At 67.8% G+C, this 115343-nt stretch carries 91 protein-coding genes, 5 tRNA genes and 1 pseudogene (1 of these 97 running past the window's edge); 33 read left to right on the top strand and 64 right to left on the bottom strand.

Annotation, left to right across the window (positions count from 1 at the left end; genetic code table 11):
* Positions 1 to 576, bottom strand: the 5' portion of a protein-coding gene (locus tag JJJ14_RS00480; protein WP_201444376.1) for a variant leucine-rich repeat-containing protein. 423 nt of this gene lie to the left of the window's left edge; 576 of the gene's 999 nt are visible here — the first part of the coding sequence; its start codon is at positions 574 to 576; its stop codon lies off the left edge, out of view.
* A 146-nt stretch (positions 577 to 722) separates the two neighbouring features.
* Here JJJ14_RS00480 and JJJ14_RS00475 point away from each other — a divergent pair, with 146 nt between their 5' ends.
* The 6 genes from JJJ14_RS00475 to JJJ14_RS00450 all read left to right on the top strand — a co-directional run bounded on the left by JJJ14_RS00475 (position 723) and on the right by JJJ14_RS00450 (position 9248).
* Positions 723 to 1004, top strand: a complete 282-nt coding sequence (locus JJJ14_RS00475) for a metal-sensitive transcriptional regulator (RefSeq protein WP_009406821.1) — start codon at positions 723 to 725, stop codon at positions 1002 to 1004.
* An 84-nt stretch (positions 1005 to 1088) separates the two neighbouring features.
* Positions 1089 to 1358 (top strand): heavy-metal-associated domain-containing protein, encoded by a 270-nt coding sequence (locus tag JJJ14_RS00470; RefSeq protein ID WP_009406768.1) that lies wholly within the window; start codon positions 1089 to 1091, stop codon positions 1356 to 1358.
* A 110-nt stretch (positions 1359 to 1468) separates the two neighbouring features.
* Positions 1469 to 4186, top strand: coding sequence for a heavy metal translocating P-type ATPase (locus tag JJJ14_RS00465; RefSeq protein ID WP_201444375.1), 2718 nt, complete (start codon positions 1469 to 1471; stop codon positions 4184 to 4186).
* A 377-nt stretch (positions 4187 to 4563) separates the two neighbouring features.
* Positions 4564 to 5940, top strand: coding sequence for a MalY/PatB family protein (locus JJJ14_RS00460; protein WP_201444374.1), 1377 nt, complete (start codon positions 4564 to 4566; stop codon positions 5938 to 5940).
* A 131-nt stretch (positions 5941 to 6071) separates the two neighbouring features.
* Entirely contained in the window at positions 6072 to 7280 is a 1209-nt protein-coding gene (locus JJJ14_RS00455) for a PLP-dependent transferase (protein WP_201444373.1), read from the top strand.
* 114 nt (positions 7281 to 7394) lie between these two features.
* Positions 7395 to 9248 (top strand): alpha/beta hydrolase, encoded by a 1854-nt coding sequence (locus JJJ14_RS00450; protein ID WP_201444372.1) that lies wholly within the window; start codon positions 7395 to 7397, stop codon positions 9246 to 9248.
* 104 nt (positions 9249 to 9352) lie between these two features.
* On the opposite strand, the gene JJJ14_RS00445 is transcribed toward JJJ14_RS00450, so the two are convergent.
* The 3 genes from JJJ14_RS00445 to JJJ14_RS00435 all read right to left on the bottom strand — a co-directional run bounded on the left by JJJ14_RS00445 (position 9353) and on the right by JJJ14_RS00435 (position 11181).
* A tRNA-Arg gene (locus JJJ14_RS00445) sits at positions 9353 to 9428 on the bottom strand.
* Positions 9429 to 9586: 158 nt separating this feature from the next.
* Entirely contained in the window at positions 9587 to 10882 is a 1296-nt protein-coding gene (locus JJJ14_RS00440; RefSeq protein ID WP_236592856.1) for a hypothetical protein, read from the bottom strand.
* A 212-nt stretch (positions 10883 to 11094) separates the two neighbouring features.
* Positions 11095 to 11181 (bottom strand) — tRNA-Ser (locus JJJ14_RS00435).
* 249 nt (positions 11182 to 11430) lie between these two features.
* Between JJJ14_RS00435 and JJJ14_RS00430 the strand changes: the two genes are divergently transcribed.
* On the top strand, positions 11431 to 12141 hold the full coding sequence (locus tag JJJ14_RS00430; RefSeq protein WP_201444370.1) for a DNA alkylation repair protein: 711 nt from the start codon (positions 11431 to 11433) through the stop codon (positions 12139 to 12141).
* Positions 12142 to 12244: 103 nt separating this feature from the next.
* Here JJJ14_RS00430 and JJJ14_RS00425 read toward each other — a convergent pair whose 3' ends face one another.
* The gene (locus JJJ14_RS00425; protein ID WP_201444369.1) at positions 12245 to 13228 is read right to left on the bottom strand and encodes a helix-turn-helix transcriptional regulator; all 984 of its coding nucleotides are present in this window, start codon (positions 13226 to 13228) and stop codon (positions 12245 to 12247) included.
* Between the two features lie 104 nt (positions 13229 to 13332).
* On the opposite strand from JJJ14_RS00425, the gene JJJ14_RS00420 reads away from it, so the two are divergent.
* Positions 13333 to 13719, top strand: coding sequence for a VOC family protein (locus JJJ14_RS00420; protein WP_201444368.1), 387 nt, complete (start codon positions 13333 to 13335; stop codon positions 13717 to 13719).
* A gap of 259 nt (positions 13720 to 13978) precedes the next feature.
* On the opposite strand, the gene JJJ14_RS00415 is transcribed toward JJJ14_RS00420, so the two are convergent.
* The 6 genes from JJJ14_RS00415 to serS all read right to left on the bottom strand — a co-directional run bounded on the left by JJJ14_RS00415 (position 13979) and on the right by serS (position 21738).
* Positions 13979 to 15394 carry a DHA2 family efflux MFS transporter permease subunit gene (locus tag JJJ14_RS00415; RefSeq protein ID WP_201444367.1) on the bottom strand — a complete coding sequence of 472 codons (1416 nt, stop codon included), beginning with the start codon at positions 15392 to 15394 and terminating at the stop codon, positions 13979 to 13981.
* A gap of 289 nt (positions 15395 to 15683) precedes the next feature.
* Positions 15684 to 15769, bottom strand: a tRNA-Ser gene (locus JJJ14_RS00410).
* A gap of 254 nt (positions 15770 to 16023) precedes the next feature.
* Positions 16024 to 17373, bottom strand: a complete 1350-nt coding sequence (locus tag JJJ14_RS00405; RefSeq protein ID WP_201444366.1) for an AGE family epimerase/isomerase — start codon at positions 17371 to 17373, stop codon at positions 16024 to 16026.
* Positions 17374 to 17651: 278 nt separating this feature from the next.
* A complete protein-coding gene (locus JJJ14_RS12670) occupies positions 17652 to 19313 on the bottom strand; it encodes an ABC transporter substrate-binding protein (RefSeq protein WP_201444365.1) in 1662 nt (553 codons plus the stop codon).
* Positions 19313 to 20446 carry an HAD family hydrolase gene (locus JJJ14_RS00395; RefSeq protein ID WP_201444364.1) on the bottom strand — a complete coding sequence of 378 codons (1134 nt, stop codon included), beginning with the start codon at positions 20444 to 20446 and terminating at the stop codon, positions 19313 to 19315. Before JJJ14_RS00395 ends, JJJ14_RS12670 begins: the two co-directional genes overlap by 1 nt.
* An 11-nt stretch (positions 20447 to 20457) precedes the next feature.
* Positions 20458 to 21738: a serine--tRNA ligase gene (gene serS / locus JJJ14_RS00390; RefSeq protein ID WP_003788368.1), complete on the bottom strand. Its 1281-nt coding sequence runs from the start codon at positions 21736 to 21738 to the stop codon at positions 20458 to 20460.
* 561 nt (positions 21739 to 22299) lie between these two features.
* On the opposite strand from serS, the gene JJJ14_RS00385 reads away from it, so the two are divergent.
* On the top strand, positions 22300 to 23244 hold the full coding sequence (locus JJJ14_RS00385; protein WP_003788370.1) for a hydrogen peroxide-inducible genes activator: 945 nt from the start codon (positions 22300 to 22302) through the stop codon (positions 23242 to 23244).
* Positions 23245 to 23351: 107 nt separating this feature from the next.
* Positions 23352 to 24572, top strand: coding sequence for a diacylglycerol/lipid kinase family protein (locus JJJ14_RS00380; RefSeq protein ID WP_201444363.1), 1221 nt, complete (start codon positions 23352 to 23354; stop codon positions 24570 to 24572).
* A 58-nt stretch (positions 24573 to 24630) separates the two neighbouring features.
* On the opposite strand, the gene JJJ14_RS00375 is transcribed toward JJJ14_RS00380, so the two are convergent.
* Together JJJ14_RS00375 and JJJ14_RS00370 are read right to left on the bottom strand one after the other, a co-directional pair.
* Positions 24631 to 26025 (bottom strand): amidohydrolase, encoded by a 1395-nt coding sequence (locus JJJ14_RS00375; RefSeq protein ID WP_201444362.1) that lies wholly within the window; start codon positions 26023 to 26025, stop codon positions 24631 to 24633.
* A 33-nt stretch (positions 26026 to 26058) separates the two neighbouring features.
* Positions 26059 to 26652 carry a TetR family transcriptional regulator gene (locus tag JJJ14_RS00370; RefSeq protein WP_070511159.1) on the bottom strand — a complete coding sequence of 198 codons (594 nt, stop codon included), beginning with the start codon at positions 26650 to 26652 and terminating at the stop codon, positions 26059 to 26061.
* 115 nt (positions 26653 to 26767) lie between these two features.
* Between JJJ14_RS00370 and JJJ14_RS00365 the strand changes: the two genes are divergently transcribed.
* A complete protein-coding gene (locus tag JJJ14_RS00365) occupies positions 26768 to 28012 on the top strand; it encodes an MFS transporter (protein WP_101588094.1) in 1245 nt (414 codons plus the stop codon).
* Positions 28013 to 28204: 192 nt separating this feature from the next.
* On the opposite strand, the gene efeB is transcribed toward JJJ14_RS00365, so the two are convergent.
* From efeB to JJJ14_RS00340, 5 genes and pseudogenes are all read right to left on the bottom strand, one after another.
* Positions 28205 to 29752 (bottom strand): iron uptake transporter deferrochelatase/peroxidase subunit, encoded by a 1548-nt coding sequence (efeB, locus tag JJJ14_RS00360; RefSeq protein WP_201444361.1) that lies wholly within the window; start codon positions 29750 to 29752, stop codon positions 28205 to 28207.
* 45 nt (positions 29753 to 29797) lie between these two features.
* A complete protein-coding gene (gene efeO / locus JJJ14_RS00355) occupies positions 29798 to 31126 on the bottom strand; it encodes an iron uptake system protein EfeO (protein ID WP_009406758.1) in 1329 nt (442 codons plus the stop codon).
* A gap of 57 nt (positions 31127 to 31183) precedes the next feature.
* A pseudogene (gene efeU / locus JJJ14_RS00350) lies at positions 31184 to 32133 on the bottom strand (iron uptake transporter permease EfeU).
* Between the two features lie 565 nt (positions 32134 to 32698).
* Positions 32699 to 34264, bottom strand: coding sequence for an MFS transporter (locus tag JJJ14_RS00345; protein WP_201444360.1), 1566 nt, complete (start codon positions 34262 to 34264; stop codon positions 32699 to 32701).
* Positions 34261 to 37440: a glycoside hydrolase family 2 TIM barrel-domain containing protein gene (locus JJJ14_RS00340; protein ID WP_201444359.1), complete on the bottom strand. Its 3180-nt coding sequence runs from the start codon at positions 37438 to 37440 to the stop codon at positions 34261 to 34263. Before JJJ14_RS00340 ends, JJJ14_RS00345 begins: the two co-directional genes overlap by 4 nt.
* Before the next feature lie 248 nt (positions 37441 to 37688).
* Here JJJ14_RS00340 and JJJ14_RS00335 point away from each other — a divergent pair, with 248 nt between their 5' ends.
* Positions 37689 to 38675, top strand: a complete 987-nt coding sequence (locus JJJ14_RS00335; RefSeq protein ID WP_201445026.1) for a LacI family DNA-binding transcriptional regulator — start codon at positions 37689 to 37691, stop codon at positions 38673 to 38675.
* Positions 38676 to 38889: 214 nt separating this feature from the next.
* Here JJJ14_RS00335 and JJJ14_RS00330 read toward each other — a convergent pair whose 3' ends face one another.
* From JJJ14_RS00330 to nrdF, 4 genes are all read right to left on the bottom strand, one after another.
* The gene (locus JJJ14_RS00330) at positions 38890 to 39747 is read right to left on the bottom strand and encodes a hypothetical protein (RefSeq protein ID WP_236592855.1); all 858 of its coding nucleotides are present in this window, start codon (positions 39745 to 39747) and stop codon (positions 38890 to 38892) included.
* Entirely contained in the window at positions 39744 to 41159 is a 1416-nt protein-coding gene (locus JJJ14_RS00325) for an LssY C-terminal domain-containing protein (protein WP_236592854.1), read from the bottom strand. The genes JJJ14_RS00330 and JJJ14_RS00325 overlap by 4 nt, the downstream gene beginning before the upstream one ends.
* A gap of 166 nt (positions 41160 to 41325) precedes the next feature.
* Positions 41326 to 42048 carry a hypothetical protein gene (locus tag JJJ14_RS00320; RefSeq protein ID WP_201444358.1) on the bottom strand — a complete coding sequence of 241 codons (723 nt, stop codon included), beginning with the start codon at positions 42046 to 42048 and terminating at the stop codon, positions 41326 to 41328.
* Positions 42049 to 42159: 111 nt separating this feature from the next.
* Positions 42160 to 43134 (bottom strand): class 1b ribonucleoside-diphosphate reductase subunit beta, encoded by a 975-nt coding sequence (nrdF, locus tag JJJ14_RS00315; RefSeq protein WP_010612846.1) that lies wholly within the window; start codon positions 43132 to 43134, stop codon positions 42160 to 42162.
* A gap of 173 nt (positions 43135 to 43307) precedes the next feature.
* Here nrdF and JJJ14_RS00310 point away from each other — a divergent pair, with 173 nt between their 5' ends.
* Complete coding sequence (locus tag JJJ14_RS00310; RefSeq protein ID WP_003788384.1) at positions 43308 to 43910, top strand: DUF1269 domain-containing protein; 603 nt, start codon at positions 43308 to 43310, stop codon at positions 43908 to 43910.
* Between the two features lie 121 nt (positions 43911 to 44031).
* Here JJJ14_RS00310 and JJJ14_RS00305 read toward each other — a convergent pair whose 3' ends face one another.
* From JJJ14_RS00305 to JJJ14_RS00290, 4 genes are all read right to left on the bottom strand, one after another.
* Complete coding sequence (locus JJJ14_RS00305; RefSeq protein ID WP_236592853.1) at positions 44032 to 44976, bottom strand: hypothetical protein; 945 nt, start codon at positions 44974 to 44976, stop codon at positions 44032 to 44034.
* A 74-nt stretch (positions 44977 to 45050) separates the two neighbouring features.
* Positions 45051 to 45890 carry a hypothetical protein gene (locus JJJ14_RS00300; RefSeq protein ID WP_236592852.1) on the bottom strand — a complete coding sequence of 280 codons (840 nt, stop codon included), beginning with the start codon at positions 45888 to 45890 and terminating at the stop codon, positions 45051 to 45053.
* 183 nt (positions 45891 to 46073) lie between these two features.
* Entirely contained in the window at positions 46074 to 46958 is an 885-nt protein-coding gene (locus JJJ14_RS00295; protein WP_236592851.1) for a hypothetical protein, read from the bottom strand.
* A 309-nt stretch (positions 46959 to 47267) separates the two neighbouring features.
* Positions 47268 to 49994 (bottom strand): DUF7926 domain-containing protein, encoded by a 2727-nt coding sequence (locus JJJ14_RS00290; protein WP_236592954.1) that lies wholly within the window; start codon positions 49992 to 49994, stop codon positions 47268 to 47270.
* A gap of 439 nt (positions 49995 to 50433) precedes the next feature.
* Between JJJ14_RS00290 and JJJ14_RS00285 the strand changes: the two genes are divergently transcribed.
* Both JJJ14_RS00285 and JJJ14_RS00280 read left to right on the top strand, forming a co-directional pair.
* Complete coding sequence (locus tag JJJ14_RS00285; RefSeq protein ID WP_201444354.1) at positions 50434 to 51150, top strand: NB-ARC domain-containing protein; 717 nt, start codon at positions 50434 to 50436, stop codon at positions 51148 to 51150.
* Between the two features lie 198 nt (positions 51151 to 51348).
* The gene (locus JJJ14_RS00280; protein ID WP_201444353.1) at positions 51349 to 52392 is read left to right on the top strand and encodes a bile acid:sodium symporter family protein; all 1044 of its coding nucleotides are present in this window, start codon (positions 51349 to 51351) and stop codon (positions 52390 to 52392) included.
* Positions 52393 to 52402: 10 nt separating this feature from the next.
* Here the strand turns inward: JJJ14_RS00280 and JJJ14_RS00275 are convergent, their stop codons facing one another.
* The 5 genes from JJJ14_RS00275 to nrdH all read right to left on the bottom strand — a co-directional run bounded on the left by JJJ14_RS00275 (position 52403) and on the right by nrdH (position 55989).
* Positions 52403 to 52783 carry a hypothetical protein gene (locus tag JJJ14_RS00275; RefSeq protein ID WP_003788402.1) on the bottom strand — a complete coding sequence of 127 codons (381 nt, stop codon included), beginning with the start codon at positions 52781 to 52783 and terminating at the stop codon, positions 52403 to 52405.
* Positions 52780 to 52989, bottom strand: a complete 210-nt coding sequence (locus JJJ14_RS00270) for a type II toxin-antitoxin system HicA family toxin (RefSeq protein WP_269089893.1) — start codon at positions 52987 to 52989, stop codon at positions 52780 to 52782. The genes JJJ14_RS00275 and JJJ14_RS00270 overlap by 4 nt, the downstream gene beginning before the upstream one ends.
* A 185-nt stretch (positions 52990 to 53174) precedes the next feature.
* Complete coding sequence (gene nrdE, locus JJJ14_RS00265) at positions 53175 to 55331, bottom strand: class 1b ribonucleoside-diphosphate reductase subunit alpha (RefSeq protein ID WP_201444351.1); 2157 nt, start codon at positions 55329 to 55331, stop codon at positions 53175 to 53177.
* On the bottom strand, positions 55316 to 55726 hold the full coding sequence (gene nrdI / locus JJJ14_RS00260) for a class Ib ribonucleoside-diphosphate reductase assembly flavoprotein NrdI (protein WP_141405896.1): 411 nt from the start codon (positions 55724 to 55726) through the stop codon (positions 55316 to 55318). The genes nrdE and nrdI overlap by 16 nt, the downstream gene beginning before the upstream one ends.
* A 17-nt stretch (positions 55727 to 55743) precedes the next feature.
* Positions 55744 to 55989 carry a glutaredoxin-like protein NrdH gene (nrdH, locus tag JJJ14_RS00255; protein ID WP_003788409.1) on the bottom strand — a complete coding sequence of 82 codons (246 nt, stop codon included), beginning with the start codon at positions 55987 to 55989 and terminating at the stop codon, positions 55744 to 55746.
* Positions 55990 to 56675: 686 nt separating this feature from the next.
* Here nrdH and JJJ14_RS00250 point away from each other — a divergent pair.
* The 6 genes from JJJ14_RS00250 (at position 56676) to JJJ14_RS00225 (ending at position 65033) form a co-directional block, all read left to right on the top strand.
* Positions 56676 to 57548, top strand: coding sequence for a DUF4956 domain-containing protein (locus JJJ14_RS00250; protein ID WP_201444350.1), 873 nt, complete (start codon positions 56676 to 56678; stop codon positions 57546 to 57548).
* Between the two features lie 178 nt (positions 57549 to 57726).
* Positions 57727 to 58548, top strand: coding sequence for a polyphosphate polymerase domain-containing protein (locus JJJ14_RS00245; protein WP_201444349.1), 822 nt, complete (start codon positions 57727 to 57729; stop codon positions 58546 to 58548).
* Positions 58549 to 58826: 278 nt separating this feature from the next.
* The gene (locus JJJ14_RS00240; RefSeq protein ID WP_201444348.1) at positions 58827 to 59636 is read left to right on the top strand and encodes a DUF4956 domain-containing protein; all 810 of its coding nucleotides are present in this window, start codon (positions 58827 to 58829) and stop codon (positions 59634 to 59636) included.
* Positions 59637 to 59688: 52 nt separating this feature from the next.
* Entirely contained in the window at positions 59689 to 60705 is a 1017-nt protein-coding gene (locus tag JJJ14_RS00235; protein ID WP_201444347.1) for a polyphosphate polymerase domain-containing protein, read from the top strand.
* A 71-nt stretch (positions 60706 to 60776) separates the two neighbouring features.
* Positions 60777 to 62552: a carbohydrate-binding domain-containing protein gene (locus JJJ14_RS00230; protein WP_201444346.1), complete on the top strand. Its 1776-nt coding sequence runs from the start codon at positions 60777 to 60779 to the stop codon at positions 62550 to 62552.
* A 168-nt stretch (positions 62553 to 62720) separates the two neighbouring features.
* On the top strand, positions 62721 to 65033 hold the full coding sequence (locus tag JJJ14_RS00225; protein ID WP_201444345.1) for a hypothetical protein: 2313 nt from the start codon (positions 62721 to 62723) through the stop codon (positions 65031 to 65033).
* 63 nt (positions 65034 to 65096) lie between these two features.
* Here the strand turns inward: JJJ14_RS00225 and JJJ14_RS00220 are convergent, their stop codons facing one another.
* The 3 genes from JJJ14_RS00220 to JJJ14_RS00210 all read right to left on the bottom strand — a co-directional run bounded on the left by JJJ14_RS00220 (position 65097) and on the right by JJJ14_RS00210 (position 69430).
* Complete coding sequence (locus JJJ14_RS00220) at positions 65097 to 66758, bottom strand: L-serine ammonia-lyase (RefSeq protein ID WP_330831696.1); 1662 nt, start codon at positions 66756 to 66758, stop codon at positions 65097 to 65099.
* 61 nt (positions 66759 to 66819) lie between these two features.
* A complete protein-coding gene (locus JJJ14_RS00215) occupies positions 66820 to 68823 on the bottom strand; it encodes an alpha-amylase family protein (protein ID WP_201444344.1) in 2004 nt (667 codons plus the stop codon).
* 466 nt (positions 68824 to 69289) lie between these two features.
* Positions 69290 to 69430, bottom strand: coding sequence for a winged helix-turn-helix transcriptional regulator (locus tag JJJ14_RS00210; RefSeq protein WP_233431669.1), 141 nt, complete (start codon positions 69428 to 69430; stop codon positions 69290 to 69292).
* Between JJJ14_RS00210 and JJJ14_RS00205 the strand changes: the two genes are divergently transcribed.
* The gene (locus tag JJJ14_RS00205) at positions 69380 to 69913 is read left to right on the top strand and encodes an NAD(P)-dependent oxidoreductase (protein ID WP_233431681.1); all 534 of its coding nucleotides are present in this window, start codon (positions 69380 to 69382) and stop codon (positions 69911 to 69913) included. The two genes, JJJ14_RS00210 and JJJ14_RS00205, sit on opposite strands and share 51 nt — an antisense overlap.
* A 129-nt stretch (positions 69914 to 70042) precedes the next feature.
* Here JJJ14_RS00205 and JJJ14_RS00200 read toward each other — a convergent pair whose 3' ends face one another.
* On the bottom strand, positions 70043 to 70642 hold the full coding sequence (locus tag JJJ14_RS00200) for a DUF1269 domain-containing protein (RefSeq protein ID WP_060957054.1): 600 nt from the start codon (positions 70640 to 70642) through the stop codon (positions 70043 to 70045).
* Positions 70643 to 70972: 330 nt separating this feature from the next.
* Between JJJ14_RS00200 and thiD the strand changes: the two genes are divergently transcribed.
* The 4 genes from thiD to JJJ14_RS00180 all read left to right on the top strand — a co-directional run bounded on the left by thiD (position 70973) and on the right by JJJ14_RS00180 (position 74216).
* A complete protein-coding gene (thiD, locus tag JJJ14_RS00195; RefSeq protein WP_101559284.1) occupies positions 70973 to 71791 on the top strand; it encodes a bifunctional hydroxymethylpyrimidine kinase/phosphomethylpyrimidine kinase in 819 nt (272 codons plus the stop codon).
* A 300-nt stretch (positions 71792 to 72091) separates the two neighbouring features.
* Positions 72092 to 72442: a PadR family transcriptional regulator gene (locus JJJ14_RS00190; protein WP_201444343.1), complete on the top strand. Its 351-nt coding sequence runs from the start codon at positions 72092 to 72094 to the stop codon at positions 72440 to 72442.
* Entirely contained in the window at positions 72439 to 73428 is a 990-nt protein-coding gene (locus tag JJJ14_RS00185; RefSeq protein ID WP_201444342.1) for an ABC transporter ATP-binding protein, read from the top strand. Before JJJ14_RS00190 ends, JJJ14_RS00185 begins: the two co-directional genes overlap by 4 nt.
* On the top strand, positions 73425 to 74216 hold the full coding sequence (locus tag JJJ14_RS00180) for an ABC transporter permease (RefSeq protein WP_201444341.1): 792 nt from the start codon (positions 73425 to 73427) through the stop codon (positions 74214 to 74216). Before JJJ14_RS00185 ends, JJJ14_RS00180 begins: the two co-directional genes overlap by 4 nt.
* Here JJJ14_RS00180 and dnaB read toward each other — a convergent pair.
* Entirely contained in the window at positions 74207 to 75631 is a 1425-nt protein-coding gene (dnaB, locus tag JJJ14_RS00175; RefSeq protein ID WP_201444340.1) for a replicative DNA helicase, read from the bottom strand. The two genes, JJJ14_RS00180 and dnaB, sit on opposite strands and share 10 nt — an antisense overlap.
* Before the next feature lie 794 nt (positions 75632 to 76425).
* Here dnaB and JJJ14_RS00170 point away from each other — a divergent pair.
* Complete coding sequence (locus JJJ14_RS00170; RefSeq protein ID WP_201444339.1) at positions 76426 to 77844, top strand: MATE family efflux transporter; 1419 nt, start codon at positions 76426 to 76428, stop codon at positions 77842 to 77844.
* A gap of 641 nt (positions 77845 to 78485) precedes the next feature.
* Entirely contained in the window at positions 78486 to 79067 is a 582-nt protein-coding gene (locus JJJ14_RS12540; protein ID WP_236592850.1) for a hypothetical protein, read from the top strand.
* A 197-nt stretch (positions 79068 to 79264) separates the two neighbouring features.
* Here the strand turns inward: JJJ14_RS12540 and rplI are convergent, their stop codons facing one another.
* From rplI to JJJ14_RS00140, 5 genes are all read right to left on the bottom strand, one after another.
* On the bottom strand, positions 79265 to 79720 hold the full coding sequence (gene rplI, locus JJJ14_RS00160; protein ID WP_003788450.1) for a 50S ribosomal protein L9: 456 nt from the start codon (positions 79718 to 79720) through the stop codon (positions 79265 to 79267).
* A 15-nt stretch (positions 79721 to 79735) separates the two neighbouring features.
* Positions 79736 to 79972: a 30S ribosomal protein S18 gene (rpsR, locus tag JJJ14_RS00155; RefSeq protein WP_003783656.1), complete on the bottom strand. Its 237-nt coding sequence runs from the start codon at positions 79970 to 79972 to the stop codon at positions 79736 to 79738.
* An 86-nt stretch (positions 79973 to 80058) separates the two neighbouring features.
* A complete protein-coding gene (locus JJJ14_RS00150; protein WP_075378105.1) occupies positions 80059 to 80667 on the bottom strand; it encodes a single-stranded DNA-binding protein in 609 nt (202 codons plus the stop codon).
* A gap of 27 nt (positions 80668 to 80694) precedes the next feature.
* Positions 80695 to 80982 (bottom strand): 30S ribosomal protein S6, encoded by a 288-nt coding sequence (gene rpsF, locus JJJ14_RS00145; protein ID WP_003788455.1) that lies wholly within the window; start codon positions 80980 to 80982, stop codon positions 80695 to 80697.
* Positions 80983 to 81231: 249 nt separating this feature from the next.
* Positions 81232 to 83763 carry a transglycosylase domain-containing protein gene (locus JJJ14_RS00140; RefSeq protein ID WP_201444338.1) on the bottom strand — a complete coding sequence of 844 codons (2532 nt, stop codon included), beginning with the start codon at positions 83761 to 83763 and terminating at the stop codon, positions 81232 to 81234.
* A gap of 558 nt (positions 83764 to 84321) precedes the next feature.
* On the opposite strand from JJJ14_RS00140, the gene JJJ14_RS00135 reads away from it, so the two are divergent.
* Positions 84322 to 85698, top strand: a complete 1377-nt coding sequence (locus tag JJJ14_RS00135; RefSeq protein ID WP_201444337.1) for an anaerobic C4-dicarboxylate transporter — start codon at positions 84322 to 84324, stop codon at positions 85696 to 85698.
* 135 nt (positions 85699 to 85833) lie between these two features.
* Positions 85834 to 89250, top strand: coding sequence for a hypothetical protein (locus JJJ14_RS00130; protein ID WP_201444336.1), 3417 nt, complete (start codon positions 85834 to 85836; stop codon positions 89248 to 89250).
* 299 nt (positions 89251 to 89549) lie between these two features.
* Here the strand turns inward: JJJ14_RS00130 and JJJ14_RS00125 are convergent, their stop codons facing one another.
* Together JJJ14_RS00125 and JJJ14_RS00120 are read right to left on the bottom strand one after the other, a co-directional pair.
* Complete coding sequence (locus JJJ14_RS00125; protein ID WP_176713575.1) at positions 89550 to 89708, bottom strand: hypothetical protein; 159 nt, start codon at positions 89706 to 89708, stop codon at positions 89550 to 89552.
* A complete protein-coding gene (locus JJJ14_RS00120) occupies positions 89708 to 90481 on the bottom strand; it encodes a class E sortase (protein WP_201444335.1) in 774 nt (257 codons plus the stop codon). The genes JJJ14_RS00125 and JJJ14_RS00120 overlap by 1 nt, the downstream gene beginning before the upstream one ends.
* 194 nt (positions 90482 to 90675) lie before the next feature.
* Here JJJ14_RS00120 and JJJ14_RS00115 point away from each other — a divergent pair, with 194 nt between their 5' ends.
* Complete coding sequence (locus tag JJJ14_RS00115) at positions 90676 to 91191, top strand: cell division protein CrgA (RefSeq protein WP_101559274.1); 516 nt, start codon at positions 90676 to 90678, stop codon at positions 91189 to 91191.
* Between the two features lie 1104 nt (positions 91192 to 92295).
* Here JJJ14_RS00115 and JJJ14_RS00110 read toward each other — a convergent pair.
* Both JJJ14_RS00110 and JJJ14_RS00105 read right to left on the bottom strand, forming a co-directional pair.
* Positions 92296 to 93150, bottom strand: coding sequence for a rhomboid family intramembrane serine protease (locus tag JJJ14_RS00110; RefSeq protein ID WP_201444334.1), 855 nt, complete (start codon positions 93148 to 93150; stop codon positions 92296 to 92298).
* Between the two features lie 187 nt (positions 93151 to 93337).
* On the bottom strand, positions 93338 to 93859 hold the full coding sequence (locus JJJ14_RS00105; protein ID WP_029316092.1) for a peptidylprolyl isomerase: 522 nt from the start codon (positions 93857 to 93859) through the stop codon (positions 93338 to 93340).
* A 177-nt stretch (positions 93860 to 94036) separates the two neighbouring features.
* Between JJJ14_RS00105 and JJJ14_RS00100 the strand changes: the two genes are divergently transcribed.
* Positions 94037 to 94582 carry a hypothetical protein gene (locus JJJ14_RS00100; RefSeq protein WP_070510232.1) on the top strand — a complete coding sequence of 182 codons (546 nt, stop codon included), beginning with the start codon at positions 94037 to 94039 and terminating at the stop codon, positions 94580 to 94582.
* A 157-nt stretch (positions 94583 to 94739) separates the two neighbouring features.
* Here the strand turns inward: JJJ14_RS00100 and JJJ14_RS00095 are convergent, their stop codons facing one another.
* On the bottom strand, positions 94740 to 95498 hold the full coding sequence (locus tag JJJ14_RS00095) for a Rossmann-like domain-containing protein (protein ID WP_070510235.1): 759 nt from the start codon (positions 95496 to 95498) through the stop codon (positions 94740 to 94742).
* Positions 95499 to 96047: 549 nt separating this feature from the next.
* On the opposite strand from JJJ14_RS00095, the gene JJJ14_RS00090 reads away from it, so the two are divergent.
* Positions 96048 to 98684 (top strand): CshA/CshB family fibrillar adhesin-related protein, encoded by a 2637-nt coding sequence (locus JJJ14_RS00090; protein WP_201444333.1) that lies wholly within the window; start codon positions 96048 to 96050, stop codon positions 98682 to 98684.
* 99 nt (positions 98685 to 98783) lie between these two features.
* On the opposite strand, the gene JJJ14_RS00085 is transcribed toward JJJ14_RS00090, so the two are convergent.
* The 18 genes from JJJ14_RS00085 to dnaA form a co-directional block, all read right to left on the bottom strand.
* Complete coding sequence (locus JJJ14_RS00085) at positions 98784 to 99632, bottom strand: AraC family transcriptional regulator (protein WP_201444332.1); 849 nt, start codon at positions 99630 to 99632, stop codon at positions 98784 to 98786.
* A complete protein-coding gene (locus JJJ14_RS00080) occupies positions 99629 to 100078 on the bottom strand; it encodes a GyrI-like domain-containing protein (RefSeq protein ID WP_236592849.1) in 450 nt (149 codons plus the stop codon). Before JJJ14_RS00080 ends, JJJ14_RS00085 begins: the two co-directional genes overlap by 4 nt.
* Positions 100079 to 100143: 65 nt before the next feature.
* On the bottom strand, positions 100144 to 101115 hold the full coding sequence (locus tag JJJ14_RS00075; RefSeq protein WP_201444330.1) for a quinone oxidoreductase family protein: 972 nt from the start codon (positions 101113 to 101115) through the stop codon (positions 100144 to 100146).
* Positions 101116 to 101251: 136 nt separating this feature from the next.
* The gene (locus tag JJJ14_RS00070) at positions 101252 to 101752 is read right to left on the bottom strand and encodes a MarR family winged helix-turn-helix transcriptional regulator (protein WP_201444329.1); all 501 of its coding nucleotides are present in this window, start codon (positions 101750 to 101752) and stop codon (positions 101252 to 101254) included.
* Position 101753: 1 nt separating this feature from the next.
* Positions 101754 to 101957 (bottom strand): helix-turn-helix transcriptional regulator, encoded by a 204-nt coding sequence (locus JJJ14_RS00065; protein ID WP_101559330.1) that lies wholly within the window; start codon positions 101955 to 101957, stop codon positions 101754 to 101756.
* On the bottom strand, positions 101954 to 102343 hold the full coding sequence (locus JJJ14_RS00060) for a hypothetical protein (RefSeq protein ID WP_101559267.1): 390 nt from the start codon (positions 102341 to 102343) through the stop codon (positions 101954 to 101956). Before JJJ14_RS00060 ends, JJJ14_RS00065 begins: the two co-directional genes overlap by 4 nt.
* Positions 102340 to 103056 carry a CPBP family intramembrane glutamic endopeptidase gene (locus tag JJJ14_RS00055; RefSeq protein WP_101559266.1) on the bottom strand — a complete coding sequence of 239 codons (717 nt, stop codon included), beginning with the start codon at positions 103054 to 103056 and terminating at the stop codon, positions 102340 to 102342. Before JJJ14_RS00055 ends, JJJ14_RS00060 begins: the two co-directional genes overlap by 4 nt.
* 31 nt (positions 103057 to 103087) lie before the next feature.
* Complete coding sequence (locus JJJ14_RS00050; RefSeq protein WP_201444327.1) at positions 103088 to 103612, bottom strand: HXXEE domain-containing protein; 525 nt, start codon at positions 103610 to 103612, stop codon at positions 103088 to 103090.
* Positions 103613 to 103709: 97 nt separating this feature from the next.
* A tRNA-Ala gene (locus tag JJJ14_RS00045) sits at positions 103710 to 103785 on the bottom strand.
* Between the two features lie 32 nt (positions 103786 to 103817).
* A complete protein-coding gene (locus tag JJJ14_RS12535) occupies positions 103818 to 103952 on the bottom strand; it encodes a DLW-39 family protein (RefSeq protein WP_009396342.1) in 135 nt (44 codons plus the stop codon).
* Positions 103953 to 103982: 30 nt separating this feature from the next.
* Positions 103983 to 104056, bottom strand: a tRNA-Ile gene (locus JJJ14_RS00040).
* A gap of 49 nt (positions 104057 to 104105) precedes the next feature.
* Positions 104106 to 104603, bottom strand: coding sequence for a DUF3566 domain-containing protein (locus JJJ14_RS00035; RefSeq protein ID WP_075253651.1), 498 nt, complete (start codon positions 104601 to 104603; stop codon positions 104106 to 104108).
* The gene (gyrA, locus tag JJJ14_RS00030) at positions 104600 to 107281 is read right to left on the bottom strand and encodes a DNA gyrase subunit A (protein WP_201444326.1); all 2682 of its coding nucleotides are present in this window, start codon (positions 107279 to 107281) and stop codon (positions 104600 to 104602) included. Before gyrA ends, JJJ14_RS00035 begins: the two co-directional genes overlap by 4 nt.
* Before the next feature lie 68 nt (positions 107282 to 107349).
* Entirely contained in the window at positions 107350 to 109377 is a 2028-nt protein-coding gene (gene gyrB, locus JJJ14_RS00025; protein WP_075253653.1) for a DNA topoisomerase (ATP-hydrolyzing) subunit B, read from the bottom strand.
* A gap of 326 nt (positions 109378 to 109703) precedes the next feature.
* Positions 109704 to 110381, bottom strand: coding sequence for a DciA family protein (locus tag JJJ14_RS00020; RefSeq protein WP_201444325.1), 678 nt, complete (start codon positions 110379 to 110381; stop codon positions 109704 to 109706).
* On the bottom strand, positions 110374 to 111591 hold the full coding sequence (gene recF, locus JJJ14_RS00015) for a DNA replication/repair protein RecF (RefSeq protein ID WP_141405933.1): 1218 nt from the start codon (positions 111589 to 111591) through the stop codon (positions 110374 to 110376). Before recF ends, JJJ14_RS00020 begins: the two co-directional genes overlap by 8 nt.
* A 13-nt stretch (positions 111592 to 111604) precedes the next feature.
* On the bottom strand, positions 111605 to 112735 hold the full coding sequence (dnaN, locus tag JJJ14_RS00010; protein WP_101588199.1) for a DNA polymerase III subunit beta: 1131 nt from the start codon (positions 112733 to 112735) through the stop codon (positions 111605 to 111607).
* A 724-nt stretch (positions 112736 to 113459) separates the two neighbouring features.
* On the bottom strand, positions 113460 to 115130 hold the full coding sequence (gene dnaA / locus JJJ14_RS00005) for a chromosomal replication initiator protein DnaA (RefSeq protein ID WP_201444324.1): 1671 nt from the start codon (positions 115128 to 115130) through the stop codon (positions 113460 to 113462).
* Positions 115131 to 115343 lie beyond the last annotated feature (213 nt).

The raw sequence follows: 115343 nt of genomic DNA, 5'->3' as shown, positions 1-115343 counted from the left end.
GGCTGTGCGCGAGGCGGTGCGGGCCGGAGCGGTATGGGCGGAGGCGGTGTGCGGTCTGGCCGTACGCCGGCTCGACGGCGCCCGCCGCCCGCCCTTGCCGTTGCGAGCGGCCGCACCGGTGGGCTCGGTGGGATCGGCGTCGGTGGGTTGGTGGCCCGAGCCGTCGTCGTCGAAGAGTGGTGAGCCCATGAGCGGGTCACCCAGGACGGAGCCGAAGGGTTCATCTCCCAGGCCGATGTCGGAGGGCTCCCAGCCCGTGGGCGCCAGCGACACAGCATCATCGGCGTCGTCGGCACCGCCAGAGCCGCCCGTCCGAGCCACCGCGACCTCAGGACCGCGGCGTCCGGAGCCGGCGGAGGCACCCCCCATACGGCTCACCCAGGCGCGCAGCTCCGGTGAGCAGCCCGGATTGTCCGCGATGACGCCGCGCAGGTCGGGACGGTTGCCGGCCAGCACCATGAGTCGCCCGGCACCCGCCCTGGGGTCCCGGGCGAGCTGGAGATCGGGGTCATCTGGCGTCCGGGACACCGCGTCGGGTTCGGCGGGGCCAGGAGCGGCATGGGCAACGGCGGTCATGGCACGAGCATCCCACGTCACCCTCCGCCATGTGCCGGATCCGCACCCATCCAGCCGGTCACCGCCAGCCAGATACCCCTCAGGGGTATTTGACACCCCTACCCCCTAGGGGTATGGTCGGTGCCGACCGAGACAACGGAGGAGAGATGGCCGGCTACACCGGATCCAAGGAGGACTACCTCAAGCGCCTGCGCCGCATCGAGGGGCAGGTTCGGGGCATCTCCCGCATGGTTGAGGAGGACGTCTACTGCATCGACGTCCTCACCCAGATCTCCGCCGCCACCAAGGCCCTTCAGGCCGTCAGCCTCGGCCTGCTGGAGGACCACATGAGCCACTGCGTCCTGCACGCCGCCCAGGCGGGTGACGAGGAGGGCACCGCCAAGATCCGCGAGGCCTCCGACGCCATCGCCCGGCTCGTGCGGTCCTGAGCGCCAGGGTCCGCTCCACGGCGGACCATCTGGTTCCCGTTCCGATCCACCCATTTTCCGCACACGCCTCCCAAGGAGTGAGAGATGACTGAGTTCACCGCCGACGGTATCGACCGCACCACCACACTCAAGGTCTCCGGACTCACCTGCGGCCACTGCGTCGCCCACGTCACCGAGGAGCTCGAGGCGCTCGACGGCGTCAAGGACGTCTCCGTCCTGCTCAACAAGGGCGGGCAGTCCACCGTCACCGTGCTCTCCGATATCCGCCTCGACGACGCCGCCCTGGCCGAGGCCATCGACGAGGCCGGGGACTACACCCTCGACGCCGTCGAGCGCGACGACCGCGAGCGCTGAGCCCGGGAGAGTCCCCGTCGACGCCCGAGCCCCGGGTGCCGACGGGCGGCAGCGGACGCCAGCAGACAGCACCGGACGGCACTGGACGACAACGGACACAGGAGGCTCCCATGAGTACGACCAGCCAGGAACTCGACGGGCAGCTGCGCACCGTCAACCTCTCCATCGGGGGCATGACCTGCGCCAGCTGCGTGGCCCGGGTGGAGAAGAAGCTGAACAAGCTCGACGGCGTGAGCGCCTCGGTCAACCTCGCCACCGAGTCGGCCCGCATCACCGCCCCGAGCGCGGTGAGCGTCGATGACCTCCTGGCCACGGTCGCTCGCGCCGGCTATACCGGCGCCCTGCTGGACACCGCCTCACCAGATGAGTCGGCGCAATCGGAGGCGTCACCGGCCGGGGAGCCTGAGTCAACGACGCCGGCGGCTCAGGCGTCGGGACCGTCTGCGCCCGGTTCGGCCGGGGGTGGACGCGGCACCAAGGGCACAGGCGGCCGCGCGACGCTGTCCATGGCCGCGACACCGGCCACGCGCCCCGGCGCCCCCGCCAGCCCCGCCGACACCTCCCCCCGCTCCGCCTCCGGGAGCGGGGCAAAGTCCCTGGGCGCCTCGCATATGGAGCGGGCCGCCGACCTGCGGCTGCGGCTCATCTACTGCCTCATCCTGTCGGTGCCGATCATGGCGATCTCCATGGTGCCGGCCCTCCAGCTGCCGGGCTGGCAGTGGACGGTGGCACTCATGGCGCTGCCGGTGGCGGTCTGGGGGGCCTGGCCCTTCCACAAGGCGGCCTTCCGGGCGCTGCGCCACGGGGCCTTCACGATGGACACGCTCGTGTCCCTCGGGGTGATCGCCGCGACCGGCTGGAGCCTGTGGGCGCTGGTGCTCGGCGGGGCCGGGCACATCGGCATGCGGATGAGCATGGAGCTGCTGCCCCGCTCCCAGGGGCATGCCGCCCACATGTACTTCGAGTCGGCCGCCTGGGTGACCACGTTCCTCCTGGCGGGCCGCTACGCGGAGGCGCGCGCCAAGTACCGTTCCGGCGACGCCCTGCGCGCCCTGCTGGAACTGGGTGCCAAGGAGGTGACCCGAGTCGTCCTCACCTCGCCGTCGGGCAGCCGCGACGCCGTCGACGTCCTGGACGAGGACGGCTCGCCGCGCGCGGAGGCCACCCGCACCGAGGAGCGCATCAGTATTGAGGACCTGGCGGCCGGGGACCTGTTCCTCGTGCGGCCCGGCGAGAAGGTGGCCGCCGACGGCGTCGTCGTCGAGGGCCGCTCGGCCGTGGACGCCTCGCTGCTCACCGGGGAGTCCGTACCCACCGAGGTCGAGGCCGGACAGACCGTCACCGGGGCGACCGTCAACACCTCCGGCGTCCTGCTGGTGCGGGCCACGGCCGTGGGCGAGGGGACGACACTGGCGCGGATCGGCCGGATGGTGACGGCCGCGCAGGCGGGCAAGGCCCCCGTCCAGCGCCTGGCGGACCGGATCTCGGGGGTGTTCGTGCCCATCGTCCTGGTGCTGTCGGCCGCGACCCTGGCGGGGTGGCTGCTCACCGGGCACAGCCCGCAGGCGGCCTTCACCGCGGCGGTGGCCGTGCTCGTCATCGCCTGCCCCTGCGCGCTGGGGCTGGCCACGCCGACGGCGCTGCTGGTCGGTTCGGGCCGGGCCGCCCAGCTGGGCGTGGTCATCAAGGGCCCGGAGGTGCTGGAGTCGACGCGGGCCCTGGACACGATGGTCATGGACAAGACCGGCACGGTCACCCAGGGCCGCATGAGCCTGGACGTCGAGGCCTGCCAGGAGGTGGGCGCCGGCGCAGGTACCGGAGCAGACACCGCTGCGGGCCTGGCCCCGCTCGGGGAGGAGGCGCTGCGCCTGGCGGGGGCGGTCGAGTCCGCCTCGGAGCACCCGGTGGCCACAGCCATCACGGCGGCCGCCCGCGAGCGATTGAGCGACCTGCCGACGCCGGCCGACTTCTCCAACCACGAGGGCCGAGGCGTCTCCGCCACCGTGGAGGGGCGCCGGGTCGCGGTAGGCCGGCCGGGCTGGCTCGCCGGCGAGATGGGTGCCGAGGTTCCCGAGGCGGTGCGCTCCGCCGTGGAGAAGGCCCAGGACTCCGGCGCGACCGCCGTCGTCCTGGCCGTGGGCGGGGCCGGTGAGGCCGCGAGCGTTGAGACCGGGGCGCCCGACGGGGCCGCCGCGGACAGCACCGCTGACGCCTCCGCCGACGCCGGCGCGACGGCCCCCGATACGCAGCCACTGAAGGCCATGGCGGTTCTCGTGGTGCGGGACACGGTGCGGCCCTCCTCGCGGGAGGCGGTGGCGGCACTGCGCGAGCTGGGGATCCGGCCGGTGCTGCTGACCGGGGACAACACCCGGGCCGCTGAGCACGTGGCGGCCCAGGTGGGGATCGACGCCGCCGACGTGCGCGCCGAGGTGCTGCCCGCCGACAAGCGCGACGTCGTCGCCGACCTGCAGGCCCAGGGCGCGGTGGTCGGCATGGTGGGCGACGGGGTCAACGACGCCGCCGCCCTGGCTCAGGCCGGCACGCAGGGGCTGGGTTTCGCCATGGGCTCGGGGGCGGACGTGGCCATTGAGGCCGCCGACATCACCCTGGTGCGCACGGACCTGGATGCGGCGGTGGCGGCGGTGCGGGTGTCGCGGGCGACCCTGCGGATCATCCGTCAGAACCTGTTCTGGGCCTTCGCCTACAACGTGGCCGCGATCCCGCTGGCAGCCGCCGGGCTGCTCAACCCCATGATCGCGGGGGCCGCCATGGCCGCCTCCAGCGTCATCGTGGTCACCAACTCCCTGCGCCTGCGCCGCGCCGGCTGACCGGTTGCCACCGTGCCGGTGGTCGAGACAACGCACCGGCACGGTGGCGCCGGCGGCGGCGCTCCCGCTATGCTCACGGCCATGACGACTCTTTCGCCCCAGGCCCGCGCGATGATGGTGCGCACCCTTGGCGAGGGTCGAATGTGCATGCGCTGACAGCGCCAGCCGTCGCTGTCTGACACGTAACGGTGAGAGTCCGAGCCGCCTGAGACCGGCTCGTCGCACTCCGCGGAGGCCCGCCGCCCCCGTGTTCATCCCTCCAGCCACCCGCCACCTCGGCTGGCCCGCGCGCCGGCCACCCCTGAGCCCGACGCCGCAGCAGCGCCTTGCGCCCTCGCGCGTCACCGCCGCCAGGGCACCCGAGAGGACCACTTGCCATGCACACCCGCCTCACCCCCGTCTCCAGCTCCGCCGACTCCACCGACTCCGCCTGTCCGGCCCGCCCTGACCTCACAGCCCCCCACGCGCCGACCGCCTCCTCCCCCGCGGCCACCTTCTTCACCGCCCCCGCCGTCGATCCGGCCGTCTTCGACGCGGTCCCCGACCGCCGCGGCACGGCCAGCCTCAAGTGGGACTCCGCCGTCAAGCGCGGCCGCCCCGAGGACGTCCTGCCCCTGTGGGTGGCGGACATGGACCACGCCACCGCGCCGGCGGTCACCAGTGCCCTGCTGTGGCGCACCCGCCACGGCATCTTCGGCTACTCCGAGCCCGACGAGGCCTATCGGACGGCCCTGACCGGCTGGTTCTCCCGACGCTACGGCTGGCAGGTGGAGGCCGAGTGGAACACCGTGACCCCGGGCGTCGTGCCGGCCCTGGCCCTGGCGGTGCGGGCCCTGACCGCACCGGGTGAGACGGTCCTCATCGAGGAGCCCGTCTACTACCCCTTCCGCGACGTCGTCGAGGTCAACGAGCGCACCGTGGCCGCCGTCCCCCTCGTGCGTGACGCCGACGGCGTCTACCGCCGCGACCTGGCCGCCCTGGAGGAGACCATCGAGGCGACCGGTGCGCGCCTGCTGCTCCTGTGCAACCCGCACAACCCGGTGGGCCGGGTCTGGAGCCGCGAGGAGCTCGCCGCGCTGGAGGAGGTCACGGCCCGCCATGGCGTCGTCGTCGTGGCCGATGAGATTCACGCGGACCTGGCCCTGCCGGGTTTCGCGACGACGCCCTTCGCCTCCCTGAGCGAGGCGGCCGCCGCCCACACGATCACCTGCACCTCGCCGTCGAAGTCCTTCAACCTCGCCGGCCTGCAGGTCGCCAACATCCTCATCTCCGATACCCACCTGCGCAGGGCCTTCCGCCGCGAGCTGGCCACCACCGGCTACTCCCAGCCCAATACCCTGGGCCTGACGGCCTGCCGGGCCGCCTACGAGAGCGGGGACGCCTGGCTGGACGCCCTGCGCGAGCACATCGCGGCCGCCCGGGCCCATGTCGAGGCGCGCCTGGAGCGGATCGAGGGGATCGAGGCCGCCCCCTGCGAGGGCACCTACCTGCTGTGGCTGGACTGCTCGGGATTCCTGAAGGCCGCCGGGCTCGAGCCCGAGCAGCTCGACGAGGTCATGCTCAACGAGGCCGGGCTCTGGCTCGACGACGGCCGGATCTTCGGGGCCGGCGGTGAGGGCTTCACCCGCATCAACGTCGCCTGCCCCCGCGCCACCCTCGACGCCGCCCTGGACCGGTTGGAGGCGGCCGTCGTCGCCGTGACCGCCCGTGCCGCCGCCCAGGCCGGGCAGGGACCCGCCGCCCTGTCCGCCTGAGCCGGCTCGCCCGGGCCGCACCAAGGATGCCGGCCCGCAGGCGTCCAGTCACCGGTCACCGGCTGCGCCGCCGTCGACCGTCAGTCATCATGTCTTCCCGCCGCTGCCCCGCCCATGAGGAGAAACCGCTCATGACCAGTCCGTCCGCACCCCAGCCCACTGCTCAGACCGAGTGTTCCCAGCCGCCGGCCACCCGCACCTTCCCCGTCCACCACCACCCGACGTCGTCGGCCCCGGACCCGCAGCTCCGCCTGGAGACGCTGCTGGTGCGCTCGGGCACCGGGACCGACCCGGCCACAGGGGCGATCACGACGCCGATCCACCTGTCGACCGCCTACGGCCACCCGGGCCTGGGCGAGTCGACGGGCTACGACTACACGCGCACGGCCAGCCCCACCCGAGACGTCCTCCAGGACGCCCTGGCCCGCCTGGAGGGCGGGACGGCGGCCTTCGCCCTGTCCTCGGGGATGGCGGCCCTGGAGCTGGTGACCCGCACGCTGGCGCCGCACGGCAGCCGGATCGTGGCGCTGCGGGACCTGTACGGCGGCTCCTTCCGCTTCCTGGAGGTCCTGGCCGAGGAGGGGGCGGCGCGCGTCGACTTCGTCCTGGGCCTGGAGGGGCTGCGCGGGGCGCTGGCCGGCCCGGCCGACCTGGTCATCATCGAGACCCCCACGAACCCGATGATGGAGGAGATCTCCATCCCCGAGGCGGCCGAGCTGGCCCACGCCGCTGGGGCGAGGCTGGTCGTGGACAACACCTTCTACACCCCGGTGGTGCAGCGGCCCCTGGAGCTGGGGGCCGACGTCGTCGTCCACTCGGGCACGAAGTACCTGGGCGGGCACAACGACGTCATGGCGGGCGTGGCCGTGGTGGCCGACGACGCCCTGGCGGAGCGACTGAACTACCGGCTCAACACGACCGGGGCAACACTGGGTCCCTTCGACTGCTTCCTGCTGCTGCGCGGGCTGAAGACCCTGGCGCTGCGCATGGAGCGCCACGAGGCCAACGCCACCGCGATCGCACAGTTCCTGCGCTCGAGCCCCTACGTGACGCGGGTGCTCTACCCGGGGCACTCGGGCATGGTGAGCTTCGATCTGGCCGAGTCGGTGGACGTGGCCCGCTTCCTGGCCTCGGTGCGGGTGTTCACCTTCGCCGAGTCCCTGGGCGGCGTGGAGTCGCTGGTGACGTGCCCGTCGGTGCAGACGCACGCGGACGTTCCCGTCGAGGTGCGCGCCTCCTACGGGCTGACCGACCGGCTCATGCGCCTGAGCGTCGGCATCGAGCACGTCGACGACCTCATCGCGGACCTGGCCCAGGCCTTCGAGGCCGCCCACACCTGAGCACAGGCTGAGCCGGAGCACCGAGAGCGGAGGGTGCAGGGTCGGGCTACCCCGACATCAATCAACCAGTCTTCCGTATGGTTCATATTCGACGAAGACATGAGAATCGTGGGCATGAGACACCTACGAACATCCCCGCCATCGCGCGCCGCCTCACGCCTGACCGTCCTCACCCTGCTCGGTACGCTCACCGCCTGCAGCATGCTCGCCACGAGTGTCGCAGCCGTCGCGAGCCCGACCGCGCAGGGCTCCCAGCCGACCGGCGTCGTCCTGGACAACAGCACGAATGCCGCCGGCACCAGCCCGTCTCAGGCCACCGGCAGCAACAGCTCCAACGGTTCCTCGAAGGGCTCCGGTGGTTCTACCGGGTCCACCGGGTCCACCGGGGCGAAGGTCCCCAAGGGGCTGGAGTCCTTCTACCGTCAGAAACTCACCTGGACCGACTGCCCCGACGGCGCCACCGGCACCGCCTTCCAGTGCGCCACCGTGACCGTGCCCCTGGACTACGACCACCCGCAGGGGAAGACCATCACGGTGGCCCTCAAGAAGCTGCCCTCGACGAGCCCCTCCCCTCGGGGCTCGGTCTTCCTCAACCCCGGAGGCCCCGGGGGAAGCGGCATCTCCCTCATCAATATCCACGCCGGGCTCTACAAAACCGGCGGCCTGTCGGGGGTCCTGGCGAACTATGACGTCATCGGCTTCGACCCGCGCGGCATCGGCCAGTCCACCCCCATCACCTGCTGGTCCCCCGAGGACGTTCAGGCGATTGTGGCCGGGCGGGCCAAGGCACCCAACCAGCTGACATCGGGCAGTGCCGGCGACATCGTCGCGAAGGGCTCGCGCGATGCCGCCAGCTGCCAGAAGTACACGGAGGTTCCCGAGATCCTCGACCATATGGACACCCGTTCGGTGGCTCGCGACATGGATGTCATGCGGGCCCTGGTGGGAGACCAGGACCTCAACTTCCTCGGGTACTCCTACGGCACCTACCTGGGAGCCGTGTACACCGAGCTCTTCCCCGACAACGTCGGGCGCGTCGTCCTGGACAGCGCCATGGACCCCACCCTGTCCCGGCAGGGGTCCTTCGAGGGCGATGCGGCAGCCGAGGAGCAGACGCTGCGCACCTACATCGAGTCTCAGCAGGGTCAGGCCGGATTCCCCCTGAACGGCTCGACCGATGAGGCCGTCACCCGGCTCGCCGCCTTCCTCGACGGCCTGGACGCCAATCCGCTGACCGTCTCCGACGGCGCAGACTCCCTGAACCGGGCCGAGGCCACCAATGCGATCAAGGAGCTCGTCGTCGCCTCACCTGACAAGTGGCCGCTGCTCAACGAGGGACTGACCCAGGCCATGAACGCGCACGACGGCACCGCTCTGATGAAGAATGCCGGGTTCCTCCCGGGTGAGGGAGGGCCGACGGCGACCGAGGCGCAGATCGTCGAGCATCTTCAGTCCGTGTACGGCTTCGCGGCCAACCGGTGCCTCGACTTCCCCGACTCCGGGAACCAGGCGAGCTGGGATGCGGCACTGGCCTCCTACCGCCGCGACTACCCGGTCTTCCACAGCCTGGTGCCCCAGCACGACGCCTACTGCCACGGCTGGGGGCACACTGGTAAGACCGAGCCCGTCGACGTCGACGTCGACGCCACGAACCCGGTGCTCGTCGTCGGCATCCTGCACGACCCGGCCACCCCCTACCCGTGGTCCAAGGCGCTGGTGTCGAGGCTCCGCAACAGTCACCTGCTGAGCGTCGACATGTACGGCCACGGCGCTACCGGCTTCAATTCCTGCGCGACCGCGAAGGTGAATGACTACTTCGTCAAGGAAGCGCTTCCCTCCGACGGCGAGGTCTGCGCGGCGAACCCGGAGCCCCGGGCCGAAGAGCAGGCTCCGGCTGGAGTGGGGACGCCGGCAGGAGTGGCGACACTGGCCGGAGTGGCGCGCCCGGTCGGATCGAGGGCCGGCTGACAGGCTGCGTCAGCAGCGGCTGAGTTGATCCACAGTGTCGGGGCCGGGGAGTGCCAGACATGGAAAACACCCCGGCTCCGACTGTTCAGCCGATGACGGGGTGTTGGTGCGCCCGAAGGGATTCGAACCCCCAACCTTCTGATCCGTAGTCAGATGCTCTATCCGTTGAGCTACAGGCGCATGTCGTTGCCGACGGGAAGAACATTACTCAGCGTCCACCCAGGGGACAAATCCTATCCCCGTGAGGATGGGCACAGGGCCGGAGTCCCGCCGACGACGGGGCTCCGGCCCTGTGCGATGCTGCGGCAGCGGTGCTCACATCACGCGTAGCGGACCGCTCATCCTGCGTTGGAGGAGACCACCGCCAGCACCGCGCTACCCAGCACCGCGTAGAGCACGAGGACCAGAATGGAGGCAATGATCCCCCAGACGAGAGTGGCCCTGGCCCAGTTCTTCTTGCTGGCCGAGCGGCCGCTGCCGAAGGCGAGGATGAGGATGTAGACCAACCCGAACAATGGGATACCGGCCAGCAGTATCGTCAGCATCCAGCTGCCCACCGAGTCCGCGGTCTCGGCCTCCTCGGAGCGCGCCACTGCCAGCGCTCCGCCTTCCGCCGGCCGCTCGAATGGCGAGCCCGCTGCGGGAGGGACCATGTCGGAGAAGGATGGGGCCTGCCCGGCCGCGGCGTCGGAAGAGGGGGCCGAGCCCCACTGGGGCGCCGAGCTCTGCGACGGGAAGGCTGAGGAGGACGACGGCGCGGACTGGGCGACCGCCTGAGTCGCAGCGGGGACGAACGCCTCTGTGGCCTGCTCGGCCTCGGCGCGCGCGGTCGCCGTGGGGAAGACCGAGGACATGCCGACCTCGCCCTCCTGACGCCCACCGCTGAAGGGGTGCGAGTGCGGGGCGGGCTGCTGGGCGAAGGGCTGCTGGTCCTGCAGGCCCGACGGCTGGGCCTGCGGCTGCTGCCCCGGCCAGTGCGGGGTCTCCCGACTCGCCTCGACGCCTGGAGTCGCACCGGCGGCGGGGGCCGAGGATGTGCCCGGAGCCGAGGGGATGCCGGGGGCGGACTGGGCGAAGGGCGACGACGCGGGTGCGACGCCGTCGGCAGCGGTGGACCCACCCCAGGCAGGCTGCGCCGGCTGGCCGGTCTGGCCCAGCCCGCCCTGCTGGGCGTAGAGGTTGGCCTGGATGTAGGGGTCGGCCGGCGCCGCACCGGGCTGGGCGCCCCCGAATCCGCCGGCGGCGGCCGGGTCGGGTCGGCCGGGCTGACCCGGCTGGCCTGCCTGGCCGAGCCCGCCCTGCTGGGCGTAGGGGTTGGCCTGGATGTAGGGGTCGGCGGGCGCCGCACCGGGCTGGGCGGCCGCCTGCGCGGCACCTGTGGAGAAGGCGCGCGTCTGCTCCTCAGGGGGCGGCCCGGCGGGCAGGTCGGGCTGCGCCGGGCGCCACGATCCGGCCTGGGCGCCGGGAGCCGCACCAGGGACGGCACCGGGCGCCTGCCCCGGAGCCTGCTGCTCGGCGCGTGCGGCGTCGAGCATGTCCTGGTTGATGAGGACGGTCCGGGCGTTGAACTCGTCGCCCTGATCGGGGCGGGGCGAGCCGGAGGTCGGCGGCTGGGTTGCGTCGTGGTCAGACATGAGGTCCCTCTCAGTCGAGTACAGCATCACGCTATCCCGGATCCGCGCCGGAAGACACACAGGCACCCCGATCGGCCAGAGGCGAACGCCCTGACCGCCGGGCTGGCTCGAGAGCCCGGCAATCCGTTGGGGAGTTGCGCGGCGGCCGCAACGAGTGCTCCGGCGACGACGAAGCCCCGGCGCGCTGCTGCGCGCCGGGGCTCTCGCTGCGGCGGAGATGGGGAGATTCGAACTCCCGAGGGGCTTCCACCCCAACCTCCTTAGCAGGGAGGCGCACTAGGCCACTATGCGACATCTCCATCGCCTTCCCACGGCTCCGCCGCAGGACGCACGGGCAGCCTACCGGGAGGATGCCGCGTGAGCAAACCGCCGAAGACACGGTGCGGGCGCCTCAAGGCGAGGCAACGCGGCCGCCGGCTGCGTAGGTGTCCTGGGGCCCTTGTTCACGGCCCGGGGTCTGCGGAGTCAAGCCCCGGAGGGGCGCCACCCGGGGCCATCATGTTGAAGAATGTCTGTGAAAGTACGTCGTGAGGCGAGGAGGAGCGAGGATGGCGGAGAGCGGGCAGACGGATGCGCGGGTCGCGGAGTTCATCACCGATCTGCGTCAGGCCCTGGCGGAGGCGGGCGACCCTGCCCGCGCCAAGCAGCAGCGGGCGTACCTGAAGTCCGAGATGGCGATGTACGGCGTCGGAGTCCCGGACACGCGGCGCCTCGCACAGCGGATCGCCGCCACCCACAGCGACGTGTGGACTGAGGCCGCCACCTGGGAGGTGGCGCTGCGGCGCCTGTGGGACGGGGCGGCTCGCCGCGAGGAGCGCTATGCGGCGCTGGCCGTCATCCGCGCCAAGCTCTCCGCAACGCATGCCGGACGCATGGAGTCCCTGGCGCTCTACGAGCACTTTCTGCGCACGGGGCAGTGGTGGGATCTGGTCGATGAGACCTCCCACGCCGTCGGGCTGGTGGTGCGTGAGCATCCGGCTGCGGTGGCCCGCATGCGCGTGTGGGCCACCGACCCGGACATGTGGGTGCGGCGCAGCGCCATCCTCTGCCAGCTCCAACACAAGGCCGACACGGACCTCGATCTGCTCACCAATGTCATCGAGGTCAATCAGGAGGACCCGGAGTTCTTCATCCGCAAGGCCATCGGCTGGGCCCTGCGCGACTACGCGCGCACGGACGGCGACTGGGTACGCGCCTTCGTCCAGGCACATCCGGGCCTGTCCCCACTCAGCCGACGCGAGGCCCTCAAGCGCCTGTGAGGCCGGGGCGGCGACCTCCGACGGGAATGCGGCGGGCCGCGTAGTTAGCTGGCACTCCTCGCCGTCCGGGCACGTGCGAGCACGCTGCCTCAGCCGCACGCCATCAGTTCCCATCGGCACGGTACCGCTCACGCATGAGGTCCACGTAGTCGAGGAGGTCCTGACGCAGGCGCTTGGGGGCGATGACGCATGCATCCGGACCGAGCCGAAGCAGAATCGTCATGGCATGCAAGTGGTCCATGAACTCCAACTGGAGACAGGTCCATCCGTCATCTCCGGGAGGTTCACCCTCTGCATCGGTCGTCGTTGCGCGCAACGTCCACTCCTGCACATCGCTCCAACGCTCGTCCCGCACCCAGACAGTGGCTGTGATCGCCTCGAACCTATCGAGAAACTCCTCACGCTGCTTCTGCCATGCCGCAGTCATGTCGAAGCCGGAGTCATCAGAACACTCCTCAGAGAGCACATCGGCCTCTTCGATCCGAGAGAGCCTGGTGAAGCGAACCTCGGCGCCGTGTGAAGCGCACAGGTACCAGCTGCGACCGGCGGCAACTATTCCATGCGGATCGACGACCTCCTGCGTCGTCGTCCTCGACTTGCCCCGGAAGACCATACGCAGTCGATGGCGCGTCAAGACCGCTTCCTGAACGGCATGGAAGACAACGTCGGCTCGCTCGCTCTCGGGCAGGGGAAGCCATCCTTGAGGATCGACCACGACGCGCGAGGCAACGCCCATGGACCGGCTGCGATGACTGTCGGGGACGGCGGCGAGCAGTTTGCGAGACGCGGAGGCGAGGGCGTCACCAAGGCCCAGTGGCGCAGCACCCCAGCTGGTGAGACCGGCGAAGAGAGCCCGACTCTCCTCACGGTTCAGTCCCGTCACATCAATGCGAAAGTCGGGGTCGATTCTCACTCCCCCATGAGGTCCCCGCTCGCACCATACCGGCACTCCCGCAGCCGACAGCGCCTCAACATCCCGCAGCACAGTGCGCCGTGAGACCTCCAGCTGCTGGGCCAGGTCTGAGGCGGACAGACGACCATGGGTGCGCAGCAGCCAGATCATGGACAGTAAGCGGTCGGCACGCACCGACTCATCCTCGCACGTATATGACACAAGGTGTCACCAATGGTCTCTAACCTCGATGCCGTCCGCCCACCTTGTATACCCATGAGAGTCTCAGGAGCATCACCATGACGGCCTTCGTTCCCAACAGCGTCATCCTCTACGTCTCCGACGTCGAGGCGAGTACCACCTTCTACCGTGAAATTCTCGGTCATGGACCGATCAAGACCTATCCAGGATTCAGCGTCTTCAAGCTGTCTGACGAGATGACTCTCGGACTACAGGCGGCCGATGAGATTGAACCCGCTGCTGAGCCACACGTAGGCGGGACCGAACTGAGTCTCAGCAACGCCGAGCGTGCCGACGTCGATCGTCTACACGCACAGTGGAAGGCGCTGGGCATTCCGATGCTTTTGGATCCGACCGTCCTCGAGTTCGGCTACACCTTTGTGGCAGCCGACCCTGATGGGCACCGTCTGCGCGTGTGCGCCACTGATACCTCGAGCTTCGTCTGATTCAAGGCCCTCGGCGCACTGCCCGTCACCTCCCCACAGGCGCAGTCGACCATGTCCCGGCCGGCTACTCCACGAGCCTCGGGGGATACTGGCCAGGAGTTGTGCATACTGCACGAACCCCCGTACCTCGTGGAGTGCACCCACCCCTCCCAGCAGCACCCAACTCTCGTGCATTGCGCCCAGAGGACACCGAGAGCCACGTGGGTGACCGATCCCGAGTACAAGTAAACCCTCGGCAGCACTCTGACGTGAAACCACCTCAGTCCATTGCCGACACCAGCGACCTCGGAACGAGCGAATACACAAAGAGTCCGACAAAAAACAGCAGCAATGGAACACTCAGCACCCACGCAACGGTCGACCTCGATAGCCCCAGAGGGTCGAACTCGGTAGGCGCGGCAGCGAGCACCTGTATCAAGAGCCCGACGACGGCTCCCCCTAGCACGGGACCAGCTTGGCGAAGGACATTGAGGAGGGAGGACGCAGCACCGAACTCGTCACTCCTCAGTGCGGCCATACCTACTGTCGTCAGTGGCGCCATCAAGAAGCCATTTCCGATGCCGAAAACGATCGTCGCACCTAGGAACCACATCCAAGAAACCCCAGTAGCGGTAATCAGTATGCTCAGGGCGGTTCCCATCGCGGAGGCCCCGAAGCCGATCTGTAGGACGAGGCGGGCCTTCCCTTCATCAACCCAGCGGCCCGCAATAGGTGCTGTGACTACGGACGCAATCGACGCTGGCGCAAGAGCAACCCCCGCCCAGAACGCCGTTTGCCCCATCACGGACTGGATGTAGTTCGATACGAGAAACGTCAAGGCGAACACGCCAAGGGCGGTAAAAAGGCCGAACAAAGCGGCAACGAGGAACCGTGGATTCTCGCGGAGAGACCGTGGAAAAACTGCGTGCGCCGGATCCACACGGCTCTCATACCGGAAGAACGCAAACAGGCAGAACACAGCGAACGGCAGGCAAGCAATGGTCAGCGGGCCCCAGCCCGCATGGGGACCTTGCAGACATCCATAGAGAAGTGCCACAAGGCCGATACCCACAAGAAAGGTTCCCATGAAATCAACTCTCACGGACCGGACCACTCCGATCGGAAGACTTCGCAGACCCAGAACCACGACGAAAATCGCAATCGGAAGGTTGATGAGGAAGACCCAACGCCAGCTAAGACCATCAATCAATACTCCACCGGCAAGGGGGCCGATGACGGACGCAGTTCCTGCAATTGACCCCCAGATGCCGACTGCGCGCCCACGGGTATTTTCAGGGAATGTGACACCGATGAGCGTGAGAGTCTGCGGTACCAGCATGCCGGCACCGAGTCCCTGAAGGAACCGGCTGGCGATCAAGACGGACGGAGAGGTCGCAACACCGCAGGCGAGGCTGGCAGTTGCCAAGATGATCGTCCCCGAGAGGAAGAGGCGTCGGTGCCCGAATCGGTCACCTAAACGACCTGACGGGATGATCGCCAGTGCGAGAACGAGACCGTAGCCGTTGACCACCCAGAACACCTGGGTTGTGGACGCACTTAAGTCCCGTGTCAGCGAGGGAACTGCGAGGTTAATAATTGTCAGGTCAAGAAGAGCAATGAAGTACCCTCCGGCCAACGCGCACAGCCCGATCCACTGCCGAGCACTGACTGTTATGGCTAGGGAATCTTCCGTCACATCTTCTCCTCGTTCGTCAATTCGGTGTCGTGGAAGGTGCCTCTCTTGGCTATCATGGCATAGTCATCACACTAAGGCCGCGGCCGCTTCTAATCTCTCTCCGTATTGACATAGATGTCATTACTGAGATGTTGACCGCAGCGTCGGAACGATGCGGTACTGGCTCTCGGGCTGGAGAATCGTCAGGTTGCACTAGGCGATCACCGGGAGCATCAACGACGAGAACGCAGCCAAACTCACCTGACTCATAACATCTCGGTGAGTTTAAGTTGGTATTGCGATACTTGAGCGGAGAGGGAGGGATTCGAACCCCCGGTGCGCCAGGCGCACAGCGGTTTTCAAGACCGCCACATTCGGCCGCTCTGTCACCTCTCCAGGCCGCGCCCACCGGGCGCGACAGGCACAGACCCTACCATCCCGGTGGGCCCGCGGTCACCGCGAGCCCACCAGTCCGAGCCCACCGGTCGCCGACGTCGCGGTCGTGCCTTATGTCTCGGGATCGAGGGTTTAGGGCACGACCTCGCGACCTACCCTACGACCGCGCGGCCCTGCGGCCCGGCCGCACCGCTGACCCGCGGCCCGGCCACCTCGCTGCCCGACCCCGCCCCGGCCCGCTTCCGCCCCAGCCCCTAGGCTCGCCCGAAGAACCCGCGCCGGTGCGGCTTGCTGGCGCGCGCCGGCAGCAGGGAGTTCGGCTCGTCGAGCCGCCCCTCGGCCAGGGCCTGCCCGATCGCCGGCCATACCGGCAGGCGCGCCATGAGGGTGGCCTGCAGGGCGTGGTAGATGTCCGGGTGCCCGGCCCAGGTGCGCGTCGAGGGCCGGTTGTCGCGGTCGAGCTCATGGGTCCACACGCCGGGTGCCTCGATGAGGAACTCCTCGGCGTAGTCGATCCAGGCCCGGTAGCAGTGCTCGTAGTGCTCGACGTCGATCTCCCCGCGACCGTCGTCGAGCAGGGCCTGGCGGATGGCGGCCGACGCCGAGATGCCCTCGCAGACCACCCAGTGCATGCGCTCGTGCACCACGGGCTTGCCGTCGAAGTCCGTGGTGTAGACGAAGCCGGGGGTGCCGTCGACGCGCCAGCCGTCGGTGCGGGCCTGGTCGAAGAGGTGCTCAGCGGCCTCCAGCATCCACTCCGGCGCGCTCATGGAGCGGTTAATGAGCGCCCCGCGCAGCTGCACGGTCAGGCGCGCCCACTCCAGCCCGTGGCCCGGCGTAACGCCGTAGGGCCGGAAGGGGTGGGCGGGCTCGTCGCGGTTGTAGTCCAGGCGCGGTTCCCAGGAGGTGGAGTAGTGCTCGGGCAGGCGCCAGCCGTGCTCGCGGGCCTGGACGTTGACGGCGAAGTCGGTGATCTTCAGGGCCCGCTCCAGCCAGCGCACCTCGCCGGTGACGTCGGCGGTGGCCAGGTAGGCCTCCACTGTGTGCATGGCGGCGTTGATGCCCCGGTAGTCCTCGGGGTCGGTGAAGTCGGCGGCGTAGGACTCCACCGGCATCTGCTGGTCCTCATCCCACCAGTAGCGGTCCTGGACCTCGATGGCGTCGCGCAGCAGCTCGTGGCCGCCGGGCCGGTCGGCGGCCGTCGCGGTGGCCGCGGCCAGGAGCACGAAGGCGTGCTGGTAGCACTCCTTGCGGGCGTCGCGGTTCACCGGGAGGCCCCGCCCCTCGGCGTCGGGCTCAGGGCCGATCGCCGAGTACCAGCCGCCGTTGACCGGGTCGCGCAAGGGTCCGTTGAGGGCGCGCACGCCGTGGTCGGCGTAGCGGCGGCAGCCGGGGATCCCCATGAGCGCCCCCAGGGAGAAGGCGAAGGTCATGCGGCCGGTGATCCACAGCTCGACGGGATGGGTGGGGTCCACCTCGCCGTCCTGACCGAGCCACCCGAATCCAGTGGGCACCTTCGCGCCGCGCGCGTAGTGCAGCAGCGCGTGCGTCTCGTAGGCCAGCCAACGCTTGTGCTCGGGGGCGCCGAACCATCCCAGTCCCATGAGTCCTCCTTGAATCGCTGGGGTTCCAAGGCTATCGACCCGCCTGACGCGGATCAATGCTCCCGGCTGCCCGAGTGGTGCCCGGTCTCGCCGGCACGTCATGCACGAGGGTGGGGTGCTACTGGAGGAGGGTGGGGTGTACTGCGGGTAGGTGGGGCCTTCGTGCAGTACGCACAACCCTCGACCAGTAGATCCCGACCTTCGTGGAGTAGGTCGGCTCAGGGCGGAAGCCTCGGAGCCGACGTCCTACGCATGGCCTGCGGGTCCCGCCCAGGGGGCTATTTCTGCTTGGGCCAGGCCGCCTCGGCCTGCTTGAGCGCCTCCTTGGGGGTCACCGTCCCGGTCGACCACCGGCTCAGCCCGACCCACAGGGCGCTGCTGCCCACACCCACCGGCATCGAGTCCGAGGCATCCATCTCCACGGTCGTCTGGCGCGACTGGAGCAGCCTGGTGGCGCGCCGGCCGACGTCGCTGGGCGCCAGGTCCGGGTCAACACCCTGGTTGGCGGTCGCCACCCCACCCATCGCCATCCGCGTGCGGGCCCACTCCTGGGAGGTCAGGTACTCCATGACCGCGCTGACCGCGTCCGAACGGGTGAAGGCCACGAGGTAGTCGGTCCCCACCAGTACCGATTCCGAGCCGCGGTCCGCCGCCGGGGTGACGAAGGCCGAGACCTTCGTTCCAGACGAACCCGCTGTACTCGTCGTGCCCGCTGCGGTGGCCGCGTCCTTGGCAGACGCCGTCGCCCCGGTTGCCCCGGCCGTCCCGTCGCTGCTGGCGGTGGGGCTCGCGGTCGGGCGGGGGGCCTGGACCGTCACCGGGTTGGCGCCGTCGGCGTCGGTGATGACGGTGCCCTCGGGGAAGCGGCTCTCGAAGGAGGAGGAGGCGTGCAGCATGAGGCAGCTGCCCTTGGCCAGGTCGGCGCCGGCCTGCGCGGGGGTGCGGGAGATGACCGAGCCGCGCCCACCGACGACGCGCCCGTTGTCCAGGACCAGGGAGTTGACGGCGCCGAGGGCCTCGACGGCGTTCGAGGAGTCGACGGGAACCCGGTGTGAGGCCCAGGTCTCGTAGACGCCGGGCCCCTGGGTGGCCAGCAGGGCGTCCTCGAGCCAGTCGGTGAGGACCCAGCCGGTGGACTCCCCGTCGGCGGCGCCCACGCACCAGGGCGTCACGGAGCCGTCGGGGTGGTCGGAGCGGATCTTGCTGGTGAGGGCCTCCAGCTCGGCCCAGGTGTCGGGCACCTCGTAGCCGGCCTTGGTGAAGGCGTCCGGCGAGTACCACACGAGGGACTTCAGCGAGACCATGAGCGGGGCGCCGTAGGGCACGGAGGCGTGGATGCCGACCTGGATCCAGTGCCGGTCCCAGCCGGCCTCCACGTTGCTGTTGACCTGGTTGGGCAGCGGGTGGACGACGCCGGTGTCGACGAGCTCGGCCACCATGGCGGGCTGGGGCACGATGGCCAGGTCCGGCAGGTTCTCCGGGTTGTCCTGGCTCGACGGCGAGGCCCCCGAGCTGGTGGACAGGTTGGCTCCCGAGCCGTTGAGCAGCTGGGAGCGCAGCTCGGTGGTGCCGGTGTGCTCGACGTTGATGCCGGTGCAGCTCTCGAACTCGGCCACGGAGGCCTCGAAGCGCTCGGCCTCGGTGCCGGTCAGGCTGCTGGAGATGGTGACGGTGGCGCCCTTGTGGCCCTGATAGGCCTGGTAGGCGGCGCAGCCGGTGGCCGACGCCGAGCCCGTCCCGCCGGCGGAGCAGGCGGCGGTGGCGGCGGCCGCCAGGGTCAGGGTGCTGGCGGCGGCCAGGAGGCGGCCGCCTCGGCGCAGCCGACAGCGCACGCGGCCCCGGCCGGGAGCGCTCGCCCCACCGGCCGGGCCGGCGGCGCGAGCGGCGTGCTCCTCGGGGATGGAGTTGTGCTGGGAGACAGGGAGGGGGGACTGTCGCATCAAGGGTGCCTTACTCGTTCGATGAGGGCGTCCAGGACGGCGGCGCAGCCGTCCCGCCACACGGGCTCGGTCAGGATATCGCCGCGGTCGCGCACCCACTGCGGTGCGCTGCCCATGACGACGCCGGCCCCGGCCCACTCGATCATCTCGACGTCGTTGGAGCCGTCCCCGACCGCCAGGACATGGGTGGAGTCGGTGCCCAGGCGGGCGATGAGCGCCTCGAGGGCGGAGGCCTTGGTGACGCCCTCGGGGGCGACGTCGAGCCAGGCCGTCCAACCGATGGCGTACTCCACCGAGTGCAGCCCGGAGTCGGCCACGATCTGGGAGAAGCGATCCACGGGCATACCCGGGGCCCGCAGGACGACGCGGGTGACCGGCCGGGAGACGAGCTCGTCGAAGGTGACGACCCGCTGGTCCTCGATGAGCTCGCCGTCGGGGAAGAGCCGGGAGACCTTGAAGCCGACGCCGGGGTCCTCCACGGCGAGGATCCCGTCGGGCACGGCGGCGTGGAGGGTCTCGATGGCGGCGCGAGGGTCGAAGGTGCGCGAGTCGACCACCTCGTAGCCGCCGGGGGCGTCCGGGTCGAGCCGCAGGGTCATGGCGCCGTTGGCGCACACCATCCAGCCGGTGGACAGCCCCAGGTGGCGCACCACCGGCATGGTGGCGGCGATCCCGCGGCCGGTGGAGATGACCACGGGGACCTCGTGGGCGCGCAGGCGGGCGACGGAGGCCATGACCCGCTCCGAGACGTGCCCGTCCATGTCCAGGATGGTGCCGTCGACATCGAGGGCGACGACGAGCCCGTGGCCGGGTGCGAGCCGCGCGCCGCCGGCGGCCTCCAGGGCGTCGAGGTCCCGCATCCGGTCCTGGACGAGGGCGTGGTACTCCTCGTGGTCCAGGGGCCGACGGCGCAGGGCGCGCTCGCCGCCTGCCGCGGTGTGGTCGGCGCCGTCCTCGAGGTGCTCGAGGTACTCCGTGGATCCGCCCAGCTGGGTCAGGGGCTGGCCGGCCGGGGCGATGCCGGTGGCGGGGTTGACGGCCGGACCGTTGCCGGTGGGCTCAGAGCCGGCGGGCTCACCGACGGCGTCGGTCTCGCGGGCGACCCCGGGGCTGGAGGCGGGCGTGGGGTTCACAGGGCCGGTCCTCAGGCGGTGGCGCCGACGGGCTCGATGACCTCCAGGCCGCCCAGGTAGGGGCGCAGTCCCGTGGGCACGCGCACCGAGCCGTCGGCCTGCTGGTGGTTCTCCAGGATGGCGACCATCCAGCGGGTGGTGGCCAGGGTCCCGTTGAGGGTGGCCACGGGGCTCGTGCCGCCTTCGCGGCGCTCGCGCACGGCCAGGCGGCGGGCCTGGTAGGTGGTGCAGTTGGAGGTGGAGGTGACCTCCATCCAGCGCTGCTGGGTGGGCAGCCAGGCCTCGCAGTCGAACTTGCGGGCGGCGGAGGAGCCCAGGTCCCCGGCGGCGGTGTCGATGACCCGGTAGGGCAGCTCGACCAGGGCCAGCATCTCCTCCTCCATGGCCAGGAGCCGGGCGTGCTCGGCCTCGGCGTCCTCGGGGCGACAGTAGGAGAACATCTCCGCCTTGTTGAACTGGTGGACGCGGATGATGCCGCGGGTGTCCTTGCCGGCGGCCCCGGCCTCGCGCCGGTAGCAGGTGGACCAGCCCATGTAGCGCTTGGGCCCGGCGGACAGGTCGAGGATCTCGTCGGCGTGGTAGCCGGCCAGGGCCACCTCGGAGGTGCCGGTGAGGTAGAGGTCGTCGGCGGGCAGGTAGTAGATCTCGTCGCTGTGGGCGCCCAGGAAGCCGGTGCCGCCCATGACCTGCGGGGTGACGAGGGTGGGGGTGGTCATCGGGGTGAAGCCGTGGGCGACGGCGGCGTCCAGGGCCGCCGTCATGAGGGCCAGCTCCAGGCGCATGCCCCAGCCCTTGAGGTAGTAGAAGCGGGCCCCGGAGACCTTGGCGCCGCGGCGGGTGTCGATGATGTCCAGGCCCTCGCCGATCGCCAGGTGGTCGGCGGGCTCGAAGCCCTCGGCGGCGAAGTCGCGGGGCCGGCCGCCCTCGTGGCGCAGGACGACGTAGTCCTCCTCGCCGCCCGAGGGCGCCCCCTCGATGAGGTTGGCGAACTGGCGGGCCAGGTCGTCGAGCTCGGCGGCGGCGGTCGAGGAGGCGGCCTCGGCGGCCTTGACCTGCTCGGCCAGCTCCTTGGCGTTGGCCAGGATCGCGGGGCGCTCCTCCGGGGAGGCCTTCCCCACGGACCGGGAGACCTGCTTCTGCTCGGCGCGGAGGTTCTCGAAGGCGGCCAGCGCCTGACGGCGGGTCTCGTCGGCGGCGATGACGCGGTCGACGAGATCGACGTCGGCACCACGGGCTCGCTGGCTGGCGCGGAAGGGCTCGGGGTTCTCACGAAGCGCACGCAGGTCGATCATGGTCCCGAGTGTAGTCAGGACCGCGGCCCAGACAGCATTCGATCAGCACCTGAGCCGATCCGGGCCGCGAGCGCGGCGGACGGCGCAGACCGGGAGAGCCGGGGACGACCAAAGTCACGGGCAAGTGGCTGAGCCAACACTCGAGGCCGCAGCGGACCGGAATCGACGTCAACGCCCCAGCGCCCACCCCGCCGTCAGGGCGACCCGAGGGCCTGGAAACCCTGGAATCATCCGGGAGATTGGATGGCCGCGGCGCGAGTCCGGTGAGGTCGCGCCCCATACACGCTCGCCCCCACCCGCACTACCGCCCGATGGCGAACGTGACCCACTTCCCTCTTACCAACGCAATCCACCTGTGAATAGAATCCATTTCAATCGGTGCACCCTATCGTTCCCGACGGTGTTTCCGAGCCGCCACGTCGGAGGCTCGCCCACACCACCCACGCACCACTCTCCCCACCACCTCCCGGCTAGTCGTCTGTCCCCGATTTTCTGTCACTCCGTCATATCAGGCTCGCCGACCGCCATGAATGCGGGCCCCCAACCACAGGACCACAACTCATGCCGACCACATCATCTCCGTCCTTCTCCCAGCTGAGGGCCTTCGTAGCGCTGTGCGACCACCAGCACTTCGGCGAGGCCGCCACGGCGCTCGGCGTCAGCCAGCCCAGCCTGTCCCAGGCCATCACCGCCCTGGAGAAGCGCGTCGGCGGCGAGCTGGTGGAGCGCACCACCCGCCGCGTCCTGGTCACCTCCCTGGGCGAGGCCCTGCTGCCCTACGCCCGGGACGCCGTCCTGGCCGCCGAGGCCTTCAGCGAGGCCGCCTCCAGCCAGGGCGCCGCCCTGAGCGGCACGATGCGCCTGGGCATCATCCCCACCATCGCGCCCTACCTGGCCCCCGTTCTCATCGACGGCCTGCGCGAGGCCCTGCCCCAGATGGACCTGGACCTGCGTGAGATGGTCACCGGGGACAACCTCGACCAACTCGCCCAGGGGCGCCTCGACGCCGCCATCATCGCCCTGGAGGACGACCTCCAGCGCACCACCGCGATCCCGATGTTCGACGAGCCGCTCGTCGTCCTCACCGCCGCCGGCCACCCCTGGGCCGGCCGCACGGACGTGAGCCCCACCGAGCTCGACGACCAGCCCCTCCTCCTGCTCGACGAGGGCAACTGCCTGCGCGACCAGACCCTGGCCCTGTGCCAACGCTACGGCTCCCAGCCCCCGGTCGCGGTGGCCACCACCCTGTCGACGGTGACCCGCATGGTCGCCCACGGCTCGGGCGTGACGATCATCCCCGAGGGGGCGCTCCAGCTGCTGACCCCCTCCTCGGAGTACGGCATCGCCCGTTTCGGCGACGAGTCGCCGATGCGCCGCATGGGCCTGGTGCACCGGGTCTCCTCCTCCCGCGGCGCCGACTTCGCCCAGCTGGCCGAGCTCATCTCGCGCCTGGTCAAACAGGCCAACCTGCCTGTCACCCCCGTCACGGACCAGGCTGCGGCCTGAGCTGTCCTTGGGGGCTCCCCTTGCCGGCGGCGCACACTCGATTCCTTTCCGCTCGACAGCGCCCCGCAAGCCGTGACCCGGGCCGCCCGGGCGACTAGCCTGCCCCTATGACGGGCGGCACCGACGGCGGCACCCGGGCGACGACGCGCACCGGGCGACCACTGGCCTGCGTCGTCGTCAACCCCTCCAAGCCGCGCGCCACCGCCGCGGTGCGCTCCCTGCTGGAGGGCGAGCTGCGTGAGGCCGGATACGCCGGGCCCGTGTGGCTGGAGACGAGCGTCTCCGAGCCCGGCATGATGCAGGCGCGCCTGGCCCTGGCGGCCGGGGCGAGCCTGGTGGTGGCCGCCGGCGGTGACGGAACGGTGCGCTCAGTGGCGGCCGGCCTGGCCGGCACCGGCGCCCAGATGGGCATCGTCCCACTGGGCACGGCGAACCTGGCGGCTCGCAACCTCGAGGTGCCGGTCGGGGACGCTCGGGCCGCGGCCCGAGTGGTGGCCCACGGCGTCGACCTTCCCGCCGACCTGGCCTGGGTGCGTACCGAACCCTGGTCCGATCCCGGCGCCCTCCCCGACCCGACACCGCCAGGTGACCCCCGCGGGCGGGCCGACTCCGCACCCTCCACACCCCTGACAGGCCGAGCCGCAGCAGCCCCGCCGGACTCCCCGCCCACTCCGGCCGACCCGGCCGACTCCCGGCAGCTGTCGGCCGAGGCGGCCCGGGCTGTGCGCACGATTCAGAGGGCGACCCGCCGACCGCATCAGTGGACCCGACCCACACTCGGCGACGAGCACGCCTGCATGGTGGTGGCCGGGATCGGATTCGACGCCGGACTGGTGGCCTCCACGCGCCCGGCCCTCAAGGCGAGGGTCGGTTGGGGCGCCTACGCGCTGGCGGCCATGGAGAACCTGGGCTCTCCGCGCATGGACCTGGTGCTCAGCCTGCGAGACGAGGCCGGCGCGCGGCGCGTGGAGCGCCTGCGGGCCCGCAACCTGCTGGTGGCCAACGGGGGCCGGCTCCCGGCCGGAATCACCCTGCTGCCGCAGGCCCGTACCGATGACGGCCTGCTCGACGTCGCCGCCATCGACACGGTGGCGGGCCTGGCGGGCTGGAGCTCACTGGCGCGCCAGGTGCTGCCGCCCTACGCGGCGCACTACTCCGAGTCCGGCCGCTCACTGGGTCGGGTGATGCTGCGCCGCGGCGGGGAGGTGGCCGTCCAGCTCTCGGCGCCGGCCCTGGTGGAGGTCGACGGCGACCTGCTGGCGCCCACGCAGAGCATGCGGGTGCGCCTCGACCCCGGGGCGCTGCTCATCCGCCGCCCGGCGGCCTGAGAGCCGACGCAGCCGGGGCGGCCGGGGCAGGTGCGGGCCAGGGCGGAGTGAGCCCGCCTCACTCCTCCCAGAAGTCGGCGACGTCGATCGTCCCGCCAGTGGCCTCGAAGTCGGCGCGCACGGCCCGGCGCAGCTCGGCGTCGTGCAGCCAGTCCAGGGCGACGGCGGCCAGCCCGTAGGCGCCGTCGAGCGCGGCCACATCCCCGGTGGGGGCGCCGGCGGCCTCGGTCATGGCGGGGGTGTGGAGGGCGACGTCGGGCCGGTCGGTGACCTTGATGAGCGGGTGGATGCCGGGCACGCGCTGGGACACGTTGCCGAAGTCGGTGCCGGCGGCGATGGTCTCGGGCAGGACCCCGGCGGCCAGGGGGTCGCGGCCGCGCTCGCGCTGGGAGCGCACCCAGGAGGTCAGCAGGGGGCCGTTGTCGCGGACGGGGACCTCGTTGCAGTACTCGGAGGTGAGGATCTCAATGCCCGTACCGGTCATGAGGGCGGCGCCATGGAGGACCTCCTCGACCCGCTCGGCGATCTCCTTGAGGGTCTCGAGGTACTTCGAGCGCACCATGATGGACAGCTCGGTGCGCTCGGGGATGATGTTGGGGACCTGGCCGCCGTCGGTGATGATGGCGTGGAGGCGGTCCATGGGGAGCATCTGCTGGCGCAGCAGGCCGATGCCGGTCAGGGCCAGGGTGGCGGCGTCCAGGGCGTTGCGGCCCATGAAGGGCTGGGAGGCGGCGTGGGCCGGCACGCCGTGGAAAATGACGCGCAGGCGGCGCACGCCCAGCCAGGTCTGGTGGGTGACGTCGTGGGCGTAGGAGTGGGTCTGGATGGCGGCGTCGACGCCGTCGAGCATGCCGCGCACGGCCAGGATCTCCTTGGCGGTTGAGTTCTCCTCGGCGGGCGTGGTCTGCAGGACGACGCGGCCCGGCAGGGAGCCTGGGCGGGTGCGGGCCAGGGCGGCCAGGGCGAGGAAGGCGCCCACGGAGTTGGCGCACATGACGTTGTGCCCGCAGCCGTGGCCGATGCCGGGCAGGGCGTCGTACTCGGCGAGGATGGCGATGGTGCCGGCCGACTCACCGGAGCCTCCGGCCACCGCGTCCGCGCCGCCGCCTCCGGGGATCTCAGCGCGCAAGGCGGTGTCCATGCCGTAGACGCCGACCTCGGGCTCAATGCCGTGGCGGCGCAGGAGCTCGGCGACCGTGGCCACAGCGTGGTGCTCCTCATAGCCGGTCTCGGGGTGGTCGTGGATGTCGTGGGAGAGCTCGACGATCTGCGGGGCCAGCTCGGCAACGGCCTGCCCCAGGGCAGCGCGCAGAGCGGTGGGGGCTCCGGCGTCGTCGGGCAGGGCCGGTGCCGGGCCGACGACGCCGCGGCGCTCCTCGGTCTCGGCGAGCATGCGCTCCTGGATGGCGCCGGAGGGGACGGTGGGGCGGGTCAGGTCGTTCAGGTCGCGCATGGCTCTATCTTGGCCCAGCCGGCCTCCCCGCGCTCAGTCGCGAGGTGCGGCGAGCCGACGGGCCGCGTCGACGACGACGGCGCGCTGACGTTCGTGCGCCTCCTCATCCTCGAGGGGCCCGCACAGCATCCGGGCCACCTGAGGCACGGTGGACCACCAGCCGGTCAGCGACATGAGCATGACCATGAGCGCCCCCGGGTCGATGTCCCGGGTGAGGACGCCGGAGTCCTGGCCACTGCGCACCCCGGCGATCTTGCGCTGATAGTGCTCGCGCCGCAGCTCCTCCTCGGGTACCTCGTCGTCGAAGGTGAGGGCCTCCCAGCACAGGAGCCGGATGAGCTCGGGGCGCTGCCGGTGGTAGTCGTAGAGGCGCCCGGCGTAGTCCCCCGCATCCTCACCGTCGTCGAAGGCGGGCGGTACGGCCTCGGCAGCCCTGGTCAGCTCGTCGCGCAGGACTGCGGAGAACAAGCGGTCCTTGGAGCCGAAGTAGTTGTAGACGCGCTCCTTGTTGACCCCGGCCCGCTTGGCGATCCGCTCGACGGTGGTCCCAGCAGGCCCACGGAGAGTGAACTCGGCGGTGGCGGCGTCCTTGATCTTGCGCTTGGTCCCCTCGGTGTCCCAGGCCATGACACTCCGTCTCCCGTGTCCGCGAGCGCCGGCGGCAAACTCCAACGCTACCGTTGCAACTACTCCTCCAGTCTACTAGGGTCATTTCCAACGCTTACGTTGGAAAGGGGCTCTCATGTCTCCCGTGCACCGACCCGATCAACATCCCGACGTCCCCCACTCCCCCGAGTCCTCGACCCAGTCGACGACTCGGTCGGCCTCTCCCGTCTACCCCGCCGGCAGCGGCGCAACCGCCGCCCTCGTGGTCACCGCGCTGCTCGTCCTCACCCAGCTGTACGCCGCCATTCCCCTGCTCGCCCCAATCTCGACCGACCTCCATGGCAATGCCACTGTCGCCCTGTCGACGGCCTTCAGCCTCACTTACGCCGCAGGCTTCCTCATCTGGGGGCCGGTCTCCGACCACTACGGCAGGAGGAGGACCATGGCGCTCGCGCTGGGGACCCTTACCGTCTCCACCGTCTGCTGCGCCCTGGCTCCGTCGCTCCCAGTCCTCGCGGCCCTGCGCGCGATCCAGGGCCTGAGCGCTTCCGGTTTCGCACCTGTGGCCCTGGCCTACCTGTCCGAGGCGCTGGCACCACCGAGGCGAGCCGGGGCGATCGGGGCGATGTCGACGTCGTTCCTCGTGGCAGGCATCTTTGGCCAGGTGCTGGCCTCGCTGGTCGCGCTGCACCTGGGGTGGCGGTGGTTCTTCCCTCTGTGCGGCGGACTGCTGGCCGTGGCCCTGGCGGTCGTCCTCGCCGCCGTGCACGACGCCGCCTCCAGCCCTTCGGGCTCCTCGCTTCGGGGGCAGTTCGCATCGCTGGGCCGGCTCGCAGTCAGGCCGGCGGTTCTGGCGCTCAGCCTGGCGCACGTCACGCTGCTCATGGTGTTCGTCGCCATGTACACGGGGATCGGCGGCCATCTGGAGTCGCTGGGCATGCGGCCGTCGACGATCATTCTCGTTCGCCTGATGGCCCTGCCGGCCATGTTCCTCAGCCTCGTGGCGGGCCGGCTCACGGCCAGGTGGTCCTGGGCGCAGATAGCCCGGCTGGGCTTCGGGGTGTCGGCATTGGGCATGCTCGGTGAGGCACTGCTGGCGCAGAGCCTAGTGGGCCTGGTGGCCGGCAGCATCGTGTACGTCGCCGGGGTAGCGCTGGCTGCGCCGGCAATGATTAGCCTCTATGGACTGGTCTCCGCACCCAACCGCGGCAGTGGCATGGCGCTCAACGGGTTCATCCTGTTCGTCGGCACGAGCGTCGGCCCGCTCCTGGCGACGTCGTCGCCCACCTTCCGGACGCTGGCTCTCATCCTGGCCGGCATCCTGGCCATGGCACTGGTCGCGATCGCCGGTTTCAAGGCACTGGCCGACGCCGACCGCTGACTGCCACCCACACGGCGGGAGCGGCCGTCCCCATCGAGGACGTACTTTTGCAACGAGGACTGCGTTCTCCCCCAGATGGCGACGGGGAGATCCCAGTGGCCTGGAGGAAAGCACAGTCCTCGATCGGAAAGTACGTTCCGGGCGAGAACCGCAGCCACCACGGCGGCCCACCCGGCCCGCCTTACCCCGTCCTCAGCTGAAGAGCGAGGCGGCCACCATGGTGTCGCCCTCCTTGATGCCCGGGGGGATCGCGAACAGCGCCGAGGCCTCGTGCTTGAGGTACTCCTGGAGGGCGTCGCTCTTGGTCATGCGGTCCAGGATCGGGTAGAAGTTCGTGCGCGGGTCACGCACGAAGGCGATGAAGAACAGGCCGGTCTGCAGCTGCCCCAGGGAGTCGGAGCCGTCGGTGTAGTTGTAGCCGCGGCGCAGCATCCGGCGCCCCTGGTTCTGCTCCGGTGAGACGACGGCGATGTGCGCGTCGGCCGGCACGAGCGTCTCGCCCTTGTCGTCCTTGGCCTTGTAGTCCACGGCCGTGAACTCCTCGGAGGCCTTCGTGGGGTTGGCGATGCTCAGCGGTGCCCCGTAGCGCTTGTCGCGCCCCATGGTCTGTTCCTGCTCGATGAGCCGCAGCCGGTCCCAGATCTCGGCGAGCATGCGGATGCGCCGGGCCACGTAGTAGGTGCCGCCCGTCATCCACTCGGCTGCGGCGTCATCGCCCTTCTGGACCCATAGGTGCTTGTTGAGCTGGTCGGAGGAGTCCTCGGCCTTGATGTTGTTGGTGCCGTCCTTGAAGCCGAAGAGGTTGCGCGGCGTCTCCTGGTCCACGGAGGTCGACGACGTGCGCCCGTAGCCGACCTGGCTCCACCGCAGTGTGGCGGTCCCGAAGGCGATGCGGGTGAGGTTGCGGATGGCGTGGACGCACACCTGGGCGTCGTTGGAGCAGGCCTGGACGAGCAGGTCGCCGTCGGACTGGGCGGCGTGGAGCTGGTCGCCGGCGAAGGAGGGCATGCCCTCCTTGAGGACGGCGGGCATCTTGGCGGCCAGGCCGAAGCGGTCCTTGCCGTCGGCGTCGACGAACAGGCCCTTACCCACGCCGAAGGTGATGGTCAGGCCGTTGGGCTTGTAGCCCCAGGCCTCGCCGGTGTCCTTGGGCGGCAGCTGCTTGTTGGAGCTGGGCTGGCCGCCGATGAGCTCTCCGGCGGTCATCTGCTCGGCGGCCACGGCCCATTCGGACAGGAGGGTTTTCAGGTCCTCGACGTCGGTGGCGGAGACGTCGAAGGCCGCGGTGAACATGTTGTCCTGGGCGGGGGTGGTGATCCCCGCCTGGTGGTCACCCCGGAAGGGGTAGGTCGTGAGGATGGCCTCCTCGGGGCGGCGGGAGGCCTCCCAGGCGCGGCCGCCGGCCACACCGGCCAGGCCCGCGAGCGCGGCACCCAGGCCCGCACCGGTGAACATGGCACGGCGGCTAGTGCCCTTGGCACTAGGCTTCCCGGCCTGTCCGGGCTTCCCCGTCGCATCCGGCTTCTCCGGCTGGTCAGCCGCGTCGGATGCGCTCACCTCCTCGGGCTGCCCCGCCGCGTCGGGGGCCGAGTCGCTGTTACCCGGGCCCTCCGATGTCGGGGCCTGCGACTCCTGCTGCGCCTGCGCGGTCTCGTCCTGGGGCTCATCCAGGGTCTCGTCCTGGGCCGCGTCGTCGGCGACCGGGGAGGTGTCCGACTCGTGGGCCGGCTTGCCACTCACTGCTGTCTCCTTCCGGGGTGTCCGGGTTGTCGGGGTGCCGCCACCTCAGAGGATGGTTCCGGCGACCTTGGACAGCGACTCACTCAGGGCGTTGACGGCGTCGGAGAACTTGCGCTGCTTGTCGGTGTAGGCGTTCTTGTCGGGGGTCTCGCCGGCGTCCTTCTGGACCGCGGCGATGGTGGAGTAGTCCACGTAGGTGGGCTGGCCGTTGGAGGCCTTTCCGGAGACCTCGGCCGCGACGAGCTTCTCAACCGCCGCGAACTGGGTGGTGATCTTCTCTGCGAGCTTGGCGTCCTTCTTCTTCACGAGCTCCTCGACGTTGCCGTAGGCGACCTTGGCGCCCTCGACATTGGCCTGGAAGTCGTAGAGGTCGGTGTGGGAGAAGGTCTCCTCCTCGCCGACGATCTTGGAGCTGGCGACCTCCTCGAGGAGGCCGGAAGCGCCGTTGGCGACGTCCTCGAGCTCGAGCTCGAACTTCTTCCCGCCGGCGCCGGTGATGTTCCCGTAGACGAGGTCGTAGAGCGACTTGGTGTCGGCGTTGAGCTGGTCGGCGACCTTCTTGCGGGCAGCGTCGTCGGCGAACTTGAAGGGACTGGAGGAGTCCTGGGCCCACAGGTCGGCCTCGATGCGGTGCCATCCGGTCCATCCGGCGAGGACGTCCTTGTCCGTGACGGCCTTGCCGGCGCCGGAGGCGAGGTCCTGGACGCGGGTGTCCAGGGCGGCGTCGAGGTCGCCGGCCTCCTTGAGGCCGAAGGACTCGGCGGTGGGCTCGATGCGCTCGTAGAACTGACGCGCCAGCGGGTAGAGGCTCTTGGCGGTGGCGGTGTCGCCGGAGGTGTAGGCGGTGACGAAGCCTTGGGTGGCGGTGAGGAGCTGGCCGGTCTGGTCGCGCACGTAGGCGGTGTAGTTGGTGACGGCGGCCTCGCGCGCCTTGGTCTCGTCGGCACTGATGTCGACGGCGGCGCCCTTGGTGATCTTCAGCTCGGTGACGCCCTTGAGCTCGCCGACCATGTTGGGCTTGCAGGCGGCGTAGTAGGTGCCCTCCTTGAGGGACGTGGTGAGCTTCGTGGTGGTGCCGGGGCCGATGTTCTCCTGCTCGGAGACGATCTGGAGCTTGTCCTCGGTGAGGATCTCCAGCTCGTTGGGGGCCGAGCCGGAGTTGGTGATGGTGAAGGTGACCACGCCCGAGGGGAAGGAGGTCGAGGAGAGCTTGCAGGCGTCGTCGGTGAGGGTCACCGTGATCTCCTGGGACGCCCCGGAGCCGGAGGCGCCGCCCTTGGCGTTCTTGGGGTTGTCGGCGCAGGCGGCCAGGCCCAGGCCCATGGCGGTCAGGGGGAGCAGGGTGAGGACGTTGCGTCGCTTGATGGTGGGCATGGTCTTTCCTTTGTGAGGAGTGGCGTGGACAGGGGGTGGGGAGGGAGGTCGGGGTGGTCAGGAGGTCACGACGGCGTCGGGCTCCTCGGCGTCGGACTCGTCAGCGCTCACGGCGGCCGGGGCAGCCTCGACTGCGCGCGCGGGCGAGGGCCATCGGCCCGCGATCTGGAGGGTGAGGAGCACCAGGGTCGGGACGATGTAGACCCACCAGCCCACGACCTGCAGGACAGTGGGCTGGAGGTTGAACTGGAACATGGCCTGGAGCAGCACGTAGAGCCAGTGGAAGGGCGAGGCGCCGTCGGGCAGGTAGCGGGACAGGTCCCAGGCGTGGTTCGTGAAGCCGGGAAGAACACTCGCCTCCTGCAGGTCACCGACGCCGTAGGCGACGATGCCGGCGGCGACGACGACGAGGAAGTAGCCGGTCACGGCGAAGAAGACGCGCAGGTTGATGCGCACCGCGCCCTGGTAGATGAGGACACCCAGCACGATGGCCAGGACGAGGCCGGTGATGACGCCCGCCGTCGTCTGCATGGTGGAGCTCTCGATGCTGGAGCGCACGGTGGCCCACACGAACAGGGCCGTCTCGACTCCCTCACGCCCGACGGCGACGACGGCGATCCAGACGACGCCCCAGCCGGAGCTGCCTGCAGACAGGGACTTGGACAGCGACCCCTCCAGCTCGCCCTTGAGCTCACGGGCGTTCTTCCCCATCCAGAAGATCATCCAGGTCACCATGCCGACGGCGACGAAGGACAGGGTGCCGCCGAGGATCTCCTGGGCCTGGAAGGTGAGGGTCTTGGGACCCCAGGTCATGATGGCGCCGGCGACCAGCGGGTCATGATGGCGCCGGCGACCAGCGGGATGAGCGCCGCCAGCCCGACCCCCAGCCACAGCTTGGGCAGGGCGTCGCGGCGGTCGGCCTTGACGAGGTAGGCGACGATGATGCTGACAACGAGCGCCGCCTCCAGGCCCTCCCTCAGGGCGATGAGCAGGTTGGCGAGAAACACTCGACCTCCAAGTCACGAATCAATCTCAAGTCACGACGGTCAAGGTAAGCCTAGCCTTAGACAATCTCACCACCAAAGACTCTTGTTTCTCGCGTTCGTGTGGGATGAAGCCCAGTTTCGCCGGTCACACCGGCCCGGGTCGCCCCGGGGCAGTTCCGGCCGACGACGCCGCGGCGCGCCTCGGTCTGGCGAGCATGCGCTCCTGGACGGCTCCGGAAGGGACGGTGGGGGTGGGGCAGGACATTCAGGCCGCGGGCGAGTCCATCGCGGCCCAGCCACCCGCGCCGCGGGAGCCACCACCCCATCGAGGACTTACTTTCGGTACCAGGACTGCGTTGTCCCCCAGATGACTGCGGGGAGATCCCAGTAGCCTGGAGGACAACGCAGTCCTCGATCGGAAAGTACGTCCTCGGTGGCGACGCAGGCAACGACAACACGAGGGGCGGCGCGCCAGCGGAGAAGAACCCGCCTGCGCACCGCCCCGGGAAGGAGGGTGGGGGCGAGGGCACGCCGTCCGCGCGCCTCAGTCTCGCCCCCACCCACGAGTCGGGCCGCTCGTGCAGCCTCAGCTCGTCGAGTCCTCGCTCTCCGAGGTGCCCGCAGCAGCACCCGGGTTCCCGACGACGTCGCCACCACCGACGGCATCACCGGTCCGCCCCGTGGCCACAGAGCCCCCGCCGGACATCGCGGCGCCGACCTCCACCTCGGCCCGAGCATCGGCCTCCTCCTTGAGCCGGGTGTTGACCTTCTCGACGTCGAGCCGCATGAGCAGGAAGAGGATGAGCGCATTGGCCACGAGCGGCAACCACACGTACATCACGTAGATCATCTGGATGGCGGACTCCGGCTGGACCTTGAGGTCCCCGTCGTACCCGGAGGCGGCCAGCAGCCACCCGGAGAGGGCCGTGCCGAGGCCGCCGCCCACCTTCACGCCAAGCGACGTGCAGGAGAACATGAGCCCGTCGATGCGCTTGCCGGTGCGCAGCCAGGTGTTCTCCGAGGCCTCGGCGATGAGGGCGTTGAGCGTGCCCTGTAGCGAGCTCATACCCAGGGCCGCAACCCCGGAGAGAATCAGCATGAGCGGGAGGCTGTTCATGTAAGCGGCCACGAGCACCCCGAGCCGCCCCAGGGTCGCGATGACATAGCCGACGATGTTGATCCGGTACATGCTCCCGAAGCGACTCACCACCACCGGCGTGATGAGGAGCCCGATCATGAGTGGGATGTTGATGGCCCAGGAGAAAGTCTTCAACAGGTCCTCATCCCCCAGGACGTACTTCATGAAGTAGATACCCATGTTGAGCATGGCCGTGAAGATCTGGGTGAGCAGGAAGACGATGAGAATAATGAGGTAGTACTTGTTGGATACGAGCATCTTGGCCGACTCCCCCACTGAGAGCTTGTCCTCCTGGGGCTCGTCCTCACCCTCCAGCTCCTCAGGCGACAGCTCCTTGACCGAGAGCACCGAGAGCGTGTTGACCGCCAGGCCGAGCAGCGCGTAGATGATCGCCATCGTCCGCCAGCCGCTCGCGCCGCCGCCGAACATGGCCACGCCGCCCACGGTGGCACTCTGGATGAGCAGGTTCGTCCCGAAGGCGAACATGAAACGGATGGAGCCCATCTGCACGCGCTCGGCCCCGTTGCGGGTGATGAGCGCGGTCAGCGAGGAGTAGGCGATGTTGTTGGCCGTGAAGAAGACGGCGTTGAGCAGCGTGTAGGCGATGAAGAACCAGGCGTACTTGGCGGTGTCGCCCAGGCTCGTGGGGATCGCGAAGATCGCGATGAGCAGGACGGCACAGCCCACGAACCCCCACAGCATCCACGGACGGGCCTTGCCCATCCGCGTGTTGGTGCGGTCCAGCAGCGCCCCGAAGATGATGTCGGAGAAGCCGTCGAAGAGCCGGGAGACCATCATGAGCGTGCCGACGACGCCCGCATTCAGCCCGGCGGTGTCCGTCAGGTAGATCATGACGAAGGCGGACAGGAGGACGTAGACGACGTTGCCGGCGACGTCGCCCGATCCGTAGCCCACCTTGTTGTACCACTTCAGGTACTTCCTCTCGCTGGCCGCCTCCAGTCCGATTCCTGCTGCGGGGGCGCCGGTCTTCTTGCCGGCAGAGTCGCTGCTCATAGCGTCACCTCGTTGTGAGTGCTGGTGTGGGAGATAAGGGGGTTGAGCAGGAAATGGAGCTCCATCCCCAGCTCCTGGCTGTCCACCTGGTAGCGGGGCCGCAGAGCGGGCCCGCAGCTGTTGGATCCGATACCGGCCATGGCGGCGTCGAGGCATAGGACCGTGCTGCCCGACGGCGTCAGCTCGGTGTTGCGTCGCCGCGCGGCCAGCTCCTCCTGCGTGTAGCGGGAGGCGTTGAAGGAGAAGGGGGTCGGCCCGACAGCGGCCAGACTCAGCCCACCTCCGGAGAGGAGGACCTTGTTGCAGTCGGCGTGGCTGCCGTTCTCCTGGGGCCTGATGTAGTCCTCGTGGAGGTCGACGACGTCGGCGCTGAAGGCCCCGTGGTAGCTGGCGCGGTGCTTGTCGACGTAGCTCTCCTGCGGGCCCAGGCCGTAGTAGTCGACCTGGCTCATGGACTCGGGCAGGAAGAGGCGCAGCCCCAGGCGCGGCAGGCTGGGGAAGCCCAACGTCCGGCGCAGTCGCAGGCTCAGGCTCAGGACGCCGTCGTCGGCGAGAGTCCAGACGAGCCGTCCGCGCAGGGCGGGCTGGACCGAGGGCGCCACGAGGCCGACGTCGGCGCTGATGGTGACCCGACCGGGCGCCTCATCGACGTCGACGCCGTAGGCGCGGGCCACGGCCTGGTGGTAGTGGGCGCGCTCCCACTCCAGGCGCGCGTGGCGGTCGTTGTCGGTGGGCGCCCGCCAGATGTTGAGCTCCACCGGGCGCTGAAGGAGCTCGCGGCCCTCCGAGGACAGGGACACGGGCAGGCCGGTGCGCGTGTCGATGGCGCAGCTGAGACGGTCACTGTCGACCTCGATCCGGGTGCCCTCCCGCCTGACCGGCAGGCGGGTCTCGCCGATGGGGCGGTTGGCGAGCGCGGCGACCCACCGGTGGCGCCTGTCGGCGTTACGCAGGGCGATCTCGTCGAAGCCCAGGACGTGGCCGGCGGCCAGCAGCGAGTCGGGTCGGGCGAGCCGGTAGGTGACCAGCAGGTGGCAGCGGCCGGTGGGTGGAACCTTCGGTTCGCAGCGCAGCATGACGCTCGTGTGCGGCGGGACGGGCTCGACCAGGTCGAGGTCCTCGCGGTCCACGACGACGCCGTCGCAGCGCACCTCGTAGGAGATGCGCAGGTACTGGGACAGGTCGGTGTGGTCGAGGTCGTTGTGGATGGTGAGCAGGCCCTCCTCCTGGTCGTACTCGATGACGCGGGCGGGGCGCTGGACGTTCTTGAGCTCGGCGAGTCCCGGGTGGGGGACGCGGTCGGGCGAGACGAGCCCGTCGACGCAGAAGTTGCCGTCGTGGACGGCCTCGTCGTGGTCGCCGCCGTAGAGCTGGATCGGCCGGCCGTCATCGCTGGTCCAGGCGGTGACCGCGTGGTCGCACCACTCCCACACGAAGCCGCCGCACATGCGCTCGTCGGCCCGGATGATCTCCCAGTAGTCCTCGAGGTCGCCGGGGCTGTTGCCCATGGCGTGGCAGTACTCCACGAGGATGAAGGGCTTGTCGGGGTCGGAGTCCAGGTAGTCGCGGATCTCCTCGATGGCCGGGTACATGCGGCTGTACAGGTCGATGCAGGAGTAGTCGTAGCGGCGCTTGGAGTCGCGGTAGTAGGAGCTCTCGTAGTGAGTCAGCCGCGTGGGGTCGAAGTCCTTGACCCAGAAGAGCGCCGCCTCGAGGGTGCAGCCGTAGGAGCACTCGTTGCCGGCGGACCAGGAGATGATGCTGGGGCGGTTCTTCTCGCGGTGGACGCACAGCCTCATGCGGTCGACGGTGGCCTCGGTCCACTCAGGGTTGTCGGCGATGGGCTCGTTCCAGTGCTCGACCTGGTTGTCCCAGGATGGGTCGGCCAGGAAGCGGCTCTGGGTGCCGTGGCTCTCGTTGTCGGCCTCGGACATGACGTAGAAGCCGTGCTCGTCGCACAGCTGGTAGAAGCGCGGGTCGTTGGGGTAGTGGGAGCTGCGCACCGCGTTGATGTTGTGCTCCTTCATCAGGCGCAGGTCCCACAGCATGTGCTCCAGGTCGACGACGGGCCCGGTGGTCGGGTCGGAGTCGTGCCGGTTGACGCCGCGCAGGGTGATGGGCCGGCCGTTGAGGTGCACGACGGCGTCGCTCACCTCAACCTCGCGGATGCCCACCCGGTCGGTGATGACCTCACCCGGCGTGGTGATGACCAGGGTGTAGAGGTAGGGGTCCTCGGCGCTCCACAGGTGAGGGGCCTCCACGGTGAGCCGGGCGCGGTGGGTGTAGCCGTCGTCGCCGGCGAAGGGCTCCAGCTCACTGGCGGCCACCACGGCGCCGTCGTGGTCGATGAGCTCGACGGAGGTGGGGACGGGCCCGCCCCGGAAGGCGCCCTGGATCCTGACCAGGGCGGTGGCCGGGCCGGCGTCGAGACCGGTGCCGGAGATCGGGCCCAGCGAGGTGGTGGTGACGTAGTCGAACAGGACGGCGGCCGGGCGGCTCAGGAGGTAGACGTCGCGGAAGATGCCGCTGGTGCGGAACTTGTCCTGGTCCTCCAGGTAGGTGCCGTCGCACCACTTGAGCACCAGGACGGCCAGGCGGTTGGCGCCGGGGCGCAGGAGCTCGGTGACGTCGAACTCCGCGGAGGCGTGGGAGACCTGGCTGTAGCCGACGTAGGTGCCGTTGAGCCACACGTAGAAGCAGGAGTCCACGCCCTCGAAGGTCAGGTAGGTGCTGGGGGCGGCGGGGTCCGGGGTGTAGTCGAAGTCGCGGATGTAGGCGCCGCAGGGGTTGTCCTGGGGGACGTAGGGCGGATCGAAGGGGATGGGGTAGCGGACGTTGGTGTACTGGTGGTGGTCGTAGCCCAGGTGCTGCCAGGTGCTGGGCACCTGAATCATGGTGAAGCCCTCCGGGAGGTGGGCGGGGTCCGCCTGGCCGGGCTCGTCGCCGTCGGACGTGCCGACGGGGGCGTCCTGCTCCCAGAAGGGCTCGGTCAGCTCGTGGATGCTGGGCAGGTAGCGGAAGGCCCACTGGCCGCTGAGCAGGTGGAAGCGGTCGGAGTCCTCCCGCCTCCAGGGGCTGGTGGCGATGGGGCGGGATGCGGGCACGTAGTAGGAGCGTGGCGGCAGCGTGTGTTCATGGAGGACGTCGAGGTCCTCGAAGTGTCTCGGAACGATCATTGTTCGGCTCCCCATGGGGTTGACGGGAACAGAGGACGCGCAGCAGTGCGACGCCTGCGTGGTGACGTTAACATACTAGATGGTAGCCTGCTTCGCTAGGTGTATCTATCGATAAATTCTCGGTTCACCACCCCCATGACGGATTTCCATGGCAACGTCACCAGCCGCCGGAACGTGGATGTCCCTGACACTCCTGATAACCTCTCGCCATGCCAGGGCAGAGCCGAGGGGCGCAGGGAGCGCCGTCGATGAGCGACGTGGCCCGCCTGGCGGGAGTCTCCGCTCAGACGGTCTCCCGCGTGGCGGCGGGCTCGGAGCACGTCCGTCCCGACACCCGCGAACGGGTCCTGCGCGCGATGAACCAGCTCGGCTACTCCCCCAACCGCGCCGCCCAGGCCCTGCGTCGGGGCTCCTTCAAGACGATCGGCGTGCTGACCCAGCAGATCCAACGCACCGGGGAGGCCCTGACCACCGCGGGCGTGCTGGAGGCCGCCACCGCCATCGGCTACGCCGTCAACCTCATCCAGGTGGAGCACCCCGCCTCCGAGGAACTGCGCGAGGCCGTCTACCGGCTCTCCCACCAGGCCATCGACGGGCTCGTCGTCGTGCAGGCCGGGCGGGCGGGGCGTGAGCAGCTGGCCCTGCCGCCCTCAATGCCGGTGGCCGTCTCGGACTCCACACTCGTGGACTACTACCCCTCGGCCAGCGCCGACCAGGTCGGCGGGGTACGTGAGGCCGTCACACACCTTCTGGAATTGGGGCACCGCACCGTCCACCACGTGTGTGGGCCCGAGGACTCCCAGTCCGCCCTCATCCGCAAGGCCACCTGGGCCAGGACCCTGCGGGAGGCCGGCAGAGACGTCCCCGAGACGGTGTCCGGCGGCTGGGAGGCAGCAGCGGGCTATGAGGCCGGCCTGCGCCTGGCCGCGGACCCGGAGGTGACGGCCGTCTTCTGCGCCAATGACGAGCTGGCCCTGGGGCTCATCCGGGCCATGCACGAGCAGGGCAGGCGGGTTCCCACCGACGTCTCAGTGGTCGGCTTCGACGGCCTGGACGTGGGCGAGTACAGCTTCCCGCCGTTGACCACCGTGCGCCAGGACTTCAGGAGGCACGGCCGCGAGATGGTGGACCTGGTGCTGGAGCAGGCCGGCTCCGGGACCCTGGACGGCAGCCACAGCATCATCATCCCCACCGAGTTCCTCGTGCGCGGCTCGACCGCCCCGCCGGCCGCCTGAGCGCGGCGCAACATCGGCCCAGCCACCCACGCTGCGGGAGCCACCGCCCCATCGAGGACTTACTTTTGGCACCAGGACTGCGCTCTCCCCCAGATGACTGCGGGGAGAACGCAGTAGCCTGGAGGACAACGCAGTCCTCGATCGGAAAGTACGTCCTCGGCGCAAACCGCAGCCGCCACTCCGGCCCAGCCCGGCCCGCGGACCCGCCCTCGGCTCAGCCGGCTTGCGGCAGGAGGATGGAGGCCCCCAGCGCGAAGGGGTAGCCGGGTTTGAGGATGCACTGGACGACCGGCTGCGCCATCTCCAGGACGCTGTCGGCGTCGAGGCCCTCCTCGCCGTTGGGGCCGGCCTCGGCCACGAGGTCGGAGTAGGGGATGGTGAGGTCGAGCAGGGCCATGCCGTCCCGGTGGGTGGCGGAGTCCCAGGCGCCGCCCTCCATCTCCTGCAGGGTCCCCAGGTGGAAGCTCATGACGCCGTGGTCGTCGACCTTCGCGGGCACGGACAGGATGTGGTGCGGCTCGGGGTCGCGCGGCGCACGCAGGGTGAACAGGATGATGCCGCCGTCGCGGGCGGCGCGCAGCATGACGCGGCCAATGTGGATGCCGAAGCCGACGATATCGAAGACCCCCTCCATGGCCTCCGCATAGGTCAGCGGCGCCTCCAGGGGGATGGGGGCTCCCTCACCGGGGTCGTTGATGGCGCGGCGGCCCGACGGCGTGGCCGCCTTGAGCAGCAGGAGGCGGCCGGCGTCGGTCAGGACGCCGGTCTCAACGCGCTCCTGCCAGCCGGCCGGGGCCTGGGCGGGGCCGGGCTCGGACTCCACCAGCCCCATACCCAGGACGGTGGACAGGTCGGTGCCGTCGGCGGGCCGGTGCCAGGTGATGGTGGCGTCGTCGTGCCAGATGGGCAGGACCCCGTTGAAGGGGATGCCGAAGCGCACGTGCTCGCGCTCGCCGTCGACGGGCCGGGAGTTATCGACATGACTGACGTGGCTGGTGTGCCGGCCGGACCGACTCTCCGACCCTGCGCCGCCGGCACCATTGTCCTGCGGTCCTGCCAGGTACTCGCTCATGAGCCCAGCCTAACTGCCGCCCGGTCGCCCCGTGCGCTCGCGCGGCCGGCAAGCCGCTCCTCCTTGCGGGCGTGCTCCCACTGGTGGACCTGCCGGGCCGAGAGCGCCAGCAGGGCCAGGACCTGGAGCGCACTGGTGACGACCAGACCAAGCGTGGCCTGCCGGACCCCAAGGCTCGAGACTTGAACCATGTCAGTGGCGACACCCAGGACCAGGGTCGCCATGAGGGCGATGCGGCCACGCGGGTGCCCGCGCCAGGCCGCGACCCCCAGGGCGGCGGTGATGAGCGTCAGGCCGCCGGACACCGTGGCGATGAGGGCGACGACGGCGGTGACCGCACCCGGGTCCTCCTCCGGGAATGGGGCGGCCTCCAGCACCTGGGTGATGTCAATGCGGGCCACGCGCAGAATCTCGACCGCCACCATGAGCCCGATGAGCACCAGGGCGATGACGAGCTGGCTGGGGCGGCGGCGTCGGGCCTGGAGGTCGGCCAGGCGGGCCTGCTGCAGGGAGAGCCCGGCATCGGAACCGGGAACCACCTCGTTGAGGTCGAGCACGTGGAGGGCGCCGTCGGTGACCACCCGGTCCCCTCCCCCGTTCTTGTCGTGGTAGGAGGTGAAGACATCCGGCCAGATCTCCAGCTCGGCGGCCTCGTTGGCCCAGCGGACGTCGTCGACGACGTAGTTGCGCTCGATATCGATGTCGGCGTCGATCTTGTGGGTGACCTGGAGGGTGAGTGCGCTCAGGCCGACGGCGCGGTCGTAGGTGGCGGCGGCCAGCCAGTCCACGTGCCCACCGCCGGGCAGCGACCAGCCTGGCGGGCAGTACCAGAAGCGGATGTGGTGGCGCTGGGCGGGGTTGCCCTCGACCTCCTTCTGGTAGGCGAAGCTCTGCTTGCGTCCGAAGAGCATGAGGCTGGAGACGGGGGCGGCCGGGTAGGAGCGGCGCAACAGCGAGGAGACGACGATGCGCCACGAGGTGCGCAGGGTGATGGGGTCGGCGCGCACCCAGCCGGCCGCGATCATCGCCTCGTGAATGTCCTCCTCGTCGCCCTTGACGGCGAGGTTGACGGGGTCGCCCAGGAGACCGTCAGGGGTGCGGGTGCGGCCGATGAAGTAGTCGGGGACGTAGAGCCAGGTGAGGACCTGGTGGAGGCGCGGCAGGGCGAGGTAGGCCAGGACCGCCCAGAACAGCAGGGAGTTGACCACGAGCACCGCATCGAGGTGCCAGCCCGAGCCGATGAGCAGCCAGGCCAGCCAGAGCGTGGCGACGGCGGCGATGGCGAAGAAGACGGCGTCGAGGACGTCGTCGATGCTCCAGGAGCGGGCATCGACCTCCGACATCTTGGATGGGCCGTCCCGGTAGACGGGCGGCGCCGTCGGACGGGGGCGAGTCACCTCGGATGGCGTCATGACAGCACGCTACCGAATACCTCTGACGTTGGAGGCCGGCCGTACCGCCATCAGCCACCCCCTCAAGCACTGCCGCGCCCTTCCGATCTGTGGAACGGAGGACGCGGCAGCCGGGGAACAGCATCGGCGGGATTCTCAGGGCCGCCGAGGAGACAGTGCTATGAGATCACTTGAGCACGAGGTCCTGGGTGTCGGAGTAGGCCGCGTACTTCTTGCCGCTCTGCATGCCCTCTGCCTCTCCACGGTTGTAGACGATGCTGGTGGTGCCCTCGGAGAAGGGCTTCAGCTTGGTCGACTCCGATACGGCGGCCATGGAGATCCAGCCCTCAACCTGTCCGGAGCCGGAGTCCTCGGAGTCGAACACCTCAAGACCGTCATCCTTCAGGTCGTCGGCCAGCAGCGCCCCGTACTCATCCGCCTTGCGCTTGGATTCCGTTTTGTCCTGGAGCGAGGTGGAGTCTGTGATCTTGTGGCTGAAACCAACATCCCCAGTGAAGTCGAGCTTGCAGTGAAGCAGGTAGACAGTGTCTTTCTTAGCTTTCTCCTTGTACTTCGGTGCGGCGTAGTCCTCGATCACCTTGTCGCAGGTCTGGGTGAGACCGATCTCCTCGTCCTTGAAGGTCACCGGCTTGATCTCCTGAATCTCGGAGCCGGACTTGGTGGTCTCGCCACTCTTGCTCTTGGTGTCCTTGGCATCCTTACCGTCCTTGTCGTCCTTGGAGTCCTCGGAGGGGGATGCATCCGAGTCGCCTGAGTCCGGCTCGGCGGAGCTGGTCGCGGAGCCACTACCGGGGGAGGGCTGAGCGATGTCCTGCTCATCGCAGGCGGACAGTCCGACAGCCATGGCAAGGGCGGCGGCGACGGAGAGAACTTTGACGGAGGAGCGCATGGGGATTCCTTTCTCGCGCGCTGGGGATGGCGAAAGTGTGCACCCGGCGCGAGTCCTCTTCCATGGGGAGCCCACCCAGGGGAGCGCTCCCCGTCTCGGCCCGCCTGCCGCTCAGAAGTCCCAGTCCTCGTCCTGAGTGGCCTCGGCCGTGCCCATGACGTAGGAGGAGCCCGAGCCGGAGAAGAAGTCGTGGTTCTCGTCGGCGTTGGGGGACAGGGAGGCGAGGATCGCCGGGTTGACGTCGACGGCGTCGGCCGGGAACAGCGCCTCGTAGCCCAGGTTCATGAGGGCCTTGTTGGCGTTGTAGCGCAGGAACTTCTTGACGTCCTCGGTCAAACCGAGCTCGTCATAGAGGTCCTCGGTGTACTGCTCCTCGTTGTCGTAGAGCTCCATGAGCAGCTCGAAGGTGTAGTCCTTGAGCTCGGCCTGGCGCTCGGGCGAGGACTCGCGCACGGCCAGCTGGTACTTGTAGCCGATGTAGTAGCCGTGGACGGCCTCGTCACGAATGATGAGGCGGATGAGGTCGGCGGTGTTGGTCAGCTTGGCGTGGCTGGACCAGTACATGGGGGCGTAGAAGCCGGAGTAGAAGAGGAAGGACTCCAGCATGGTGGAGGCGACCTTGCGCTTCTCGGGGTCGTCGCCGCGGTAGTAGTCCAGGATGATGCGGGCCTTGCGCTGGAGGTTCGCGTTCTCCTCGCTCCAGCGGAAGGCCTCGTCGATCTCCGCCGTCGAGATAAGCGTGGAGAAGATCGAGGAGTAGGAGCGGGCGTGGACCGACTCCATGAAGGCGATGTTGGTGAGCACCGCCTCCTCGTGAGGGGTGCGGGCGTCCGGGATGAGGGAGACCGCGCCAACCGTGCCCTGGATCGTGTCCAGGAGGGTCAGGCCGGTGAAGACGCGGGTGGTCATGTTCTTCTCGGCCTCGTTGAGAGTGGCCCAGGACTGCACGTCGTTGGACAGCGGCACCTTCTCGGGCAGCCAGAAGTTGCCAGTGAGGCGGTCCCAGACCTCGAGGTCCTTGTCGTCGGTCAGGCGGTTCCAGTTGATGGCCTGGACGCGGTCGACCAGCTTGATGGGCTCGTGCATCAGTTCCTCCCGAGGTTTGGGTGATCCGGCCTCATGCTACCGATGAGACCGCCGGGCGGCAGTGACGCCCGCCCGAAGAGGGCTGTGGTGCCCGCCGCGCCGGGGCCATCAAGATTCAAACCACTTGTATGATACGATGGCGACATCAGACTGCACCACAAAAGGAGAGCATTTTGACCGACCAGAGCGTAGTCGTCATTACCTTCACCGAGTCCTCCAAGGCGTACGAAGTTCTCAGTGACCTCCGCCAAGCCTCCGCGGAAGGGAGGATCGACGTCGTCTCAGCACTCATCGCGGAACGCGAGGAGGACGGACACCTGCACCTGGCGGAGGGATCGGACGCGACGATCGGCGAGGGCACGGCAACTGGGGGCCTCATCGGCCTGATTGTCGGTCTGCTCGGCGGCCCACTCGGCATGCTCCTGGGATGGGGTGCAGGTTCCGTTATCGGAAGCCTGAGCGACATCGACCATGCTGACAAGCGTGAGACCGTCCTCGGCGACCTCAGCGCCCGCGTCGCTCCCGGAACAACGGCCATCCTCGCCCAGGTATCTGAGGTGACGCCCGAGGTGCTTGACAACATCTCAACGAAGTTGGGTGGAACTGTGGCCCGCCGCCCCGTCTCCGAGGTGCTGGCCGAACTCGAGGCCGCCGAAGCAGCTGCAGAAGCAGCGGATCGCGAGGCACGCCGTACCATTCGCGACAAACGCCGCGAAGAGCGCAAAGAAGCATGGGACAAGCGAGTCGCTGATCTCAAGGAGCACTTCAAGCGCTGAGCACAACACTTTAAAGCGGGCTGCACGCATCGATGTCTCGATGCGTGCAGCCCGTCGTCATTGGCACTGGTGGGGAGAACGGTCGGCACGCCCCAAGGATGCAAGCCCTCTCGCAGATACGTTACGACGAAGCGTCCGGCTGCTGGGCCGCGGCAAGGATGGGCGCACCCTTCTCAGGCGGGTCACCCTGGCCGGCCACCGCACCGCCGTTCATGTCGAAGGCGACGACCTCAGAGTCGTAGTCGTCGTTCGGCGCGGTGGCCAGCTCGACCCGCTGAAGAGTCCGATTCCCCAGGACAGCCGCCAGAACCGGCGCTGCGGCGCCAACCTCCACACCCTTTCCGTACTCACCGAGCCCCCGCACTCTCAGCTGGGTCACCTGGTTGATATCATCATGCGCATCCAGGTCCACCGTCGCATTGGCTCGTTTGTCTGCCGGGATGGCATCGAGGACGCTCTTGATCGGCACGGAGGTGAGGTCAACGCCTTTGGAATGAGTGACGTAACAATAGGATGGGCCCACACGAATACTCTGCTCGGTCTTGAGTGAACCAACACCGACAATCGGAGATGTTAGCGGAAGAATGAAGTTGTCCGGAAGGGTTTTCACGCCTTGGTAGCGCAGTAGGATTTCATTCCCGGAAATCTCCACGCTCTCCACCTCCGAGGAGACCACCTTCATGGCAGCCGGCACGGCCCTCTCGGAGTCATCCATCGGTAGACGACAGGACATCGACGTCGCACCCTGGGTCCATTTGACGTCAAGCTCCACCTTGTCGGAATCGGCCAGATTCACTACTTCGTTTCGAGCATTGCGAATGATGGCGAGGACTGAATCCTGCCCAGGATCACCCTTGAGGTTGACGGTCACATCCCAGCGATCTTCAGTCACGAGCCCCGGCTCCACATCAACCTCAACGGACGTGACTCCATCAAGACCGGACAAATACTTGCGCACCTTCCTCTTCTTCTTACTGAGAGCCAGGGCGAAAGGTGAGCACCCGCCCACTCCGAAAGCAAGAGACACTGCACCCAGTGCCAGCACCTCACGACGTCGAATATTCATCAACCTCACTCCCCTTCCCTTCATCATGCTTGCATGTGCACGTCAGGCAGAGACGCTTTGGAGTCCGCTCCCCATCAGGACGCAGAGGCAACCACCTGTTGGGCGGCGGCAAGGATGGGCGCCCCCTTCTCGGGCGGGTCCCCCTGGCCGACCACAGCGCCGGACTTCATGTCAAAGCCAACCACCCTGGGCTGGACTTTGCTTTCCACCGAGGTACTCAGCTCCACCCGCTGGAGCGCCTGGTTGCCGAGGACTGTGGCGAGGACCGCGGCATCTGGCTGAACATCCTCATCCTGCCAGTTATTCGCCCATTTCTTGAATATGAGACGGGCCTGGTGGCTGTTCTTGTCTTCCGCCTCCAGGCTCAGGACCGCTCCGTACCGCTTATCGGAGGGAATGGATTCCAGTGCACGTTTGATCGGCACGGATGTGAGGTCCTTACCCTTGGCATGGGAGATGAAGCAGTGAGACCGTCCAACCAGGATACTCTGCTCGACCCTCAGGGAGCCGAGGCGCAGCACTGGGGAGGTGGGCGGCAGGATGAAGTGATCCGGGAGAGTCTCAGTAGTCCGGTACTCGAAGGATATTCTCTCCTCCTCGATCTGGACTCGCTCCATGCCGGGCGACACCGCCTCCACCGTGGCGGAGGCTGCCTTGTCAGCATCCTTCATCGGCAGGTAGCAGAAGACGGAGGCCTTAGCCTGGGCCCAGCTGACGACCATCCTCGCCTCGCTGGCCCCGGTCAGGCGCAGTACCTCGGCATAGGCGTCCCGCACAACTGTCGCAACCGACTCCGCGGACGGATCATCCTTGAGCCGCACGTCCGCGACCCAACGATCCGGCTCAGAGAACTCCGGGTGCACCTCCACCCGCGCGGATGCCACGGCACCGAGCCCGGAGAGGTACTGCTGCACCTTCCGTTCCCGCCTCTTGCGCGCCATAGCCATAGGCGAGCACCCAGCCACTGCGAGAGCAAGGGAAACGGCCGTTACGGCCAGGACCTGACGACGTCGCACGCTCATCAGACGTCACTCCGTCGCGTCGACAACACCTGGCGCAGTCTCCTGTCACAGGGAACCATCAGATTCATGCTCCCGTTACGACGAAGCGGAGGCCGACTTCTGTGCTGCGGCAAGTATCTTCGCGCCCTCCTCAGGTGGGTCTCCGGCATCGAAGGCACCCGCTTTCATATGGAAGAACACGCCTTCTCGGCTGGCAACGCTCGTGTTCCATGCGGTCGTGAGGCCAAGCTCTTGAAGCAGCTGATTTCCTGAAACAACGTTGAGGACTTTCGCTGCCGCGGCGACGTCGAGCCCGTCAGACTCTTTTCCAAAAGCAGCAACGTCGAGCGATATGCTTCCACTCACGATATCGTTGTCTGTGAGCTCAACTACAGCTCCCTCCCGAAATTTAGAGTCGATAGCCTCTACAACCTTACGGAGAGGAATGGGACTGAGGTCAACGGTATCGGAAACCGCCCGAATAGACATACCATCAAGCTCAAAGCTGTCACTCACACTCACTCCGGATCGTGGCGTCACGATAAGGTCAGCCGGAAATTCCTTCACCACTCCTCGAGTTACCGAGATACGACCACGCCCAGCACTCATGGCGCCGCGGCCGGGCTTCGCCAGCTCTCTCAGATAATCGAGTTCCGCCCCATTCGGCTCATTCGCTGAGATCGGCCACGACACAGAGGCGCCATTCTGCACCCATGATGCCGTCACGCTAGCAAAGTCCTCCCCCACCACCTGCACAACCCGATCATAAGCGTCTTTAAGGACGGTGAGAGTTTCTTCTCGCCCAGGATTTTTGTTAAGGAGGATCAGGACCGACCAGGAGTCACCTGCGGTGAAATTGGAATCCAGCTCCACATCTACTGACTTGACGGCAGGGAAGCTCTTCAAGGACTTTTCGATTTGATGACGAGCCTGGATATTCTCCGGAGCCAACGACCCGCAGCCCGACATCGCCGGCAACACCAACGCTCCGGCACCGACCAGAATCGTGCGCCTCGGGAGGGCCTTTCCTCCCGCCAGCCCCGTCACAATCGGACCGACTCACCCGAACGCGCCAGGAAGAGCGCGATGAACAGGAACCGGATGATGCTGCGTCGACGATGAGCCATGGCGCCACCGTAGGACCTCACCCCCGGCGCACGGGATGGGGATTATTCCCCTGTCCGGCCTGTGCCGCTGCTGGAGCGCAAGAAGCCCCGGGCCCACCTGAGCGGAGAACTCAGGTGGGCCCGGGGACCTATCCCTGTGAGAGGTGGGAGCTGGCGACCGGCGTCAGGCGCGGCGGCGGCTCACCAGCAGAGCCCCTCCCATCACGGCGACCACGGCGATGCCCAGAGGCAGGCCGATCCTGACACCGGTGCTGGCCAGCGGGCCCCCCGCAGGACCGCCGGGCGCCCCATCGGCCGGGGCCGGCGCCGCCGAGTTGGTGGGCGTCCCCGGCGCAGGCGCACCGGCCGACGACGAGTCACCCGCAGCGGTAGAGCTGCTCGCGTCGGCGCTGGGCTTGGCGTTCGGGTCCGCGCTGGCGTCAGCAGCGGGCTTGTCAGCCGGGTCCGCGCTCGCCTCAGCACTGGGCTTGGCGTTCGGGTCCGCGCTGGCCTCAGCGGCCGGCTTGTCAGCCGGGTCCGCACTCGCCTCAGCACTCGGCTTGGCGCTCGCCTCAGCACTGGGCTTGGCGTTCGGGTCCGCACTGGCCTCAGCACTCGGCTTGGCGCTCGCCTCAGCACTGGGCTTGGCGTTCGGGTCCGCACTGGCGTCAGCAGCGGGCTTGTCAGCCGGGTCCGCACTCGCCTCAGCACTCGGCTTGGCGCTCGCCTCAGCACTGGGCTTGGCGTTCGGGTCCGCACTGGCGTCAGCGGCCGGCTTCTCAGTCGGAGCGGCACTCGGCGCAGCACTCGGCTCGGCGGAAGGCTTCGCAGTCGCCTCAGCGCTCGGCGTCGGCGACGGCACGGCGAGAGAGGTGTACATACCGGCGAACTTCAGGTCCAGCACCTTCTCGCCAATGTGCACCTTCTGAGACGCGGGGGCCTTCAGGGAGTACCCATCGACCTGAGCCGTGTTCACGTCCTGTTCAATGGTGCACTCCGTTCCCACAGGCAGCTCCGGACCGTTGACCGGCGTGCCATTGGCCTTGGCCTTGAGGGTGCCTTCCTGCCCGTTGTCGCAGGTGTAGGTGAAGGTGAACTCCTTGTCCCCGACCTCGGCGCCCTTGACTGTGTTGGTCACCGAGAACGAGCCCTTGGCCTTCGTGTAGGTGTTGGTCATCGTCACCTCGGCCGTCTGATCCTTGACGATGGCGACGGTCTGCGGCTCCGGGGCGGTCAGCGTGTATCCCGCCCGGAAGGCGGAGTCGGTGATCTCGGTGACGGTGCAGGTCGAGCCCGCCTGGACCTCCTCGGAGTGCTCCGAGGTCTTCCCGCCCTTCACCATCAGGAAACCCGTGGTGTTGTCAGTGCAGCTGTAGGTGAACAGGAAGGTGGAGTTGCTGAAGTCGCCGTCGCCGGCCAGGGCCTTCGTGATCGTGAAGTCACCGTGATCCACGGGCACGGCGTCAGCAGAGTTGCTCAGCGTCACGGTCTCGAGCTGCTGCTCCTCAACGGTCGCAGTGTTGGTGCTCTGGCCGTTCACCATGAAGGCCGGCTTACCCCAGACGACACCTTCAGGAGTGACCGAGGCGTTCGTCGGGTCCTCGTTGAACGTGAGGACCGTTCCGGTGGGGAAGATTTCCTTGAACACGGTCTTCGCACCGATGTTGAGGGTCATCTCGAGGTCACCACCAGTACCCTCCTGGTTGAGGGTGCCCGGGGCCTTCCAGCCCGGGTAGGCGCTTGCCTTCGCGTCACCGGGCAGGTCGTAGTTGACACTGACCTTGAAGGTGGTGTCCGCCGGCACCTTGCCGGTCTGCGTTCCGGTGAGGAGCTTGGTGATCTCGAATCCACCGAAGCCGGGCTTCATCTCGACGTTAATGGAGAAGGATGAGGCGTAGTGCACAGCGTAGGAGCCCCGCAGACTGGTTCCCAGCGCGGTGGCGTCGTTCTTGTACCGCACACCGGGCTGCACCTTGCCGTTGTCGGTGTTGGGGGTCGACTCGTAGCGGACGATGTAGTTGCTGCGCGGCGCGAAGGGACCGGTCACCTTGATGAAGGCGACGTCGCCGTTGAAGGTGACGTCGAGGTCGAAGTCGCCCGCGCCGGTGTTCTGGTCGGCGCCGGAAGCGTCCGTGAGCTGCCCGGAGCTGGCACCCTTACCCTCGGAGGTGCCGGTCTCCAGCCTCCACCTGCTCTTGTTGGCGACGTACTTCTGTCCGGGGCCGAGCTCATCGGTGAACATGATGGTCGAGCGGGTCTTGCCATCCACGGTCAGCGACTGACCGTTCTCCTCGAGAGCCGCCTTGATCTGGTCAGGACCGAAGATCAGCTGCCAGGCAATCTTGTCGGAGTCAGCGGTCAGGTCGCTGGCCCACTTGGTGACCTTCTCCGGCTTGTAGGGACCTTCGACGTACGCGCCGATCTTGCCGCCGGGAACGGCCACGGGAGTGTCCACGCCGTTGGCCTTGATCGACAGGTTGGGCAGATCCGAGGCCCCGTTGGCCACCACCAGTGACGTCCCGTTACCCCGCAGGTCCTTGAAACCCTGGGCGACGATCTTGTCGAGCTCACTGTTGAAGGTGCAGGTGATCTTACGCTCGGCCACCGAGCACTCACCCACCTGCGTGTTGACGCCATCGTGGTTGAGCATCATCGGCTCAGTGATCTTGTCCTTGCTGCGGACCTGCTCGGGCAGTGCGATCTCGAAGGAGTCCCCGCCCTTGGCCTGGGCCTTGCTGGCATCCCAGCTGAACTTCAGCTTGAGGTAGTCACCGCTCTGAACCGCGGTCTTGGTCGGGTCCTCCTCGCCGGTGGCGTTGGAGGGGGTCAGTGACAGGTCGGAGATGGTGATCTTCGGGTTGATGGCGGCTCGGGCCTGCATGGGCAGGACCGTCAGCATCGCAGCGACCATCACCACGAGCAGGAGGAGAGCACCTGTGACACGCGCAGGCGCTCTGAGCGCTCTGGGGGCAGGGATCTTTGACACGGCAAACCTTTCGGGAGAAGTCCGGCACTCAATTGATGCGGAGCCGAACTTAAGTTCTATATTTACTGGTATCAATGGCGAAAATCTCACGCGGCGGTCACGAATCGGCTGCCGTTTTGCCTCGAAATGATGACGATGATGACGACTTCATCGCTAACCGCTCAGGTGGGAGAAATCGATTTTCGACGGCGCCCACGTCGGCTCATCCCTCAGCCGACCCCAGAGTTGCAGCCAACAACCGATCATCAGCAGTATCGGCCGCAATTCCACCATCCATCCGGCATCCACTCAGCTCCGGACATCGCCACGGACACAGACACTGCACCGGCCCCTCAGGCACGTAGTTGACTGAGATAATAGATTCATGAGTCCCACGGTTCGGGTGGGCGAGACCTCCGCCCTTGTCAGCAACCTCGTCAACCAGCTCGTACAGCGGTTGGCGGCCGACGACGCGCCCGAGCGCCTCGTCGTCGGGCTCGCGGGTGCTCCCGGTTCGGGAAAATCAACGCTGGCCGAGCAGCTGAAGACCGGGTTGAAAGCAGCGGGCATTTTCGCCGGGCTGGTCGCCATGGACGGCTTCCACCTGTCCAACGCCGTCCTGGACGAGCTGGGGCGCCGCAACCGCAAGGGCGCGCCGGACACCTTCGACGTCGATGGCTACCTGACGACGCTGGACCGAGTGCGGGCCGACGGCGCCCCTCGGGTCCTCGTCCCGGTGTACCGGCGCGACATGCACGAGTCCGTGGCGGCCGGGAGCATCGTCAGCGGCACCGGCGTCGTCGTCACTGAGGGCAACTACCTCGCGCTGGAGACGCGCGGTTGGGGTGCGGCACGTGAGCGGATCGACCTGCTCATCCACATTGACGTGCCCGAGGAGGTGCTCGTGCCGCGGCTCATCAACCGGCACGAGGACTTCGGTAAGAACCCGCTGGCGGCCGGTCACTGGGTGCGCACTGTGGATCTGCCCAATGCTCGCCTCATCGCCACAAGCGTCCACCGCTGCGACGAGGTGTGGCGTGACCCCGAGGACGAAGACGACTCCAACGTCGTCGACGACGGCGCTGACGACGACCTCGAGTAGAGCCCCCCGGCCTGCACTGGCCTCACCAAGCCCGCGGGGCCACCGACGCGGGTCACGGCCGGCGACCCGTTCCGAGCCCTCAGTACTCGACGCTCAGGTGCGTCCGCACGGTGGACTGAGACGGCATCGTTTCACTCCTCGGACTATCGTCACGGCGCGTATCCCCGCTGACGCTCCACCGTTGATCCGAGGCATCCCATGACACCCCCGACAGACACTGACGCAGTCACCGATGCAGCCGCCGAGAAGAGACAGGACCGCAGCGCCCGCATTGCGGTGACGGTCTTCCCGCTCATCATGTTCGGCGCCTTCCTCGCCGCCTTCTTCTCGCCCTCCACTTTCGTGCCGTTGGCCGGTTACATGACGCCGTTGCTGGCCGTCACGATGCTGGGGATGGGGATGACCCTGTCCATCCCGGACTTCACGATGATCGCTCGTCACCCGAAGCCGGTCATTCTGGGTGTGCTCAGCCAGTACGCGGTCATGCCGCTGGTGGGTTGGAGCGTGGCGAACCTGCTGCCGCTGTCCCCCGAGCTCAAGGTGGGCATCATCCTCATCGGCTGCGTGCCCGGAGGGACGACGTCGAACGTGGTCACCTACCTGGCCAAAGGCAACACGGCGCTTTCGGTGTCGATGACCGCCTTCTCCACGATGCTTGCCCCCATCGTTACCCCGCTGCTGACCCTGTGGCTGGCCGGGACCTACATGCAGGTGCCAGCCGGGTCGATGGCACTGTCGATCGTGCAGATCGTGCTGCTGCCGGTGGGTGCGGGCCTGGCCTGCAATGTCTTCTTCCACCGGCAGGTGGCGCGGATCCAGCCGGCGATGCCGTGGGTCTCGGTTGTGGCGATCGCCGCGGTGGTGGCGGCCGTGGCCTCCAAGAGTCAGCCGCTCATCGCCACCGCGGGGCCGCTGATGTTCGCCGCAATCGCCTTGGAGAATGCAACCGGCTACGCCCTGGGCTACGCCGTGGCGCGAGCCTTCGGCGTCTCGCGGGCCGACCGCCGCACGATCGGTATCGAGGTGGGCCTGCAGAACGCCGGGCTCGGTTCAACGCTCGCCCTGCAGTACCTGAGCGCGGCAGTGGCCGCACCCTGCGCGGTGGCGACCTTCTGGCACACGATCACCGGTTCCCTGCTGGCCATGTACTGGCGCCTGCGCGGGTTCCCGGCCGGCGAGGATCCGCATGCCACCGTGCGCGAGCTGCGCCGTCGCACCGAGGAGTCCTCGGCTGCGAGGTAAGCCACTGCTGTTAGGCGGAGAGCTGCGCGATCCGCCCCGGAGTGAGTGCCACGGCGCCGGCGACGTCGCGCACACTGTGCCCTTGAGCCAGCATGGCGTGCACCGACTCCTCCGTTGCGCTTCGCAAGGCCGCCTCGGCGGAGCGGAGAGCCATCCGGTCGTTACCGACCTTGAGTGCCCGCACGATGTACTCCGGCAGACCATCATCCGGAAGAAGACGGACGTCAATGACAGCCCCCTCCGGCAGATCCGCTGCAAGGATGATGGCGTCGACAATCTCAGCGCGCACCGCTGCGAGAGTAGGGGCCCAGGTATGCGCCGTGGGTTCCTGAACGCACTGCGCCAACCAGTTGTCCGCCTCGCGACTCACCGTCACGTCATACGTCGTCATCGTCTTGTCCACCCTTTCCCGAGGACCGGCGCAAGGTCGCGATCGATCGCAGCCAGCGTTCCCACCGGCACCTCTCCAGCATGTTGAGGAACAACAGTGAAGGCCCGAACCCCCTCGGCCGACACCACCTCGTACCGTCGATGCGAACCACGTTGACGAGTCATGACACCACCCAGCGCCTCGATCCGTCGGCTGAGATCACGCACCTTCACGACAGCAGTTTATTCGCTAAACAACTCATGTGTACAGCCACTACACAACACACAGGAGATGATGGCAAGAGCGGTCATCAACAGACACTCGCCCATCCAGCACGAGAGTCGGGGCCGGGAGGAATCATGTCCTCTCGGCCCCGACGGCAGTCATGGGCAGGCAGCCGACGGCGGCCGGCTCACAGCATGCAGGAGACGCAGCCCTCGACCTCGGTTCCGGTCAGGGCGGCCTGACGCAGGCGGATGTAGTAGAGGGTCTTGATGCCCTTGCGCCAGGCGTAAATCTGGGCTCGGTTGACGTCGCGGGTGGTGGCCGTGTCCGGGAAGAACAGCGTGAGGCTCAGCCCCTGGTCCACGTGCTGGGTGGCCACGGCGTAGGTGTCGATGATCTTCTCCGGGCCGATCTCATAGGCGTCCCGGTAGTACTCGAGGTTGTCATTCGTCATGAAGGGCGCCGGGTAGTAGACGCGGCCGATCTTGCCCTCCTTGCGGATCTCCACCTTGGCCACGATCGGGTGGATCGAGGAGGTGGAGTTGTTGATGTAGGAGATCGAGCCGGTGGGCGGCACGGCCTGCAGGTTGCGGTTGTACAGGCCACCCTTCTTGATCTTCTCCGCCAGCTCGGCCCAGTCCTCACGCGTGGGAACGTGCACGCTGGAGGCCGCGAAGATCTCCTTGACGCGCTCGGTGACCGGCACGAAGTCCTGGGTCACGTACTTCTCGAAGAACTCGCCGCTGGCGTAGGTCGAGTCCTCGAAGCCCACGAAACTCTCCCCGCGCTCCACGGCCATCTCGTTCGACGCCGTCAGGGCGGCGAACAGGACACTGGCGAAGTAGACGTTGGTGAAGTCCAGGCCCTCCTCGGAGCCGTAGTGGATGCGCTCGCGCGCCAGGAAGCCATGGAGGTTCATCTGCCCCAGGCCAATGGCGTGCGACTCATGGTTGCCCCGGTCGATGGAAGGCACGCTGGGCAGGTGGGTCTGGTCGCTGACGGCGGTCAGGCCGCGCACAGCGGTGCGGATCGTGCGGGCGAAGTCCGGGGAGTCCATCGTCTTGGCGATGTTGAGGCTGCCCAGGTTGCAGGAGATGTCCTTGCCCACGTGGGCGTAGGTGAGGTCCTCGTTGAGCTCGCTGGGCTCGGAGACCTGAAGGATCTCGGAGCACAGGTTGGACATGACGACCTTGCCCTTGATGGGGTTGGCCTTGTTGACCGTGTCCTCGAACATGACGTACGGGTAGCCGGACTCGAACTGGATCTCGGCCAGAGTCTGGAAGAAGGTACGGGCGTTGATCTTCTTCTTCTTGATGCGCCCGTCGTCCACCATCTCGCGGTACTTCTCAGTGACGTTGATGTCCGCGAAGGGCATGCCGTAGACGCGCTCGACGTCGTAGGGGCTGAAGAGGTACATGTCCTCGTTGTTGCGGGCCAGCTCGAAGGTGATGTCCGGGATGACGACGCCCAGTGAGAGGGTCTTGATGCGGATCTTCTCGTCGGCGTTCTCACGCTTGGTGTCCAGGAACCGCATGATGTCGGGGTGGTGGGCGTGCAGGTACACGGCCCCTGCACCCTGGCGGGCCCCGAGCTGGTTGGCGTAGGAGAAGGAGTCCTCCAGCAGCTTCATGACGGGGATGACGCCGCTGGACTGGTTCTCGATGCGCTTGATGGGGGCGCCCATCTCCCGCAGGTTGCTCAGCAGGAGGGCCACTCCCCCGCCGCGCTTGGACAGCTGGAGGGCGGAGTTGATGCCACGGGCGATCGACTCCATGTTGTCCTCGATGCGCACGAGGAAGCAGGAGACGGGCTCCCCGCGCTGGGCCTTGCCCTCGTTGAGGAAGGTGGGGGTGGCCGGCTGGAAGCGGCCGGACATCATCTCGTCGACGAGGTCGAGGGCCAGCTGCTCATCGCCGTCGGCCAGCGTGAGGGCCACCATGGTGACACGGTCCTCGAAGCGCTCCAGGTAGCGCTTCCCGTCGAAGGTCTTGAGCGTGTAGGACGTGTAGTACTTGAAGGCGCCCAGGAAGGTCTCGAAGCGGAACTTGTGGGCATAGGCGGCCTTGAAGGCGGACTTGACGAACTCCGGGGAGTACTTGTCCAGGATGTGGCCCTCGTAGTAACCCTCCTCGACCAGGTACTCGAGCTTCTCCTCCAAGTCGTGGAAGAAGACCGTGTTCTGGTTGACGTGCTGGAGGAAGTACTGCCGGGCCGCCTCGTGGTCGGCATCGAACTGGATCTTGCCCTGCGCGTCGTAGAGGTTCAGCTTCGCGTTGAGCGCGTGGTAGTCCAGCTCCGGGGAGGACACGGTCTCTGAGCCGGTGTCCGTCAGCGTGTCTGCCAAAAGTTTTCCAATCCTTCTTTGACGCGTGCGACGTCCGTGGGGGTGCCGAGCAGCTCGTAGCGGTACAGGAACGGCACTCCCAACTTGCTGGCGATGATGTCACCCGCCAGGCAGTAGGCCTGGCCGAAGTTGGTGTTGCCCGAGGCGATGACGCCCCGGCACAGGGCCCGGTTGTCCGGGTTGTTGAGGAAGGCGATGACCTGCTTGGGCACCGCCCCCTTGACGGAGCCGCCACCGTAGGTGGGCACGACCAGGACGTACTCCTCATCCACGGTCAGCGGCGACTCCGTGCGCCTCAGGGGGATGCGCGCCGTCGGGAAGCCGAGCTTGCCCACGAATCGGTGCGTGTTCTCCGAGGTGGAGGAGAAGTAGACCAGCAGAGGCCCGCTACTCACGGCGCGCCCCCGCGGCCTCAGACCGCGACGGACTCGACGGCCAGGGCGAGGGTCTTGATCTTGTCCGGACGGAAGCCGGACCAGTGGTCCTCTCCGGCGACGACGACGGGGGCCTGGGCGTATCCCAGGGACTTGACCTGCTCGAGGGCCTGAGCGTCCAAGGAGATGTCCACCGTCTCGTAGGACAGGCCGGCCTTGTCCATGGCGCGGTAGGTGGCCGTGCACTGGACGCAGTTGGGCTTGCTGTAGATGGTGATCGCCATGTCCGTCTCTTCCTCAGGGTCGAGTGGCGGTGACTGCGGCCCGTCCCCGAACAGGGACTGCGCCGGCGGCACCACACGCTTGTCATTCACGGGAGGCCAGAACGGCCCCGCGGAGCAAGACACTACCCCTTGGGGTGATCCGGGTCCATCACCCCAAGATGCTGTGTCTAACGTGGCCCTGTGCACACCACCCCTCCCCTCTGTGGAAAACCTTCGCCTCACTGTGGACGGCTGGTGGAGACAGTCCGTGGACGCCTCGTTGGAGGACCTCGAGCCCATCCCCGCAATCCGCACAACGATGGTCCTGCACGGGTACGACATCTATTCGCCCCCCTTAACCACAGGCGCGGCCGGTCGTCGGTAGCTCTCTACCCCCAACCCTGGGGATGAAGACGCAGAATTCGCCCTCTTGGACGCGCCCCTTCGGCGTGTCGCCGCACCCAGCGAACATCCAGCAAGTGACCGGGATTCGACGACATCGAAAGCGACCACCTCGATCGACACTTCCCGCCGCCAGCACACACCAGGCCGGTGATAACCGTGACAACAGGGAAGGCTGCTCCGAGCAGTATGCAGCCTCACACCACACAAGGGGCTCGCGCACTAGCGCGATTTATACAAACCAACCTATCGTTATGTTAGCGTAATAATACGGTTCCCAACCCATCTCCCCCAAGGACATCCTCATGCAGCAGGTGTTGCAAGACCTACCACTGACACTGGCCTACATCGGCGCCGACCTGGTGGCTCTCGCCATCCTGGTCGGGGCCCTGTACATTCCGCGCCACGGGCGCCGAGACCTGGTGGCCGCCTACATCGGCGTCAACGTGGGCGTCCTGGCGGTCACCCTGCTGCTGTCGACGAGCGACAACGTCGGAGCCGGTCTGGGCCTGGGACTCTTCGGTGTTCTGTCCATCATCCGCCTGCGCTCCTCCTCCCTGGCCCAGGGGGAGGTGGCCTACTTCTTCGCAGCCCTGGCCCTGGGCCTGCTCGGCGGCATCAAGAGCCACCTCATCATCGTCGCCATCCTCATGGCCCTCATCCTCGCCTCGTTGTGGGTGGGGGACCATCCCGCACTCATGCGCCGCAACCGCAACCAGGTCGTCACCCTCGACCGGGCCATCAGCGACGAGAACGAGCTCATCACCGAGCTCGAGGACCTGCTCGGCGCCCATGTGCGCAGCGTCGACCTCAAGAGCCTGGACCTGGTCAACGACACCACCATCGTCGAGGTCCACTACCGATTGCGGCCTCGCTCCCGCGCAGCGAGGCCGGCTCAGCCGCCGGCCGCCCAGCTGCAGCAGGAGGAGACGCACCAGGGTCCCCACCTGGTCCGGGAGGCCCCGCCTCAGGCCCCCGTTCAGGCCGCCGCTCAGGTTCAGCCCGCCGGCCAGCAGCTCTGGCCCGAGACCCCCGTGGCCGACAGCGCCGCGAGAGCAGCCACTGCCCCACCTCGCTACGACTGGATCACCGGTCACCGCCAGCAACAGGCCCCCGCCTCCCAGCAGCACGCTCAGGTGAACAACCCTCCGTCCATGGTCCAGCCCCGCTACAACTGACCGCGCCGGCCCGCCCCCACTGGCGGTGCCCCGCATCGGGACTGCATCGTCGCCTCGAGGACATTACGCACCCACAGCGTCACCGCACCCGCCACTGCCGCCGCTCTCCTCCACCGCTGCCACCCAGCAGCACCGGCTCCCCCACCTCGCGACTCCCGATCCCGGAAAGGACTGCACCGTGCTGAACACCGACGGCATCAACACGATCACCCTCGCCGAGCTCAACTCCGAGGCGAGTCTCCTGACCCGCATGGACCGCAAGTACCTGGTTCCCCCCGGCGACACCCAGCACGTCATCAGCCACCTCGCCCCGCGAGCGCAGGTCCTCCAGATCGACGGCCTGCGTCACTTCCGTTACGCCTCGACCTACTTCGACACCCCCGGCCTGGACGCCTACTTCCTGGCGGCCCGCAAGCGCCGTCGGCGTTACAAGATCCGCACCCGCACCTATCTGGACTCCGGCCTGTGCTTCCTGGAGGTCAAGACCAACGGGTCGCGCGAGGCCACGGTCAAGGACCGCTTCAAGTACGATCCCGACGACGCCGACCGCGTCACACCTGACGGTCGCCTGTTCGTCATCGAGCGCCTCGTGGAGTCCGGCACCTGCTCCTCGGACGAGGCGCGCACGATCGCCGATGCCCTCGTCCCGGTCATGGACTCCACCTACAGCCGCACCACCCTGCACCTGCCCCACGACGAGGCCCGGGCCACCTTCGACACCCAGCTCACTTGGGACCTGTTCGGCCCCGATGGGAAGCGCCTGGGGCAGGGCGTCATGGTCGATCACCTCAACGTCGTCGAGACGAAGAACCCCTCCACGGCCTCCCCCACGGATCGCCTCCTGTGGCATCAGGGGCACCGGCCGGCCCGCATCTCGAAGTACGCCACCGGTATGGCGCTGCTGTACGCGAACCTGCCCACCAACCGGTGGAACCGCACCATCAAGCGGGATCTAGGGCGCTACTGGCGTCAGGCCCAGTCGCGCCAGCTCGCGGCCTGAGCAGCGGCCCTCACGCTTCCACCCCACCCCCAACCAGCGCCTCCACAGGTTCCGGGCACCGCCCGCCTGCGGGGGCGCTGTTGGTCGCCTTACGCCGCGGCGCGGCAAGTCATGCCTCCCCCATGCCCTGTTCACAGCGCGCTCATGGAATGCGCCCGTTGACTGTTTCTCACCGGACGGAGCCGCACAAGGCCGCGGCGCGCTGAGGGCGCTCCCCTGCTGCCCACCCCGCGGTCAGGCCCCGTCACCGGTCCGATTGACCCGACAGGAGCCTCCCGATGAGCCTGACCACCCTGACCTACATCGCCGCCGACCTGATCGCCCTCGCCGTCCTGGTCGGGGCCCTCTACGCCCCCCGCCACGCACGCAAGGACCTCATGGCCGCCTACATCGGCGTCAACGTGGGCGTCCTGGCAGTCACCCTGCTGCTGTCGACGGCGAGCGTCGCGGCCGGCCTGGGCCTGGGGCTCTTCGGCGTCCTGTCCATCATCCGCCTGCGCTCCACCGAGCTGGCCCAGCACGAGGTCGCCTACTTCTTCGCGGCCCTGGCCCTGGGCCTGCTCGGCGGGATCCAGGCCGCACCGATCGGGATGGTGGCGGCCCTCATGGGCACCGTCGTCGCCGCCCTGTGGATCGGTGACCACCCCGCGCTCATGCTCCGCAACCGTCACCAGGTGATCGTCCTCGACCACGCCATCACCAACGAGACCGCTCTCATCGCGCACCTGGAGCGCACCCTGGGCGGGCAGGTCCGCTCGGTGGAGGTCCAGCGCCTCGACCTGGTCGACGACACCACCACCGTTGACGTCCGCTTCCGGGTGCCGCGTCACACCCCCGCTGAGCTCGAGACGGCCACGGCCTTCGACGACGTCACCCCCGCCGCGCAGCCGGCCACCGAGCCGAGCGGCGTCGTCGCAAGCGAGGCACAGGCCGCCCAGCCCTGGAGCGGCACGCGCCTGAACGCCGCGCAGGCCGGCTCCCGCCCCGAACCCGTCGAGGCCCAGCCCCTCACCGTGACACCGGCCACCCAGTACGTCACCCGCTCCAGCAGTCAGGCGGCCTCGCCCGCGGCCGTGGCCTGGCGCTGAGCGCCGCCCCGGATGAAGCCGACAGGACAGACCAGGACAGACAAGGAGCCCAATGATGACCACGACGACGACCTCGACGGCGATCTCAACGGCGACCGTGAGCACCTCCCGGGCAGTCTCCTCCGCGGGGCCTCTGGCTCCGACGTCGGGCTCCCTGAACGCAGAGCACCTGGCCACAACCAGTCTCGCCGAGCTCAACGACGCCGCGGGCCTGCTCACCCGGGTGGACCGCAAGTACCTGGTGCCGCTGGAGCGTGCGCAGGAGCTCGTGGGCGGCCTCAGCTCGGAGGCCCAGGTCCTGGAGATCGACGGGAGGCGCCGCTTCTCCTACGCCTCGACCTACTTCGACACCCCGGGGCTGGAGGCCTTCATGCTCACGGCCCGCAAGCGGCGTCGGCGCTTCAAGGTGCGCACCCGCACCTACCTGGATTCCGGCCTGTGCTTCCTGGAGGTCAAGACCCGCGGCGCGCGCGGCACCACCGTCAAGCGGCGCATGGGATACCACCCCGACGATGCCTCCCGCCTGACCGGCTCGGGCCGCGCCTTCGTGGCCGCCTGCCTGGCGAGCACGGGGGTCACCGGTCCGGCTGCGGCCCGGGATATTGCCGCCGCGCTGCGGCCGGTGCTGGCCACCACCTATGAGCGCACCACCCTGCACCTGCCGCGCTCCGAGGCCCGGGCCACCATCGACACGTCCCTGACCTGGCGGCGCCTGACACCGGGGGTCCGCACGAGGACCGCCGGAGTCGCCGGGGCCCCGCAGGCCCTACGCCCGGCCCACCTGACCGCGGCCATCGACGGTGGCGAGCCGGTGGCTGTGGCGGGCCTCGCCGTCGTCGAGACGAAGAACCCGGCCACACCCTCGCCTGCGGACCGGGCCCTGTGGGACGCCGGCCACCGCCCCGCCCGCATCTCGAAGTACGCCACCGGGATGGCGCTGCTCCACCCCGAGCTCCCCGCCAACCGGTGGTACCGGACCCTGACCCACGAGCTCGCCGACCTGTTCGGCACCGACCACTCCAGCCTGGAGAGCATCGGCGCCACCCGCGCCACCACGAGCGCCGCCTGAGCGCCACCCCTAGACCACCCACGATCCGACACCCGCCCAGAGAAGAACCCGAGAAGAAGAGGCCAGACACCATGAAGACCACCAAGACGACGACCACGCCCCTCCACCGACTCCGCCGTCGTGCGACCGGAGCCGTCGCGTTCCTGGCCGCGATCGCCCTGGCGGCCGGCTGCTCGACCTCCTCGGCCTCCGGCAATGCCAGCGCCTCGAGCTCGAGTGAGTCGGATACGACGTGGACGACGATCTCCTCGTCGGTGGCCACGGCGTCGACCGGCGCAAGCGTCTCCGACATCCTGGGCGCGAACGCCTCGGTGGAGGACGCCTCGAGCTCCGCGGACGACGCCGGGACCCCGGACACGTCGTCGGCCACCACGATCACGCTGTCGGGCTCGTCGGCCTCGGCCAGCGGGTCGGCGTCGAGCAACGTGAAGGTCGACGGGGGCACCGTCACCATCAGCGGCGGCGGCACCTACGTCATCAGCGGCGAGCTCAGCAACGGGCGGATCGTCGTCAACGCCCCCAAGGCCGACGTGCGCCTGGTCCTCAAGGGCGCGAGCATCACGAGCTCGGACGGGCCGGCCATCGACATCCAGGACGCCGGCAAGGCGATCGTGGTCCTGGCCAAGGACTCCAAGAACACGCTGACCGACGGCGCGAGCTACGCCTCGGGGCAGGAGGCCACCGCCGCCCTGTTCTCCTCCGACACGCTCACCGTCACCGGGACCGGCCAGCTGGACGTGACCGGCTCCTACAAGGACGGCATCTTCTCCAAGAACGGCCTCATCATCACCGGGAACGCCACCATCAAGGTCAAGGCCGCCGACGACGGCCTGCGCGGCAAGGACTACCTGGTGGTGGAGTCCGGGACGCTGACGGTCGAGGCCGGGGGCGACGCCCTGAAGTCCAGTGAGGGCAACGATGAGACGAAGGGCTTCATCTCCCTGGGTAAGGCAAGCATCACGCTGACCTCCACCGACGACGCGATCTCGGCGACCACGGACGTCACTGTCAAGGACACGACCCTGACGATCACGGCCGGCGGCGGCCAGGCCAACGCCACCGTTGAGGAGCAGGCCCCGCCCGGGCAGGAGTCGACGGCGGACTCCTCGACGCCTTCGCCCAAGGGCATCAACGCCGGGGTGAGCTACACGCAAGATTCCGGGAAGGTCACCGTCAACGCGGCCGATGAGGGGCTGCAGGCGGCGTTCATCAACGTGGCCGGCGGGGAGCTGTCCATCGCGGCGGGCGACGACGGCATCAACGCCTCCAACGGCGACCACGTCATCGAGGGGCACGAGAATGCCGACTCCGAGTCCGACGACGGCTCAGTGCTGACGATCAGCGGCGGCGAGGTGGAGGTCTCCTACGCCTCCTCCGACGGTATCGACTCCAACGGATCGGCCTACGTCAAGGGCGGGATCGTGGTGGTCTCGGGGCAGGCCGGCGCGATGGACGGCTCGGTGGACGCCAATGGCGAGAGCCAGCTCGTGGGGGTGATGGGCTCTCCGTCGGTCAGCACGGGTGACACGCTGACCGTCACGGATGCTTCCGGGTCGCAGGTGGCCTCGCTCAAGGTGGACTTCACGGCGGAGGCGATTACGGTGCTGGGGCTCACCGAGGGCCAGCAGTACACGGTGGCGACGTCGTCGGGCGGCTCGGCCACGGGGACGGCCTCGGCGCTGTCGGCCGGGATGGGCGGTCCCATGGGTGGTGGCGCCGGTGGTCAGGGAGGCCAGGGCGGTCAGCCCGGTGGCGGGGGCCAGGGCCAGCAGCCCGGTGGCGGGCAGCAGTCCGGCAACCAGAACAGCCAGTCGAACAGCACGTCCAGCACCGCCCAGAGCAGCTGACCCGGTCAGGACACTGAGGTGGGGGCCGCAGCGCAACGCTGCGGCCCCCCACCTTGTCAACAATACGTTTACAAGAAAACTAACTGATAACCACGACGAGATAGTTAAAGTTCTGATAAACTCGCAAACATGACTTTAAAAATTGCGGGACTAGCGATCATTTACACAATGACATATCGCCTGTACCGCAGGAGACTCCCCCGCATTCGACGTCGCTTAGGCATAGCCTTGGGGAAACTGAACGAAACTACAATCACCTTAGGGCTGGGCAGGTTAAGCCAAGTTACCGTATTCGCTGTAACCTCATTTCTAACACACTTCATTGCAAAACACCAGCAATGGACACCATGGAGATCTATTTTTAAAAGCCAAAACTCACCATCCATAATCTTAAGCGATAATGCTCCAGTATTACTCGCCGTCCTTGTTTTCATTACTAGCAGCGCAGCAAACGCGGTACGAGACAGAAAGCAGGGCGGAACATACTTCGGACAGTTCCTGTCCAGCTATCTCATTCATCGCTCCATAACAAGCGATATAATTTGGACTCCGATTTTCAATCTTCTTGTGTTGATATCGCTCGCATTTCCATTCATTCTTAGGGCATTCGATACCACAGGCATCTCAACTCCAGACTGGATTGCTGTAGACATTCACACATTAATGCTGTCCCTATGGGCGTCATCTTTAATCATTGTTGGCATCGTGTTGTTATTCAATTTCCTATCGTTACTTCGGCAATCAATGGTACATCTATTTCAGCCAAACCAAGTTAAGAATGAAATCAGAATGGACGCCGAAATAGATACCATCAGCGAAATTAGGTCTATACTTGCATCAAGAGAGTACGACAAAGACAGTTTGTCCACCATATATCACAACCACTGCATAAAATTCTGGTTAAATCTACCGAACAGAGACGAGCAGGACGAATATTTCAGGGTGACAGTATCTTCCAGGGAATGGCTGCGCCAACAGTTGCGTACTTCCTGGGTTATTCAACATAGACTACTTCGAAATAAGAAAAAATGGGTATGGTCGTATCTGCAATATCCTTCGTTGTGGATATCTCTAACTTGGTCCAGGATACTGGAACACAAGCTCGAGGCATTCGAGCACATCATGAAGGGCCGGCATGACACATTTGTCGGATTCATTAACTCTGAAATTAGCGTAGAGCATCGCGCAATTCTGTTGAGACAGATGTGCATCGATTCACTCAGAATGGACCAAATAGTGCGAAGTAGCATCCCAACCTCACTGCCTCACAATACACAACGCGGCGCACTTCTTCGCAAATGCGGCATTCTATCTAACGTTAACGAACTCCCTCAAAGCCATCCATATGGAATAGTTGGAGGACCTACTGAATTCTTCCTTCAAGTTCAACGGCAAGATGACTCTCCCTTGGTCGTCACCTTGCCCGCTATTACGTACAGAGAGATCGCCAAAACTATTCATAATGGGCACTCCCCTAACAAGCCGCTGAGCCTTCGTTATTCCACGGCCTGCCTGGATGAGACTGTCCGCTCAGCTGCTAATATCCATCACGAACCGACCCAAAGATACGCACTTCGCTATCTTGTCGAATCATTGATTGACTCACTCATCATCAACCGACATCCTGACGAACATATCCCTGCCGATGAATTACAAACACTGATTCCCGGCCTCGACAGCTATTTAAACTCACCATCTCATGGGGAATCTAGTGGCAACTCAAACACCCCCAACCATCCAGCAGTTGATATAACCATTGGTTGCATAAAGTCCCAACTTAAGCCAGCCGGTCTTTTGAGTCCTGAGGCATATTCAGAACTACTGAAGTACGTGCACGAGGAAGAAGCGGCAGCAGCACTCCTGTACATGCTTTTATACGCCAGTAGAAGCAGTCGCAAAGTATCGTCCGATATTCTACGCCCCTTTGTGTCAGCGCTGCGTGACTACCACATAGCATCTGAGGACAATTTAAAAGTACCCTATGAAGTCACTTCGACATTTCTCAAAGGATCAATCTGTGTCTCACACAGATTTAACGAGTCTGGACTAACGTGGCTGTTTGATATTCTTAACGCCCCAATTACAGCCAGCCTGTACTGCGACCTGACAAACAGAGAAACAAGTAGATATGTCTACCTTAACTTCACTAACCTAGTGCTATGGAGAGCTATTGTTGGGAACAGAATATACTGTGGAGAACACTTCATTGATAGCAAACAGGAATCGCTCGAAGAAAGAGATATCAAGAACGCAAGAAAAGGCATTAAAACAGCTGCCGAGATTCTTGAAGGCGCTGGAATGGAGTATGAAGCTCGAAATATCCGCTCATCTCTGCTTATCGAAGAGTCGGCAGAAGAACAACAACCACAGGAGTCGAGACGAGCAGCCTCAGCACGCCCCCTCCCTCATTTCCATGCCAGGCCAACACCTGGTGCTGATCGACGCCTAAGTAATCGTCAGAGGCGTCGGAAACAGCATTAGATTAATCTCGGTCGATCGCATGTGCTGAGTTGGATGCATAACAGATGAACAGATACATTGTATTCAGCACTCCACGACGTTGACGGCCAGGCCGCCGCGGGAGGTCTCCTTGTACTTGGCGAGCATGTCCTCGCCGGTCTGACGCATCGTCTCAATGACGGTGTCGAGGCTGACGGCGTGCCGGCCCTCGCCCCACAAGGCCATGCGGGCGGCGTTGATGGCCTTGACCGCGGCCACCGCGTTGCGCTCGATGCAGGGGATCTGGACCAGCCCGCCCACCGGGTCACAGGTGAGCCCCAGGTTGTGCTCCATGGCGATCTCGGCGGCGTTCTCCACCTGGGCGGGCGTCCCACCCAAGGCCTCAGCCAGGCCGGCGGCCGCCATCGAGGAGGCCGATCCGACCTCCCCCTGGCAGCCCACCTCGGCCCCCGCGATCGAGGCATTGGTCTTGATGAGCCCGCCCACGGCCGTCGCCGCCAGCAGGAAGCGGCGGGCGCCGTCGTCGTCGGCCCCGGGGATGAAACGCTCGTAGTAGGCCAGGACCGCCGGGACGATGCCGGCCGCACCGTTGGTGGGGGCAGTGACCACGCGACGCCCGGCGGCATTCTCCTCGTTGACCGCGAGCGCGAACAAATCCACCCAGTCCATGCCGCGCAGGGGGTCGGCCATGGTGAAGGCGGCAGCCGGGCCACTCGACTGGGCGCACAGCCGCTCGTGAAGGGCCTTGGCGCGCCGACGCACCCCGAGCCCGCCCGGCAGGATGCCCTCGGCGTTCATGCCCGCCTCGATGCAGGCCCGCATCGTGACGCGCAGCCTGTCCAGGTAGGCGATGACCTCCTCGCGGCTGCGGGCGGAGAGCTCGTTGGCCAGGACGACGTCGGACACGCTCAGGCCCTCACGCTCGCAAATCGCCAGCATCGCGGCCGACGTGGTGAAGGGGAAAGGCGCGGGGGTGGCGTGGGCCTGGGAGGCGGAGGCGGTCGCCAAGGCCTGAATCGACGGCGACCCGGGCGCGCCGACGTCCTCCATGACGAAGCCGCCGCCCACGGAGTAGTAGGTGCGGCGCAGGATTTCGGCGCCACTGGCGCAGTAGGCGGTCAGGGTCATGCCGTTGACGTGGTAGGGCAGGACCCGACCGGGCAGGAAGTGGATGTCGGCGCTCGGGATGAAGGGGATGGGACCGACGCCGTCGACCACCAGCTCGCCGGCGGCCTCGACCTCCTCCATGAGGGACTCACACACGACGGCGGAGACCGTCTCGGGCTCGTAGCCGGCCAGACCCATGACGGTGGCACGGTCGGTGGCGTGCCCGCGGCCGGTGGCACCCAGCGAGCCGTAGAGCTCGACGGTGACGCGGCTGGGCTGCGGCAGGCCGGCGCCGGGGGCCGATGAGGCGCACTCGCCGTCGGAGGCCCCCGCGCCGCCCGAACGGACCGCATCGGCCAGGGCCCGGCTGAAGGCGCGGCCGGCCCGCATGGGGCCCACGGTGTGGGAGGAGGACGGGCCGATGCCGATGCGCATGAGGTCGAAGACGCTCAGCGGGCGGGGCGCCTGCTCGACGTCGATGGCCCCGGCCAGAAGCGCCGCGGGTGTGGCCGAGTCCAGTGCCGCGGAGACGAGCGCGGTCTCCCGGGCGACGTCGGATGGCTCAGTGACCGCCGTCGTCGCGGATCGGGCTGCGGAATGGGGGACGTGCGTCGAGATGGGCAGGCTACGGCGGGTCACGTGCTTAATGATGCACGTCCGCCGTCCGGGACCCAACTCCGTGCCGGGACCTTCGTCCGTCTCAGTCCGTGGGGCGCACCAGCCACCAGGCGGCGTAGGGCGGCACGGGCACGCGCCCCTCCCCCGCCCCGTCCAGCGTGGTGGAGCCGAAGGGGACCGTGTCGGTCAGGACGTCGGTGGCCCCCATGACCCCGAGCCGGGCGAGCTGGTCGGCAGCCACCGAGCGCCACTGCGGCGTCACGTTGTACACGCCCACGAAGCTGCCGCGCGGGTGGTCGCGGTAGGTCACCAGCACCCCGGGGTCGTCCACGTCCTGGACCTGGGTGCGCACGACGGCGTCGAGCTGGGGCAGGCCGGCGCGCACCTGCGCCATGTGCGCCAGGTCGGTGAAGACGCGCCCCTCGACGGTGGAGCGGTCACGGCGGTTGGCAAGCCGGCCCTCGTCGAGGCGGGGGCGCCCGGCCCAGCGCGAGTCGGCCTCGTGGCCCGGCTCAGTGTCCCAGTTGGGGTCGTTGGGCTGGGCAAGCTCGTCCCCGCTCCACAGGACGGGGATGCCGCCCCAGCCATAGACGATGGCGTGGGCCATACGCAGGGCGTGGATCCGCTCCTCGCGCCAGGTCCACAGCGCCTCGGCCTCGTGCTCGGGGGTCTCGTCGGTGACGCCCTCCCAGGCCTGGGCGGCGGCCTCGATCCCGATGAGTGAGGCGGCCGTCCCGGCGATGCGCCGGTCCCCGGTGGCCGGGTTGTGCTGGAAGACCAGGCCCGCGGCGTCGGAGGTGGGGTACTCGCCGCTGTACCAGTCGGCCAGGAAGGAGCGGTGGTCGTAACCGGACAGGCCGACGGAGGCCGCGTCGTCGTCGTCAATGGCCCAGCCGATGTCGTCGTGGCAGCGCAGGTAGGTGATCCAGGTGGCGGTGGAGGGCTCGACCGGCAGGTTCTGGAGGGCCTCGACGGCCAGCGTCGTGTCGCGCGCCGCGAGCATGGACCAGATCTGGACCATGAGGGAGTTGTGGTAGGCCAGGTCGGAGACCTTGCCGGTGTACTTGCCCTGGCCCAGGTACTGGAGGAGCTCAGTGGGGGCGACGATCGCCTCGGCCTTGAGGTCGACGGCGGGGCAGGCGATGCGAGTCAGGGCGCGCAGGACCTCGGTGATGGCGTGGACCTCGGGCTGGCCCTGGCAGTCGGTGCCCTTGCGCTTGATGGTGAAGGCGATGGCGTCCAGGCGCAGCACCTCGACGCCGCGGTTGGCCAGGTTCAGGACGATGCCGGCGAACTCGGCCATGACGTGGGGGTTGCGCCAGTTGAGGTCCCACTGGAAGGAGTTGAAGGTGGTCCACACCCAGCCGCCCACGCCGTCGTCCCAGGTGAAGTTGCCGGGGGCGAAGTCGGGGAAGACCTCCGGCAGGGTGCGCTCGTAGGCGTCGGGCTCAGTGCGGTCGGGGAAGATGAGGAAGTAGTCGCGGTAGCGCTGCTCGCCGGCGCGGGCCCGCACCGCCCACTCGTGCTCGGCGGCCACGTGGTTGAGGACGAGGTCCACCACCAGGGAGATGCCCTCGGCGCGCAGCTCGCCGGCCAGGTGCTCGAGGTCCTCCATGGTGCCCAGGTCCGGGCGCACGGTGCGGTAGTCGGCGACCGCGTAGCCGCCGTCGGAGTCGCCGGGGCGCGGGGTGAGCAGCGGCATGAGGTGGAGGTAGGTGACGCCCAGCTCGCGCAGGTAGTCGATGCGGTCCTCCACGCCGCGCAGGGTGCCGGCGAAGCGCTCGGTGTAAGCGGCGTATCCGACGCGGCCGGGGTGCTGGGCCCAGGCGGGGTCGAGGGTGCGGGCCAAGTCCAGGCGGCGCAGCTCGTAGTCGCGCTTCGCGTAGGCCCGGGCGGCCAGGGCCAGCAGGTTGAGTGCCTCCTCCTCGGCGGCGTCGCCGTAGAGGGTGGTGAGCCCGTCAAGGAGGTCGGGGTACCAGGCCTCCGCGCGCGTGAGGAAGATGTCCCGCTCCACGGCCTCAAGCGGGTCCAGGACGTGGAAGACGATGTCGTTGAGGGATGGCGGGAGGGAAGTGGCGGCGCTCATAGATCTATGGTCCCCGATTCGGCGGCGGCGCGGTACTGATTTCCTCATCGTCCCGTCGGCCGGGGCGACCATCGGCGAGGCGGCGGCACGGTCGGGTGCGCGATCGGCCGCATAGTCGGTCGCCGACGGCATCCTCGGCGAGGCCGCGCCTCAGACGGTCACGCAGTCGGCCATACAGTCGGCCCCCGACGGCCACCAACAACCACCAACAGGCTCCGCCCCACCTTCTGCCCCACGGCGCCGGCCGCCTGAGCCCGCGAGCCCACCACCGACGGGGACATTGCACGCGGCCGGGTGCGTGTCCTTCCGGGCGGGGGCATTCGACGCCGTCGGGGACAGCAATCCCGTCCCCGCACGCGCGACACGTCCCCGGCTGACCGGGAAGGCACCCGGCCGCGCAGAATGTCCCCGGCGGCAGAAACAGCCGCGGAAACAAGCGCGCTCACGTCCCAATCGCGCCGGGGCATCAGGGCCCGACGGCGTCGTAGGACTCGCGGTGGGCCAGGATCTGGGCGGAGTGGGTGTGGATCCAGGTGCGCAGCGCGTCGATGGGGGCCTGGAGGCTGCGCCCCAGGTCGGTCAGCTCGTAGTCGACCCGTGGCGGCACGCCCGGCAGCTGGGTGCGCGTCACCAGGCCGTCGTCGACCTCATCAACAACTCCGACGCCACCGTCATCACCGTCTCCGCCGGCCGCGGGGAGTCCGCCCAGCCCGTCATCGACGCTCACCGCGCCCTTATCGCGGCGGCCCCCACCGGCCGGACCATCGTCGTCGGCGGCGCCGGCTCCCTGCTCACCCCCGACGGCACCCGCCTGGTGGACACCCCCGGATTCCCCGAGGAGTACAAGCCCGAGGCCCAGGCCTTCACCGAGATCCTCGACCTCTACCGCGAGGCCGGCAGCACCCTGACCTGGACCTTCCTCTCCCCCGCCCCGGAGTTCACCGACAAGCCGCGCACCGGCACCTACACCGAGGGCACCGACCAGCCCGCGGGCAGTGAGATCTCCGTGGCCGACTTCGCCGTCGCCCTGGTGGACGAGGCCGAGAAGGACGCACACCGCGGCCACCGCTGGACCATCGCCAACGCCTGAGACCGCGGGGACGCGCCTCCCCACAGGAGCGCCGGGCTCGGTCAAACCACGTCGGTTCGACCGAGCCCGGTCGCTCGTCGCTTCAGACGACGACGCCGGCACGGGTTTGTGCCGGCGTCGCGCCCATTCTCAGTGGCGGCTGAACTTCTCGCGAAGCGCCTCGATACGGCGCTCCCGGTTCTCCTTGCGCTCCTGACGCTTCTCCTCACGCATCGCCCGACGCGCCGCCTCAGCGGCCTCCTCGGCGGCAGCGTTCTGCGCCTCGAGCTCAGCAAGGACCTCATCGAGGGGACGACGCACGATCGAGCCCCCGAGCTCGGCCACGGCCGCGTCCAGGGGAGCGGTGCTGCCGTCCTCATCGGTCTGGGCGATGATGGCGTTGGATCCCGGCGTCATCAGGTTGGCGAAAGTGCTCACGGCGAGATCCCCGACCTCCGCCCGAGAGACGTCAACCGCAGCGCCGGTGGCCGCACCGACTCCCAGCCCCAGCAGCATCCCGATCGGACCTCCCAGGGCCCCGACAAGAACACCGATGAGCGAGCCGGTCCCCAGTCCCAGACCGGCGTGACCGTCCTCCCCCTCGGGGATCGTCAGCCGACCATCGGCGTCGCACTCGACCAGGACGGCGCTGACAACTCCCAGACGCTCGGAACCGGCACTGATCTTGCTGAAGGCCTCGTAGGTCTTGGACTTCTCCGGATAGACGATGGCGGCGATGTACTCAGTCATGTGATGAGTCCCCCTTCATAGGTAATGCGATCTGTCGAACCCACATTCGGGCTGCGGAACACGGTAGTACTGTCTCCAACCTGCACGCGTGCAAACTCGATGAAGTGATTGTCACCATAAGAGACTGGGTGTCAGATAGCAGGCACCTGTCAGGTTTCTGGCACGTTCACCGGCAGACGTTGATGGCTGGTGCAACACCCACGGCGCCACGGCATCAGACAGTATCAGACGGGTACCGAAGGTGCCGGGAACCGCTGCACGCTCACCGCTGCTCAAACACGCGGTGCGCCCAGATGGCCACCGGCCCCGATCAGGACGCAGGCTAGGACCATGACAGCAGCACCCCCTCCCATCGCCCTGACCATCGCCGGCTCCGAGGCCTCGGGCGGCGCCGGCGCCCAGACCGACCTCAAGACCTTCCACACCCTCGGCGTCTACGGATGCACGGCCCTGACCTGCATCGTGTCCATGGACCCCAAGGACGGGTGGAACCACCGCTTCGTCCCCGTGGACCCCGGCGTCATCGCCGACCAGATCGAGACCTGCGCCGCCGTCCACTCGCGCGTCGACGCCGTCAAGATCGGCATGCTGGGGACCGCACCCACCATCGACGTCGTCGAGCAGGCCCTGCAGACCTACAACTTCCCCGCCGTGGTGCTCGACCCGGTCCTCATCTGCAAGGGCCAGGAGTTCGGGGGCGCCCTCGAGGTGGACAACGCCCTGCGCACCAAGATCCTGCCGCGCGCCACGATGACCACCCCGAACCTCTTCGAGGCCGCCACGCTGGCGGGCATGGAGGAGATCACCACCGTTGAACAGCTCAAGGACGCCGCCAAGCGCATCCACGACCAGGGCGTCCCCAATGTCCTGACCAAGGCCGGCCCGTCGCTGGGCACCGGCACCGCCCTGGACGTCTTCTACGACGGCACCACCCTGGAGGTCCTCGAGGTTGAGGCCGTGGGCACCGAGCGCGTCCACGGCGCTGGTTGCACCCTGGCGGCTGCGGTGACCGCCGAGCTCGCCAAGGGCGCCTCCCCGCTTGAGGCCGCTGTCACCGCCAAGGAGGTCGTCTCCTCCTCCATCCGGCACGGCCTGCGCGGCAATATGCCCTTCCTCTACGTCTACCAGGGCGAGTACCGGCAGGACTGAGGCGCCCCTCGGTTTCTCACCGATCTTCCCGATTCACCATCCGCCGCCGACGGTTGTCAACCCGTCGGCGGCGGATGTGCGTCTTCTACGCCCAGATCTGTCACTCCTGGCGACTTTTCAGGCGGACGGCTGCGGCCGCCGACCCATCCGCACCGGCCTGACCTGCGCAGACGCCCCAGGCCCACCAGCGGAAGCAGCACCGACGCACCTAAAAGTCGCCATCCGTGACAGATCGGCCCCTGGGAACCGGCACGCCAGTCCAGTAGACAGATAACCTAGTAACTAGGTAGTCTATAAACCATGGACTCATCAGCGGCGCGCCTCCTGCGCGGATTCCTGGAACCCTGTCTGCTGTCGCTGCTGGCCGAGCACGCCGACTACGGGCTGTCCCTGGCCCAGCGGCTCGCCGCCGCCGGATTGGACGAGGTACCCGGCGGCACGCTCTACCCGGCTCTCATGCGCCTGGAGAAGCGCGGCCTCGTCGCAGTCTCCTGGCGCCCCTCCACCTCCGGGCCCGCCCGCAAGTACTACGAGCTGACAGACGCCGGACACACCGAGCTCGCCTCACGACGAGCCGAGTGGCGGGCCTTCTCCACAGCGGTCGGTGCTCTCATCGAGGGCCGCAGGGTGCGCACGGAGGTCCCCTCATGAACCGGCCCGAGGAAGCCAGGGACCCAGCACAGAACACGACGGCCGAGTGGTACCGAAGCTTCGAGATGGAGCTCGCCTCCCGCGGTCTGCCGGCCTCCGAGGTCGAGCGCACAGCCGCCTCAACTCGGGCCGAGGCCGAGGCGGCCGGAGTACCGCCCGGCGACCTGTACGGTCCGGCAGTCCTCTACGCCCGCGATGTCGCCTCAGCACTACGGGACTACCAGACAACAGCACCCGACCCGGCCTCACTCAGCTCAGCGCTCCACATCACTACCGACCTCGGTACCACTGACCTCTCCACCGAATCGGCCAAGACTTCGCCTGCTACCCCCGTGGTCCTGCGCCTGACGGACGTCTCCGCGCACCGCGGCAGGCGCACGGTCCTGTCCGGAATCAACCTCACCATCCACCGGGGCGAGGTCGTCGCCGTCGTCGGAGCCAACGGCGCCGGCAAGTCGACCCTGCTTCAGCTCTGCGCGGGCCTGCTGCGCGCGAGCGGCGGGAGTATCGAGAGGGCGCTGAACTTCGACTACGCGCCTCAGCTCGACTCCTTGGCGCCACTGCTCACGGTCGACGAGCACCTCAGGCTCTTCGGCGCGGCACGCGGTATGCGGCGGCACCGCTCGGTCTCGACGGGGCACCGGCTCCTGACCCGCCTGGGCTGGACGGCCCGCGGAGACCAGATCGCCGGAACACTCTCGGGCGGGACTCAGCAGAAGCTCAACGTCGCTCTCGCCCAGCTCAACGCGCCCGACCTGCTCCTCCTGGATGAGCCCTACCAGGGCCTGGATGCCCTGGCCTACGAAGACCTGTGGGCACTCATCTCGGCCTGGCGCGCCTCGGGCGCGGGCGTCCTGCTGGTCACCCACCTGCTGCGTGACGTCGACCTGGTCGACCGCGTCGTCGAGCTGCCGGCCCCGCAGGAGGACGCAAGCCGGACTTTCCTCCGAATGCCCCGACGGACGCTACGAAGGGAGTCCGCATGAGCACCTCGCCTGACCAGTCCACGCTGCAGGCCGAGTGGGGATGCGCCGAGGGCGCCCGGTTCCGGTCGATGGCCGCGACCACGGGCCTGGTCGCACTCGTCACCCTGCGTGAGCTCGCCCGACGGCGCGGCGCACTCGCGCTGGCGACCCTCCTGCCGCTGACCTTCTACCTGGTGCGCCTGGAGACGCACTGGACCGCCATCCGGCTCCTGTCGATCGGCCTGGGCTGGGCGACGGCGACGCTGGCGCTGTTCACGCAGGTCTCGTCCCGTTCAGTCGACCGCCGCCTCGTGGTGGGTGGGGCGCCGCCCGCGACGCTGCTGCTGGGCCGATACCTCGCGGTGCTCGGACTCGGCTGGATCCTCGGCCTGCTCTACAGCGGCCTCGTCCTGGCCACGATCGGCGACGAGCTCACCCACCCGAGCGCGGTGCCGGTCATGCTGCTGCTGACCGCCACCGTGGCCACTCCCCTGGGCTCCCTGGCCGCCGCCCTGGTTCCACGGGACCTCGAGGGGGCTCTTCTGCTGCTGTCAGTCATGGCGGTGCAGGTGCTGGTGGATCCTTCCGAGGCCTGGACCCGCGTCCTGCCGCTGTGGTCGACCCGGGAGCTGGCCAGCGTCGTCGTGGAGAACCTGGGGCCCGACACGGCCGACTACCTCCGCCGCGGGCTGACGCATGGCGCCGCCATGGCAGTCCTGCTGACGGCGGCGAGCTGGGCCGTGGGCGTCCTGCGGCTGCGCACGGTCCGCCTCCCGGCCCCGTCCCCTGCCGGGCCGGCCTACTCGTAGGCGGGCTCGGGGGTGACGTCGCGCGCCATGTTGGCGAAGCGCGACACGTGCCCCTGGAAAGCCACCGGGATGGTGCGGGTCTGCCCGTTACGGTGCTTGGCCACGATGATGTCGGCCTCGCCAGGGCGATCCTCGTTGTTGTAGTACTCCGGGCGGTGCAGCAGCACGATGATGTCCGCGTCCTGCTCCAGCGACCCGGACTCGCGCAGGTCGCTCATCTGGGGCTTGTTGCCGGTGCGCTGCTCGGGACCGCGGTTGAGCTGGGCGACGGCGATCACCGGGATCTCCAGCTCCTTGGCCAGCAGCTTGAGGGAGCGGGAGAACTCGGAGACCTCCTGCTGACGCGACTCGACGCGCTTGCCCGAGCTCATGAGCTGGAGGTAGTCGATGACCATGAGCCCCAGGTTGTGCTGCTGCTTCATGCGCAGCGCCTTGGAGCGGATCTCCGGCATCGTGAGGTTGGGTGAGTCGTCAATGAACAGCGGCGCGTTGGAGACGGGGTTGTAGGCCACGGCGACGTCGGTCCAGTCGCGGTCCTCCATCTGGCGCGAGCCGCGCAGCTTGTTCATGTCCACGCTGGACTCGGCGGCCAGGATGCGCATCATGAGCTCCATGCGCCCCATCTCCAGGGAGAAGTAGCAACTGGTGATCCCATGGTGGATCGACGCCGAGCGGCAGAAGTCCACGGCGAGTGTGGACTTCCCCATGGCGGGGCGCGCAGCCACGATAATCATCTGGCCGGGGTGGAGCCCGCCGGTGAGCTCGTCGAGCTCGATGAAGCCGGTCGGCACCCCGGTCAGCGCCCCGTTGTCGCGGTTCTGGGCGGCCTCGATCTCCAGGTTGGCCTCGCCCAGCAGCTCGGAGACGGCGACGTAGTCCTCCTTCTCCCCCTCGTGATGAGCCACCGAGTAGACCTCGGCCTCGGCCAGCGTGACGAGCTCGGCGATGTCGCCGGCGTCGGTGGAGTATCCGAGCTGGGTGATGCGGGTGCCGGCCTGGACCAGGCCGCGCATGAGCGCCTTGTCCTTGACGATGCGGGCGTAGTAGCCGGCGTTGGCGGCGGTGGGGACGGTGGCCATGAGGGTGGCCAGGTAGGGGGCGCCGCCGATGCGTTCGAGCTCGCCGCGCTTGGAGAGCTCATCGGCGACGATGAGCGGGTCGGCGGGCTCGGAGCGGTTGTAGACCTCGACGATCGCGTCGAAGATCGACTCGTGGACCGACCGGTAGAACTCCGGGCCACGCAGGACGTCGATAACGTCGGTGATGGCCTCCTTGCTCAGGAGCATGCCGCCGAGCGTGGCCATCTCGGCCTCGAGGTCCTGGGGCGGGAGGCGGTCGAAGGCGGAGCTGTCGGTGCGGACGCTTCCGTCGTCGGCGCCGCCCGATCCGGCCTGAGCGCCCATGCCGTTGTCCATCGGCCACCTCCCGCACTGTCACGCCGGTTGGTCCCGGCTCGTCCTACTGCTCCCGACGGCGGCCCGCCGCGTCAGGAAGACGCTCGCCCGCGTGGAGCGCGCGCGTGACCATAACGCCATCGGGCAGGCCCCGCAAACTCTCAAGTTCACCCGTCTTGGGGATATCCGCACCGCCGCTGTGGGAAGACCCCCAGAGCCTGGGGACAGAGGTGGACAGGCTGTGGACACAGATGTGCGCACTGGTGGCGACTCCCCCATAGGAAGGCGACTTTTCCTTGGTATACCAGGAATCCTAGAGTTCAGGCTTCCTATAGGTTCTTCCCACGACATCACAATGTGATCTGTGGACAAGTGGGTAAACCTGTGGACAAACATCATCTTCGACTTGAGGTCCGCACCGTTTGTGACTCCCCTACAGGGTGGTCCGTTCCAGTTATCCCCAACCCCCGCCATCTCGGCCGAACATCGGCTTCATCAGGCATATCCTCAGCAAATATTCAGCCTTCTAGTACTTTCCTGGAGCTCGAATAGTTGTGTGATCCCCCAGGACAATCCCGGCGATCCGTAGCCTCGGTCACGCCCAGGCTCCACCGCCGCGACCTCACCTCAACCTCATCCTCAACCTGGCCGTGAGGACCTCCCCGGACAGTCTCCCTCCGTGCTCGGAGCCGGCACCCGGCCCCTACCCTCGAGCGCTCCGCGGTGGCGGCCACGCGCTCCTCACTGCGCGGTACCGCCCGGGGACCGCCGAGGCGCTGATCCTCCGGCGCGGACCCCTGGTCCACAATGGGGCCGTGCCCAACACCAGTCACCCCGACTCCTCCGGCCTCAACCGTCAGGTCCTGTCCCTGGCCGTCCCCGCTCTGGGAGCTCTCATCGCTGAGCCACTCTTCGTCCTGGCGGACTCGGCCATGGTCGGCCACCTCGGCGCGGTGAGCCTGGCGGGCCTATCCCTAGCCTCGACGATCCTGACGACGACGGTGGGCCTGTTCGTCTTCCTGGCCTACGCCACCACGGCGACGACGGCGCGGCTGTTCGGGGCCGGCCGGCGCACCGAGGGCCTGCGGGCCGGCGTCGACGGCATGTGGCTAGCGCTCCTGCTGGGGCTGGTGGCGGGCGCCTTCCTGGGGCTGACCGCCCCCTGGCTGACCGCAGCGATGGGCGCCGACGGCGCGGTGGCTCAGGCGGCCGTAGCCTACCTGCGCGCCTCATGCCCGGGACTGCCCGGGATGTTCGTTGTCCTGGCCGCCACCGGCGTGCTGCGCGGCCTGCTGGACACTCGCACGCCCTTCGTCGTGGCCACGGCCGGGGCGGTCTTCAACGTCGTCGTCAACGCGATCCTGCTCTACGGCGTCGGAATGGGGATCGCGGGCTCGGGCGCCGGCACCGCGATCGCGCAGACGGCCATGGCGCTGGCGCTGGCCGGTCCGATCGCCCGGGCGGCCCGGGCGGCCGGCGTGGGTCTGCTCCCCCACCGCCAGGGCCTGCGGGCCTCCCTGGGCAGTGGGACGCCCCTGCTCATCCGTTCACTGAGCCTGCGGGCGGCGATCCTGGTGACCGTGTGGGCGGCAACCGCGCTCGGGGAGGTGTCGCTGGCCGCCCACCAGGTCGTCAACGCCCTGTGGACCTTTGCGGCCTTCGCGCTGGATGCGCTGGCCGTGGCGGCGCAGGCCCTCATCGGCACCGCCCTGGGACAGGCCCAGAGGGCGGACGCGGACTCGGCCGCACCGGAGGCTGACGCCCTCACCGAGGAGGAGGCCGGGGCTGCTGCGGCGACCGCCGGCTGGTCCATTGACGAGCTCCTGAAGCGGATGCTGGCCTGGGGCGCCGGGACGGGGATCCTTATCGGCGTACTCATGGCGGCGGGCGCCGCCTGGCTACCCCGCGCCTTCACCTCCGACCCGGGCGTCATCGCGGCCGCCACCCCGACGCTCCTGGTCGCGGCGAGCGCGCAGCCACTCGCCGGGGTCGTCTTCCTGCTCGACGGCGTGCTCATGGGCGCCGGCGACGGCCGCTACCTGGCCCGGGCGGGCCTGGTGACGCTGGTGCCCTATGTGCCGCTCGCGCTGCTCATCGGAGGCGGCGTGCTGCCAGGGGCTGGCGGGGCGACGTCGGGCCTGGTGCTGCTGTGGATCGCCTTCGCCTGGGTCTTCATGGCCGCCCGCGGCACCACTACCTATCTGCGCTCGCGCGGCACCGCCTGGCGCCACTGATCGGCCCCGCACCGCCCGGCCCCTCCGGCCCCTCGCCCCGCGCGTTCGTACCTTATGTCGTGCGTTCGAGGGATAGAGGGTACGAACGCGCGACCTACCCTACGAACCGAACAGCCGGCACGACGCCGTCACTCCGTGGCCACAGTACTGACCGTTCCCTGCACATCCACAGGGCTCCGATGCTGCGGTGGCCACCTCATCCACCTGCCCATCACGCTTGCCGTATGGAGCCCTATCCCGAACCGCCTCAGCTGCCGCCCGTTGTCGCATCCGCCGGCCCACCGACCGCCATGCGCAACCCAGTGAGGGTCCTTCGTGGTGTCTACGCGGACATCGGCGCACAGGACCTCCCCCGTTGGGAGGCTGACGAGCGCCTCAGCCTGGCCCGCTGCGCCGCTGCCTGTTTGCAGGTCGAGTCCGCGCGCTGTCTGAGCCACGAGTCTGCCGCACTCGTTCACGGTCTGTGGCTGCGGGAGCGTGAGCCGGACGTCAGCGTCGTCGTCCCATCGCGACCGCACCATCCTCACCAGAAGCTACCCCTCCCACCTGGGGCACGACGCCTCACGTACCTGCGCCGACGACGCCTGAACCTGCCGCGGAAGGACATCACCACTGTATCGGGTCTGCCTGTAAGTACCTTGATGCGTACCACAGTCGACTGCGCCTTCGACCTTCCCGCCCACGACTCGGTGTGCGTGGTCGAGTCGGCTCTTCGCACTATCGCCCGTCCGTCGCGATATCAGTACTCCCAGTCGAGCCGCCGGGTCGAGGCTGCCCGGCATCAGCTCCAAGCAGCCATCGCGGCGCAGGGCCGACGTGCCGGGGCACGGCGCGCACGTGCCGTCGTGGCCATGGCCTCGGCCTTCACCGAGTCACCGGGCGAGTCGCTGCTGCACTGGTTGGTGCGCGCCCTGGGTCTGCCTGCTCCGCGCATTCAGATGGCGATCACAGATGTCCACCACTGCCGCCTCTACTTCCCCGATGAGGCCTGGCCGGAGTACCGGGTGCTGGCGGAGTTCGACGGACGGATCAAGTACAAGACCCCCGAGGACCTCTGGCAGGAGAAGCAGCGCCAGGACGCCCTGACTCGCATGGGCTGGCGCATCGAGCGCTTCATCTGGGCCGACTTCACGCACCTCAACGTGCTGCGCGACCGGATCCTGGCCCTCTTCCCCGCCACCGTCGCCCGCAGCGCACGCCCCGTGGCAGACCTGTGGAGATGACCGCGGCCCCGCCTCTTCCCCGCGCGTTCGTACCTTATGTCGTGCGTTCGAGGGGTAGAGGGTACGAACGCGCAACCTACCCTACGAACCGGACCGCCGGCACGACACTGTACGACCCAGCACGACCCACGACAACGCCGTCGGGCCGGAGCCCCCACGGGGAGGACCCGGCCCGACGGTGGAAGGATGCCCGGCGCTCAGCGCGCGGGGACGACGTTGACCTCGAGGGGGGCCACGACGTCGGCGTGCAGGCGCACGGAGGCGCTGTGACGGCCGGTCGACTTGATCGGCGGCACGACCTGGATCTTGCGGCGGTCGACGGCGGGGCCGCCGGCGGCCTTAACGGCGTCGGCCAGGGTCGCGGTGGTGATGGCGCCGAAGAGGCGGCCGTTGTCACCGGCGGTGGCGGAGACGGTCACGACGTTCTCCTGCAGCCAGGCGCGAGCGGTCTGGGCGTGCTCGAGGGACTCGATGGAGCGCTTGCGGCGCGCCTCGGCCATCTGGTCGATCTGGCGCTGGGCGCCCTTGGTCCACGGGGTGGCCAGCTTGCGGGGCAGGAGGTAGTTACGGGCGTAGCCGTCCTTGACCTCCACGACCTCGCCGGCGGAGCCGAGGTGGGAGACGTCGTGCGTGAGGATGAGCTTGGTGGTCATTGCGCGTGCCTCCGATCAGCGAGCCGAGCTCGAGTAGGGCAGCAGAGCCATCTCGCGGGCGTTCTTCACGGCCTTGGCGATCTTGCGCTGCTCCTGGACGGAGACGCCGGTGACGCGACGGGCGCGGATCTTGCCGCGGTCGGAGATGAACTTCCGCAGCGTGGCGGTGTCCTTGTAGTCGATGGTGCCGACCTTGATGGCCTTGACGGGGCTGACCTTCTTCTTCGGCTTGCGAAGTTGGGGCTTCGCCATGGTGGTACTCCTTGGTCTGAGCGCCTGAGCGCTCTACGAGATGAAAAGTGTTGTGTGAGAGGGAACGGGACGACGACGTCGCGGCTTTAGAACGGGGGCTCGTCACCGAAGGAGGTGGAGCCGCCCGTGGCCCACGGGTCGTCCGCGGCGCCGCCGGCGGGGGCGTTGTACCCGGACTGGCCCTGGCCGCCGAAGCCGCCACCGCCGTTGTAGCCGCCCTGCTGGGGGCCGCCCTGGTTGTATCCGCCCTGACCGCCCTGGTTGCCGCCGAAGCCTCCGCCCTGAGGGCCGCCCTGACCGCCGCCGAAGCCGCCACCCTGGCCGCCGCCGCGCGGCTGGCGGGTGACCTGGGCCTTGGCGTAGCGCAGGGAGGGGCCGATCTCATCGACCTGCATCTCCACCACCGTGCGGTTCTCGCCCTCACGGGTGGTGTAGGAGCGCTGGACCAGCCGTCCCTGGACGATGACGCGCGTGCCCTTGGTCAGCGACTCGGCCACGTTCTCCGCGGCGTCGCGCCAGATCGAGCAGCGCATGAACAGGGTCTCCCCGTCCTTCCACTCGCCGGCCTGGCGGTCGAAGGTACGCGGCGTGGAGGCGACCGTGAAGGAGGCCACCGCTGCCCCGGAGGGCGTGAAGCGCATCTCGGGGTCCGCGGTGAGGTTCCCGATGATGGTGATGATGGTGTCTCCGGCCATGGCGTTGTCTCCGTTCCCGGTAGAGGCTCAGGCCTCGGGACGCAGCAGCTTGGTGCGCAGAACGGTCTCGTTGAGGCCGAGCTGGCGGTCGAGCTCCTGGGCGATCTCGGGCGTGGTGGTCATGTCCACGACGGCGTAGAAGCCCTCGGACTTCTTCTTGATGTCGTAGGCCAGCCGGCGCTTGCCCCAGATGTCGACCTTGTCCACGGTGCCCCCGTTGCTGGGAACGACCTGCAGCAGCTTCTCGAGCGTCGCGTTGGCGGTGCGCTCGTCCGTCTCGGGGTCGAGGATGATCATGATCTCGTAGTGACGCATGCTTGGTACCCACCTCCTCTGGTCTGTGGCGGTCACGGTCCTTCCGTGACAGGAGGGTGATGCGTGCGGCGCACCATCCGGTGGACAGAGGTCCATCCGCCCGACGGCGCAGCCAGTTCGCCACATTACCGGACAACCGGGTGGCCCTGAAAGCCGAGACGGTGGGCCGACGACGTGCCATGCAACACGTCATCGGCCCACCGTCAGGCATCCGCGGGCGGACGGGGTCAGTCGGCGGATAGCGAGGCGCTAGAGGACGCCGCCCTGGTTCCCGCCGTTATTACCGCCGCCGTTATTTCCGCCGTTGCCACCATTGTTACCGCCGCCTTGGTCGCCGGGGTTGCCGCGGTTGCCGCCGCCGCCCTGGTCGCCACCATTGTTGCCGCCGCCGTTATTTCCGCCGTTGCCGCCGCCCTGGTCGCCACCATTGTTGCCGCCACCTTGATCGCCACCTTGACCGCCCTGGTCTTCACCAGGCTTCTTCTGGGAGTCCGGTTGCTCGGTCTGCTTCCCATCAGGCTGCGGGGTGCCCTGCGGCGTCGGCTCAGTGGTCGGCTGCGGGGTGTGGGTCGCAGTCGCCTCGGGCGGAGCGGTGGGGGTCGTAGTCGCCTCCTCCTCCGGCTCGCCGGTGGGCTTGGCGGTCTGCGGAACCGTTCCACCACGGGTGGCCAGCAGCTCGGCCGGCGGCGGGAAGTCCTCAACCTCCAGGCCCTCGTGCGCGACATTCATGTAGTTGATGAAGATGTCCGCCGGGTAGGTCGAGCCGGTGATCTCGTCGTACTCGCCCCAGGGCTCGATCGACTCCTCCGAGCCGTCCGTTCCCGTCTGGTAGAGGGTCACCGCGGTGACCACCTGAGGAGTGAAGCCCACGAACTGGGCGGACTTGTTGTCCGACGACGATCCGGTCTTCGCGGCTACCGGGCGATCCATCTGGGCGGCCACCTTGTCCGCACTGCCGTTCGGTCCGGAGACGACCTGCTGGAGGGCATAGGTCGTATCCGCCATGACGTCCTCATCGAACTCGCGATGCCCCTTGGTGTCCGCCGTGTAGCGGTCCGTGCCATCGGGGTTCTTGAGGGAGGCCACGATGTGGGTGTCGTGCCGGATGCCCTGCGAGGCGAAGGTGGAGTACGCCGTCGCGATGTCGATCGTGTGCGGGGAGGCCGAGCCGAGCACGTTCTGGACAAGAGTCCGCTGCTCCGGGGTCTTCAGACCCTGGGTGTTCTCCGGGTAGCCGGCACGGTTCGCCACCTTGGCCGTGATCCCCTCCTCCAGGTCCTCGGCATTCATGAGCTCCTGATTGAGCTGGAGGTAGGGGGTGTTGAGCGACTGCTCCGTGGCCTGGGTGAGGCTGGCCCACTTCAGGGAGACGTTCTTGAAGTTCTGGAACTGATGGCCCTCGATGGTCATCGGCGAGGTGGCCGGATAACCACTGTTCAAGGACCACCCGTTCTCCAGGGCGGCCACCAGCGCGAAGGGCTTGAAGGTGGAGCCGGCCTGGGCGATGGCATCGGTCGAGGTGTTGACCTGACTGGTCAGATAGTCATCACCCCCGTAGAGCGCCAGCAGACCGCCCGTCTTGGGGTCGATGGACACCAGCGCCTTACGCAGGTTCGGCGAAGCGCCAGGAGGCAGGGATCTGACCGCGTTGACAGCGGCCTCCTGGTCCTTCTGGTTGATCGTCGTGACGATCTTGAAGCCGCCGGTGTCGATCTGCTCCGGCGAGATCTTGGCCTTGTTCTCAAGCTCGGAGCGCACCATCTGCAACAGGTAGCCGTTGGTGCCGGCGTAGACCTGCTTGGTCTGGGACTCCTCGAGGTGCGGCATACCCGTCTGCTTGGCCTCGTTGTACTGGGCCTGGGTGATGTAGCCGTCGTCAAGCATGAACTGCAGAACTCGTCCCCACCGCTCCTTGGCCTTGTCCGGGTTCTCGGCCGGGTCCCAGGCGCTGGGCGACGGCAGGATCCCCGCCAGGAGCGCGGCCTCCGAGGGGCTCATGTCCTTGGCGGGATGGCCGAAGAAGGCCTGCGAGGCGGCCTCGATGCCATAGGCTCCACGGCCGTAGTAGACCGTGTTGAGGTAGTCGCCCAGGATCTCCTTCTTGGGCTTCTCCCGGTCGATCTTGATGGCCATGATGGCCTGCTTGAACTTGCCGGAGTAGGAACTGGTGGTGTCGACGTAGTAGTTCTTCACGTACTGCTGCGTCAGGGTCGAGGCGCCCTGGGTGTCGCCTCCGCGCAAGTTGTTGATGAGGGCGCGCGCGATGCCCTTGGGGTCGACGCCCTTGTTGGAGTAGAAGGAGCGGTCCTCGGAGGCCACCACCGCGTTGCCCACATAGTCCGGCAGGGTGGAGGCGTCCACCGACTGCCGGTTGATCTCCGCGAACTTCCCCATCTCCGTGGTTCCGTCGGCGTAGTAGACCGTACTGCTCTGAGCCAGCGCGAACTCGCTGGGCTTGGGCACCTTGATGGTGTTGTAGGCCCACATGAAGGCGCCGACAGTGCTGAGCACCCCCAGCAGGAAGACGCCCAGGACGAAACGCCAGCTGGGAATCCAGCGGTGAATCTTGCCCTTGCCGGCGCGGGGGTAGTTGAAGAAACGGCGCTTGCGCCCCGAGGCGGCGTCCTTGGAGCGCTCGGCCTTCGACTGCTTGCGCCCCTTTCCGGGCTTCTTACCGCCCCCCGAGACCCTGCCCAGGGTATGCCGACCGGCGCCGGCCACCTGGGTCAGCTTGTTGCCGACGGGGCGGCTGGGTCCGCTCCCACTCGTGCCTTCTGCCACGCGCTCCTCGTTTCGGTTGATGTCATGGAGGTGACTGGGTGCCGCGACGGCGCGGGGGATAACGCTCCGGTTGCGACATAGGGTCTCATCATGACCGATGTTGGCTGCTGGCGCCGACTCGGAGGCCGGTCAACGTCCAGCAGGACCGCCGACGGCGATCGGGAGTGATCGCTGCGGACAAGCCGCATCGGGCGCCGACATGCGTCCAGTATGAAGGAACACCGGGCCGTGATGGTAGCGATGCAGACCTGGGAACCAGCCATGACGTGACCGACTCACGTTATCCCGTTGTCACCTAAATCGCCCCGAACAGCACTCTCGTGCGCTTTGAGGGGCGACGACGGAGCACCGGGAGCCAGAATGTGAGTTCGCGCCCAGCCGGCAACGAAGCACACCGAAAACGGCCGGTATCAACCAGGACAATGGTCCTCGGCTGCTGGTGAGACACTGACCTCAATCCTCCCGCTAGGTCAGTTTCGCGTCTCGGCTCCTCGCCTGCTCGAAGATCGCCGCCCCTCACTCGTCCTCACCCGTTCCGCCCAACCGGGGAGATCCTCCATGGACGCCAGCACAGCCCTTCAGACCCTCAGCATCATCCTTCAAGTCGCCATCATCCTCACCTGCCTCATCGTCGGGGCGAAGAAGGGCGGGATCGCCCTCGGTCTCATCGCCGGGATCGGCCTGCTGGTCCTCGTCTTCGGCTTCCGCCTGGAGCCGGGAGAGGCCCCAGTCGACGTCATCCTCACCATCCTGGCCGTCATCGGGTGCGCCGCCACCCTCCAGCAGTCCGGCGGCCTGGACGTCATGATGCAGGTGGCCGAACGGATCCTGCGTCGGCATCCCGAGCAGATCACCATCCTGGGTCCCTGCGTCACCTGGTTCCTCACCGTCCTGTGCGGGACCGGCCATGTCGTCTACACGATGCTGCCCATCATCGCCGACATCGCCATCAAGAAGAACATCCGCCCCGAACGCCCCATGGCCGCTTCGTCGGTCGCCGCCCAGATGGGCATCACCGCCTCACCGGTCTCGGTGGCCACGGTCTCCATCGCCTCCATCATCGCCAAGAACACCGATCGGCACTGGTCAGTCCTCCAGATCCTGGCGATCTCCATCCCGGCGTCACTGTGCGGGGTCCTTCTGGCCGCCCTGTGGTCGATGCGCCGGGGCAAGGACCTGGACGAGGACGAGGAGTACCAGAAGCGTCTGGAGAACCCGGAGTTCCGCGCCACCGTCCACTCCAGCTCCGAGACCCTCATCGGCAAGGTGTTCCCGCCTCAGGCCTACCGCGCCACCTGGATCTTCCTGGGCGCCATCGCCGCCGTCGTCGTCCTGGGCGCCCTGGAGGTACTGCGTCCCCAGTTCCCCACCGGCGACAACGGCGCCATGGAGCGCCTGAGCATGAACCTGGTCATCCAGATGGTCATGCTCGCCGCCGGGGCACTGATCCTGCTGACCTGCAAGGTGCAGGCCGGCAAGATCGCCTCCACCGCGGTGTTCAAAGCGGGGGCCACCGCCATGTTCTCCATCTTCGGGGTCGCCTGGATGACCGAGACGGTCGTCCACGCCCACCTGGAGAGCCTGGAGCACAGCCTCTCGGGCGTCCTGTCCCACCACGTGTGGATGTACGCCATCGTCCTGTTCATCATCGGCAAGCTGGTGAACTCCCAGGCCGCCGGCCTGCTCATCGTGGCCCCCATGGCCCTGTCACTCGGGGTGAGCCCGGTGGTCGTCGTCGGATTCATCGGCGCCTCCTACGGGTACTTCATCCTGCCCACCTACCCCTCGGACCTGGCGGCGATCGGCTTCGACCCCACCGGCACCACCCACATCGGCAAGTACGTCATCAACCACTCCTTCCTGGTGCCCGGGCTCATCGGAGTGCTCACCTCCTGCGTCGTGGGAACGGCACTGTCCCAGATGCTCCTGACCTGAGCGCTTGACATCGCGCCGGTCGGTCGCCGTTCGCCTCGACCGACCGGCGGATGCGACGTCGAACACACTGGAGAAGCGGTCCTTCTGGGCAGAACGTAACAGGAGCGTGTCGTTTGGTCCGTCTAGGCTCGTGCCATGACAACTACAGACGCGGCCACCACTTCCGCCATCGCCCTGCGTTTGGAGCTGCTGGGACTTCCCGTTCCGGCACCGGTCAAGCAGAGTGAGGCGGACCGTCTCATGTCCCCGATTCTGGCTCGCCAGCGCGAGCTCTCCCGCCGGCTGGCTCACCGCCCCTGTGCCGCCGACCAGCGCATTCAGACCTTCCTCGACTCCTACCTGGAGGGCGCGGCCGTCACCCCGAGGCTGCCCCGCTCCACCTTCGTCCTGGACCAGCCGGGCCTGGCGCGGGCCCTGTCCCTGCCTGAGGACGCCACCAGCTTCACCTCCGACTACGTCGAGAGCTACCGAGTGCTCGGCGGCGTCCTGCACAACCCCCGCAACGACCGCCGCACCACTGCCGGCGTCTTCCACGTCGCCGAGGGCGGCCTGCCGATTCCCGATGACAAGATCGCCGTCCCGCGCGATGTCTTCGCCCGTCTGCTGGCCCACGCCGTCGATGCCCCCGAGGACCTGCTGACCCTGCCGTGGGCCTCCCGGCAGGAGGACCCGGCCCGCTGCTTCGTGTCCCTGCTGCTGCGCCCCGTCGTCGTGCCCGGGGTCCCCGGCTTCTCCGCCGAGCGCTCCATGGAGATCCGTTTCATCGCCCCCGGTGGCCTGGTCTCCAACCTGGACTTCGTCGAGGGCATCTTCGGCAACGGCGGCGACCCCTACCTGCCGGAGAACGACTCCTCCCTGGCCCCGGAGTCCTGGACCGGCCACACCGGCTGCGTCATCCTCGCCCCGCACCTGACCACCCTGACCAAGAAGGAGCTGGGCCTGCCCTCCTGGGAGGAGGCCACCGAGCGTCAGCGCCGCGACGGCCAGTGCTGGAAGGACGAGGCCGAGCTCTACAACGGCGGCAAGGCCTTCAAGTGCGTGGCCCGCGACGAGCGCGGCGTCATCGTCACCGTCATCGCGGACAACTACTTCGGCTACTGCAAGAAGGAGGTCAAGACCCAGATCGGGTACTCGGCCAACCTCTTCGGCTGCGTGGAGGAGGAGCACGCCGGCGGCGCCGTCGCCTACCCGCGCTACAACCTGGGCCAGGAGTACACCGACATCCACACCCCCGAGGGCCTGACCCTCGAGCACGTCATCGAGCGCAACCCCGGCCGCTTCGAGGCGCGCCAGGACGGGTCCGCCGTCGTCGTGGACGACCCGACCGTGGTGCTGGTGCCCGCCGGCGCCCACTACTCGATGCGCAGCCAGACGATCACCTGGACCGGCCCCGACGGCCAGGAGGCCTCGATCCCGCTGCTCGTGGGCAACACCTACGTAGCCCCCAACGGCTACCGGGTCCACGCCAAGCACCGCGAGGGCGACGCCACCCAGTGGCACCTGGTGGGCACTGCCCCCTGGTCCACGCAGGCCCACAAGCCGGCCACCGTCTCCGGCGGCGGCAAGTCGGAGATCTCCAAGTCCCTCCTGGACGCCTTCGTCTTCGGTGAGGCCTACGTCGGCGACGTCGACGAGGACTTCGACGCCGTCCAGGCGATCCTCGACGGCAACTACGCCGACCGCTTCGTGGACCCGGCCAACAAGAGCAACAACCACCGCTCGATCCTCTCCGAGCGCCGCTCGCTGGGAAGCGTCATCAAGCTGCTGACGCCGTCGTCGATGTACACCGAGGAGTACAACGCCTTCCTGGAGTCGATCCCGGCCCACATCAAGGAGCTCGTCTTCACCGTCAAGCGCTTCTACCAGCCCAGCTGGGGCCAGGACTGGCGCAGCCACTTCTCCGTGGGCATCATCAACGGCCGCAAGGGCAACTCCCTGCGCCTGGACGGTGAGGTCATCAAGGTCAACATGCTGCGCGTGGGCTTCGAGGACGACGGCGCCTGGCGCCTGCTGTCCCTGCGCCCGGACTTCTCGCCTGCGGCCAAGGTCCAGACCGAGGACGACATCACCGCCTCGATCGTGGCCCCCGGCGGCCTGGTCTCCACCCCGGACTCGCAGCTGTCGCGCAAGTTCGTCACCAACTGCGAGTCCCTGCTCTTCCAGCGGCCCGATGACGCGATCGTGCGCGGCTATGACAAGCAGACCGAGTCGGACATGTCCGATCCGCAGGCGGACCTGTTCATCTCCAACTTCCAGCCGCTGACGCCCGCCGACGCCCGGGCGATGGCCGCCGACGCCCCCGGTCTGTCCCGCTTCACCCAGCCCATGCAGGATCTGGTGGCCCGCGCCGCCGCCCTGCCCGAGGCCGAGGACCCCGCCGAGCAGACCTACTGGGTCTCCACGGCCGACCCGCGCCTGGTCAACGGCGCCCCCACCAAGAACCCCCGCTACCTCCAGGTGCGTCCCGACATCGCCAACCCGAAGGACGTGGCGCTGGCGGACCTGACCAACCACCTCTTCCGGGACGTTCCCCTGGACGAGGCGCTGCGCCACAGCGTCGACGTCGTCGCCGCCGGGCGCCGTAACAACCCGCCCGAGGACGGGGTTCCGCCCCTGTGCGCCTACAACCCGCTGCACTACATGGAGCTGCCCGAGCTGTTCATGGAGTTCATCTCCTCCATGACCGGCAAGTCCCCCTCGACGACGGGCGCCGGTAGTGAGGGAGCCCTCACCAAGGCTCCGTTCAACGCGCTGCCGGCCATCTACGACCTCAACGCGGCCCTGCTGTCCTACGCCCTCAGCGGCTATGACGGCTGGCTGTCCTCGGCCGGCTACATCGGCCCGAAGGTACAGGTGGCCCACGACATCTCGCTGCTCATCCCGGAGATCTTCTCCCGCATGAGTGCTGAGGAGCGCGACGCCCGCCACCTCGTCGAGGGCGGCTACCTCGAGCGCATCGAGGACTTCGAGTACGAGGGTCGCACCGTCCAGGCCTCGCGCCTGGGCTACCGCATGAACCAGGCCTTCACCTCGACCTTCTTCGGCCGGATCTTCCTGCACCCCGACGTCGTCTTCACCGAGGAGATGCTGCGTCCCGAGCTGCAGGATGAGGCGGTCTTCGCCGACTCAGTGGACATCATCGTCACCACCCACAAGGTGGTGGCCGAGCACTACCGGGCTGACGGCTCCATCGAGTGGGCCGTGCCGCCGCTGCGGGCCCTGCTGGAGATCATGATCGACGGCACCTCCCGCGAGGGCTGGGACCTGACGAGCCCGGAGTTCCGCGCCCTGTTCGAGCGGGAGAACATCCTGAGCTCGTCGTGGTACGCGGAGCGCCTGGACGCCAAGGTCGCCCGCGACACCCGCCTGGCTCACCAGGCCATCGAGGACCTCACCCGCTTCTACACCGCGGAGAACAACGAGGAGGTCGTCGAGCGCCTGAGCATCGAGGGCCGCCTGGCCGAGGCCCGTGCCTGGCTGGACAAGGTCAGCTCTCCGGCCTACCGCGAGCACCTCGTGGGCACACTCGGCCTCCAGCCCTCGCTGGCCTGAGCGGACGTCGCGCCGGGCCTGCACCAACCTCCTGCGGGCCCGGTCGCGCACCGGCCCTGTCGCTGACGACGGAGCGCGTGTGGGGAACAGGATTCCTGTTCCCCACACGCGCTCCGTTCCTCACACTGCCTCTTCGTTCCGATGGAAGAGGCTTGGCGGGGCGCCGGTGTCCATGGTGCTGACATCAACCCCGCACCGGCACCGCGCGCCAAGAAGAAATCGCGGTATTACAACGATCCTCGAGGAGGCCTCCGCCGTCGGACTCGTCAATGTCAGCACTGTGGACACTGGGCCGCCGGTCAGCCGACGTCGGCGTTGCCGGACAGGTGCCAGGTGGCGTTGGCCCAGGGGAAGACGTACTGCATGAGCACGTAGACGACTCCGACGATGAGGATGAGCGACTCAATGGCCTTGAGCCACGCAGGACCCGGCAGGTGCCGCCAGATGAAGCCGTACATCAGTTGACCCCCGGGTCGTTGAGCACGGACTCCGGACGGCCCTCGGAGCGATCCATCCAGTAGGCGAACTTCGCGTGGACGATCCAGCGTAGGTCATTACCGAACTCACCGGCGGTCGATCCGTGGCAGGTGGTCAGTGTGATGTACCGGTCCGTGGGCTGGGCGTCCGGCTGGTTGGGGACCGGGGCGATGACCTCGACCTGCTCGGGCTTGACGAGCTCGTGGCCGGTCACCTTGAACACGTACCAGGTCTTGGCGGTGGAGACGATGATCTCGTCGCCCTCCTGGAGCAGGTCAATGCGGCGGAAGGAGTTGCCGTAGGTACGGCGGTGCCCGGCGATCGCGAAGTTCCCGAGCTCTCCGAGCTGCTGGGTGTTGGTGTAGTGGCCCGCCGCCGCCTGGTCCAGGACATCGGATCCGGTGCCCTCCATGATGGGCATGTTGTTGTTGGTGACGCCGTACCACTTGGGGACGACAAGCATCCCGATGGTCTCGCCGTAGCCGACCTGCTCCATGACGGGAGGAGCATCGTAGTGCTTCTCCCCTGCCCGCTTGGGGGACTCGACCTGCTTCTCGTGGAACTGTGTGGCCACCGCCTTCGCACTGGCGTTGGCGTCAATGCCGGTCCACCACAGCTGCCAGCACAGGAAGAGGGCGACGACCAGACCGGCGGTGATGAGCAACTCACCGATTCCGGTCAAGGTGCCGTTGAAGATTCGGACAGCACGACTCTGGCCGGGTGCACGGTGTCGCACAAGACCTCCTCTAGTCATCGCCCCTCCTCAGAACTGGGACATCATCAGGCTAGCGGCCAGTCTAAGGGGGTACACCCCCCACATGACCAGCCAGGAGTGGTGGACTCATCACAGGATGCGCCGCGAGGAAGCTTCGCAGCATGTCCTAGGCTAGGCCCGGATGTATTGCGGTGGTCTCATGCCACCGTCCCCAGACAGTGAGGAGACCCAGGGTGGCCTTGGAGAAGAAGTCCACAGCGGACGACGCCGACAAGAGCTCGGAGAAGGTCTCGAAGAAGAGCTCAGAGAAGAACAGCGCGAAGAGCGCTGAGAAGGGCACGGGCTCGAAGAAGGGCTCTGCCCCCTCTGAGAAGACGGAGACGAAGGACAAGGCGACCAAGGGCTCGAAGAAGAGCTCGTCGTCGAAGAAGAAGCACCCTGAGCGCTCCGGCAACCCGGCCAAGGCGGCCAAGGCTCTCGAGGAGGAGTCGCGCGCCGCGGCGAACCGGGTCTCGCGCACGCCCAAGAAGATCAAGGACACCGCCTCTCCGCGCTGGTACGCCCCCACCATGGTGACGCTCCTGGTCATCGGGCTGCTGTGGGTTGTCGCCACCTACCTCTTCCAGGGCAGGTACCCGCTGCCCTACTTCGCCGAGCACCACGCCGGAGACTGGCTGTACAACGGCAACCTCTACATCGGCTTCCTCATCATGATGTCGGGCTTCCTCGGTCTGCTTCGCTGGAAGTAGCAGGTTTCAGACACTCACACGATCAGGCATCCGCACAGGCCCCCGAGCATCGGCTCGGGGGCCTTGTCGTCAGCGGTGCGGTCCTACTTTCCAGGCGCCCGGCACAGCGGATTGCCACAGCGGGTTGAGCGAGCCGACAGGACTGCTTGTTGATCGCATCACCGAGGGCCGCCCCACGAAGGGGCCCGGGCTGGATCCCCGGAGCCCGGCACACATGGCCTTGGCCCGCTCCTTCTTCCTCCCCAGGCCATCTGTGGATCCGTGGACAACTGACTCCCCACAACCCACGTCGACTTTCCCCATATGTGGACAGGCCTGTGGATAACTACACGCTTGTGTTTCCACACCTGTGTCCACAGATGTGGATGAACCACAGCGCTGTTCTTTCAGGCTTGTCATTCATGGCCGCCGGGCTGCGCGGTGCTTCTCAGGGCCGGTGCGTCTCATGTGCCGTCTCCTCACTTCTGAGACACCCGCTCGGGCAGGAACCTTGGGCAGGCCGGTGGCCCTGGAAGCGAGGACAGGACGAAGGGAAGAGGTCTGGTGGGGCGTCGGTGTCCACAGCGCTGACATTAACCCCTAATCGGGACTGCTCGCCGAGGAAAAACCGCAGAATTCCAACGATCTCCGCTGGGTGATTCGCCGGCAGGCTCGGTAATGTCAGCGCTGTGGACACCGGGCCGCGCAGGAGTGAGTCAGGGGTTCCTACGGCACAGCCCGACGCCTCCGTCATAGGTCCACCCCCACCGCTCCCTGCCCGCTGTCTACACAGGGTCCCGGTGGTCATGGTTCGACGCCGGCTCCGCCCCGAGTCTGCCCGAGTCGACCTGCTCCACGAGGGTCGGGATCCACTGACCAAGGGTTGTGCCTACTGCACGAAGGCCCCACCCACCCAAAGTGCACCCGACCCTCCTCCAGTAGCACCCCACCCCTCGTGCAGTGACTCCAGACGACGACGGCAGCCACCACAGTGACCGGGGCAGCCCCCTCCGGCAGGCCGATGCAGCAGCTCTCCCAACCGGCAGACCCACCCAAGCGGTGTCTTGAGATGTCATGACATCCGAAACTCTCAGAAGTCATGAGACAACACAGGGCCGGTGCGTCTCAGGAGAGGAGGGCCCGAAGCAGATCGAGCCCTACCAGGGCCACCGCGACCGCAACGGTTCCGGCAATCCCCACCGCCTGCCGCTTCCCCCGCGGCGCCCAGGCGTAGATCGCCGAGACGATCCCTCCGACGACAAGCCCACCGAGGTGCCCCTGCCAGGAGATGTTGGCCCCCAGGAAGGAGATGACGGCATTGATCGCCACCAGCGCCACGATCCCCGAGGTGTCTCGCCCGAAGCGCCGTTGCACGATGAACATGGCCGAGAACAGGCCGAAGACCGCTCCCGAGGCGCCCACCGTCAGCGTGAGCCAGGACTCCGTGTCCGGCCAGGAGAGCCAGTAGATCATCGTCGAGCCGCCCAGGGCGCTGAGCAGGTAGACGCAGGTGAAGCGCCACCGCCCGAGCACTGGTTCAAGAGCACCGCCCAGTACCCACAGAGCCCACATGTTGAAGCCGAGGTGCATGTAGTTCGCATGCAGGAAGGCGGTGGTCAAGAACCGCCAGGGCTCGGAGGCGGCCAGTGCCGGCACGAAGCCCAGGCGGAGCTCCAGCGACTGCATCGTCACCTCGGGGATGAGGACTTGAAGCGCGTAGACGACGACGCACAGGCCGACGAGGATCTTGGTGACCAGGGCCCCGGAGGTGACGTTCCCGCCCAGCAGCGTGCGCGCCTGACGTCGGCCGGCCTGAGACTGACGAGCACAGTCCACACAGTGGACCCCCACCGAGCTGGGCACCTGGCAGGCGGGACAGGTGGGGCGGTCGCAGCGCTGGCAGCGCACGTAGGCCACCGTGCCCGGGTGCCGCGGGCACACCGGCGGTGCCTGCTGCGGAAACGAGTTCGTCGAGGTCATCGGATGCTCCTGTGCGGATGATCGGGGCTTGAGCGGGTTGGGACGGGTGAACCGGATACGACGACGCCGCCGGGACGCGGGTCCCAGCGGCGTCACAGAGGCGAATCACACCTGATTCCGGTGCTTCGGTAGCGGTGCGGTGGGCGACCCCTCGTTGCTGAGAGGCCACCCCTTGTCCTCGTGGAAACTACTCGGTGATGTCCACCGAGGTGATGATGACGTCCTGCACCGGGCGGTCACGCGGGTCGGTCTCCACAGCCGAGATCGCGTCGACGACGGCACGGGAGGCCTCGTCGGTGACGGCACCGAAGATCGTGTGCTTGCCCTGGAGCCACTCGGTGGGGGCGGTGGTGATGAAGAACTGCGAGCCGTTGGTGCCCTTGCCCAGGCGGCGGCCGGCGTTGGCCATAGCCAGGACGTAGGGGGCGGCGAAGGTCAGGGAGGCGTCGATCTCATCGTCGAAGACGTAGCCGGGTCCTCCGGTACCGTCACCCAGCGGGTCACCGCCCTGGATCATGAAACCGGGGATGACGCGGTGGAAGATGACGTTGTCGTAAAGCGGAGCGTGGGACTCCGCGCCGGTGCGTGGATCCGTCCACGCCTTCTGGCCGGTGGCCAGCCCCACGAAGTTGGAGACGGTCTCAGGAGCCTGCTCGGGGTAGAGCTCCAGGCGGATATCGCCGAGGTTGGTGTGAAGAGTCGCTTCCATGAGTGACATGGTGGCACGGTCGCGGGCCCATCGGCATGAACCCCTCAGTGGTGTGCGGTGCTGTTCACCCCAGGCAAAACGGCTGGACATCGTGTGGGCCAGGCCGCGCCGGGGTGCGACCATTGGTTCACGTTGCACAACGACCGTCTGTATCCGTTTCCAACCTGGGAGGCAACCATGTCCTGCCTGACGAAGACATGCTGCGACAAGAAGCTCGACACCACTCATCTGCGCAAGGAGGCAGCAACCCTTGCCGGATCCGTCGTCGGCCAGGCTGAGAAGGCTGCCCTGTGGGCTGCTCCGCACGTCAGCAAGGCCGCCGGGGGCGTGGCCCGCGCCGCCAAGGACGCACAGGAGCGTCTGGAGCCGGTGGTCCACGAGGCCCGCTACCGGGTTGTCGAGGACTACATCCCTCGTGCGCAGCGCGCCGCCGTGGCTGCCCAGGCTGCTGCAGGTACGGACGGTACCCTGACAGAGCGCGCCCAGCGCGTGGCTGTTGCCGCAAAGTCCGCCGCATTGGAGGTTCCCGTGAAGAAGCAGAAGAAGCACCGCGTGCTCAAGACCCTGGGTTGGCTCGCCGTCGCCGGCGCGGCCGCTGCCGGCGCCTATGTCGTGTGGCGTCGTAGCCAGCCCGTTGAGGACCCGTGGGCCGAGGAGTACTGGGCCGACTCCACCGAGGATGAGGCCGGCTACGGCATCAGCCCCGAGGACGCTCAGGCCTGACCGCCCCCTCAGAATTCACGACGGCGCCGCTCTGGACATGACCCAGCGCGGCGCCGTCGTTGTTCCAGTTCTCATCCCATGGCAGTTTCCATGGCACTTTCCATGGCACTGCCGCAGCGACCGACGCCTGCCGGCCGCCGTGGCGAGGGCCAGCCGATCAGGCCCGGTGACGGTGGACGCGGAATCCGGGGCCGATGTCGCCGGCCGGGACCATCTCGGCCAGAGAGGCGGGGTCGCTCAGTGAACTCGCCGCGATGAAACCGGTGATGGTGTCCACGCCGTAGTCGAGGAGCACCGGGTTGAGTGGCGTCGATGGCCCCACCAGGACGGTGTGCGCCTGGCGGGAGAGCTCGATGAGACGCGGCGCGGTCTTGTTGACGAAGCTCGATGAGGAGATGAAGACGAGGTCGCACTCGGGCAGGACGTACTCGCAGGCGCTGTCCGGCCAGTCGCCGGGCTGAAGGTTGCGCTCGAGGCAGATGTACTCGCCGGCGCCGGCCAGTGCGGCCTCGGCGAAGGGGAAGTGCCCGATGACCGCGACCCTCTTGCCGACGATCATCTCCCGGTAGGGGTCGAAGACCTGGCGCCAGGTCAGTCCCTCCCCGGTGGGTTCGAAACCGTTGTCCGCAGCCGTCTGCTCGCGCGAGTACCAGGAGTTGATGGCGGCCTGGCCGATGCTGGCCTCAGCCAGGTTCCAGGACTTCGCCAGGGCGCCGACGTCGCGCAGTGGCCGTCCCTCGAGCGGCCCGTCGTTGAGGGCCGGGCGGCTGCGCACATCCATGGTCCAGGCCGTGCCGACGCCGCCGGCGGAGTTGAGGACGCGGCTCCAGCGGGGCCCCTGTCCCGCTGTGCGCACGACGACGTCGTCGGGCAGTCCGTCAAGAAGCGCGTCGTAGATCTCCCATGGTTGTGACATGACCTCATCCTTCTGCAACCGGGCGGTGACTGAGCCCTACCTATCCTAAGCAGTCCCGTCCGACGGCGCAGCCCTTCGCCCCAGCACCTCAACGATTCCCTGCGGCATCACGTCGGTAGGAACAGGACGGAACACCACCTCTCACACGACAAACGCACACGCACGATCGAGCCGGAAGAATACTAATGCGTCACTTTCCGACCGATGACGCAATTCATTGGCGAGACTAAACCGTGACGTTGATTGCTGTTGAGTTGCAGGAAACTCACTGTGTTTCTCTGTGGAATTCCTAATGCTACCGTGTCAAGGCCCATGCCCCTAAAACTGAGGTAGCGCTTCATGCTTCGCCGATTCTTTGTCCGCTCGCACCGGCGGGAACTGACGTCGTCACGTCAACCCTCACGCCAGTCTCGTCGGAGACTGAGGAGCGGCGCCGCCATCTCGACGTTTGCCCTGATTGCCGGCGCACTGGGCACGGCGACGCTTCCACTCCCTCCGGCCGAGGCAATTTATGGTAATCCTGCCGGAGGATTGGGAAAATACACCCAGGTGATCGACTGGATCGACTGGACCGAGATGACCAATACCTTGCCCGGAAAAGGCACGAGAATCCTTCCCGACGGAAGCACCGGCGTGGTCTGGTCGACTCCCTCACGGATCTCCGGAGATAAGTGGCGAACCAGTCGATGCACCCTGTCCAATGTGCGTACCACGGCCGTGGGAAAGAACGAGACGGGGCTACCCACGGACCGGGGCTTAAGTGTCGGATACTATCCGGGTAACTGGATGGGCGACGGCCTGTCTCACCTGTACAACGACGGCACCAACTACACCGCCGGGGTCGCCAAGAAGCCCTATGCGACCTCATCGAACCTGCCTCTGGGCATTGCCAACCTGAGGGACTCCTCCACACAGCAGTTCCAGATCGAGTGCAGCGCCTACCTGGTGACCTCCGCCTCCCAGCCCGCGAAGAGCCAGCTGGAGCACTTCCCCAACAAGGTGGAGGTTCCGATGGAGGGTATCGTCTTCGCCGATGCTGAGGCCTCGAGCTGGCACATCCCCAACGGCCAGAAGGAGTACATCTCCGTTTCCCCGATCCCCTACGTCGCCTCCCAGAACGTCACCTACCGCCTGTTGGAGAGCGTCCGGACACCGGGATGCATCACGAACTCCGTCGTGGGCAAGGTCTCCGTGTCCACCCCTGTTGGTAACCGGCCCGGCATCAAGATGCGCCCGGACGACGCCGAGTGCAGCGCCAAGGTTCGCAACGGCTACGGCCCCTCCTCGGTCATGCTGCTGAGCAACATGCGCACCGGCTACGTCGAGATCCACGGAGGCGGTCGAGGCGCCGTCGCCTTCGGTGTCGTCTCCTACATGGACTACGGCGACGCGCCTGAGAGCTACGGCGTCGCCGGCAGTGCGTTCCAGCCGGCCTGGAGCGGCGGGGAGCTGTCTGACAGCGGAGAGCGCAACATCGCCCGCGGTAAGGCACCGTATGAGGGCGACGCCGGAGACTGGTACAACCTGAGTGCGGCAACGGACCAGGGGAACGTGGCCACCACGAACTCCGCCGTCGTGCGTCTGGGTGCCCTGACGGACCACGATGACACCATCACCCACACCGCTGACGCCTCGAGGGACAACACCACGGATATTGATGACGAGGACGCCCTGCCCGCCGGCTGGGACCGCGTCATCTGGACCGATATCGGCCAGAAGTGGAGCCAGGAGATCACCTGCTCGGGCAGCAACACCAAGATTGCCGGCTGGGTGGACTGGAACCGGGACGGCGTGTTCTCCGCCGGTGAGCGCTCCGCGGTGACCTCCTGCTCCAGCGCCGGTAAGGCCACTGTGACCTGGACCGTCCCCCAGGACGCCAAGCGGAGCACCATCAATGGCAACGGTGCGGCCACCTTCATGCGTCTGCGCATCACCGGCGCCCCGCCCAACGGACGGGAAGCCGAGGATCCTCAGCCCACTGGCATCGCGGTCAACGGTGAGGTCGAGGACCACCAGGTGCAGGTCCAGCTGCCCAACCTGTCCCTGGCCAAGCAGGTGGACAACACCGCGGCCGGCTCTCTGGGCCTGTCCGCCAAGGACTGGACGCTCACGGCAACTCCCAAGCGCGGTAAGACCGCCTCAGGCGCCGGCGGCTTCGACTCCGCTTACCTGCCCCAGGGCCAGACGGTGCTGTCGGAATCCTCGTCGTCGCCCAAGGCGGCCGGGTACAAGGCCACGGTCTCCTGCGTGCCACACCCGAACTCGGATATCAGGACTCCGTCGTCAACGGTCAACTCCGCCTCCAAGACCCTGGATCTGGCCACCGGTGAGTGGATGCAGTGCACGATGGTCAACACGGCTCAGCCCGGTCAGGTCGTCTGGAGCAAGGTCGACGACGCCGGCAACCCGCTGGCGGGGACCGTGTTCACGCTGGCCTCCCCGGCGCTCAACGGCGGTCAGAAGGAGGTGACCGACTGCGTCACCACCGGTGGGAAGGCCACGTGCCCCAACGGCTCGGTGGACCAAGACCCTCGAGCTGGGTTCTTCAAGGTCTCCGGGCTCACCTGGGGCGAGTACTCCATCACCGAGACCCAGGCGCCGGCCGGCTACCACCTGTCCTCCACCAGCCTGACCAAGACCCTGGACGGATCGGCGCCGGCCGCGGGCACCGACGACGACACCCCCACCCTCGACCTGGGTCAGGTCACCAACAGCCGGATCAAGGGGTCGGCCACCTGGACCAAGACCGATGAGCGGGGCAACCCCATCAAGGGTGCCCAGTGGTCGCTGGTTCCCCTCGACTCCAACGGTCGGCCCCAGCCGGACCAGGCCCGCACCATCACCGACTGCGTGGGCACCTGCGCCCAGGGCAGCCTGGACACCGATGGGAACCCCGGCGCCTTCAAGCTGGCGGAGCTGGGCTACGGCTCCTACGGGCTCATTGAGACCAAGCCACCGACCGGCTACATCCTGGACGCTACCCCCCGCACCATCACCATCTCCTCCCAGGGGCAGGTCGTGGCGCTGGGCAAGATCTCCAACCGCAAGTCGGCGGTGCCCGCCATCCCCTTCACCGGAGGGAGCGCGGCCGACACCTTCCTCATCGCCGGTGGGGCGGTGCTGGGGATCACGGCCCCGGTCATGATGATCCAGGCCTACCGACGCCGGCGGGCCCTGGAATCCTGACCCGACTCATGACCTGAGCGAACCGTTAGGACGCACATGATGGGCGGCAGACACCGAGGTGTCTGCCGCCCATCTGCGTGAACCATCAGGCCGGATGCCTCACAGGAGCGGCAGGAGGATGTCGGTGACGGCGTCGACAGGTGGTGTGGTCGCCGGGTCGGTGAGGTACTCCTCGATGATCGGATGGTCTCGCGGCTCCTCGCCCGAGCTCGGCAGCCACTGACCGTAGAGCCACCGGTAGGCGGCATGCATCGACGAGTACGGGCCGATGTAACGCATGATCGCGTACCGTCCGTCCGGCACCATCCTCTCAGCAAGGCCGTGGGGAATCTTCGTACCGGGGTCGACGACGGTTCCAGCCGCCGAGCGCAGATCAGCCGGGGGAACGGCGTCGGGATCGTCCTCATAGATGGCAACCATCAGACTCCCTGAGCCCACACGGTCTCTGACTCGGCTGAAGGCCCGGCCGATATCCATATAGGAACCACGGTGCTCGGATACGGCAAGTCGATAGCCGCGGCGAGTCTCCACACGAACCGCCCACCCCGGGTCCTGACTCACCGACGACGTCGATCCTGAACCACAGCTCGTCACTGGTGAGTCGATCGATGCCGGGCGTCCACCGATGCGGAATCGGCTGGGAGTCGTCCTATATGCGCGGAGAAAGGCTCGACTGAACACTTCGGTGCCGGTGAACCCGGCTTTCCAGGCGATCCGTTCCACCGGCCACGAGGTCTCTGTGAGCATGGCGGCAGCCCGCTCCAGACGGAGACGGCGTACGGTCTGAGCGACCGTCTCCCCGCGCACCGCCCGGTAGATGCGGTGCCAGTGATAGCGGGAGAACCCGGAGACCTGAGCGAGAGTCTCCAGGCTGAGGTCGTCGTCGAGATGCGCGTAGATGTAGTCGGTGACAACGTCGAGCTGGCGTTGGTACTGCTCAGCCCTCATGTGTCCGAAAGGACCCCGATGGACAGATAAATCGATCCGTCCGGAGCGTAGTACTCGTAGTCGGCACGATAGTCTCGGGTCAGGTCCTTGCGGGCCCAGACATCCGCCCACGCGTCATAGACACTCTCCGGCCGGGCATCGGCCAGCGTGACGATGTCGCGAGTGGAGTTCGGGATCGTCACAGTCACCTGACCAGAGGGAACCGGACCTCCGGCCTCGATGCGCCTACCGATGACGAGGGTGTAGACACCGTCGACATCGTCACCGGGAGTCTCGTAGTCGGTGTAGACCGCATAGATGCCGGGGCCGACGCCGGGCTTCTCGGGTGCGAGGAGCCCGGCGTCGGCAGCGGCCCGCCAGTGAGGAGGAATGGTGCGGGCCGCCTCTCGGTTCGACGTCCGAAGAGGCAGGCCAACGACGTCGAAGGAGCCAATCGTTTCTCTCATGCGTTCCATGATGCCCGTATGGCGCCCAGAGCTCACTGACGAATCTTGCGGACCTGGACGGGTCGTCAGTCCTGCGAGTGGGTCAGGACGATCTTGCCGGTGGTGGTTCCCGCGCGCACCGCGGCAACGGCCTGAGCGGCCTCCTGAATCGGGAGGCGGTCGGTGACGTGAACACGGAGCTCTCCGGAGGCCACGAGCTCCACCGCGCGCCTCAGGTGGCCTCCGACGAGTCTTGGGTTCGCCTGGCTGAAGGCCCCGAGGTTAAAGCCGATGACGCCAATGCCCCGCAGCCACAGCGACGTGGTGCTCACCTGCTGGTCCTGCTCCTGGGAGGCGTCCCCCAGCGCGAGGAGCCGTCCTCCCGTACGCAGCAGGTCGAGGCTGCGCAGCCGGGCCGGGCCGGCCACCGGGTCGGCGACGACGTCGAACTGGGCGGGGTCGGCCTCCGCGAGATCCTCGGTCAACCAGGCCTCGTCATAACCCAGGTCCAGGATCTCCTGGCGCTTGGCCTCGCTGCGGGTGACGCCGACAACGCGGCCCGCCCCGAGCAGTCGGGCCACCTGGCCCATCTGCGATCCGAGGCCACCGGCGGCGGCGTGGACCAGCACGCTCTCGCCGCGGCGCAGGTGGGCGATCTCCTCCAGGGCGACGAGCGCCGTCGTCGAGTTGGCCGGAACTGCGGCGGCCAGGACCGGGTCCAGGCCCGCGGGCAGAGGCGTCACGAGCTCGGCGGGAGCCACGGCGACCTGCCCGTAGCCACCACCCCCGGTGATGGTCAGAGCGACGACGGCGTCCCCGACCCGGTAGCCATCCACACCGTCCCCAAGAGCACGGACTCGGCCACTCACCTCCAGCCCGGGAGTCCAGGGCAGGTCGATGGGCACGAGGCCCTCGGTGAAGAGTGCCTCGACGTAGCCGACGCCGGCATGGTCCACATCCACGGCGATCTGACCCGGTCCGGGCTCAGGAGTGGAGGCCTCCTGGTACCGCAACCCGGACGCCGGGCCATCGAAGCTGACGATCTGCATGGCCTTCATGAGCAACACCTTCCTGTATCAGTCACCAACACAGTATCAGATACCTGATACATGACACGGAGCAGCCCCGTTGCGATTCGCTGAGCCAGTGGTGATCGTGGGCCCGAGACAGCAGTGATCGTCGATGTCTCGGCCGCTACTCGGCAATGAGGTCGTCGCGCAGAAGGGCAGTGACCCGCCCGAGCATCTCGGTGAGCTGCTGACGCTCCTTGGCGGTGAAGGACTCGGCCATACGCTGCTCGATGCGGCGTGCAACCTTGTCGGCGCGCAGTAGCAGGGCCTCACCCTCGGTCGTGAGCGAGGCGATGAGGACCTTGGCGTGGGAGGAGGAGGGGTGACGGGTGACGAGTCGTTTCTGCTCCAGTTTGGCGATGACGGTGGCCATCGTCTGCGGAGTGACCGCGGCAGCCCTGGCCAGCTGGGCCGAGGACTGCTCGGGCACGTAGTACAGGGAGAGCATGGCCGCGTACTGGGCCACGGTGAGGCCGAAGCGCCTCAGGGCCTCGGTCTTGGCGGCCATCATGGCCTGCTCGGCCGACTTGATGTGCAGGCCGAGCCGCACCCCGGTGTCCTCGACGAGCTCGCGACGTCCTCGCCTCGGGGGCGGAATGTCAACGGTGCGGCTCACGGTGCTCATCCTAGGAGGCCTTGTCATCGGGGAAGAAGATCTCCTCGATGGTCAGGCCGAAGACGCGCGCGATGGCGAAGGCCAGGGGCAGGGAGGGGTCGTAGCGACCGGCCTCCAGGGCATTGACCGTCTGGCGGGAGACACCCAGCTCCTCGGCGAGCCTGGCCTGAGTCCAGCTGCGCTGGGCGCGCAGGACCTTAAGTGCGTTCCTCACCGGTACCGCCAGGCCGTCCACAATGTTCCGACGATGAAGAACACTCCCCACACCATCACAACCCATGAGGCGCTGAGAAGAGGCAGGCCAACTTCCTCCATAAAGCCGTAGGCAATACAGGTGAGAATCGTGCCCGCCGAAGAGATGACCAGAGCATCCAGCATTTTCTTCTGCTGCATCTCATCAATCTCTTGGAACATCCTCTTCATTGCCCACGCGCACACGCAGGCTCCGATCATGGGAAGCAGCACAACAATGAATCGCCATGGCGTCCCCTCCACGGAATGGAGCCAGAATCTGTTGGCGAAAATAGCCAGAGAATAAAGCACCATGCCTATGGTGAACCGAACGAGGTAGGCGACGTGTGCTTTACGGTCACTACTCATGATACCTGCGATGCTAACAGAACCGGAAGCCCAAGACCAAGCACATCGAGACCCCAGTGAGCGACCACCAGCGGCCACAGACCGCCACGACACCGCCAACGCATGCACCCCATGAGTATCCCCACCAAGAAGGTGGTGACGAACCTGGCGAGCTGCGCCCGCGGAGTCAATGGCGTCAATGCCGTGTGCTGAAGCGCGAAGAAGAATGCGATAACGACGAGTGCCGCGTTCCTATGGCAACAAGATTCGAGAACCTCGGCTGCATACCCGCGATACAAGCCTTCTTCTGCCAGGGCGATCGTCACCGGCATGACGAGCAAAGCCCACCATCCCATCCACAAGGGAACACCATGCCATCCTCCTGAGGCGGGAGGAGGCCCCTGATACGCAACCAGATTGCCAATGAAAGTCGAGATGAAGAATCCGATGAACAGCATGATGAATGCCAGCAGTCCCCAGGCTGTGCCCAGCCGGCTGGGAGCCAGGAGATCACGCAGGCGACGATTCTTCCGAGCCAGCATCTGAGACACGACAAACAGAGTGATGACGTCAGCGATCACTACCGTCACGTTGGTCCAGAGAAGGGCCCGGTTATAGCTCCAGTCGACGAAGGGCAGAACGATACCGGTGCCAGCGAAGAGCAGGACGGTTCGCATCAGGAGAAGCACCACCACGCTGCGCCCGGTTCTTGTGACGTCAGGCAAGGAAGTCATGCCTCAAATATAAAGCAACCTTGTCATTCAGTCAAGGTTGCTTTCCATCTCGACGACGTTCCCTCGACCGCCCCGTCGTCATCAGGTAGGCACTGCCCAGGGCCGTGCCGGCGATGACCGGGAAGGCGGGGATCACCCATCGGTGGGGGCGCACCTCGACCCCATGAGCTCGCAGCGTCCGCTTCGCGAAGATCCAGAAGGGCAGGACGACCGGCAGCGCCGTCGCCACCCCCGGGGTGTAGCGCCGGGCCAGGGCCGCCGAGCCCAGGTGGCTGAAGGTGTGCATGCCGTAGCCGTAGAGCGCGGCCTGGTAGACGGGCGAGCGTCCACGGGTGCGGTAGCCGTCAATGGAAGCAACAGCCATGACGACACCCATGAGACCGATCCCCAGGTAGACGTGCTCACGCGAGCAGCCGTGACGTCGGATGTCCTCGGGCAGGAAGGGAACCTTGTCGAAAAGCGGGTGCGTCCAGCCGGGCATCGTGGCCAGCTCCTCGAGGTCATGCGCCAGCCATGAGAAGAACAGCCCTCCGGTCGCCAGTGACACCGGATCCATCACGGTCACCTCCGGCACACATTGTACCGACGAGAGAATCCCCGAGGTGGACCACCATCATGGCCCATCTCGGGGAGCGGGGAGTATGAGAAATCAGTGGTGGAGCCAACGGGACTCGAACCCGTAACCCCCTGCTTGCAAAGCAGGTGCGCTACCAATTGCGCCATGGCCCCTCGGGGAGGATGCTCACCGGTTCCGTCAGCTGCTAGTCAACGGGGTCGGTGACCTCGGCCCACGCGGCCCGCTCCATACGGGCCGCCTCGAACCTGAGCCACGCGGCATAACCCGCAGCGGCCAGGAACGAAAAGACCGCGGCTGATACGACTGCACGGTTCCTCATGAAACCTCCTCATCGTCTCACCGCGGACGGTGGGCCTAGCTGGACTCGAACCAGCGACCTCATCCTTATCAGGGATGCGCTCTAACCAACTGAGCTATAGGCCCTTGCGACCGGAGAAGATTAACCTGTCCGGCTATCGCAGACCAAATCCGATCACTCGTCCGCAAGCGTGAGATGGATCCCACCGACGAGGGTGGCAGTGATGTTGTAGAGAAAGGCGCCCAGCGTGGTCAGGGCGGTCATCAGCACGATATCCACCACGGCGACAATCGTGGAGACAGCCAGGGCCCGCGGCAGCTCGAGGTAGGCCACGATCGCGGAGAAGGTGTTGGAGCGCTCACCGGCGACCGTCTTGACGAGCTCCTCGATGGTGGAGAACACATGCATGGCGTCGAGCATGAACCACACGACCGCCGTGGCGACGATGAGCATGATGCCCGCGGCGAAGCTGAGCAGGAAGCTCGCCTTCATCACTGACCAGGGGTCGACCCGGGTCAGGGCCAGACGCACACGGCGCGGCCCGGCGATGGTCTTCTTGCTCTTCTTGCTCTTGCCGCCCGACGCGCTGCCGGAGGCATCCGCGCCACCCACAATGGATGCGGCACCTGCGGACTGCCCACCGTCAGGGGACATGGAAACCGGCTGGCTCATGCTTCGACCTCACTCTCGTTGTCTTCCAACGCTACCGTGTCCGCCGCTGAGTCCGCAGGAGAGTCGCCAGTGTCACCTTCCGGGGCCTGGAGAGCCTGGGCCTGGTCGGTGGAGTCCGCAGAGTCGGCACTCGGGGCGCTATCGGCGGCATCGACCGCCTCCTCCATGTCCCGCTCAGTGTTGCGGGCCACCGCGATGATGCGGTCTCCGGCGTCGGGCTTGGCGAAAGTCACGCCCTGCGTGGTCCGACCGGTCCGCGAGACCTCGACGACGGCGGAGCGGACCACCTTGCCCGAGGCCATGATGCACAGGACCTCGTCACCGGAGTCGGTCACCAAGGCGCCCACGAGGTTGCCTCGGGCCTCGACGAGGTTGGCGACCTTGACACCCAGGCCGCCACGGCCCTTGACGGGGTAGTCGACGACGTTGGTGCGCTTGGCGTAGCCGCCCTCGGTGACGACGAACAGGTCCGCGTCCTGCCAGGAGGGGTCGACGACGTCCATGGCCAGCAGGTAGTCGTCCTCACGGAAGCGCATGCCGGTGACGCCGCTGGTGGCCCGGCCCGTGGGGCGCAGGGTGTCGTCATCGGCGTGGAAGCGCAGCGACTGGCCGGCGCGGGAGACCAGCAGGAGGTCCTGCCCGCTGCTCAGGAGGCGGGCGGAGACGAGCTCGTCGTAGTTGCCCTCCTCGTCCTGGCGCAGGTTGATGGCGATGACGCCGCCGGAGCGGTTGGAGTTGTACTCGCTCAGGCGGGTCTTCTTCACCAGGCCGCGGCGAGTGGCCAGGACCAGGTAGTCGGCCTGGTCGTAGTCCTGGAGCTCCATGACCTGGGCGATCTCCTCGCCGGGCTGGAAGGCCAGGAGGTTGGCCACGTGCTGACCCTTGGAGTCGCGCCCGCCCTCGGGCAGCTCGTAGCCCTTGGCGCGGTAGACGCGTCCGTAGTTGGTGAAGAACAGCAGCCAGCGGTGCGTCGTGGTGACGAAGAAGTGGTCGACGACGTCGTCCTCGCGCAGCGTGGCTCCGCGGATGCCCTTGCCGCCGCGGTGCTGGGAGCGGTAGGAGTCGGTGCGGGTGCGCTTGGCATAGCCGGAGCGGGTGATGGTGACGACCACGTCCTCCTCGGGGATGAGGTCCTCCATGCTCATCTCGCCGTCGAAGGGCACGATCCGGGTGCGGCGCTCGTCGCCGTACTTCTCGACGATCTCGGCCAGCTCGTCGGAGACGATGCCCCGCTGGCGCTCCGGGGAAGCGATGATCTCGCGCAAATCCTTGACCCGGGCGCGCAGCTCCTCGGACTCCTCCTGGATCTTGAGCCGCTCCAGGGCGGCCAGACGGCGCAGCTGGAGGGAGAGGATGGCCTCGGCCTGGGCCTCGTCGACGTCCAGCAGGCCCATGAGGCCGGTGCGGGCCTCCTCGGTGGTGGGCGAGCGCCGGATGAGGGCGATGACGGCGTCGAGGGCGTCAATGGCCTTGAGCAGGCCCTCGAGGATGTGGAGGCGCTCCTCGGCCTTGCGCAGGCGGAAGCGGGAGCGGCGCACGATGACGTCGATCTGGTGGGCGACCCAGTGGCGCACGAAGCCGTCCAGGCTCAGGGTGCGCGGCACCCCGTCGACCAGGGCGAGCATGTTGGCCGGGAAGTTGTCCTGGAGCTGAGTGCGCTTGTAGAGGTTGTTGAGGACCACCTTGGCGACGGCGTCGCGCTTGAGGACGATCACCAGTCGCTGACCGGTGCGCCCAGAGGTCTCGTCACGGATGTCGGCGATGCCGGTGACCTGGCCGTCGCGCACGAGCTGGGCGATCTTGTCAGCCAGGTTGTCGGGGTTGACCTGGTAGGGCAGCTCAGTGACCACCAGGCACTGGCGGCCCTGGATCTCCTCGACGTTGACCACGGCCCGCTGGGTGATGGATCCGCGGCCGGTACGGTAGGCGTCCTCGATGCCCCGCCGGCCCAGGATCGTGGCGCCGGTGGGGAAGTCAGGTCCGGGGATCCGCTCGATGAGGGCGTCGAGCAGCTCCTCACGCGAGGCGTCAGGGTGCTCGAGATACCACTGGGCTCCGCGGGCGACCTCGCGCAGGTTGTGCGGCGGGATGCGGGTGGCCATGCCGACGGCGATACCCTCGGAGCCGTTGACCAGGAGGTTGGGGAACCTCGACGGCAGGATGACCGGCTCCTGGTTGCGTCCATCGTAGTTGTCCTGGAAGTCGACGCTGTCCTCGTCGATGTCCCGGAGCATCTCCATGGCCAGGGGCGCCATCTTGCACTCGGTGTACCGGGGGGCGGCGGGCCCCAGGTTGCCGGGGGTGCCGAAGTTCCCCTGGCCGGCCACCAGCGGGTAGCGCAGCGACCACCACTGGACCAGGCGGGCCAGGGCATCGTAGATGGCGCTGTCGCCGTGGGGGTGGTAGGTCCCCATGACGTCGCCGACGATGCGCGAGGACTTGGAGAAGGAGGCGGTGGGGCGGTAGCCGCCGTCGTACATGGCGTACAGGACGCGGCGGTGGACCGGCTTGAGCCCGTCGCGCACGTCGGGCAGGGCCCGGCCCACGATGACGCTCATCGCGTAGTCGAGGTAGGAGCGCTGCATCTCCATCTGGAGGTCGACCGGCTGGATGCGCTCGGGGGCGGGTGCGTTCGTTGCTCCCTCGTCGCCGATGATCTCTTCAACTTCGTCGCTCACAGGATTCCTTCGTGTTCAGAGGAGGTCGCCGGCCACGGGCCGGCGCTTCACGTGTGGCTCGGTGCCGCTCAGATGTCCAGGAAGCGGACGTCGGAGGCGTTGCGCTGGATGAAGGAGCGCCGCTGCTCGACGTCGTCGCCCATGAGGATCGCGAAGGTCTCGTCGGCATCGGCCGCCTCATCGAGCGTGACCTGCTTGAGGATCCGGGTGGTGGGGTCCATGGTCGTCTCCCACAGCTCGTGGTCGTTCATCTCGCCCAGACCCTTGTAGCGCTGGATCCCGCCGTCCTTGGGGAGGCGGCGGCCCTTCTCCTGTCCGGCGGCCAGGAGCTTGTCGCGCTCGGCGTCGGAGTAGGCGAACTCGTGCTCGGCGTTGGACCACTTGAGCCGGTAGAGCGGCGGCATGGCGATGTAGGTGTGGCCGTGCTCGATGAGCGGGCGCATGTAGCGGAACAGGAGGGTCAGCAGGAGGGTGGCGATGTGCTGGCCGTCGACGTCGGCGTCGGCCATGATGACGATCTTGCCGTAGCGCAGCTTGGCGATGTCGAAGTCCTCGCCGATTCCGGTACCGAAGGCGGTGATGAGGCTGCGGATCGTGTCGGAGGACAGGGCCCGGTCCAGGCGCGCCTTCTCCACGTTGAGGATCTTGCCGCGGATCGGCATGATCGCCTGGTGCTCGGGGTCGCGGCCGCCGACGGCGGAGCCACCGGCGGAGTCTCCCTCAACGATGAAGATCTCGGAGTCCGCGGCGTTCTTCGAGGAGCAGTCGCGCAGCTTACCGGGCATGGAGGCCGACTCCAGGACGCCCTTACGGCGGGTGGCCTCGCGGGCCTTGCGGGCGGCCAGGCGCGCGGCGGCGGCCTGGGAGGCCTTGGTGATGATGGCGCGGGCGTCACCGGGGTGGGAGTCCAGCCAGTCGCCGAGCTGGGCGTAGACCGTCTGCTGGACGAAGGTGCGCGCCTCGGTGTTGCCGAGCTTGGTCTTGGTCTGGCCCTCGAACTGCGGCTCGGAGAGCTTGACGGAGATGACGGCGGTCAGCCCCTCACGGATGTCGTCACCGGTGAGGTTGTCGTCGCGCTCCTTGAGCAGGCCCTTGTCCCGGGCGTACTTGTTGACCAGGGTGGTCAGGGCCGTGCGGAAGCCCTCCTCGTGGGTGCCGCCCTCGGTGGTGTTGATCGTGTTGGCGTAGGTGTGGACCGACTCGGAGTAGGCGCTGGTCCACTGCATGGCGATCTCCAGGCTGATGGAGTGGTTCTCGCCCAGGGACTGCTCGGCCTCGAAGTCGATGATCTCGGGGTGGATGAGCTCGGCCTTCTTGGACTTGTTGAGGAAGGCGACGTAGTCGCGCAGGCCGTGCTCATAGCAGTAGGAGTCGGTGCGGAAGCCGACCTCGGGGGCGTCGGGGGCCGAGTCGTCCCCGGCGATCTCGTCGCCGGCGTCCTGGACGCCGAGGCGCTCATCGGTCAGGGTGATGCGCAGGCCCTTGTTGAGGAAGGCCATCTGCTGGAAGCGACGGCGCAGCGTCTCGTAGTCGAAGTCGACCGTCTCGAAGATGGTCGGGTCCGGGTAGAAGGTCTGGGTGGTGCCGGTGGACTCGGTGGCCTCGCCCTTGACGAGCTCGGTGATGGGGCGGCCGCCGTCGGCGAAGGACATGCGCCACACGAAACCCTGCCGGCGGACCTCGGTGTCCACCCGGGTGGACAGGGCGTTGACCACGGAGATGCCCACACCGTGCAGGCCACCGGAGACGGCGTAGCCACCGCCCCCGAACTTGCCGCCGGCGTGCAGGATCGTCATGACAACCTCGACGGTGGGCTTGTGCTCGGTGGGGTGCTCGTCGACCGGGATGCCGCGACCGTTGTCGCTGACGCGCACGCCGCCGTCGGCCAGGATGGTGACCTCGATGTGGTCGCAGTAGCCGGCCAGGGCCTCGTCGACGGAGTTGTCGACGACCTCGTAGACGAGGTGGTGCAGACCCCGCTCACCGGTGGAACCGATGTACATGCCGGGGCGCTTCCGGACCGCTTCGAGCCCTTCGAGGACGGTGATGTCCGAGGCTCCGTAATCGTGATTCACAGTGGCGTCCTGGTCAGACACGTGTCAGTTGCTCCTCAATCTGTGCGCATCGGGACCTCAGTGGTCCGATGTCTCCGTCCGGCCCCTTCACACGACGATCCTGAGGAGGATCGTGCGCACACGTAGGTGGGTACATCAGGACGGTCCTGGGCGCACCTTGGGCGGTTTCACCGCATTCTAGCGTAGATGGGCCCGTGAACCGCGGCACCGTGAGCAGCTGGGGGCGTGCCCGTGGTCACCTCTGTCTCGCGTGGATCACCGCATCGCCCGGCGCCTGGCTCCAGCTCCGTGTCTTTGCGACGACGACGGCCGCGGCCGGTGCGTTGCCAATGATACCCGCACTCCCACTATCCGTAGGTATCGCGCGGACCACGGGTGCCGCGCAGGCCGACTCCGCGGCGCTTCCAGGTCGGGCCGGCCGGCCCCAGGATCCGCAGCTCCACCGCGTCGCCAGTGCTGATCCCTCCGGCCTGGCGGCCGCCGGGACCCGAGCGCAGGGCCTCGACGATCCTGGCCTCGATGGTGGGCTGGAGGAGCCGCAGCTGCTGGGCCCAGCTCGAGGACGAGGCGCGCAGGGTGATGCGCCCGGCGTCGAAGGACTCGATGGTGCAGTGCTCGGCGACCTGGTCACCCACGATGGTTCGCCACCGGGCGACGACGCCGGCCACCGCGAGCTTTCCCGCCCAGCCGTTGTCGGCCACCATGCGGCGCAGCTCGCGCTGCCCGGTGCGGGGGTCGAAGGGGGTGGGGCCGGGCCGGTCGCGTCCCCGCGCCAGTCCGGGGCCGCGGTCAGCCGGGTCGTCGGGGTTCTGTCCCAGGGCCCGGGCCAGCTCGCGGCGCTGGTCCCAGGGCGCCGCCGGCTGTGCGTCCTTGGCCCCGGAACCGCCGGCCGGCTCGCGCAGCCGGCGGGCCGGCACGCGGCTGTCGCCCTTCTCCCAGGCCTGGGCGCGCTGGCGGGTCAGGGCCCGCTGCGCCAGGACGTCGGGCAGTGGGCCATCGCCGGTGGACGCGGACGGCTCAGCCACGGGTGACCTCACCGTCGGCCACGCGATACCGGGCGCCGGCGAGCTCGGCGGGGACGTCGTCGTCGACGGCGGCGGTCAGCAGGACCTGCTGGGCGCCGGCGACCATCTGGGCCAGGGCGCGACGGCGCTGCTCGTCGAGGGAGGCGAAGACGTCGTCGAGGATGAGGACCGGCTCGCCGTCCCCGCCGTAGGCGTCGATGTCAGTGCGCAGCATGTCGTAGGAGGCCAGGCGCAGTGCCAGGGCCAAGGACCACTGCTCGCCGTGGGAGGCGAATCCGCGGGCGGGCAGACCGGTCAGGAACAGACTCAGGTCGTCGCGGTGCGCCCCGACGAGGTTGGCGCCGCGGTCGATCTCGCGGGCGTGGAGCTCACCCATGGCGCTCTCCAGGCGCGCGGCCAGGGCGGTCTCATCGAGGAGCGTCTCCTCGCCGGCGAGCCAGGCCGTCTCGTCGTGGGGGTCGGGCTCCGGGACTCCCTCATGGGTCAGCAGGCTCGAGCGGTAGGCGATCTGGGCTCGGGAGCGCTGCCCACAGGTCCCGGAGACGGTCTCGTAGGCGGAGGCCACCCAGGGGCGCAGGCGCCGCACGACGTCGACCCGGGCGGCGATGAGCCGGGCGGCCGCCGCGGCGAGCTGGGCGTCCCAGACCTCCAGGGTGGAGAGCATGGAGGAGGTCGAGGAGCGGGCCGCGCGCGCAGACTTCAGGAGGCTGGCGCGCTGGGCGAGGATCTTGTCGTGCTCGGCGCGCACCCCGGCCAGGCCCGGGCGCAGCGTGACGACCAGGTCGTCGAGGAAGCCCCGGCGGACCCCGGGCTCGGCGCGCACCAGGGAGAGATCCTCGGGGGCGAAGACGACCGCGCGCAGCACCCCGAGCAGGTCGCGGGGCCGGCAGCCGCCCCGGTTGAGGCGGGCCCGGTTCGCCTTGCCGGCGATGATCTCGATCTCCAGGACGCTGGGTCTTTCCCCGTGGACGGCCCGGGCGCGCACGACGGCGCCGGCCGGCTGGGCCTGCCCCGGTGCCGCCCGTCGGACGAGGGCGGTGTCCGCGCCGATCCGGTGGGAGGAGAGGGTCGCCAGGTAGACGATGGCCTCGACCAGGTTGGTCTTGCCCTGCCCGTTGGAACCGACGAAGGCGCTGGGGCCCGGCTCCAGGGACAGCACCAGGCTGCGGTAGGAGCGGAAGTCGTCCAGGGAGAGGTCAGAGACGTACATGCCCCGTCGGGTCTCAGGCCCCGAAGCGGATCGGCATGAGCAGGTAGCGGAAGGAGGAGTCCTCGGTGCCCCCGATGGAGTCCATACCGGTGAGCACCGCGGGCTTCGAGGCGTGGGTGAAGTCGAGGCGGACGTAGGGCTGGTTGAGGGCGCCCAGGCCGTCGAGGAGGTAGCCGGGGTTGAAGGCGGTGGAGATGTCGTCGCCTTCGAGGTGGGCGACGAGCTGCTCGGTGGCCTGGGCGTCGTCGCCCTGTCCGGCGTCGAGCTCCAGGTTGCCCTGGGTGAAGGACATGTGGATGGGGGTGGAGCGGTCGGCGACGAGGCTGACGCGGCGCACGGCGGCCATGAGCTCGTCGGTGCCCACGGTGGCGTGGATCGAGGTGGACTCCGGGAAGAGGCGGCGCACCGGCGGGTAGTCGCCGTCGGTGAGCAGGGAGGTGGTGCGCCGGCCGCCGGCCTCGAAGCCGATGAGGCTGGAGGCGGCCGAATCGCTGCTGAGGGCCACGGTCACGTCTCCGGAAGAGGTCAGGGACTTGGCGACGTCGGAGAGAGTGCGGGCCTTGAGCAGAGCCGTGGTGGACAGCTCGGTGTTGGACGGCGACCAGGTCAGCTCCCGCATGGCAAGGCGGTAGCGGTCGGTGGCCATGAGGACCAGCGAGCTGCCCTCGACCTCGATCTGGACGCTGGTGAGCAGCGGCAGGGTGTCGTCGCGGGAGGCGGCGATGGAGACCTGTCCGACGGCGCGGGCCAGGTCGTGGGCGTCGATCGTGCCGGCGACGGCGGGCATGACCGGCAGCGCCGGGTAGTCGTCGGCGGCCATGGCCGCCAGGGAGAAGCGGGCCGACCCGCAGGAGACGGCGACCTTGTTGCCCTCGACCTCCAGGTCGACGGGCTTGTTCGGCAGTGCCTTGGCGATATCGGCCAGGAGGCGTCCAGAGACGAGGACGACGCCGTCCTCCTCGACGTCGGCGGCCACCTCGCAGTGGGCGGAGACCTCGTAGTCGAAGGAGGCCAGGACGAGGCTGGAGCCCTTGGCCTCAAGCCTGACTCCGGCGAGCACGGGTACCGGCGGGCGGGCGGGCACGGATCGTGCAGTCCAGGTGACGGCTTCAGCGAGGATGTCTCGGTCAACCCTGAGCTTCACGGTAGGTGCCTCCGTCAATCGTGGTCGGTCGGCCGGTAGGCGTCGTGGCACTACTGAGCCGAGAGAAATACGTGGTGCCGGCAGGTCGCCGGCGGACAGTCGTCATGGGAACGGCGTCGCTGGGAACGCAGTCCTGGGTCGAGAGTGTAGACGGTAGTCCGTGGGAGCCACCCTGTCACCAGCGATCACCCATGCTCATCCCATGAGCCTTTCCGAATGACAAGCGCCCGAGGCCTGGTCCGGTCCCGTTGGCCGATCGTGCTTCGCGATTTCTTGTCATCTAGATCTGTAGGGGTAGTAGCACGTGTGGATGCTGGGGATAACAGGATTTTTCGCCGTCATGACGCCAGTGACGCTGGGGAATGACACGTGGGTGGTTCTGGTGAGTCAGGCAACGTCTCGGTGGAGAGAGCGAATGACATCCATGTCATTCCACAGCGGGGGTGCGCTACCTCCACAGCGACACGCTCGCTCCTCCACGTGTCCTCCTCAGCACCGTCCACAGCGGGCCGGCCCGGTCACCAGGGGTGGTGCCGAGTCTTGCCGGAACGCACTGCACGAAGGTGGGCTGCTACTGGAGGAGGGTGGGGTGTACTGCGGGTAGGTGGGGCCTTCGTGCAGTACGCACAACCCTTGGCCAGTGGATCCCAGTCCTCGTGGAGTAGGTCGACTCAGGGCGGAAGCCTCGGAGCCGACGTCCCGAGGGGGAAGGTGCGTCGTCGGCTCAGGCGGGTGACTGGGCGGCCTGCTTGATGCGGCTGGTCAGCTCGGTGACCTGGTTGAAGGTGGAGCGCCGCTCAGCCATGAGGGTGCGGATCTTCTTGTCCGCGCTCATGACGGTGGTGTGGTCGCGCCCGCCGAACTCCCGCCCGATCTTGGGCAGGGAGAGGTCGGTGAGCTCGCGGCACAGGTACATGGCGATGTGGCGGGCCGAGACCATGGTGCGTGAGCGGTTGGCCGAGCACAGGTCGTCGATGGTGATGCCGAAGTAGTCGGCGGTCTGCGCCATGATGAGGGAGGTCGTGATCTCCTGGCCCTCGGGGTCGGAGATGATGTCCTTGAGGACCATCTCGGCCAGGGTCTGGTCGACGGGCTGCTTGTTGAGGGAGGCGAAGGCCGTGACCCGGATGAGGGCGCCCTCGAGCTCGCGGATGTTGGTGGTGATGCGTGAGGCGATGTACTCCAGGACGTCGAAGGGCAGGTCGAGGCCCTCGGCGGTGCCCTTGCGGGAGAGGATCGCGATGCGGGTCTCCAGGTCCGGGGGCTGGACGTCGGCCAGCAGGCCCCACTCGAAGCGGGAGCGCAGGCGCTCGTCGAGCCCGCCGAGGGCCTTGGGGGGTTGGTCGGAGGTGAGGACCACCTGCTTGCCCGAGGAGTGCAGGGAGTTGAAGGTGTGGAAGAACTCCTCGAGGGTCGATTCCTTGCCCTGGAGGAACTGGATGTCGTCGACCAGGAGAATGTCGACCTCGCGGTAGCGGCGCTTGAAGCCCTCCATGCGGCCGTCGTCCTGGTTGCCGTCGCGCACGCAGGCGATGAAGTCGGAGACGAAGACCTCGGAGTTGACGTACTTGACGCGAATCCCCGGGTTGAGGGTCTGGGCGTAGTGGCCGATGGCGTGCAGGAGGTGCGTCTTGCCCAGGCCGGAGCCGCCGTAGATGAACAGGGGGTTGTAGGCACGGGCCGGGGCCTCGGCCACGGCCAGCGCGGTGGCGTGGGCGAAGCGATTGGAGGAGCCGGTGACGTAGGTATCGAAGGTGTATCTCGGATTGAGCTGGGAGACGTCGTGGGCCGCGGTGGGCGTCAGCAGCCCGGTGGGATTCTGGGGGCCGGTGCCCCCGGGGCTGTAGGTGCCGGGAAGTCCCGACCTGCCGGGAAGGGAACCCGACATGGTCGACGGTGCGGAGGCGGCGGAGGCCTGGGAGTGAGGCATCGGTGAGGGGGAGGTCGCCGAGTAGGGCGAGGGCTTGGTGAGCTGCTCGCCGTAGGCGGGTACCGTCGGTGGAGTGGGCGCAGGCGGCACGGTGGAGGGTCCTGACGGCTGGGGCGGGACCGAGGGGGATGGGGAGGATGCCGGTGCGGGGGCGACGGTCGCCAGGTTGACGGGTTCGGGAGCCATGGGAGTCATCGGTGCGCGCGAGGCCTCCGAAGAGGTGTCGACCGTGACCTCCATGGGCATGGGGCGGCCCCAGACCTGGGTGATGGCGGCGCTGATGGGGGCACGTGCCTGCTCGACGATGTCCTTGGCGAAGGCCGATCCGACGACGAGGACGAGCGTGCCGTCGACGTCGATGAGGTGGGTCATGCGGATCATGGACATCTTGCCCTGCCCCAGCTCTCCGGAGCTGGAGAGCACCTCAAGGGCTGAGAGCCATTTGGTGTTGGCGGCGTCGGGCACGACGGACTCCTGATCGGCATGGTTGGTGAACCCGGTGACTGCAGCCCGACCGACGCCGGCCGGGGCCCTGTGTCGATGATGACAGGGTTGTGTGGAACTGGCGAACCGGAAGGTCTTGACCAGGCGTCCCATCATGCTGGTTCTCCACAGCCTTGTCCACACCTGGGGACACACCGAGCGATGGCTCACAGATAACGTTCAGAATAAACTCTG

The organism is Actinomyces sp. HMT 175 (assembly GCF_016694895.1).
In the GTDB taxonomy this organism is placed as follows: Bacteria; Actinomycetota; Actinomycetes; order Actinomycetales; family Actinomycetaceae; genus Actinomyces; species Actinomyces oris.
Note: the sequence above shows the minus strand (reverse complement) of the source record. Positions and strands in the feature narration are given on the sequence as shown.

What these genes read in the sequence shown, in the direction of transcription:
- JJJ14_RS00250 (WP_201444350.1), top strand. Translation starts at nt 56,676, where the DNA reads ATGCAGCAGGTGTTGCAAGACCTACCACTGACACTGGCCTACATCGGC.
- JJJ14_RS00235 (WP_201444347.1), top strand. Translation starts at nt 59,689, where the DNA reads ATGATGACCACGACGACGACCTCGACGGCGATCTCAACGGCGACCGTG.
- JJJ14_RS00275 (WP_003788402.1), bottom strand. Translation starts at nt 52,783, where the DNA reads ATGACGACGTATGACGTGACGGTGAGTCGCGAGGCGGACAACTGGTTG.
- JJJ14_RS00290 (WP_236592954.1), bottom strand. Translation starts at nt 49,994, where the DNA reads ATGGTCGCTGCGATGCTGACGGTCCTGCCCATGCAGGCCCGAGCCGCC.
- JJJ14_RS00225 (WP_201444345.1), top strand. Translation starts at nt 62,721, where the DNA reads ATGACATATCGCCTGTACCGCAGGAGACTCCCCCGCATTCGACGTCGC.
- JJJ14_RS00120 (WP_201444335.1), bottom strand. Translation starts at nt 90,481, where the DNA reads ATGACTAGAGGAGGTCTTGTGCGACACCGTGCACCCGGCCAGAGTCGT.
- JJJ14_RS12670 (WP_201444365.1), bottom strand. Translation starts at nt 19,313, where the DNA reads ATGCGACAGTCCCCCCTCCCTGTCTCCCAGCACAACTCCATCCCCGAG.
- efeO (WP_009406758.1), bottom strand. Translation starts at nt 31,126, where the DNA reads ATGCCCACCATCAAGCGACGCAACGTCCTCACCCTGCTCCCCCTGACC.
- JJJ14_RS00285 (WP_201444354.1), top strand. Translation starts at nt 50,434, where the DNA reads ATGAGTCCCACGGTTCGGGTGGGCGAGACCTCCGCCCTTGTCAGCAAC.
- JJJ14_RS00385 (WP_003788370.1), top strand. Translation starts at nt 22,300, where the DNA reads ATGCCGACCACATCATCTCCGTCCTTCTCCCAGCTGAGGGCCTTCGTA.
- JJJ14_RS00200 (WP_060957054.1), bottom strand. Translation starts at nt 70,642, where the DNA reads ATGACTGAGTACATCGCCGCCATCGTCTATCCGGAGAAGTCCAAGACC.
- JJJ14_RS00240 (WP_201444348.1), top strand. Translation starts at nt 58,827, where the DNA reads ATGAGCCTGACCACCCTGACCTACATCGCCGCCGACCTGATCGCCCTC.
- JJJ14_RS00330 (WP_236592855.1), bottom strand. Translation starts at nt 39,747, where the DNA reads ATGAGCGAGTACCTGGCAGGACCGCAGGACAATGGTGCCGGCGGCGCA.
- JJJ14_RS00470 (WP_009406768.1), top strand. Translation starts at nt 1,089, where the DNA reads ATGACTGAGTTCACCGCCGACGGTATCGACCGCACCACCACACTCAAG.
- JJJ14_RS00405 (WP_201444366.1), bottom strand. Translation starts at nt 17,373, where the DNA reads ATGGGACTGGGATGGTTCGGCGCCCCCGAGCACAAGCGTTGGCTGGCC.
- rpsF (WP_003788455.1), bottom strand. Translation starts at nt 80,982, where the DNA reads ATGCGTCACTACGAGATCATGATCATCCTCGACCCCGAGACGGACGAG.
- nrdF (WP_010612846.1), bottom strand. Translation starts at nt 43,134, where the DNA reads ATGCACGAGCCCATCAAGCTGGTCGACCGCGTCCAGGCCATCAACTGG.
- JJJ14_RS00365 (WP_101588094.1), top strand. Translation starts at nt 26,768, where the DNA reads ATGTCTCCCGTGCACCGACCCGATCAACATCCCGACGTCCCCCACTCC.
- JJJ14_RS00380 (WP_201444363.1), top strand. Translation starts at nt 23,352, where the DNA reads ATGACGGGCGGCACCGACGGCGGCACCCGGGCGACGACGCGCACCGGG.
- JJJ14_RS00420 (WP_201444368.1), top strand. Translation starts at nt 13,333, where the DNA reads ATGACGGCCTTCGTTCCCAACAGCGTCATCCTCTACGTCTCCGACGTC.
- JJJ14_RS00440 (WP_236592856.1), bottom strand. Translation starts at nt 10,882, where the DNA reads ATGTCTGACCACGACGCAACCCAGCCGCCGACCTCCGGCTCGCCCCGC.
- JJJ14_RS12540 (WP_236592850.1), top strand. Translation starts at nt 78,486, where the DNA reads ATGCGTACCACAGTCGACTGCGCCTTCGACCTTCCCGCCCACGACTCG.
- JJJ14_RS00335 (WP_201445026.1), top strand. Translation starts at nt 37,689, where the DNA reads ATGAGCGACGTGGCCCGCCTGGCGGGAGTCTCCGCTCAGACGGTCTCC.
- rplI (WP_003788450.1), bottom strand. Translation starts at nt 79,720, where the DNA reads ATGACCACCAAGCTCATCCTCACGCACGACGTCTCCCACCTCGGCTCC.
- JJJ14_RS00125 (WP_176713575.1), bottom strand. Translation starts at nt 89,708, where the DNA reads ATGTACGGCTTCATCTGGCGGCACCTGCCGGGTCCTGCGTGGCTCAAG.
- JJJ14_RS00095 (WP_070510235.1), bottom strand. Translation starts at nt 95,498, where the DNA reads ATGTCACAACCATGGGAGATCTACGACGCGCTTCTTGACGGACTGCCC.
- JJJ14_RS12535 (WP_009396342.1), bottom strand. Translation starts at nt 103,952, where the DNA reads ATGAGGAACCGTGCAGTCGTATCAGCCGCGGTCTTTTCGTTCCTGGCC.
- JJJ14_RS00130 (WP_201444336.1), top strand. Translation starts at nt 85,834, where the DNA reads ATGACAACTACAGACGCGGCCACCACTTCCGCCATCGCCCTGCGTTTG.
- recF (WP_141405933.1), bottom strand. Translation starts at nt 111,591, where the DNA reads ATGTACGTCTCTGACCTCTCCCTGGACGACTTCCGCTCCTACCGCAGC.
- JJJ14_RS00150 (WP_075378105.1), bottom strand. Translation starts at nt 80,667, where the DNA reads ATGGCCGGAGACACCATCATCACCATCATCGGGAACCTCACCGCGGAC.
- JJJ14_RS00475 (WP_009406821.1), top strand. Translation starts at nt 723, where the DNA reads ATGGCCGGCTACACCGGATCCAAGGAGGACTACCTCAAGCGCCTGCGC.
- nrdH (WP_003788409.1), bottom strand. Translation starts at nt 55,989, where the DNA reads ATGGCGATCACCATCTACAGCAAGCCCAACTGCGTCCAGTGCACGGCC.
- JJJ14_RS00100 (WP_070510232.1), top strand. Translation starts at nt 94,037, where the DNA reads ATGTCCTGCCTGACGAAGACATGCTGCGACAAGAAGCTCGACACCACT.
- JJJ14_RS00450 (WP_201444372.1), top strand. Translation starts at nt 7,395, where the DNA reads ATGAGACACCTACGAACATCCCCGCCATCGCGCGCCGCCTCACGCCTG.
- JJJ14_RS00280 (WP_201444353.1), top strand. Translation starts at nt 51,349, where the DNA reads ATGACACCCCCGACAGACACTGACGCAGTCACCGATGCAGCCGCCGAG.
- JJJ14_RS00215 (WP_201444344.1), bottom strand. Translation starts at nt 68,823, where the DNA reads ATGAGCGCCGCCACTTCCCTCCCGCCATCCCTCAACGACATCGTCTTC.
- JJJ14_RS00340 (WP_201444359.1), bottom strand. Translation starts at nt 37,440, where the DNA reads ATGATCGTTCCGAGACACTTCGAGGACCTCGACGTCCTCCATGAACAC.
- JJJ14_RS00305 (WP_236592853.1), bottom strand. Translation starts at nt 44,976, where the DNA reads ATGAATATTCGACGTCGTGAGGTGCTGGCACTGGGTGCAGTGTCTCTT.
- JJJ14_RS00325 (WP_236592854.1), bottom strand. Translation starts at nt 41,159, where the DNA reads ATGACGCCATCCGAGGTGACTCGCCCCCGTCCGACGGCGCCGCCCGTC.
- JJJ14_RS00190 (WP_201444343.1), top strand. Translation starts at nt 72,092, where the DNA reads ATGGACTCATCAGCGGCGCGCCTCCTGCGCGGATTCCTGGAACCCTGT.
- rpsR (WP_003783656.1), bottom strand. Translation starts at nt 79,972, where the DNA reads ATGGCGAAGCCCCAACTTCGCAAGCCGAAGAAGAAGGTCAGCCCCGTC.
- JJJ14_RS00055 (WP_101559266.1), bottom strand. Translation starts at nt 103,056, where the DNA reads ATGACTTCCTTGCCTGACGTCACAAGAACCGGGCGCAGCGTGGTGGTG.
- JJJ14_RS00060 (WP_101559267.1), bottom strand. Translation starts at nt 102,343, where the DNA reads ATGAGTAGTGACCGTAAAGCACACGTCGCCTACCTCGTTCGGTTCACC.
- JJJ14_RS00110 (WP_201444334.1), bottom strand. Translation starts at nt 93,150, where the DNA reads ATGACCTCGACGAACTCGTTTCCGCAGCAGGCACCGCCGGTGTGCCCG.
- serS (WP_003788368.1), bottom strand. Translation starts at nt 21,738, where the DNA reads ATGATCGACCTGCGTGCGCTTCGTGAGAACCCCGAGCCCTTCCGCGCC.
- JJJ14_RS00320 (WP_201444358.1), bottom strand. Translation starts at nt 42,048, where the DNA reads ATGCGCTCCTCCGTCAAAGTTCTCTCCGTCGCCGCCGCCCTTGCCATG.
- dnaB (WP_201444340.1), bottom strand. Translation starts at nt 75,631, where the DNA reads ATGGACAACGGCATGGGCGCTCAGGCCGGATCGGGCGGCGCCGACGAC.
- JJJ14_RS00070 (WP_201444329.1), bottom strand. Translation starts at nt 101,752, where the DNA reads ATGAGCACCGTGAGCCGCACCGTTGACATTCCGCCCCCGAGGCGAGGA.
- JJJ14_RS00085 (WP_201444332.1), bottom strand. Translation starts at nt 99,632, where the DNA reads ATGAGGGCTGAGCAGTACCAACGCCAGCTCGACGTTGTCACCGACTAC.
- JJJ14_RS00460 (WP_201444374.1), top strand. Translation starts at nt 4,564, where the DNA reads ATGCACACCCGCCTCACCCCCGTCTCCAGCTCCGCCGACTCCACCGAC.
- JJJ14_RS00105 (WP_029316092.1), bottom strand. Translation starts at nt 93,859, where the DNA reads ATGGAAGCGACTCTTCACACCAACCTCGGCGATATCCGCCTGGAGCTC.
- JJJ14_RS00050 (WP_201444327.1), bottom strand. Translation starts at nt 103,612, where the DNA reads ATGGATCCGGTGTCACTGGCGACCGGAGGGCTGTTCTTCTCATGGCTG.
- JJJ14_RS00345 (WP_201444360.1), bottom strand. Translation starts at nt 34,264, where the DNA reads ATGAGCAGCGACTCTGCCGGCAAGAAGACCGGCGCCCCCGCAGCAGGA.
- JJJ14_RS00370 (WP_070511159.1), bottom strand. Translation starts at nt 26,652, where the DNA reads ATGGCCTGGGACACCGAGGGGACCAAGCGCAAGATCAAGGACGCCGCC.
- JJJ14_RS00075 (WP_201444330.1), bottom strand. Translation starts at nt 101,115, where the DNA reads ATGAAGGCCATGCAGATCGTCAGCTTCGATGGCCCGGCGTCCGGGTTG.
- JJJ14_RS00455 (WP_201444373.1), top strand. Translation starts at nt 6,072, where the DNA reads ATGACCAGTCCGTCCGCACCCCAGCCCACTGCTCAGACCGAGTGTTCC.
- JJJ14_RS00230 (WP_201444346.1), top strand. Translation starts at nt 60,777, where the DNA reads ATGAAGACCACCAAGACGACGACCACGCCCCTCCACCGACTCCGCCGT.
- JJJ14_RS00465 (WP_201444375.1), top strand. Translation starts at nt 1,469, where the DNA reads ATGAGTACGACCAGCCAGGAACTCGACGGGCAGCTGCGCACCGTCAAC.
- JJJ14_RS00035 (WP_075253651.1), bottom strand. Translation starts at nt 104,603, where the DNA reads ATGAGCCAGCCGGTTTCCATGTCCCCTGACGGTGGGCAGTCCGCAGGT.
- thiD (WP_101559284.1), top strand. Translation starts at nt 70,973, where the DNA reads ATGACAGCAGCACCCCCTCCCATCGCCCTGACCATCGCCGGCTCCGAG.
- JJJ14_RS00375 (WP_201444362.1), bottom strand. Translation starts at nt 26,025, where the DNA reads ATGCGCGACCTGAACGACCTGACCCGCCCCACCGTCCCCTCCGGCGCC.
- JJJ14_RS00135 (WP_201444337.1), top strand. Translation starts at nt 84,322, where the DNA reads ATGGACGCCAGCACAGCCCTTCAGACCCTCAGCATCATCCTTCAAGTC.
- JJJ14_RS00180 (WP_201444341.1), top strand. Translation starts at nt 73,425, where the DNA reads ATGAGCACCTCGCCTGACCAGTCCACGCTGCAGGCCGAGTGGGGATGC.
- JJJ14_RS00430 (WP_201444370.1), top strand. Translation starts at nt 11,431, where the DNA reads ATGGCGGAGAGCGGGCAGACGGATGCGCGGGTCGCGGAGTTCATCACC.
- JJJ14_RS00185 (WP_201444342.1), top strand. Translation starts at nt 72,439, where the DNA reads ATGAACCGGCCCGAGGAAGCCAGGGACCCAGCACAGAACACGACGGCC.
- JJJ14_RS00080 (WP_236592849.1), bottom strand. Translation starts at nt 100,078, where the DNA reads ATGAGAGAAACGATTGGCTCCTTCGACGTCGTTGGCCTGCCTCTTCGG.